At 66.5% G+C, this 112,784-nt stretch carries 101 protein-coding genes, 3 tRNA genes and 1 pseudogene (1 of these 105 running past the window's edge); 53 read left to right on the top strand and 52 right to left on the bottom strand.

Annotated features, from left to right (window positions below; translation table 11 throughout):
- Nucleotides 1-1,639 carry the 5' portion of an L-arabinonate dehydratase gene (gene araD / locus CAL18_RS11255; protein WP_026639052.1) on the bottom strand. The gene continues 95 nt to the left of window position 1, outside the view, so 1,639 of the gene's 1,734 nt are visible here — the first part of the coding sequence; the start codon lies at nt 1,637-1,639; its stop codon lies off the left edge, out of view.
- Nucleotides 1,640-1,743: 104 nt separating this feature from the next.
- On the opposite strand from araD, the gene CAL18_RS11250 reads away from it, so the two are divergent.
- Nucleotides 1,744-2,442 carry a GntR family transcriptional regulator gene (locus tag CAL18_RS11250; protein WP_026639051.1) on the top strand — a complete coding sequence of 233 codons (699 nt, stop codon included), beginning with the start codon at nt 1,744-1,746 and terminating at the stop codon, nt 2,440-2,442.
- A 215-nt stretch (nt 2,443-2,657) separates the two neighbouring features.
- Here the strand turns inward: CAL18_RS11250 and CAL18_RS11245 are convergent, their stop codons facing one another.
- The 5 genes from CAL18_RS11245 to coxB all read right to left on the bottom strand — a co-directional run bounded on the left by CAL18_RS11245 (nt 2,658) and on the right by coxB (nt 9,958).
- Complete coding sequence (locus CAL18_RS11245; protein WP_170940330.1) at nt 2,658-4,457, bottom strand: gamma-glutamyltransferase family protein; 1,800 nt, start codon at nt 4,455-4,457, stop codon at nt 2,658-2,660.
- 20 nt (nt 4,458-4,477) lie between these two features.
- The gene (locus CAL18_RS11240; protein ID WP_094796830.1) at nt 4,478-5,980 is read right to left on the bottom strand and encodes an ABC transporter substrate-binding protein; all 1,503 of its coding nucleotides are present in this window, start codon (nt 5,978-5,980) and stop codon (nt 4,478-4,480) included.
- 95 nt (nt 5,981-6,075) lie between these two features.
- On the bottom strand, nt 6,076-6,420 hold the full coding sequence (locus tag CAL18_RS11235) for a hypothetical protein (protein WP_026638816.1): 345 nt from the start codon (nt 6,418-6,420) through the stop codon (nt 6,076-6,078).
- Between the two features lie 35 nt (nt 6,421-6,455).
- Nucleotides 6,456-8,975 (bottom strand): cbb3-type cytochrome c oxidase subunit I, encoded by a 2,520-nt coding sequence (locus tag CAL18_RS11230; RefSeq protein WP_094796829.1) that lies wholly within the window; start codon nt 8,973-8,975, stop codon nt 6,456-6,458.
- Nucleotides 8,972-9,958, bottom strand: a complete 987-nt coding sequence (gene coxB, locus CAL18_RS11225) for a cytochrome c oxidase subunit II (RefSeq protein ID WP_094817864.1) — start codon at nt 9,956-9,958, stop codon at nt 8,972-8,974. The genes CAL18_RS11230 and coxB overlap by 4 nt, the downstream gene beginning before the upstream one ends.
- 217 nt (nt 9,959-10,175) lie before the next feature.
- On the opposite strand from coxB, the gene CAL18_RS11220 reads away from it, so the two are divergent.
- Together CAL18_RS11220 and CAL18_RS11215 are read left to right on the top strand one after the other, a co-directional pair.
- A complete protein-coding gene (locus tag CAL18_RS11220) occupies nt 10,176-10,634 on the top strand; it encodes a c-type cytochrome (protein ID WP_051423675.1) in 459 nt (152 codons plus the stop codon).
- 13 nt (nt 10,635-10,647) lie between these two features.
- Entirely contained in the window at nt 10,648-11,511 is an 864-nt protein-coding gene (locus CAL18_RS11215; protein WP_094817863.1) for a c-type cytochrome, read from the top strand.
- Between the two features lie 27 nt (nt 11,512-11,538).
- On the opposite strand, the gene CAL18_RS11210 is transcribed toward CAL18_RS11215, so the two are convergent.
- Nucleotides 11,539-13,233 carry an ATP-binding protein gene (locus CAL18_RS11210; RefSeq protein WP_026638812.1) on the bottom strand — a complete coding sequence of 565 codons (1,695 nt, stop codon included), beginning with the start codon at nt 13,231-13,233 and terminating at the stop codon, nt 11,539-11,541.
- Nucleotides 13,220-14,746 carry an ATPase domain-containing protein gene (locus CAL18_RS11205; RefSeq protein WP_051423674.1) on the bottom strand — a complete coding sequence of 509 codons (1,527 nt, stop codon included), beginning with the start codon at nt 14,744-14,746 and terminating at the stop codon, nt 13,220-13,222. Before CAL18_RS11205 ends, CAL18_RS11210 begins: the two co-directional genes overlap by 14 nt.
- 292 nt (nt 14,747-15,038) lie before the next feature.
- Here CAL18_RS11205 and CAL18_RS11200 point away from each other — a divergent pair, with 292 nt between their 5' ends.
- The 3 genes from CAL18_RS11200 (at nt 15,039) to groL (ending at nt 17,790) form a co-directional block, all read left to right on the top strand.
- On the top strand, nt 15,039-15,656 hold the full coding sequence (locus CAL18_RS11200) for a hypothetical protein (protein ID WP_094817862.1): 618 nt from the start codon (nt 15,039-15,041) through the stop codon (nt 15,654-15,656).
- 161 nt (nt 15,657-15,817) lie between these two features.
- Nucleotides 15,818-16,135 (top strand): co-chaperone GroES, encoded by a 318-nt coding sequence (locus CAL18_RS11195; RefSeq protein WP_026638809.1) that lies wholly within the window; start codon nt 15,818-15,820, stop codon nt 16,133-16,135.
- A gap of 32 nt (nt 16,136-16,167) precedes the next feature.
- Nucleotides 16,168-17,790 carry a chaperonin GroEL gene (gene groL, locus CAL18_RS11190; RefSeq protein WP_026638808.1) on the top strand — a complete coding sequence of 541 codons (1,623 nt, stop codon included), beginning with the start codon at nt 16,168-16,170 and terminating at the stop codon, nt 17,788-17,790.
- A 63-nt stretch (nt 17,791-17,853) separates the two neighbouring features.
- Here groL and CAL18_RS11185 read toward each other — a convergent pair whose 3' ends face one another.
- On the bottom strand, nt 17,854-18,747 hold the full coding sequence (locus tag CAL18_RS11185) for a spermidine synthase (protein WP_249276296.1): 894 nt from the start codon (nt 18,745-18,747) through the stop codon (nt 17,854-17,856).
- Nucleotides 18,748-18,884: 137 nt separating this feature from the next.
- On the opposite strand from CAL18_RS11185, the gene CAL18_RS11180 reads away from it, so the two are divergent.
- The 3 genes from CAL18_RS11180 to CAL18_RS11170 all read left to right on the top strand — a co-directional run bounded on the left by CAL18_RS11180 (nt 18,885) and on the right by CAL18_RS11170 (nt 21,935).
- On the top strand, nt 18,885-19,793 hold the full coding sequence (locus tag CAL18_RS11180; protein ID WP_094796824.1) for a LysR substrate-binding domain-containing protein: 909 nt from the start codon (nt 18,885-18,887) through the stop codon (nt 19,791-19,793).
- Nucleotides 19,794-19,908: 115 nt separating this feature from the next.
- On the top strand, nt 19,909-21,156 hold the full coding sequence (locus CAL18_RS11175) for an MFS transporter (RefSeq protein WP_026638806.1): 1,248 nt from the start codon (nt 19,909-19,911) through the stop codon (nt 21,154-21,156).
- A 59-nt stretch (nt 21,157-21,215) separates the two neighbouring features.
- Complete coding sequence (locus CAL18_RS11170; protein ID WP_038852080.1) at nt 21,216-21,935, top strand: GntR family transcriptional regulator; 720 nt, start codon at nt 21,216-21,218, stop codon at nt 21,933-21,935.
- Here CAL18_RS11170 and CAL18_RS11165 read toward each other — a convergent pair.
- The 7 genes from CAL18_RS11165 to CAL18_RS11135 form a co-directional block, all read right to left on the bottom strand.
- Nucleotides 21,932-23,179 (bottom strand): MFS transporter, encoded by a 1,248-nt coding sequence (locus CAL18_RS11165; protein ID WP_094796823.1) that lies wholly within the window; start codon nt 23,177-23,179, stop codon nt 21,932-21,934. The genes CAL18_RS11170 and CAL18_RS11165 overlap by 4 nt on opposite strands.
- 21 nt (nt 23,180-23,200) lie before the next feature.
- Nucleotides 23,201-24,103 (bottom strand): amidohydrolase family protein, encoded by a 903-nt coding sequence (locus tag CAL18_RS11160; RefSeq protein ID WP_094796822.1) that lies wholly within the window; start codon nt 24,101-24,103, stop codon nt 23,201-23,203.
- A 131-nt stretch (nt 24,104-24,234) separates the two neighbouring features.
- The gene (locus CAL18_RS11155) at nt 24,235-25,095 is read right to left on the bottom strand and encodes a DMT family transporter (RefSeq protein ID WP_094796821.1); all 861 of its coding nucleotides are present in this window, start codon (nt 25,093-25,095) and stop codon (nt 24,235-24,237) included.
- Between the two features lie 306 nt (nt 25,096-25,401).
- A complete protein-coding gene (locus CAL18_RS11150; RefSeq protein WP_094817861.1) occupies nt 25,402-26,781 on the bottom strand; it encodes a PepSY-associated TM helix domain-containing protein in 1,380 nt (459 codons plus the stop codon).
- 12 nt (nt 26,782-26,793) lie between these two features.
- The gene (locus CAL18_RS11145; RefSeq protein ID WP_026638801.1) at nt 26,794-28,938 is read right to left on the bottom strand and encodes a TonB-dependent receptor; all 2,145 of its coding nucleotides are present in this window, start codon (nt 28,936-28,938) and stop codon (nt 26,794-26,796) included.
- A 55-nt stretch (nt 28,939-28,993) separates the two neighbouring features.
- Nucleotides 28,994-29,395 (bottom strand): DUF2946 family protein, encoded by a 402-nt coding sequence (locus CAL18_RS11140; RefSeq protein ID WP_170940327.1) that lies wholly within the window; start codon nt 29,393-29,395, stop codon nt 28,994-28,996.
- Between the two features lie 66 nt (nt 29,396-29,461).
- Nucleotides 29,462-30,685, bottom strand: coding sequence for an MFS transporter (locus CAL18_RS11135; protein WP_038852078.1), 1,224 nt, complete (start codon nt 30,683-30,685; stop codon nt 29,462-29,464).
- Nucleotides 30,686-30,769: 84 nt separating this feature from the next.
- Here CAL18_RS11135 and CAL18_RS11130 point away from each other — a divergent pair, with 84 nt between their 5' ends.
- Nucleotides 30,770-31,723 carry a GlxA family transcriptional regulator gene (locus CAL18_RS11130; RefSeq protein ID WP_026638798.1) on the top strand — a complete coding sequence of 318 codons (954 nt, stop codon included), beginning with the start codon at nt 30,770-30,772 and terminating at the stop codon, nt 31,721-31,723.
- 8 nt (nt 31,724-31,731) lie between these two features.
- Here CAL18_RS11130 and CAL18_RS11125 read toward each other — a convergent pair whose 3' ends face one another.
- Nucleotides 31,732-31,989 (bottom strand): hypothetical protein, encoded by a 258-nt coding sequence (locus CAL18_RS11125; protein ID WP_026638797.1) that lies wholly within the window; start codon nt 31,987-31,989, stop codon nt 31,732-31,734.
- Between the two features lie 169 nt (nt 31,990-32,158).
- Here CAL18_RS11125 and CAL18_RS11120 point away from each other — a divergent pair, with 169 nt between their 5' ends.
- The 3 genes from CAL18_RS11120 (at nt 32,159) to CAL18_RS11110 (ending at nt 34,157) form a co-directional block, all read left to right on the top strand.
- Nucleotides 32,159-32,584, top strand: a complete 426-nt coding sequence (locus CAL18_RS11120) for an organic hydroperoxide resistance protein (RefSeq protein ID WP_026638796.1) — start codon at nt 32,159-32,161, stop codon at nt 32,582-32,584.
- A gap of 376 nt (nt 32,585-32,960) precedes the next feature.
- Nucleotides 32,961-33,902 carry a hypothetical protein gene (locus CAL18_RS11115; RefSeq protein ID WP_026638795.1) on the top strand — a complete coding sequence of 314 codons (942 nt, stop codon included), beginning with the start codon at nt 32,961-32,963 and terminating at the stop codon, nt 33,900-33,902.
- Nucleotides 33,903-33,959: 57 nt separating this feature from the next.
- Nucleotides 33,960-34,157 carry an oxidoreductase-like domain-containing protein gene (locus CAL18_RS11110; protein WP_026638794.1) on the top strand — a complete coding sequence of 66 codons (198 nt, stop codon included), beginning with the start codon at nt 33,960-33,962 and terminating at the stop codon, nt 34,155-34,157.
- Here the strand turns inward: CAL18_RS11110 and CAL18_RS11105 are convergent.
- Entirely contained in the window at nt 34,154-34,606 is a 453-nt protein-coding gene (locus CAL18_RS11105; RefSeq protein ID WP_038852076.1) for a copper resistance protein NlpE, read from the bottom strand. The genes CAL18_RS11110 and CAL18_RS11105 overlap by 4 nt on opposite strands.
- Nucleotides 34,607-34,667: 61 nt before the next feature.
- On the bottom strand, nt 34,668-36,443 hold the full coding sequence (locus CAL18_RS11100; RefSeq protein WP_038852074.1) for a M14 family zinc carboxypeptidase: 1,776 nt from the start codon (nt 36,441-36,443) through the stop codon (nt 34,668-34,670).
- Nucleotides 36,444-36,621: 178 nt separating this feature from the next.
- On the opposite strand from CAL18_RS11100, the gene CAL18_RS11095 reads away from it, so the two are divergent.
- From CAL18_RS11095 to CAL18_RS11085, 3 genes are read left to right on the top strand one after another with little or no spacing between them, the layout of a single operon-like run.
- A complete protein-coding gene (locus tag CAL18_RS11095) occupies nt 36,622-36,897 on the top strand; it encodes a hypothetical protein (RefSeq protein ID WP_331280275.1) in 276 nt (91 codons plus the stop codon).
- A gap of 60 nt (nt 36,898-36,957) precedes the next feature.
- Nucleotides 36,958-37,554, top strand: a complete 597-nt coding sequence (locus CAL18_RS11090) for an NUDIX domain-containing protein (protein ID WP_094817860.1) — start codon at nt 36,958-36,960, stop codon at nt 37,552-37,554.
- Nucleotides 37,535-37,768 (top strand): DUF3820 family protein, encoded by a 234-nt coding sequence (locus CAL18_RS11085; RefSeq protein ID WP_026638790.1) that lies wholly within the window; start codon nt 37,535-37,537, stop codon nt 37,766-37,768. Before CAL18_RS11090 ends, CAL18_RS11085 begins: the two co-directional genes overlap by 20 nt.
- A gap of 39 nt (nt 37,769-37,807) precedes the next feature.
- Here the strand turns inward: CAL18_RS11085 and CAL18_RS11080 are convergent, their stop codons facing one another.
- A complete protein-coding gene (locus tag CAL18_RS11080; RefSeq protein WP_094817893.1) occupies nt 37,808-38,908 on the bottom strand; it encodes a hypothetical protein in 1,101 nt (366 codons plus the stop codon).
- A 47-nt stretch (nt 38,909-38,955) separates the two neighbouring features.
- Nucleotides 38,956-39,684 carry a helix-turn-helix domain-containing protein gene (locus CAL18_RS11075; RefSeq protein WP_026638788.1) on the bottom strand — a complete coding sequence of 243 codons (729 nt, stop codon included), beginning with the start codon at nt 39,682-39,684 and terminating at the stop codon, nt 38,956-38,958.
- Between the two features lie 329 nt (nt 39,685-40,013).
- Between CAL18_RS11075 and clpB the strand changes: the two genes are divergently transcribed.
- A complete protein-coding gene (gene clpB, locus CAL18_RS11070) occupies nt 40,014-42,608 on the top strand; it encodes an ATP-dependent chaperone ClpB (protein WP_094817859.1) in 2,595 nt (864 codons plus the stop codon).
- On the opposite strand, the gene CAL18_RS11065 is transcribed toward clpB, so the two are convergent.
- A complete protein-coding gene (locus CAL18_RS11065) occupies nt 42,589-43,575 on the bottom strand; it encodes a LysR family transcriptional regulator (RefSeq protein ID WP_026638786.1) in 987 nt (328 codons plus the stop codon). The two genes, clpB and CAL18_RS11065, sit on opposite strands and share 20 nt — an antisense overlap.
- Nucleotides 43,576-43,693: 118 nt before the next feature.
- Between CAL18_RS11065 and CAL18_RS11060 the strand changes: the two genes are divergently transcribed.
- The gene (locus tag CAL18_RS11060) at nt 43,694-45,172 is read left to right on the top strand and encodes an N-acyl-D-amino-acid deacylase family protein (RefSeq protein WP_038852070.1); all 1,479 of its coding nucleotides are present in this window, start codon (nt 43,694-43,696) and stop codon (nt 45,170-45,172) included.
- Between the two features lie 2 nt (nt 45,173-45,174).
- The gene (locus CAL18_RS11055; RefSeq protein WP_038852069.1) at nt 45,175-46,137 is read left to right on the top strand and encodes a tripartite tricarboxylate transporter substrate binding protein BugE; all 963 of its coding nucleotides are present in this window, start codon (nt 45,175-45,177) and stop codon (nt 46,135-46,137) included.
- Nucleotides 46,138-46,165: 28 nt separating this feature from the next.
- Here CAL18_RS11055 and CAL18_RS11050 read toward each other — a convergent pair whose 3' ends face one another.
- From CAL18_RS11050 to CAL18_RS11030, 5 genes are all read right to left on the bottom strand, one after another.
- Nucleotides 46,166-47,542 (bottom strand): sulfite reductase subunit alpha, encoded by a 1,377-nt coding sequence (locus CAL18_RS11050; protein ID WP_094817858.1) that lies wholly within the window; start codon nt 47,540-47,542, stop codon nt 46,166-46,168.
- Nucleotides 47,539-48,504: an FAD:protein FMN transferase gene (locus CAL18_RS11045; protein ID WP_094817892.1), complete on the bottom strand. Its 966-nt coding sequence runs from the start codon at nt 48,502-48,504 to the stop codon at nt 47,539-47,541. Before CAL18_RS11045 ends, CAL18_RS11050 begins: the two co-directional genes overlap by 4 nt.
- Before the next feature lie 89 nt (nt 48,505-48,593).
- Nucleotides 48,594-49,394 carry a DUF4198 domain-containing protein gene (locus CAL18_RS11040; RefSeq protein WP_026638782.1) on the bottom strand — a complete coding sequence of 267 codons (801 nt, stop codon included), beginning with the start codon at nt 49,392-49,394 and terminating at the stop codon, nt 48,594-48,596.
- 24 nt (nt 49,395-49,418) lie between these two features.
- Nucleotides 49,419-49,934, bottom strand: coding sequence for a DUF2271 domain-containing protein (locus tag CAL18_RS11035; RefSeq protein WP_026638781.1), 516 nt, complete (start codon nt 49,932-49,934; stop codon nt 49,419-49,421).
- Between the two features lie 30 nt (nt 49,935-49,964).
- Nucleotides 49,965-50,591 (bottom strand): PepSY-associated TM helix domain-containing protein, encoded by a 627-nt coding sequence (locus CAL18_RS11030; RefSeq protein WP_094817857.1) that lies wholly within the window; start codon nt 50,589-50,591, stop codon nt 49,965-49,967.
- A gap of 59 nt (nt 50,592-50,650) precedes the next feature.
- Here CAL18_RS11030 and crcB point away from each other — a divergent pair, with 59 nt between their 5' ends.
- Complete coding sequence (gene crcB, locus CAL18_RS11025) at nt 50,651-51,037, top strand: fluoride efflux transporter CrcB (protein ID WP_094817856.1); 387 nt, start codon at nt 50,651-50,653, stop codon at nt 51,035-51,037.
- A gap of 13 nt (nt 51,038-51,050) precedes the next feature.
- Here crcB and hpnE read toward each other — a convergent pair whose 3' ends face one another.
- The 3 genes from hpnE to hpnC are packed head-to-tail and all read right to left on the bottom strand — an operon-like array spanning nt 51,051 to nt 54,116.
- Nucleotides 51,051-52,376, bottom strand: coding sequence for a hydroxysqualene dehydroxylase HpnE (hpnE, locus tag CAL18_RS11020; protein WP_094817855.1), 1,326 nt, complete (start codon nt 52,374-52,376; stop codon nt 51,051-51,053).
- Nucleotides 52,373-53,236 (bottom strand): presqualene diphosphate synthase HpnD, encoded by an 864-nt coding sequence (gene hpnD, locus CAL18_RS11015; RefSeq protein WP_026638777.1) that lies wholly within the window; start codon nt 53,234-53,236, stop codon nt 52,373-52,375. The genes hpnE and hpnD overlap by 4 nt, the downstream gene beginning before the upstream one ends.
- Nucleotides 53,237-53,291: 55 nt before the next feature.
- Entirely contained in the window at nt 53,292-54,116 is an 825-nt protein-coding gene (hpnC, locus tag CAL18_RS11010; protein WP_094796807.1) for a squalene synthase HpnC, read from the bottom strand.
- Nucleotides 54,117-54,239: 123 nt separating this feature from the next.
- Between hpnC and alr the strand changes: the two genes are divergently transcribed.
- Nucleotides 54,240-55,367, top strand: coding sequence for an alanine racemase (gene alr / locus CAL18_RS11005; RefSeq protein WP_094817854.1), 1,128 nt, complete (start codon nt 54,240-54,242; stop codon nt 55,365-55,367).
- A gap of 22 nt (nt 55,368-55,389) precedes the next feature.
- Complete coding sequence (locus tag CAL18_RS11000; protein ID WP_026638774.1) at nt 55,390-56,106, top strand: SDR family oxidoreductase; 717 nt, start codon at nt 55,390-55,392, stop codon at nt 56,104-56,106.
- A 15-nt stretch (nt 56,107-56,121) separates the two neighbouring features.
- Here the strand turns inward: CAL18_RS11000 and CAL18_RS10995 are convergent, their stop codons facing one another.
- From CAL18_RS10995 to CAL18_RS10985, 3 genes are all read right to left on the bottom strand, one after another.
- Complete coding sequence (locus tag CAL18_RS10995) at nt 56,122-56,763, bottom strand: hypothetical protein (protein WP_094817853.1); 642 nt, start codon at nt 56,761-56,763, stop codon at nt 56,122-56,124.
- Nucleotides 56,760-57,314 (bottom strand): RNA polymerase sigma factor, encoded by a 555-nt coding sequence (locus tag CAL18_RS10990; protein WP_026638772.1) that lies wholly within the window; start codon nt 57,312-57,314, stop codon nt 56,760-56,762. The genes CAL18_RS10995 and CAL18_RS10990 overlap by 4 nt, the downstream gene beginning before the upstream one ends.
- A 172-nt stretch (nt 57,315-57,486) precedes the next feature.
- On the bottom strand, nt 57,487-59,208 hold the full coding sequence (locus CAL18_RS10985; protein ID WP_094796804.1) for a vWA domain-containing protein: 1,722 nt from the start codon (nt 59,206-59,208) through the stop codon (nt 57,487-57,489).
- Between the two features lie 152 nt (nt 59,209-59,360).
- Between CAL18_RS10985 and radA the strand changes: the two genes are divergently transcribed.
- The 3 genes from radA to CAL18_RS10970 all read left to right on the top strand — a co-directional run bounded on the left by radA (nt 59,361) and on the right by CAL18_RS10970 (nt 61,958).
- On the top strand, nt 59,361-60,728 hold the full coding sequence (gene radA / locus CAL18_RS10980; RefSeq protein ID WP_026638770.1) for a DNA repair protein RadA: 1,368 nt from the start codon (nt 59,361-59,363) through the stop codon (nt 60,726-60,728).
- 56 nt (nt 60,729-60,784) lie between these two features.
- On the top strand, nt 60,785-61,564 hold the full coding sequence (locus CAL18_RS10975) for a sulfite exporter TauE/SafE family protein (protein ID WP_094796803.1): 780 nt from the start codon (nt 60,785-60,787) through the stop codon (nt 61,562-61,564).
- 136 nt (nt 61,565-61,700) lie between these two features.
- Nucleotides 61,701-61,958 carry a hypothetical protein gene (locus CAL18_RS10970; RefSeq protein WP_094817852.1) on the top strand — a complete coding sequence of 86 codons (258 nt, stop codon included), beginning with the start codon at nt 61,701-61,703 and terminating at the stop codon, nt 61,956-61,958.
- Here the strand turns inward: CAL18_RS10970 and CAL18_RS10965 are convergent.
- The 6 genes from CAL18_RS10965 to radC form a co-directional block, all read right to left on the bottom strand.
- The gene (locus CAL18_RS10965; RefSeq protein ID WP_026638768.1) at nt 61,937-63,346 is read right to left on the bottom strand and encodes an MATE family efflux transporter; all 1,410 of its coding nucleotides are present in this window, start codon (nt 63,344-63,346) and stop codon (nt 61,937-61,939) included. The genes CAL18_RS10970 and CAL18_RS10965 overlap by 22 nt on opposite strands.
- Nucleotides 63,343-65,073 carry an ArnT family glycosyltransferase gene (locus tag CAL18_RS10960; protein WP_026638767.1) on the bottom strand — a complete coding sequence of 577 codons (1,731 nt, stop codon included), beginning with the start codon at nt 65,071-65,073 and terminating at the stop codon, nt 63,343-63,345. The genes CAL18_RS10965 and CAL18_RS10960 overlap by 4 nt, the downstream gene beginning before the upstream one ends.
- A 119-nt stretch (nt 65,074-65,192) precedes the next feature.
- Entirely contained in the window at nt 65,193-65,459 is a 267-nt protein-coding gene (locus CAL18_RS10955; protein ID WP_026638766.1) for a type B 50S ribosomal protein L31, read from the bottom strand.
- Nucleotides 65,460-65,609: 150 nt separating this feature from the next.
- Entirely contained in the window at nt 65,610-66,458 is an 849-nt protein-coding gene (gene kynA, locus CAL18_RS10950; protein ID WP_026638765.1) for a tryptophan 2,3-dioxygenase, read from the bottom strand.
- A 76-nt stretch (nt 66,459-66,534) separates the two neighbouring features.
- Nucleotides 66,535-67,164 carry an arylformamidase gene (gene kynB, locus CAL18_RS10945; protein ID WP_094796799.1) on the bottom strand — a complete coding sequence of 210 codons (630 nt, stop codon included), beginning with the start codon at nt 67,162-67,164 and terminating at the stop codon, nt 66,535-66,537.
- A gap of 108 nt (nt 67,165-67,272) precedes the next feature.
- Nucleotides 67,273-67,950, bottom strand: a complete 678-nt coding sequence (radC, locus tag CAL18_RS10940) for a RadC family protein (protein ID WP_094817851.1) — start codon at nt 67,948-67,950, stop codon at nt 67,273-67,275.
- 181 nt (nt 67,951-68,131) lie between these two features.
- Between radC and CAL18_RS10935 the strand changes: the two genes are divergently transcribed.
- From CAL18_RS10935 to maiA, 3 genes are read left to right on the top strand one after another with little or no spacing between them, the layout of a single operon-like run.
- Nucleotides 68,132-68,614 (top strand): FKBP-type peptidyl-prolyl cis-trans isomerase, encoded by a 483-nt coding sequence (locus CAL18_RS10935; RefSeq protein ID WP_094817850.1) that lies wholly within the window; start codon nt 68,132-68,134, stop codon nt 68,612-68,614.
- The gene (ispH, locus tag CAL18_RS10930; protein ID WP_094796797.1) at nt 68,614-69,594 is read left to right on the top strand and encodes a 4-hydroxy-3-methylbut-2-enyl diphosphate reductase; all 981 of its coding nucleotides are present in this window, start codon (nt 68,614-68,616) and stop codon (nt 69,592-69,594) included. The genes CAL18_RS10935 and ispH overlap by 1 nt, the downstream gene beginning before the upstream one ends.
- A 33-nt stretch (nt 69,595-69,627) precedes the next feature.
- The gene (gene maiA / locus CAL18_RS10925; RefSeq protein WP_094817891.1) at nt 69,628-70,272 is read left to right on the top strand and encodes a maleylacetoacetate isomerase; all 645 of its coding nucleotides are present in this window, start codon (nt 69,628-69,630) and stop codon (nt 70,270-70,272) included.
- Between the two features lie 151 nt (nt 70,273-70,423).
- On the opposite strand, the gene CAL18_RS10920 is transcribed toward maiA, so the two are convergent.
- Nucleotides 70,424-70,499 (bottom strand) — tRNA-Thr (locus CAL18_RS10920).
- 206 nt (nt 70,500-70,705) lie between these two features.
- Here CAL18_RS10920 and CAL18_RS10915 point away from each other — a divergent pair.
- Both CAL18_RS10915 and CAL18_RS19705 read left to right on the top strand, forming a co-directional pair.
- Nucleotides 70,706-70,781, top strand: a tRNA-Asn gene (locus CAL18_RS10915).
- Between the two features lie 125 nt (nt 70,782-70,906).
- Nucleotides 70,907-71,074, top strand: a complete 168-nt coding sequence (locus CAL18_RS19705) for a hypothetical protein (RefSeq protein ID WP_170940326.1) — start codon at nt 70,907-70,909, stop codon at nt 71,072-71,074.
- 13 nt (nt 71,075-71,087) lie between these two features.
- Here CAL18_RS19705 and CAL18_RS10910 read toward each other — a convergent pair whose 3' ends face one another.
- Both CAL18_RS10910 and CAL18_RS19845 read right to left on the bottom strand, forming a co-directional pair.
- Nucleotides 71,088-71,501, bottom strand: coding sequence for a type II toxin-antitoxin system HicB family antitoxin (locus CAL18_RS10910; RefSeq protein ID WP_094796796.1), 414 nt, complete (start codon nt 71,499-71,501; stop codon nt 71,088-71,090).
- A gap of 71 nt (nt 71,502-71,572) precedes the next feature.
- A pseudogene (locus CAL18_RS19845) lies at nt 71,573-71,686 on the bottom strand (type II toxin-antitoxin system HicA family toxin); the annotation flags it as partial.
- A 338-nt stretch (nt 71,687-72,024) separates the two neighbouring features.
- On the opposite strand from CAL18_RS19845, the gene CAL18_RS10900 reads away from it, so the two are divergent.
- Nucleotides 72,025-73,059 (top strand): acyltransferase family protein, encoded by a 1,035-nt coding sequence (locus CAL18_RS10900; protein WP_170940325.1) that lies wholly within the window; start codon nt 72,025-72,027, stop codon nt 73,057-73,059.
- Nucleotides 73,060-73,105: 46 nt separating this feature from the next.
- On the opposite strand, the gene CAL18_RS10895 is transcribed toward CAL18_RS10900, so the two are convergent.
- On the bottom strand, nt 73,106-73,441 hold the full coding sequence (locus CAL18_RS10895; RefSeq protein ID WP_026638758.1) for a cupin domain-containing protein: 336 nt from the start codon (nt 73,439-73,441) through the stop codon (nt 73,106-73,108).
- Between the two features lie 149 nt (nt 73,442-73,590).
- Here CAL18_RS10895 and CAL18_RS10890 point away from each other — a divergent pair, with 149 nt between their 5' ends.
- Both CAL18_RS10890 and CAL18_RS10885 read left to right on the top strand, forming a co-directional pair.
- On the top strand, nt 73,591-74,628 hold the full coding sequence (locus CAL18_RS10890) for a CobW family GTP-binding protein (RefSeq protein ID WP_094817848.1): 1,038 nt from the start codon (nt 73,591-73,593) through the stop codon (nt 74,626-74,628).
- Nucleotides 74,629-74,702: 74 nt separating this feature from the next.
- Nucleotides 74,703-75,605, top strand: a complete 903-nt coding sequence (locus tag CAL18_RS10885) for a LysR family transcriptional regulator (protein ID WP_094796793.1) — start codon at nt 74,703-74,705, stop codon at nt 75,603-75,605.
- Nucleotides 75,606-76,313: 708 nt separating this feature from the next.
- Here the strand turns inward: CAL18_RS10885 and CAL18_RS10880 are convergent.
- A tRNA-Met gene (locus CAL18_RS10880) sits at nt 76,314-76,390 on the bottom strand.
- 72 nt (nt 76,391-76,462) lie between these two features.
- Here CAL18_RS10880 and scpB point away from each other — a divergent pair.
- The 8 genes from scpB (at nt 76,463) to typA (ending at nt 87,872) form a co-directional block, all read left to right on the top strand.
- The gene (gene scpB / locus CAL18_RS10875) at nt 76,463-77,578 is read left to right on the top strand and encodes an SMC-Scp complex subunit ScpB (RefSeq protein WP_094817847.1); all 1,116 of its coding nucleotides are present in this window, start codon (nt 76,463-76,465) and stop codon (nt 77,576-77,578) included.
- Between the two features lie 35 nt (nt 77,579-77,613).
- On the top strand, nt 77,614-79,371 hold the full coding sequence (gene rluB / locus CAL18_RS10870; RefSeq protein WP_170940324.1) for a 23S rRNA pseudouridine(2605) synthase RluB: 1,758 nt from the start codon (nt 77,614-77,616) through the stop codon (nt 79,369-79,371).
- A 401-nt stretch (nt 79,372-79,772) separates the two neighbouring features.
- Nucleotides 79,773-80,264 carry a ribosome maturation factor RimP gene (gene rimP, locus CAL18_RS10865; protein WP_026638753.1) on the top strand — a complete coding sequence of 164 codons (492 nt, stop codon included), beginning with the start codon at nt 79,773-79,775 and terminating at the stop codon, nt 80,262-80,264.
- A complete protein-coding gene (gene nusA / locus CAL18_RS10860) occupies nt 80,261-81,739 on the top strand; it encodes a transcription termination factor NusA (RefSeq protein ID WP_026638752.1) in 1,479 nt (492 codons plus the stop codon). The genes rimP and nusA overlap by 4 nt, the downstream gene beginning before the upstream one ends.
- Before the next feature lie 88 nt (nt 81,740-81,827).
- Complete coding sequence (infB, locus tag CAL18_RS10855; RefSeq protein WP_094817845.1) at nt 81,828-84,839, top strand: translation initiation factor IF-2; 3,012 nt, start codon at nt 81,828-81,830, stop codon at nt 84,837-84,839.
- Nucleotides 84,840-84,862: 23 nt separating this feature from the next.
- Nucleotides 84,863-85,264, top strand: coding sequence for a 30S ribosome-binding factor RbfA (gene rbfA / locus CAL18_RS10850; protein ID WP_026638750.1), 402 nt, complete (start codon nt 84,863-84,865; stop codon nt 85,262-85,264).
- A 38-nt stretch (nt 85,265-85,302) separates the two neighbouring features.
- A complete protein-coding gene (gene truB / locus CAL18_RS10845; RefSeq protein ID WP_026638749.1) occupies nt 85,303-86,055 on the top strand; it encodes a tRNA pseudouridine(55) synthase TruB in 753 nt (250 codons plus the stop codon).
- On the top strand, nt 86,052-87,872 hold the full coding sequence (gene typA / locus CAL18_RS10840; RefSeq protein WP_026638748.1) for a translational GTPase TypA: 1,821 nt from the start codon (nt 86,052-86,054) through the stop codon (nt 87,870-87,872). The genes truB and typA overlap by 4 nt, the downstream gene beginning before the upstream one ends.
- Nucleotides 87,873-87,921: 49 nt before the next feature.
- Here typA and CAL18_RS10835 read toward each other — a convergent pair whose 3' ends face one another.
- The gene (locus tag CAL18_RS10835; protein WP_026638747.1) at nt 87,922-88,320 is read right to left on the bottom strand and encodes a tautomerase family protein; all 399 of its coding nucleotides are present in this window, start codon (nt 88,318-88,320) and stop codon (nt 87,922-87,924) included.
- Nucleotides 88,321-88,442: 122 nt separating this feature from the next.
- Here CAL18_RS10835 and CAL18_RS10830 point away from each other — a divergent pair, with 122 nt between their 5' ends.
- A complete protein-coding gene (locus CAL18_RS10830) occupies nt 88,443-89,300 on the top strand; it encodes a LysR substrate-binding domain-containing protein (protein WP_094817844.1) in 858 nt (285 codons plus the stop codon).
- 4 nt (nt 89,301-89,304) lie between these two features.
- Here the strand turns inward: CAL18_RS10830 and CAL18_RS10825 are convergent, their stop codons facing one another.
- On the bottom strand, nt 89,305-89,928 hold the full coding sequence (locus CAL18_RS10825) for a TIGR00730 family Rossman fold protein (protein WP_026638745.1): 624 nt from the start codon (nt 89,926-89,928) through the stop codon (nt 89,305-89,307).
- Nucleotides 89,929-89,980: 52 nt separating this feature from the next.
- On the opposite strand from CAL18_RS10825, the gene polA reads away from it, so the two are divergent.
- The 3 genes from polA to CAL18_RS10810 all read left to right on the top strand — a co-directional run bounded on the left by polA (nt 89,981) and on the right by CAL18_RS10810 (nt 94,472).
- Nucleotides 89,981-92,698, top strand: coding sequence for a DNA polymerase I (polA, locus tag CAL18_RS10820; RefSeq protein ID WP_038852065.1), 2,718 nt, complete (start codon nt 89,981-89,983; stop codon nt 92,696-92,698).
- A 73-nt stretch (nt 92,699-92,771) separates the two neighbouring features.
- Nucleotides 92,772-93,644, top strand: a complete 873-nt coding sequence (locus CAL18_RS10815) for a ZIP family metal transporter (RefSeq protein ID WP_094796788.1) — start codon at nt 92,772-92,774, stop codon at nt 93,642-93,644.
- Between the two features lie 36 nt (nt 93,645-93,680).
- On the top strand, nt 93,681-94,472 hold the full coding sequence (locus tag CAL18_RS10810) for a dienelactone hydrolase family protein (protein WP_026638744.1): 792 nt from the start codon (nt 93,681-93,683) through the stop codon (nt 94,470-94,472).
- Between the two features lie 40 nt (nt 94,473-94,512).
- Here CAL18_RS10810 and CAL18_RS10805 read toward each other — a convergent pair whose 3' ends face one another.
- On the bottom strand, nt 94,513-96,174 hold the full coding sequence (locus tag CAL18_RS10805) for a Na/Pi cotransporter family protein (RefSeq protein ID WP_094817843.1): 1,662 nt from the start codon (nt 96,172-96,174) through the stop codon (nt 94,513-94,515).
- A 163-nt stretch (nt 96,175-96,337) separates the two neighbouring features.
- On the opposite strand from CAL18_RS10805, the gene CAL18_RS10800 reads away from it, so the two are divergent.
- A complete protein-coding gene (locus tag CAL18_RS10800) occupies nt 96,338-97,729 on the top strand; it encodes an L-serine ammonia-lyase (protein ID WP_094817842.1) in 1,392 nt (463 codons plus the stop codon).
- 103 nt (nt 97,730-97,832) lie between these two features.
- Here the strand turns inward: CAL18_RS10800 and lpxO are convergent, their stop codons facing one another.
- Nucleotides 97,833-98,732 carry a lipid A hydroxylase LpxO gene (gene lpxO / locus CAL18_RS10795; protein WP_026638741.1) on the bottom strand — a complete coding sequence of 300 codons (900 nt, stop codon included), beginning with the start codon at nt 98,730-98,732 and terminating at the stop codon, nt 97,833-97,835.
- A 127-nt stretch (nt 98,733-98,859) separates the two neighbouring features.
- Here lpxO and dnaE point away from each other — a divergent pair, with 127 nt between their 5' ends.
- The 5 genes from dnaE to CAL18_RS10770 are packed head-to-tail and all read left to right on the top strand — an operon-like array spanning nt 98,860 to nt 106,154.
- Nucleotides 98,860-102,351, top strand: coding sequence for a DNA polymerase III subunit alpha (gene dnaE / locus CAL18_RS10790; protein ID WP_026638740.1), 3,492 nt, complete (start codon nt 98,860-98,862; stop codon nt 102,349-102,351).
- Nucleotides 102,351-103,451, top strand: a complete 1,101-nt coding sequence (locus CAL18_RS10785; RefSeq protein WP_094817841.1) for a glycosyltransferase family 4 protein — start codon at nt 102,351-102,353, stop codon at nt 103,449-103,451. Before dnaE ends, CAL18_RS10785 begins: the two co-directional genes overlap by 1 nt.
- Nucleotides 103,448-104,299 carry a polysaccharide deacetylase family protein gene (locus CAL18_RS10780; protein WP_094817840.1) on the top strand — a complete coding sequence of 284 codons (852 nt, stop codon included), beginning with the start codon at nt 103,448-103,450 and terminating at the stop codon, nt 104,297-104,299. Before CAL18_RS10785 ends, CAL18_RS10780 begins: the two co-directional genes overlap by 4 nt.
- Nucleotides 104,296-105,045: a glycosyltransferase family 2 protein gene (locus CAL18_RS10775; RefSeq protein ID WP_094796784.1), complete on the top strand. Its 750-nt coding sequence runs from the start codon at nt 104,296-104,298 to the stop codon at nt 105,043-105,045. The genes CAL18_RS10780 and CAL18_RS10775 overlap by 4 nt, the downstream gene beginning before the upstream one ends.
- Nucleotides 105,042-106,154 (top strand): glycosyltransferase, encoded by a 1,113-nt coding sequence (locus CAL18_RS10770; RefSeq protein ID WP_094817839.1) that lies wholly within the window; start codon nt 105,042-105,044, stop codon nt 106,152-106,154. Before CAL18_RS10775 ends, CAL18_RS10770 begins: the two co-directional genes overlap by 4 nt.
- Nucleotides 106,155-106,175: 21 nt before the next feature.
- On the opposite strand, the gene CAL18_RS10765 is transcribed toward CAL18_RS10770, so the two are convergent.
- From CAL18_RS10765 to CAL18_RS10755, 3 genes are read right to left on the bottom strand one after another with little or no spacing between them, the layout of a single operon-like run.
- Nucleotides 106,176-106,457, bottom strand: a complete 282-nt coding sequence (locus tag CAL18_RS10765; protein ID WP_038852064.1) for a YkgJ family cysteine cluster protein — start codon at nt 106,455-106,457, stop codon at nt 106,176-106,178.
- On the bottom strand, nt 106,454-107,212 hold the full coding sequence (locus CAL18_RS10760) for a YdcF family protein (protein ID WP_419670175.1): 759 nt from the start codon (nt 107,210-107,212) through the stop codon (nt 106,454-106,456). Before CAL18_RS10760 ends, CAL18_RS10765 begins: the two co-directional genes overlap by 4 nt.
- Nucleotides 107,213-107,231: 19 nt before the next feature.
- Complete coding sequence (locus CAL18_RS10755) at nt 107,232-108,200, bottom strand: glycosyltransferase family 9 protein (protein ID WP_094796782.1); 969 nt, start codon at nt 108,198-108,200, stop codon at nt 107,232-107,234.
- Between the two features lie 69 nt (nt 108,201-108,269).
- Between CAL18_RS10755 and msbA the strand changes: the two genes are divergently transcribed.
- Nucleotides 108,270-110,045 carry a lipid A export permease/ATP-binding protein MsbA gene (gene msbA / locus CAL18_RS10750; protein ID WP_094817838.1) on the top strand — a complete coding sequence of 592 codons (1,776 nt, stop codon included), beginning with the start codon at nt 108,270-108,272 and terminating at the stop codon, nt 110,043-110,045.
- 162 nt (nt 110,046-110,207) lie between these two features.
- Nucleotides 110,208-110,933: a TerC family protein gene (locus tag CAL18_RS10745; protein WP_026638732.1), complete on the top strand. Its 726-nt coding sequence runs from the start codon at nt 110,208-110,210 to the stop codon at nt 110,931-110,933.
- A 49-nt stretch (nt 110,934-110,982) separates the two neighbouring features.
- Here CAL18_RS10745 and rng read toward each other — a convergent pair whose 3' ends face one another.
- Complete coding sequence (gene rng / locus CAL18_RS10740) at nt 110,983-112,446, bottom strand: ribonuclease G (protein WP_026638731.1); 1,464 nt, start codon at nt 112,444-112,446, stop codon at nt 110,983-110,985.
- Nucleotides 112,447-112,784 lie beyond the last annotated feature (338 nt).

Genomic DNA, 112,784 nt, shown 5'->3' with positions numbered 1-112,784 from the left:
ACATCCAGCCATAGCCGCGCTCGTAGCGCCTGGGGGGCGGTGTCCAGGCCGCGCGGCGCGCCTGCAGTTCGGCGTCGCTGATATTCAGGTGGATGTGGCGCGCGGGCACGTCTACGGTGATGAGGTCGCCGGTGCGCACCAGCGCCAGCGGGCCGCCTATATAGGCCTCGGGCGCCGCGTGCAGGATGCATGCGCCGTAGCTGGTGCCGCTCATGCGCGCGTCGGACAGGCGCAGCATGTCGCGCACGCCCTGCTTTACCAGCTTGGCCGGGATCGGCAGCATGCCCCATTCGGGCATGCCGGGGCCGCCTTGCGGGCCGGCATTGCGCAGCACCAGGATATGGTCGGCCGTGACGTCCAGGTTCTCGTCGTCTACCGCGGCTTTCATGCTGGGGTAGTCGTCGAACACCAGGGCGGGGCCGGTATGCTGCAAGTACTGCGGCGCACATGCGCTGGGCTTGATGACGCAGCCGTCCGGCGCCAGGTTGCCCTTGAGCACGGCCAGCGCGCCTTCCTGGTAGATGGCGTTGTCCAGCGTGCGGATGACGTCATCGTTGTACACCGCCGCGCCCGCGATGTTCTCGCCCAGCGTGCGGCCTGTGACGGTGCGGGCCGACAGGTCCAGGTGGCCGTCGGCCAGGCGCGACATCAGGCCGGGCAGGCCGCCGGCGTAGTAGAAGTCTTCCATCAGGTAGGTGTCGCCGCTGGGCCGGATGTTGGCGATGACCGGCACCTTGCGGCTGGCGGCATCGAAGTCGTCCAGCCCCACGGCGCAGCCGGCACGGCGCGACATGGCGACCAGGTGCACGATGGCGTTGGTCGAGCAGCCCATGGCCATGGCCACATTGATCGCGTTCTTGAAGGACGCATGGGTCAGGATCTTCTGCGGCGTGAGGTCTTCCCACACCATGTCGACCACGCGTCGGCCGCATTCGGCCGACATGCGCATATGGTTGACGTCGGCGGCCGGGATGGATGATGCGCCGGGCAGCGTCATGCCGATGGCTTCGGCGATGGCCGTCATGGTGCTGGCCGTGCCCATGGTCATGCAGGTGCCGTAGCTGCGCGCGATGCCGCCTTCGACTTCCGTCCATTCCTGCCTGGTGATGTTGCCGGCGCGGCGTTCGTCCCACAGTTTCCAGGCGTCGGAACCGGAACCCAGGACCTTGCCTTTCCAGTTGCCGCGCAGCATGGGGCCGGCGGGCAGATAGATGCAGGGCAGGTTGGCGCTGGCCGCGCCCATGAGCAGCCCGGGTGTGGTCTTGTCGCATCCGCCCATCAGCACCGCGCCATCTACCGGATGGCTGCGCAGCAGCTCTTCGGTTTCCATGGCCAGGAAGTTGCGGTACAGCATGGTGGTGGGCTTGACGAAGGATTCCGAAACCGAAATGGCGGGCAGTTCGACGGGAAAGCCGCCCGCCTGGAATACGCCGCGCTTGACGTCATCGACGCGCTGCCTGAAATGGCTGTGGCAGGGGTTCAGGTCGGACCAGGTGTTGATGATGGCAATGACCGGGCGCCCGGCCCAGTCTTCGGGCGCGTAGCCCATTTGCATCATGCGCGAGCGATGGCCGAAAGAGCGCAGGTCGTCATGTGCCATCCAGCGGGCGCTGCGCAGGGATTCGTAGGAACGGGGCATGGAAAGGTGTCCGCCAAAAGGTGTGGCAAATTAAAACACTAATATATTAGTACGTCAATGAGCTCGCGGCGGTTACAATCCCGGTCTCATCTTTGTCTCTGCCTATGCCTACATTGAGCTTGCCCGTTGACTTGCGCCTGGACCGTTCGCGCCACGCGGCCCCGCAGGTGTTCGAGAAACTGCGCGAATTGATTGTGTCGCTGGAATTGAAGCCTGGCGCGCCCCTGGCGCGGGCCGAACTGGCGGAGGCGTTCGGCCTGAGCCAGACGCCGATACGTGATGCGTTGATCCAGTTGCGCGACGAGGGGCTGGTGGACATTTTCCCGCAGCACACGACGGTGGTGAGCCGCATCGATATCGCGGCGGCGCGCCAGGCGCATTTTCTGCGACGCTCGCTGGAACTGGAAATAGTGCGCATGCTGGCCGAGCGCGACGACCCGGCCTTGGTCGAGCGGCTGCGCGCGCATATCGATATGCAGCGGGCCAACCGCGGGGCGGACCGATACCAGGCGTTCCTGGACGCCGACCGGGCGTTTCATCGCGAGATGCACCAGGCCGCGGGCGTGGCGGGCTTATGGGAATTGGAGCAGCGCTATAGCGGGCATGTGGATCGGCTGCGCAGGCTGCACTTGCCCGAGGAGGGCAAGGCCGAGCGCATTCTGCGTGACCATCAGCGGATCGTGGACGCTGTGGCGCGCCATGATGCGGCGGGCGCGCAGGAGGCCTTGCGGGAGCATTTGTCGGGCACGCTCAGCCAGGTGGACGAGATTTGCGAGCGGTATCCGGAGTTTGTGCGGCGGTGATGGTGGTCGACACCCGTGATTCGTGCATCAGATGTGTGGTGTCTGACACCCGAGGGTGTCAGACACCGGGGCAAGGCCGAGCGCCTTTTTCCGTGTCCGGGTGTCTGACTCCGGAGGTGTCAGACACCGTCCGTGGCCTTGAACGCGCAGGTGTCACGGCATCTGCCGATGCCTGCCATTGCCGCGTGCCGGATACGTCGGAGTCTGCGGCCGTGTTATCTGCCTACTGCATAGGCCTGCATCAGCCGCGGGGTTGCGGCGGCGTGCAGCAGGCCGTCGGGGTCGCGGGCGGCGGCGGTGAGGCGGCCGGTGGACCATTCCGGTTCTTCTTCGACGAGATGGCCGCGCCGGCGCAGGTCGGCGATGACGTCCGGGCCGAATGAGGCTTCGACGGCCAGATGGCCCGGCTTGCGGTCGCGCGGATAAAAGGACGACGGAAAATGCTGCGTGTGCGACATGGGCTGGTCGATGGCTTCCTGCAGGTTCAGGCCATGGTGCACGTGGCGCAGGAACAGGAGCAATTGCCATTGCTCCTGCTGGTCGCCGCCGGGCGTGCCGAACACCATGTAGGGTTGTCCGTCGCGCAGGGCCAGTGAAGGGGTGAGCGTGGTGCGTGGCCGCTTGCCCGGCGCCAGCGTGCCGGGCAGGCCCGGTTCCAGCCAGAACATCTGGGCGCGCGTGTTCAGCGGAAAGCCCAGATCGGGAATGACGGGCGAGGACTGCAGCCAGCCGCCGGACGGCGTGGCCGACACCATGTTGCCCCAGCGATCGATGACGTCCACGTGGGTGGTGTCGCCGCGCCTGGCCGAAGCACGCATGTCGGCCGGCGCGGGTTTGCCGCCCGTCTCGCCCGGCTGCGCGACTCGCGACAGGCGCGACAGCACGTCCATGACGCGCTCGACCTGCGCTTCGTGGCCGGGCACGCTTCCGGGCCGCAGCTCGTGCGAGGCGTGTTCGCCGATCAGGGCGCGCCGCGCCTGGTTGTACGGATCGGACAGCAGGTGATCCAGCGGCACACGCACGAATGCCGGATCGCCGTAATAGACTTCGCGATCCGCGAACGCCAGTTTCATGGCCTCGGTGACACGGTGCACGAATTCGGCGTCGTTGGGCCCGGCCGATTGCAGGTCCAGGCCCTTGAGCAGCGCCAGCGTCTGCAGGAACACGGGCCCCTGGCTCCAGGCGCCCGCCTTGGCGACGGTATGGCCGTGGTAGTCGTACGTGACGGGCGCGTCGTAGCTGGCGGACCAGCCCGCCATGTCGTGCGCGGTGATGACGCCTCGTTGGGGGCGGCCGCTTTCGTCCATGACCTCGTGGCTGCGCACATAGCGGTCGATGGATTCTGCCACGAACCCGCGATAGAACGCGTGGCGCGCGGCTTCGATCTGGCGCTCGCGATCGGCGCCTGCCGCTTCGGCTTCACGCAGCACGCGCCGCCAGGTGGCCGCCAGCCATGGGTTGCGAAACAGCTTGCGCGCCTGTGGCGGCGCGCCGCCGGGCAGATAGACTTGGGCCGTGGTGGGCCAATGCGTGGTGAAGAAATCTTTCAGGCCCGCGATCGTGTTGGCGATGCGGGGCATCAGCGCATGGCCGTGGTCGGCGTAGTAGATGGCCGGCTCCAGCACGTCGCGCACCGTAAGCGTGCCATGGTCGCGCAGCAGCAGCATCCACGCGTCGAAGGCGCCCGGGATGACGGCCGGCAGCAGCCCGTTGCCAGGTATCAGGTCCAGGCCGAGCGACCGATAGTGCGCCAGCGTGGCGCCGGCCGGCGTGGGGCCTTGCCCGCACAGGACTTCGGTGCGCCCCGTGCGTACCGAATGGAACACCACGGGCACTTCGCCGGCGGGGCCCACCAGATGCGGTTCGACCACTTGCAGCACAAAGCCCGCGGCCACGGCTGCGTCAAAGGCGTTGCCGCCACGTTCGAGCAACGACATGCCGGCGCTGCTGGCCAGCCAGTGCGTCGAGGTCACCACGCCGAAGGTGCCCAGGATTTCCGGGCGCGTGGTGAACATGCGGTATCCGGAATCGATGCTCATTGCCGGGCCACCGTGACGCCTTTCAGACGGATCAGGCCGTCGGGGTAGGGCACGAAACCCTGCACCTTGGCCTGGGTGCCGAAAATCCAGGGCAGGTAGAACAGATAGATGCGGGGGTCGTCTTCCTGCATGATCTGCATGGCCTGCGCGTACAGTTGCCTGCGTTGGTCTTCGTCCGCGATGCTGCGCGCCTCGTTCATGAGCCTGTCCATTTCGGCATTGCAGTATTTGCCGTCGTTCAGGCTGCCCTTGCAGGTGATGTACTGGTAGATGTTGCCGCTGGGATCGACCCGCCCGGACCATCCCGTCTGGCCGACCTCGAAGTCGCCGCGCGGCAGGGCGGATTGCAGGGCGGCGAATTCCATGGGGCGCAATGAAATATCGAAACCCGCCTCGGCGCCCATGGCCTGCACCAGCTCGAATACCTGCTGCATGGTGGTGTTGTTGCCGAAGGTCAGTTCGAACTTCACGCGGTCGTGGCCCGCCTGCCTGAGCAGTGCCTGTGCCTTCTTGGGGTCGCGGCCAGGACGCTCGACGCTTTGGTCGTAGGCGAAACTGGCGGGCGGAAACGGCTGGTGCGCGGGCTGGAACATGCCTTCGCCCACCACCTGATTGATGATGTCGCGGTCGATGGCCAGGTCCAGCGCCTGCCTGACCCGCTTGTCTTTGGCCAGCGGATTGTCGGCGCGCGCGCCGTTGGCGATGTTGACCGATATGGCCTGGTAGCCCAGCCCGGTGACGGGCGCCAGGCGCAGCTTGGGGTCGTCCTTGACGGTCTTGACGTCGCTGGGCGCGACGCGCTCGATGATGTCGAGCCCGCCCGAACGCAGGTTGTTCAGGCGTACCGTGGTGTCGGGCATGGGCGTGAAGACCACCTGGTCGAAGTGGTAGTTGGCCTGGTCCCAGTGTTTGTCGAATTTCTCGAGCACGATGCGGTCGTTCTGCACGCGCTCCTTGAATTTATAGGGCCCCGAGCATACCGGCGCGCGGCCCGGGTCCTGGTCGAACGTCGCGGGCGACAGCATCATGCCGGCCCGGTCGGATAGCTGCGACAGCAACGAGGCATCCGGTGTTTTCAGCCGCAGCACTACGGTGCGGGCGTCGGGCGCCTGTACGCTGGCCACTGACGCCAGTTCGCTTTTGCGGTTGCTGTCGGGCAGCGTCATGGCGCGGTCCAGGTTGGCCTTGACCGAGGCGGCATCGATGGGAGTGCCGTCGTGATACACCGCCGCGTCCCTGAGCGTCAGCGTCAGCGTCAGGCCGTCATCGCTGGTTTGCCACGACTCGGCCAGCTGGGGCACGATCTTCAGGTCGGGCGAAATATCCACAAGCTTGTCGCACAGCGATGCAAATACGATGCGGCCTACAAAGGTGCGGGCGCGCGCCGGGTCGAGCACGTCGGGGTCGTCTTGCAAGCCGATGCGCATGGTGGATTGCGCGGTGGCGGCGGCGCTGGCAAGCAGGCCGGCGGCGGCCAGGGCTAGGCAAAGGCTACGCATGGGTATTCCTTTCAGACAGTTGAACTCCAGGGCAATTCCGACGGCGTTGCGCCGCTGGCGTCAATCTATCAAATTGGCGGCGGTTTGGCGCGGGTTTATGCGGACGGGCAGGCGGGCAGCATCAGCACGGGCACTGTCTGCCACACGATCGCGATGGCCGACAACAGGCCCAGCGTTGCGGCCACCCAGGGGAAGAAGCCCTTGTCATCGGTGGCCGGCCAGCGGCGCCGGTAGCGCCAGTTGACCAGACCGATGACGGCCAGCGCCAGCGCGGCCGCGATGCCCATGAATGCTGTGGCCAGGCCGCCCATCCACAACCCGTGCAACGCCGGGCGGGCGCAGAAAATGCCGTTGGCCGCGTAGATTAGCGTGAAGTGCACTGCCCATGCCAGGGGCCCCGTCAGCAGGGGCAGCAGCAGGGCTATGGATCGTGTTTGCATGCCGGTTTCTCCTTCCGGGACGTCGCACGGACCATCTACCCGGTCCATTGCGCAAACCCATGCAGCACCCAGGTTGCGATCAGGCCTTGCACGACGGTGTAGTGCCACAGCACCGAGGTGTTGTCGTAGCAGGCGCGCCGCGCAGGTCCCAACCGGCCTGCCCATGAGCGGGCGGTTGTGAACAGCGCCATCGAAGCCGCTGCCAAGGTCAGCACCCCCTGCAGGCCGATGATGGCGTAAACGGCAGCCGCGTAGGCGCTGTCTTGCGGACGCAGGCCCATGTGCCAGTGCGCAAGCATTTCGCGCGCGACCACTGCCGCCAGCAGCGCGCAGCCCGCCGGCAGGCCGACGCGCAGCCACGACTGCCGGCCGCGACGCAGCGCCCGCGAGCCTGCCCATATGCAGGCGCTGCCGGCTATCAGCAATGCCGAACTGCCCAGCGGCCGCGACCAGGCGCCGAACGGGCCGGCATCCGGCCACGCCTCTGGCGAGACGGTCCACAGGAAGAAGTAGGCAAACAGCAGCGAAGCGAAAATGCTTGCGCACACCATGATCAGCATGACCATGGCCCACCAGGAATGCGAGCTGCTGCCGGTGCACGACATCGGCAAGCGCAACCCGCCGCCCACGTCCACGGCTGCCTGGTCCGGCGCCGGGTCGGCGTCCCATAGCCAACGAAGAATCATCGCCAGGGCCAGCGCGCCGAACAGCGCGGCCGGCACCATCAGCTTGACCGTCAGCAGCAGGAAAAAGCCCGCCGTGCCCAGCGCCGCGAGCACGGGCGGCCAGCCCGGGCCGGGCAGGCGCAGCACATACTGGGGCCGGGCCTCGATGGCGCTGGTGACGAGGGTGCTGCGCCAGCCTCCCGGGGCGCCCGGCAGGTAGTAGCGCCCCGCGTCCACGTCTGCGGCCAGGCCGGGCTGGTCCCACAGGGGTTCGCGGCTTTGCACGATGGGCACGCTGCGCGGGCCCGCCGAACCGCCGGGCAGCCATTCCAGCGTGCCGGCCTGCCACACGTTGCCGGCATTGCTTGCCACCGACGGCCGGCAGTTGCGCGCCAGGTCTATCAAGAACACCAGGACGCCGGCCGCGATGACATACGCTCCTATCGTGGACACCATGTTCAGCATTCCCCAGCCATAGCTGTCGGCATAGGTGTAGACGCGGCGCGGCATGCCCGCCAGGCCGGTCAGGTGCATGGGAAAGAAGCTGACATTGAAGCCCACGAACATCAGCCAGAACGCCCAGCGGCCGAGCCGCTCGGACAGGGGGCGGCGGCTGACGAAGGGCATCCAGTAGTAGAAGGCTGCGAAGAGCGGAAACACCATGCCGCCCACCAGCACATAATGCAGGTGCGCCACGATGAAGTAGGTGTCATGGGCCTGCCAGTCGAACGGAATCACCGCCACCATGACGCCGGTCAGGCCGCCCAGCACGAAGATGAAGAAAAAACCCAGGATGAACAGCATGGGCGTCTTCAGCGGCCGCACCTTGGGCGCGGCCGCGATCGTGGCGATCCAGGCGAAGATCTGAATGCCGGTGGGGATCGACACGGCCATGCTGGCTGCCGACGCAAAACTCAACGACAGCTGGGGAATGCCCGTGGCGTACATGTGGTGCACCCACAGGCCGAAACTGATGAAGCTGGTGGCGACCACCGCCATCACCACGGCCCGATAGCCCACCAGCGGACGTCCCGTCATGGCCGGAACGATCATGGACACCATGCCTGCGGCGGGCAGGAAAATGATGTAGACCTCGGGATGGCCGAACAGCCAGAACAGGTGCTGCCACAGCAGCGGGTCGCCGCCCTTGTCGGCAATGAAGAATGGCAGGCCGAAGGCCCGTTCGAGTTCAAGCAGCGCGGTGGCCACGATGACCGCGGGAAACGCGATGATGACCATGCCCGAGAACGCCAGCATGATCCAGGCGAAGATCGGCAGCTTGTCCAGCGTCATGCCCGGGGCCCGCGTGCGCAGGATGCCCACCGCCAGCTCGATCGCGCCGGCGATGGCCGAGATCTCGATAAAGCCTATGCCCAGCAGCCACAGGTCGGCATTGACGGCGGGAGAATACGCGCTGCTGGTCAGCGGCGGATACATGAACCAGCCGCCGTCCGGCGCCAGGCCGGCGAAGATGCTGCAGAAAAAAACCAGGCCGCCGATGGCGTACGCCCAGTACGCATAAGACGACAGGCGGGGAAAGGGCAGGTCGCGCGCGCCCAGCATGTTGGGCAGCAGCAGCACCGCCATGGCTTCGACCGCCGGCACGGCGAACAGGAACATCATCACGGTGCCGTGCATGGTGAACAGCTGGTTGTACAGCGTATGGCTGATCAGGTCGTTATCGGGCACCGCCAGCTGCGTGCGCATCAACAGCGCCAGAATGCCGGCCAGCAGAAAGAACAGCAGCGCCGTACCGATATACAGCAGGCCGACGTAGTTGTTGTTGACCACCGTGATGGCTCGCCAGCCGGTGGGCCGCCGCCAGATGCGTTCGAGTTCTTCCCGTTCGCCCTCTGGGCGGGGCAACGGATTGGGCAGCGTATCCGTCATTGCAGGCTTTCCAGGTAATGGGCGACGGCGCGCAACTGCTCGCCGGACAGGTTCCGGAATGAAGGCATGGCATTGCCCGGCTTGATGTGCTGGCTGCCGGCGATCCAGCCGGCCAGGGTGCCGACGTTGTTGGGCAGCATGCCCGAGGCCAGCGAAGTGCGGCTGCCTATGTGGGTAAGGTCGGGCCCGCTGGCGCCGGCGGCCGAGGTGCCGCGCACCGTATGGCATTGCGCGCAGGCCTGGGCGAACACCTGGCTGCCCGCGCGCAGCCGCGCGTCGGCGGGGTTCGCGGTTGCGGGCTGGCGTTGCGCATGCAGCCACGCCTGGTAGGCATCCGCCTGCAGTACGTGCACATCGAACATCATGTTGGCGTGCTGCGCGCCACAGTATTCGGCGCACTGGCCGCGCCAGGCGCCGGTCTCGCGCGCCTGCAGGCGCAGGCGGTTGACATGCCCCGGCACCATGTCGACTTTGCCCGACAGATTGGGCACCCAGAAGCTGTGGATGACGTTGCGTGAACTCAGCAGCAGCTCTACCGGCTGGCCCACGGGAATGCGCATTTCGTTAGCCGTCTCGAACAACACCTGCCCCTGCTCGTCCAGGTATCGCACGCGCCACCACCACATCTCGCCGATGATCTCGATGCGGGCCGCGGCCGGCTCGGCGTGGCGCAGCATGTTTGCCGCCAGCCCCACGCTGTACACCAGCAGCGCCGTCAGCACCACGACGGGAAACACCGCGCCGGCGGCCACCAGCCATCGCCGGCCGGCCAGGACGCGGCGCCAGGCGGGCGGCCCGTACATGGCCAGGGCCAGGATCATCATCACCAGCAGGAAGATCGCAGCGCCGGCCGTGAACATGACCGCGCCGATCTCGGCGCTGGCCGCGGCCTGGTCAGCCCTGGGATGCAGGGCAGATTGGCGGTCGGCCCATAATGAAGCAAGCGGGACGGCCAAGGCCGCAAAGGCGCTGGTATCGGGCATAGATGACGGTGGCCAAAAGGGTTCCGGGCGATCCGGGGTGCGCGCCAGCAACGCACGCGACGTGCCCGCGCGCAGAGCAAAGCCGGCAGGGTTTGACGGCGCTGCAATCGGAAAAATTTACCGACGCGCTGACGTTTCGATGCAAGCGGCGTGCCCGCGCGCAATCACACGCGCAGGCACGGCAAGGAAATTGCTGTGGGGGGCGAAAAGGAGACTTATGCCGCTCGTCCAGTTCCCCAGTACGCGCGAACGCTGCCCGGGGGCAGCCCGCCAGCCCCGGTGGCGCGCCGCCGGCCGGTCGTGCGCCGGTGCGTGCCTGGTGGCGCTGGCGTTGGCCGCGTGCGGCGATCCGGCGCCGCCGCTGGCTGCGGCGCCTGCGCCGCAAGACCTGCCCGAGGCCGACATCGGCCGCGGCAAGGCGCTGGTGGCTCGCTACGCCTGTGCCAGCTGCCACGAAATACCGGGCGTGCGCGGCGCGAGCGCCCGCGTCGGGCCCACCTTGCGCAATCTTGGCGAACGGGCCTACCTGGGAGGTGTACTGGCCAACACACCCGCCAATCTGGTGAGCTGGCTGCGCGATCCGCCTGCCCATGCGCCCGGCACGGCCATGCCCGACGTCGGACTCACCGCCGACCAGGCGCGCGATATCGCCGCCTACCTGCTCACGCTGCGCTGAACGGAGGCCACCCATGAGACCCTGGATGCGCGTTGCGGCCCTTACCCTGGCGGCAGCTGCCGTGGTCGGACTGGCGGTGATTCTGGCGGTGGTCTACAGCGGCTGGTATGACAGCCGCGCCACGCGCCCGCACACCGCGCCGATCAACGCCTTGCTGGAAGTCGCGCTGGAACAATCGATCAAGACCAGCGCCGCCGATGTGCAGGTGCCGAAGCTGGACGACCCTGCGCGGGTGCGCAGCGGATTCGAGGTGTTTCGCGCACATTGTGTGCAATGCCATGGCGCGCCCGGCGTGGCGCCCGAGCCTTTCGCGATGGGCTTGATGCCGGCGCCGGCGTCACTGGTGACCACGGCGCGGCACTGGTCTGCCGCCGAGATCTACTGGGTGGTGCGCTATGGGATAAAGATGACGGGCATGCCTGCCTGGCAATATCGCATCAGCGATGCAGCCATATGGGACGTGGTGGCGTTCATGCGAGTATTGCCGACGCTGTCGCCCACCGATTATCGCGCCTGGAACGAGCGTGCGGCGGCGCCGGCGAGCGTGGCGTCCGCGGACGCTGCGGCAGACTCCGGGCGCGGGCGGGAACTGAGCCTGGGCGACGCACAGGCAGGCCGGGATGCATTGCAACAGTACCTGTGCGTGACGTGCCACGCCATCCCTGGCGTGGTGGGAGCGAATTTTCACGTGGGGCCGCCATTGCAGGGCATAGCCGGGCAACAGTACATTGCCGGCATCTTGCCCAACACGCCCGAAAACATGGTGCGATGGCTGCTCGATCCGCATGCCTTCGACCCGGCCTCGGCCATGCCGGGCCTGGGCCTGAGCGTGCGCGACGCGCGCGATATCGCGGCATACCTGTATACGCTCGATTAGCGGTCTGCCGGCCCGGTTTGCGCTGCATTACAGCGCCGGCGGGGTGGCTGCCGCCGCGCGCGCGGCAAGCAGCGCGCTGAGCACCGCGGCCAGGTCGTCCAGCAGATAGGGCTTGGGCAACAGGGGAATGCCGGACTCCTTGGCGCGCCGCGCCTCCTCGCCGGGATAGCCGGTGGTCAGCACCACCGGCAGCCCGGGCCTGCGTTCGCGCAACGCCTGAGCCAGGTGTACGCCGCTCATGCCGCCCGGCATCATGATGTCGGACAGCACCGCGTCGATTGCCCCGGCCGCATCCAGCGTGTCGAGCGCCGCGCCCGCGCTGCCTACGCAGGTCACTTCGTAGCCCAGCTGCACCAGCATATCGGTGGTCAGCGCCGCGACTTCGTTGTCGTCTTCTACCAGCAGCACATGCAATGGCGATGGGTGTGCGTGCGCGGCCGGCGCGATCGGCTGGGGTTCGTCCAGGGCCATGGCCGACCTGGGCAGCACCAGCCGCACGGTAGTGCCGCGCCCGACTTCGCTGTGGATCTGCAGGGTGCCGCCCGATTGGGTCGCGAACCCGTAGGCCTGGGGCAGGCCCAGGCCCGAGCCCTTGCCCACGTCCTTGGTGGTGAAAAACGGCTCCAGAATGCGTGCCTGCACGTCGGGCGGTATACCCATGCCGTTGTCGATGATCGAAAGGCCGACATGGTCGCCCTGCAATTCGCCGTGCGGCGAGCCGGGTATGTTGGCGGTGCGTATGGTTATCGTGCCGCCGCGCGGCATGGCGTCGCGCGCGTTCAGCGCAAGGTTGATGATGACCAGTTCCAGCTCGCCCGGGTCGGCCTCGACCACCCAGAGGTCATCGGCCAGCTGCAGTTCGACGTTGATGTCTCCGCGCAGGCTGCGCTGCAGCATCTCGAGCATGCTGCGCACCTGCTGGCTCAGGTCCAGCGCGCGCGGCTGCAAAGTCTGGCGCCGTGCAAAGCTCAGAAGCTGGCGTGTCAGCCCGGCGCCACGGTCTACGGCGCGCTGCATCGCCTGCATGGTGCGCTGCCGGCGTTCGGCGTCGACCGGCCGCTCCAGGATCTGCAGCCCGCCGGACACCACCATCAAGAGATTATTGAAATCGTGCGCCACCCCCCCGGTGAGCTGGCCCAGCGCTTCGAGTTTCTGGGCCTGGCGCAATGAGTTTTCGATGCGTTCGCGTTCGGCAATCTGGCGCTGCAGCTCGGCATTGGCGGCCTCGAGCTGGCGGGTGCGGTGGATGACGATGTCCTCGAGCTCCGCCGCGGCTTCTTCCCGCGCGCGCAGCAGCGCCCGTATCTGATATTGCCGCTGGCGCGAACGGGCCGCGGTCCGCACCATGGTGGTCAGCGCCAGGCTTTCCATCGGCCGTTCGAGCAGGGATACGTTGCCCAGCGCGTCTACCATTTTTTCGCGCCACGCCGCGACCGCGACCTGGCGCACGCGGCTGGTCAGCACCACGAAGGGCGGGTCCGACCACGCAGGCTCGGTGGCCAGCCATGTACGCACCGCCTGCAGGTTCTTGCCGAACAGCGCTTCTTCGGTAACGCAGATGACCAGAACGCCCGCATGGGCCTGTTGCACCAGGCTGTCGATATCGGCGCATACGTGGGCGTCGAGCCCATCGCGCTGCAACAGCCGCGCACAGGCCGCACCGTCGCGGCCGATGGGCGCATAGACCAATACGCGCCCCTCGGGGCCTTCAGGCCAATTCATTGTCGGCCTTGGGCAGCAGGCGCAGATCGTCGCCCGTGTAATGCGGTGTGCCCGTAAGGATGCCGCTGAAGGAAGTCAGCGGCTGGCCGAGCATCAGGCCCCGCGACGACAGCGTGAATTCGCGGATAGATTGCTCGTGGGCGCCACTGCGTTTTTTCACCACCGAAAGCGCGCGCCTGACCTGGCCGGCATGTTCGAAATACCGCAGCATGATGACCGAGTCGCTCAGGTAGCTGATGTCCAGCGGCGTCTGCATCGGCCCCATTATGCCCTGCTGGGCCAGCACCATGATGGTGGTCACGCCTTGCTGGCCCAGGTAGGTCAGCAGTTCGTGCAATTGCAGAACCAGGAAGCGTCCGTCCGGCATGGCGTTCAGATAGCCGTTCAGGCTGTCGATGACGATGACGCGCGTATCGGATTGCTCGACGCTATGGCGCACGAGCGAGGCGAACTCGCCCGGCGACAGTTCTGCCGGATCGATCTGTTGCAGGTGCAGTAAACCCTTGTCCAGCGCGGGCTCCAGGGGCATGCCCAGGTTGCGAGCGCGCAGCTGCAGCGTGATGCGGCCTTCGTCGAAGGCGAAAATGGCGGCATGCTCGCCGCGCTGCGTGGCGGCCAGCGCATAAGTGATGGCAAGTGACGACTTGCCCACGCCAGCGGCCCCGATCAGCAGGGCGTTGGTGCCGCGTTCGAGTCCGCCGCCAAGAAGCTGGTCGAGCTCGGCGTTGCCGCTGGGGGTGGGTATGGGGTCGAATGTTTTATGGTGTTCGGCGGCCACCAGGCGAGGATATACGACCAGGCCGCCTTTCCTGATGGTGAAGTCGTGATAGCCGCCGCGATATTCCACCCCGCGCATCTTCAGCACACGCAGCCGGCGGCGCTGTGCGCCGTAGTCGATGGCCAGTTGTTCCAGCGCGATCACGCCGTGGGAAATGGAGTGCAGCTGCAGGTCGTCGTCGCGGCCGCCGCGATCGTCCAGCAGAAGCACCGTGCATTGCCGGCTGGCGAAAAAATGCTTCAGGGCCAGGATCTGCCGCCGGTAGCGGAGCGACCCCTGGGCCAGCAGCCGCAATTCGGAAAGGCTGTCCAGCACCACGCGCGTCGGATTGGCGGATTCGACCTTGTCGAGAATAAGCCGCGTCGTTTCGCTCAGTTCCATCTCGGCCGGGTGCAGCACCGTCAACTCGTGCTCCGGATCCAGGATGTCTTCCGAGACCATCTCGAAAATCTCGATGCCGTCCAGTTTCCAGCCATGGCGCTTGGCCACCAGGCGCAGTTCGCGGGTGCTTTCGGACAGCGCGATGTACAGCACGCTTTCGCCGTTCTTCACGCCTTCGAGCAGGAACTGCATGCCCAGGGTGGTTTTTCCTGTGCCCGGATGCCCTTCGCACAAGTACATCCGGTTCGCGTCCAGGCCGCCCGACAGGATGTCGTCGATGCCGGAGTTGCCTGTCGATATGCGCGGGGGGTCGTCATCTGAAGAAAAGTGATCGCCGTTAATCACCTTGCCCATGGATGTTGGTCCTTTTACTTGAATGGGTCGACAAACCTTCACGGTGCACTCACTGGCGGCGCGTGAACTGGCATGGCCTGCGTTGCGGGCAAGGCCGGCCCGACACGCACGCGTCTGTGCTCCGGGCACTATATAGCAGGTTGCGCGCGCGCACATCAGGGCGGCGGAAGGTCCTGTAACCAAGTCATTACAACCGGGCGCGCAGGGTTGAAGCCCGCGCAGCGCGACGATAAATTGATCATGCGATATGCGGCTCGGCCGCGCCGGGCCCGCGACACTCGATGGAGGACGCATGGAGATCTTCGACACTATCGCCACGCACAGCGCCGCGCAGCAACTGCCGCTGTATGCCGTCACCGCTACTGCCATCCAGAAGTCCGATACGCCGATCGTTGTGATGCTTCACTGGCATGGTTTTACCCGGGAGCAGGAAAACACCGTACGGCGCTCGGTGGCGGGTTCGGCGGTGCAGATCAACGCGCGCTGGAACGAGCCTGCCGACATCGACCGGGCAGTGCTGGACGCAGGCTGGAAGCTGGGAGCCTGGGACGTCGAGCGTGTGGCCAGGCCGGCATGGATGCGCCTTAACGCGCCGGTATCCGAGGCCGTGGCGTGCCACCGCGCCTTTGGCGATTATTCCGATCTGCCGGATGGCAGCCGCGCCGTCATTATCGATGCGCCTGACCAGCAGGAACTGCTGGCCCTGGCGGCGCGCCGGGGCTATCTGCGCTGGCTGTTCCGCCCTCGCAAGGGCGGTGTGTGGAGCCAGCTGGACGGCGACGATTGCACGCTTGACGCCGATGGCGGCCGTTCTTCGCCGTGCCCGGTGGCGCTGCAGCCGGAAGGGCGCACACTACGCTGCCTGGTGCGGTATCGCCTGGGTCGTGGAAGAAGCATACTGATACAATAAGTTTCGTTTTGAATATCAAGCTGCCTCTTGAAATGGGGGCGGCCAACCCTACCTTCATGCCGCGCCCCGTTCTGGGGACGCACGGCGCCCGCCATGCCAGTGCCTGGCCGCCAAAGCGCCGGACTTCACTTTCTGATGATCAAGACTAAGGAGATTGAGTCATGAAGATCCGTCCCCTTTACGACCGGATTATCGTGAAGCGAATCGAACAGGAACGTACCACCGCGTCGGGCATCGTGATCCCGGATTCGGCGGCCGAAAAGCCCGAGCAGGGCGAGGTGCTGGCGGTGGGCAGCGGCAAAGTGCACAGCGATGGATCCGTGCGCGCGCTGGAACTGCAGGTGGGCGACCGCGTGCTCTTTGGCAAGTACGCGGGCCAGACCGTCAAGGTCGACGGCGAAGAACTGCTCGTGATGCGCGAAGACGACGTATTCGCCGTCCTGACGCGCGCCGAAGACAGCCTGAAGAAGGCTGCCTGATCCACCGTTCCAGATCGTTGCAGGAGCTAGACATGAGCGCCAAAGACGTTAAGTTCCATGACAATGCCCGCAGCCGTGTGGTCAAGGGCGTCAACATCCTGGCCGAAGCCGTGAAGGTAACCCTGGGCCCCAAGGGCCGCAACGTGCTCATCGAGCGCAGCTTCGGCGCGCCGGTCATCACGAAGGACGGCGTGTCGGTCGCCAAGGAAATCGAGCTGAAAGACAAGTTCGAGAACATGGGCGCGCAGATCGTCAAGCAGGTCGCGTCCAAGACCGCCGACGTGGCGGGCGACGGCACCACCACCGCCACCGTGCTGGCCCAGTCCATCGTGCAGGAAGGAATGAAATACGTGGCTTCCGGCATGAACCCGATGGATCTCAAGCGCGGCATCGACCAGGCCGTGTCGGCCGTGGTGGACGAATTGCACAAAATGGCCAAGCCGATTTCCACCAGCAAGGAAACGGCCCAGGTCGCCGCACTGTCGGCCAATTCCGACCAGGACATCGGCAAGATCATTGCCGATGCCATGGAAAAAGTGGGCCGCGAAGGCGTGATCACGGTCGAAGACGGCAAGTCGCTGGACAATGAACTGGACGTCGTGGAAGGCATGCAGTTCGATCGCGGCTACATCAGCCCGTATTTCATGACCGACCCCGAAAAGCAGGTGGCCCAGCTCGAAGACCCGCTGGTCTTGCTGTACGACAAGAAGATATCCAACGTGCGCGAACTGCTGCCTGTTCTCGAGGCCACCGCCAAGGCAGGCAAGCCGTTGCTGATCGTGGCCGAGGATGTCGAAGGCGAAGCGCTGGCCACCCTGGTGGTGAACGCGATGCGTGGCGTGCTGAAGGTGGCTGCCGTGAAGGCGCCCGGTTTCGGCGACCGCCGCAAGGCCATGCTGGAAGATATCGCGATATTGACCGGCGGCACCGTCATTTCTGAAGAAACCGGCAAGCAGCTCGAAAAGGCCACGCTGCAGGACCTGGGCAGCGCCAAGCGCGTCGAGGTGCGCAAGGAAACCACCACGATTATCGATGGCGCCGGCGGCAAGGACGCCATCGAAGCCCGCGTGAAGTCGATCCGCAAGCAGATCGACGATGCAACCAGCGACTACGACCGCGAGAAGCTGCAGGAGCGCGTGGCCAAGCTGTCGGGCGGCGTGGCGGTGATCCGGGTGGGCGCGGCCACCGAAGTCGAGATGAAAGAAAAGAAAGACCGTGTCGACGACGCGCTGCACGCCACGCGGGCCGCGGTCGAGGAAGGCATTGTGCCCGGGGGCGGGGTGGCGCTGTTGCGCGCCCGGGCCGCCATCCAGTCGATAAATGGCGCCAATGCCGACCAGGATGCCGGTATCCGCATCGTCCAGCGCGCGCTCGAGGCGCCCTTGCGCGCCATCGTGGCCAATGCGGGCGAAGAACCGTCGGTGGTGGTGGCCAAGGTGCTGGAATCCAAGGGCAACCATGGCTATAACGCTGCCACCGGCGAGTATGGCGACCTGGTCGAACTCGGCGTGGTCGATCCGGCCAAGGTGACGCGTACCGCGTTGCAGAATGCCGCGTCTATCGCCGGCCTGATCCTCACCACTGACGCCACCGTGGCGCAGCTGCCGGAAGATACCAAGACGCCGGCCGCGCCGGCCGAGGCGATGGACTTCTGATGTCCTGACGTCGCGCGCGTGCGCATATGGGCATCGCGTTCCGCAAGGGGCGCGATGCCTTTTTTATTGGGCGCGCCGCGGCGGATCTTCCGGGGCGGGCGGGTCGCGCAGCAACTGCGCGTGCGCAGGCCCGCCGATCGGCGCGGCAAAGCGCCCAAGGGCGCCGGCCTCGTAAATGCCCTGAGCTTGCAGGCGGCCCTGAAGTGCTTTCGCCTGGGCGGCGATGCGGTCCAGGCCGGGCAGGGCGTCGCGGCCTGCCACGATGACGCGGTTGCCTTCGCGCAGATTGAAGAACGGCCCGAACACGGCGGCGTACGTCGCCGATTCGCTGGCATACAGGCGGCTGTTGGTAAACGTGTTGGCAACCACGATGCCGCCGGGCGCAAGTATTGCCCGGACGTGCCGCAGGAACTCCAGCGTCATCAGGTGGCGCGGAATGTAGTCCACGTCGAACGCGTCCAGCATGACCATGTCGTACTGCCGGCCTTCGCGGTGCGCCTGTTCGATATACGCGCGTCCATCGGCGATGTGCACGCGTTGCCGGGGGCCCGTGCGGTAGCCGAAATAGGCCTGCGCCACTTTGGCCACCGCGGGATCGATCTCCACCGTGTCGATGGTGGCCTCGGGCAGCAGGCGCAGCAGCGTGTTCTGCAGCGTGGCGCCCCCCAGCCCCACCACCAGGATGGTTTTCGGATCCGGTCGCACATACAGCGCGCTGAGCATCATGCGTGTGTAGCTGAACACCAGCGCATGGGGGTCGTCCAGGCTCATGCAGGTCTGGCGCCCGAAGTCCACCATTGTGTTGAAGTTCATGCAGCGTTCGCCATGTTCTTCAAATACCAGCACCTTGCCGAACTGCGACGGCTCGCTGTGCAGCAAGCGCGGTTCGGCATGCGCCAGCGGGCTCAGCAGGGCGCAGGCCAGCACGGCCGCGAAAACGGCGGGTAGTCGGGGCATCGCAATCATCCAGTGGGAATGCCGCCCATCATATCCGCTGCGGAATGCGTCGGCAGGCCGGGCCGCACGCTGGCCTGCGGGCGCGCTCGTCCGCTACATTAGGCGCCACATCCTTCCGTCTGCCCTGAGAGCCTGCCATGCCGCGCCGACTTCCTCCCTTGCCCGCCTTGCGCTTGTTCGAGGCCGCGGGGCGACTATGCAGCTTCAAGCTGGCGGCGGCCGAACTGAGCCTGACACCCAGCGCGGTCAGCCACGGCATCGTCAGCCTGGAGCGGGCGCTGGGGGTGGATCTGTTCGTGCGCGGCCCGCGCGGCCTGGACCTGACGCCGGAAGGCGCCGACTACCTGCTTTATGTGTCCGAAGCCTTGTCGCTGATCGCCGCGGGCACGCAACGCCTGCCCGCCGGCAGGGGCGCGCGCGGCGTCTATATCAGTTGCGCGCCTACGCTGGCGGCGCGGTGGCTGCTGCCGCGCCTGGCGGCGTTTCGCGCCCGATGGCCCGACGTAGCCATCACCCTGGACACGTCGCCGCGGCAGGTGGGGTTTCCGGCGGATGGCTTCGACTTCGCAATACGCATGAGCCGCAGCGATGTGTCGGCCGGCAACTGGATGCGGCTGTTCGGCGAACAGCTGATACCGGTATGCAGCCCGACGTACCTGGACGGGCTGGCGCGCGCGCAGGACGGCGCCGTGGATCTGGCCGCGGCAGCCCTCATCCATGTCGACCCCGCAGGCGAAGACTGGCAGGCCTGGTTCGACCGCACGAAGCAGCCCGCGCCGGACGGCGGCGCAATGGCGGGCGGCCTGCATGTGGACACGATAGAGCTGGCGTTCCAGGCCGCCGCCCAAGGCCTGGGCGTGGCGCTGGGGCGCCGGCCGCTGGTCGATCCCGACCTGGACGCGGGCGCGCTGATCGCGCTGGACCTGCCGCCTCTTCAGGCGCAGACCGCGTACTGGCTCGTGAGTTCGGATGCGGTGCAGCGGCGCACCGAGCTGCTGGCGTTTCGCGACTGGCTGCTGGGGCAGGCGGGGGCCGCCGCGCCGTAGCCTCGGGCGCGTCTGGCCGCCGTGCATGAATTGCCTTCATCCACGGCCGAAATCTTTTCCTTTGCCGGCCCGCACGGGCGCGTGCCACCATCACCGCAAAGGAGATCGCACCGTCATGCATAGCGCAAATCCCTCGCGGCCCTTGTCGGGTCATCCGGTTGTCTGGGTGGTGGTGGCCGCGGCGCTGTTACTCAGCGCCGCCATGGGCGTCCGGCAGACCTTTGGACTGTTCATCAATCCATTTTCGTTCGATCGCGGCCTGCCGGTGACGCAGATCGCATTCGCCATCGCCCTGCACAATCTGGTGTGGGGCGTGGCGCAGCCGTTTGCGGGAGCGGCGGCCGACCGCTACGGGTCGGCACCGGTGGTGGGGTTTGGCGCCGCGGCGTTCGCGGCCGGGCTGGCGCTGGCGACGGCGGCCGATTCCCCCGTACTGCTGGTGCTGGGCATGGGGGTGCTGGTGGGCATAGGCGTGAGCTGCACCAGTTTCGGTGTGGTGTTGGCCGCGGTGGGGCGCGCGGCGTCGCCGCAGCGGCGCAGCATGGCGCTGGGCATCGCCAGCGCCGGCGGGTCGCTCGGCCAGGTGGTGCTGGTGCCGTTTGCCGAGGTCTTGCGCGACAGCGGCGGCGTGTCGATGTCGCTGTGGGGGCTGGCCATCCTGATGCTGCTGGTCGCGCCATTGGGGTTGTTGCTCGACCGCCCCGCGCAGGGCGGAGGGGCGGCCACGCAGGAGCCCGTCATGTCGCTGCGCGAGGCGGTGTCGCAGGCTTGCCGGCATCGCGGCTATTGCCTGCTGACGCTGGGGTTCTTTACCTGCGGTTTCCAGCTCGCCTTCATCGCCACGCACCTTCCGGGCTACCTGGTGCTTTGCCACATGCCGGCGGGCCTGGGGGCCACCGCGCTGGCCCTGATCGGCCTGTTCAATATGGCCGGCAGCTGGGCGTGCGGCTGGCTGGGCGGCCGGTACCGGCAGCAGATCGTGCTGGGCTGGCTGTACCTGATACGCGGGGCGGCGATCGCGGCGTTTTTCCTGCTGCCCAAGAGCACGCTGTCGGTGGTGCTGTTTGCGGCCGTCATGGGGCTGACCTGGCTGGGCACGGTGCCGCTGACCAGCGGGCTGGTGGCCAAGGTGTTCGGCACCCGGTACCTGGGCACCTTGTTTGGCGTGTGCTTCCTGAGCCACCAGGTGGGGTCGTTCCTGGGCGCCTGGCTGGGCGGCCTGGTATATGACCTGACCGGGTCGTACACGCCGATCTGGGCCGCCACCGCGGTGGCCGGGCTGGTGGCGGCGCTGCTGCATTTTCCCATCGACGACCGCAGCGCGGCGGCTGGCGCGCCGGCGCCGGCCATGGCCCAACAATGAATCGAATGTTGATATAGTGACTGCTTCTGCCCGCAGGGCGAGCCGCCGTATTGACATCGATGTCCCAGGTCTGGTCAGAACCCCCGCCCGCCGCCGCGTCCGCTCAAGCGCCCGCCATCGCGGATGCCGTACGCATACTCGAAGAAGACATCGTGCTGGGCATCCTGCATCCGCGCGAACGCCTGATCGAAGACGACCTGATTCGCCGCTTCGGCTTCAAGCGCCACGCGGCCCGCGAAGTCCTGGCCGAGCTGGCCCGGCTTGGGCTGGTGGACCGCCGCAAGAACGTGGGTTGCGAGGTGCGGGCGTTCACGCCCCGGGAAGTGGCCGAGCTCTACCAATTGCGCGAATTGCTCGAAGGCGAGGCGGCCCGCATTCTGCCTTGCCCGCTGCCGGCGGCGGCCTTGCGCGAACTGACCGACATCCAGCGCGAGCATGACCGCGCGGTGGCCGACGGCGACCCGCGCGCGGTGTTTCATACCAACCAGCGGTTTCACCAGGCATTGTTCGGCTTCTGTGAAAACGGCGTGCTGCAGAAAGCCATCCAGGAATATGCGCGCCAGACGCATGCCATACGCTTCAGCTCGCTGGTCGACGCGTCGTACCGCGAGCGCGCGCGCCAGGAACACTGGGCCATGATCGATGCGCTGCGTGCCGGGCAGCGCGACGAACTGGCGCGGCTGTGCCGCGAACACCTGGCGCCGTCGCGCGATGCCTACCTGGCCGTGAACCGCCACCGCTATCCGGCGCGCGCGGCGGCCCGGCCCGCGCACGCCTAGCTCAGGTCGCTCAGCGTCGACAGCTCGCGGCCGCGTGTTTCCGGCAGCAGCAGGGTGGCAAGCAGCACCACCGCGTAGGCGCCGCCGGCAAAGATGCCGATGGCCATGGCCAGGCCGAGGCTGTTGCTCAGGTACCCCACCAGTGTCGGGAACAGCGCGCCCACGCCGCGCCCGAAGTTGTACGCAAAGCCCTGCCCGTTGGCCCGTATTTCAGTAGGGAACAGCTCGGTCAGGTAGGCGCCCAGCCCCCCGAATATGCCCGAGGCCGCAAAGCCCAGCGGAAAACCCAGGAACAGCATCTGGCTGTCTGTCAGCGGCACCTGCGTGTAGAAATACACGCACACCCCCGACAGTACTGAAAAGATCACGAAGTTCAGGCGGCGTCCCAGGCGGTCGGCCATGTGCGCGCCGGCGATATACCCGCAGAATGACCCCACGATGATCACCAGCAGGTAGCCGCCGGTATTCAGCACCGACAATTGCCGCTCGACTTTCAGATAAGTGGGCAGCCACGTGGTGACGGCGTAATAGCCGCCCTGGATGCCGGTGCACAGCAGCGCCGACAGCAGCGTCGTCTTGAGCAGCGCCGGAGAAAAAATCAGCCACGGCGATACCTTGGGATGGTCCGCGCTTTTTGTGCCGCGCACCCGCCCGGCGATTTCGGGCTCGGGCACGTGCTTGCGGATATACAGCACGAGCAGCGCCGGCAGCACGCCCACCCAGAACAGGCTGCGCCACGCCCATTGTTCCGGCAATACCGAAAAGGCGATGGTGTAGAGCAGCGCCGCTAGGCCCCAGCCCACGGCCCAGCCGCTCTGCACCGTGCCAACGGCGCGGGCGCGATGCCTAGACTTGATGATTTCCCCCATCAGTACCGAGCCTACGGCCCATTCGCCGCCGAAGCCCAGCCCCTGCAATGCGCGCAGAATGAAGATCTGTTCGAAGTTCTGCGTAAAGCCGATGGCCACGGTGCACGCCGAAAACCACAGGATGGTGATCTGCAGGATGCGCACGCGCCCGTAGCGGTCGGCCAGTATGCCCGCGCCCCATCCGCCGATGGCCGAGAACAGCAGCGTCACGGTGCCCAGCATGCCGGCCTGCCCGCGGTCTATGCCCCACAAGGTGACCAGCGTCGAGATGACGAAGGTGAACACCATGTAGTCCAGGGCGTCTATCGTCCAGCCCAGAAAAGACGCGTAGAAAGTGCGCTTGCCGGTGGGCGGCAGTTCGCTGAACCAGCTCATTTCCTTGTCTCCGGTTGGTTTTCAGGGCGCGGCATGCCCTGGCACAGGGGGAAAGTCGTAGAGTGTCTGGGGGTTGTCTACCAGTATGCGGCGGCGCAGCGCGTCGGATGGCGCCCATTTGGCCAGCAGGTTGCGCAGCACGCCGGTATCTGGCATGCGAGGGATGGCCACGTGCGGCCAGTCGCTGCCCCATACCATGCGGTCGGGCGCCGCCTCGATCAACGCCTGCGCCCAGGGCGTGACGTCGTCGTAGTGGTCGAACTGGTCGCTCAGCCGGTAGGCGCCGGACAGCTTGGCCCACCATCCATATTCCCTGACGCCATGCAGCAACGCCTGGAAGCCGGGGTGTTGCATTCCTTCGGCTACCGGCATGTGGCCCATGTGATCAAAGACGCAGGGCACGGGCAGCGCAGCCAGGCGCGGCATGGCCTCGGGCAGGTGGCGCACGTCCATCAGGAACTGCGCATGCCAGCCCAGCGCTGCCATGCGTGGCGCCAGGCGGTCAAGCGCATCCAGGCCCACGCCGCCGCCGAACAACACGTTAAAGCGCAGGCCGCGTACGCCGGCCGCGTGCAGGGTTTCCAGTTCCCGGTCGCCGACATCGGGGCCGACGACGGCCACGCCGCGCAAGGTGTCGCGATGGCGGCGCAGCACTTCCAGCATGTAGCGGTTGTCGGTGCCGTGCACGCTGACCTGAACCAGCACGCCGCGCGTCATGCCGCAGCCGCCCAGCATCGCCAGGTAGCGCGCCTCGGGCGCGGGCGGCGGCGTGTAGCTTCGGTTCTCTACATACGGGTAGCGCACGCCATCGCCGATAACGTGCGCATGCGTATCGCACGCGCCGAGAGGAACGGGGAAGACGGCTGGCGCGATGTCGGGCAGGGGGGCCAGGCACAGCGTGTGGTCGACGGGCGGAGCGCTCATATCGTGTCTGCTCGCAGGCGATGCGGTGAGGGGACGTTACACCCGTGCCGCTTTGATGGTCAATAACATTATTGATAATGCTGGATACAGGCTGCCCTTGAAGCGCCCCTTCACGGGGCGCCCCGCTACCGCTATGGTGCGCTGCGCAGCACCAGTGCCAGGCCGGCCAGGATGAGAGCCATCGCGGCCATGGCCAGGGGCGCCAGCGGGTTGCCCAGCAGCAGGTAGTCCAGCAGTGCGGTCCCGCCTGGCACCAGGTAGAACAGGCTGGTCACATTGACCAGGTTGCCGGCCTGGATCAGGCGGTACAGCAGCAGGGTGGCGCCTACCGAAATGACCAGGCCCAGCCACAGCAATGTCGCCAGCAGGCCGGCGCCGAGCGTGGCTTGCCACGGCTGCCATGGCGCGAGCGCCACGCACAGCATCAACCCGGCCAGGTATTGCAGCGGCAGGGCGCGCAATGGCGGCTGGCGCAGGCTTTTCTGCAGGATGGCGCCCCCCGTCATGCATAACAGCGCGCCTGCCGCATAAAGCATGCCGATGATGGAAAAGCGCGCGGCCTCGATGCCGTCCCACATGACCAGCACCAGTCCGGTCAACGCCAGCATCAGCCCTGCCATGCGGCGCCAGCCGAAGCGCCGCTCCACCAGCGCCAGGGTCAGCAAGGGTTGCGCGCCCAGCGCGGTGGCCAGCACGCCGGGTGTCAGGCCGCTATCCAGGGCCAGGAAATAGCACGCCGAATAGCCGCCCATCATGGCCAGGCCGGCCGCCACACTGCGCGTGCGCGCGCCGCGCTCGGGCAGCCACGGATGGCCGGCCGCGCGGGCCAGCGCCAGCAGGGCAAGCAGTGCGAGAGAAAAACGCAATATCAGGAAGGCGAAGGGAGAGGCATAAGCCAGCCCCCATTTAGAGACAATCGCGCCGCTGCTCCACAGCAGCACGAAAAGCGCCGTGGCGCCATGAGCGGCGAACGCCGTTTTTTCGTTTGTCATGAGTGTGTCACCCGTCAGTCAATGCACAGGCTCCGGCGCGCGCGTCCGGCACGGCAGTGCGACGGACGTACGAAGGAATCGGGATGCTGGAGCCGCCAGGAAAACGCTGGCAGCCGGGCTGCGGGCAGCCGGCTGCGTTCAGCCCTTGCGGGCCGCGGGCGGCGGTGGCGCCGCGCGACCGGCCGGCTGGCCGGCGGGCGGTGCGACGACGGTGACGATGAGATGAGCCGCGCCCCGTTGGCGGCCAGCGGCCGCGCAATGAACGAAATGGGTGGATGGGGCGCGCGCAGTCATGATGATGCAAACCTACACGCCGGGCACGGCAGTGTCAACACGCGCGCGGCGCTGCACCAGCAAATCGGCCAGCAGCATGATCACCAGAGAGGCTCCCACCAGCGGAAACACGATGCCCCCCGCGATCATCACCGCCATGACGCCTTGCAAGGCCCGGCGATTGTGCGGCAGCGGTGGTATGCCCAGGCCGCCCGAGGGCCGGCGTTTCCACCACATGACGGCGCCCGACACGCTCAGCAGCACCATGCCCAGGCAGGCGGCCAGCAGCACCAGCTGGTTCGCACGGCCGAACTCCTGGCCCATGTGCACGTTGATGCCCCACTCCAGGGCCTTGCCCAACGGCCCGTAGTCGGCGTAGCTCATATCCAGCAAGGGCCTGCCCGTGTACTGGTCCAGGTGCACGACGCGCTGCCGGGCGAGATCATCCGGATACACCGAAGCCGTATACACGCCCGTCGCGTCGCGCGGCATGACCACGGCATATCCGGGCGCCAGGCCAAGCCGGTCGAAGGCGGCGACGGCCTGGTCCAACCCGATGGCTTGCGCGGCATGCGCGTGCGCCGACCGGGGCACGCGGGCCTGCTCGAGCGACCAGGTGGTCGGGCCCTGGTGGGCCAGGTGTTCATCGGACATGGGCACGGCCACACGCACGCCCGCCGGGTAGCCGAAGTTGTTGCCGTTGGCCCATTGGTTGACCTTGCCGCCCCACACAATGGACCACGGCATGCCGGTGACCGCCAGGAACAGAATGAACAGCGCGACCATGGCGCCGGTCACGGCATGGGTGTCGCGCCAGAACACGCGCTGCCGCGGCTTGCCGCGCACACTGATGACGCCGTGCTTGCGCCCGCGCGGCCACCACAGGTACGCGCCGGTCAGCACCAGCAAGATCGACCAGCCGGCCGCGATTTCAATGGCGCCGTTGGCCACCGGCCCGAAATAGTCCAGGCTGTGCAGCCGCCTTATCGTCCACATCAGCGTGTCGCGCTCGGCATGCGCGCCCAGCACCCGGCCGTTGTACGGATTGACGTAGACGCTCATGTTGGCGCCGTCGGCGGGCTTGACCACCACCTGGGCGCTTGCGTCGGGCGCGGCGGGCGGCAGGTACTTGGCCAGCGTACCCGGATGGGCGCGCAGCGCCGCGTCGGCCAGCGCCGATGGCGCCAGGGCGGGGCTGTCGGCCGGCCGGACTTGGCGCAGGTCGCGGTACCAGGCGTCTTCGATCTCGTGGTGAAACAGGTACAGGGCGCCGGTAATCGCCAGCAGGATCAGGAAAGGCAGGACCAGCAGCCCGGCGTAGAAATGCCACCGCCATACGGCCCTGTACACATGTGCGCGGCGCACGGCGTCGGTGTCGGCGACGGAGTCGATCGTCTTGGTGTCAGTGTTCATGGTGTCAGGGGGTCAGAATCGATAATGGGCCGACAGCTCCACGCGGCGCTCCGCGCCCAGCAGCCATTGCGTCTGGTTGTAGTAAGCGGTCTCGGCGTACTGCTTGTCAAAGACGTTGTAGGCGCGCAGGGCAAGAGTGAGGTCGCGCCGGGCATCCCATTGAAGGGCAAGGTTGGTGGTGGTGTAGGCCGCCATTTCCAGCTGGTTGGCGCTGTCCGCGAACCGCTTGCCCACATAGCGCAGGCCGGCGCTGGCGGTCCATTGGGGCGCAAAGCGCCAGCTCAGCCACAGGTTGGCCAGGCGCTCGGGCACATCGGGCGGCACGTTGCCGCGCCGGGATACCGCGGTCCCTCCGGACGTATCGGTGTAGTCATCGTAACGGGCGTCCAGCATGGCGCCATTGAAGTCCAGGCGCCAGTGGCGGCCCAGGTCCAGGCCCAGCGTCAACTCCAGGCCACGGCTGGATTGGCTGCCGACCTGCACGCGCAGCGATGGGTCGTCCGGGTCGCGCGTGACGAGGTCTTTTTTGCGGATGTGATAGGCAGCCAGCGTCCATTCGCCGGCGTTGTCCCAGAACGTCTGCTTGATGCCGACTTCGATCTGGCGGGCCTGCGACAGTTCGAAGTCTTTGTTGGCCGGCGACATCAACAGCAGGCTGCCCACCGGGTCGGCGGCCCGGGAATACTGGCCATAAAGCGCCAGCGTCGGCAGCACGTTGTATACGGCGCCCACCCGCCAGCCCACATTGGTATAGGTGCGGCGGTAGGCCGTGGCGCCGGCCGCCAGGTCTTCGCGATGCAGGTCGATATGGTCGTAGCGCACGCCGCCCAGCAGCGACCATTGTTCATTCAACACCAGCCGGTCTTCGGCAAAAAGGGCGTACTGGGTGGCGGTATTGCGGTAGCGCGGGAATGTACCCGCTTCGTTGATGAATTCGCCATGGTCGACATCGCGCGGATCCACCAGCGAGGTTCCGCCATACGGCGAATTATTGGTATGCGTGAGCCGGCTGCGGTTGATTTCGGCGCCTATTGCCACCTGGTTGAGCAGGCCCGCCAGCTCGAGCGTGTGCACGGCATCGGCCCGCGCGCCAACCTGCGACTGGTCGTGCTGGATGGCAGTGTAGGCGCTGCGCTCGATCAGGCCGCTGCCGGGTTGCCAGGTGTAGTTCTCGACATTGCGGTAGTCGCGGTCGCTGCCCAGGTAGTACACGCGCCCGCGTACGGTCGTGGCGGCGGCAGGGGACCATTCGGCCTGCAGTTCGGTGCGGCTGTCGCGGTAGATGATCTTGCTGTCGGCCACGTTGTAGTTCTCGTGGCGCAGCGAATAATCGATTTCCCCGTCGATGAGCGGCGTGCCGAAGTAGCGGGCGGGTTCTTGCCAGGCATGGGCGTGCGTCAGCGTGAAGTTCAGGGTGGGCGATACGTCCAGCCGCAGCGCGGCCGTTATCGCGGCGTTTTGCGCATCGCCCAGGCTCATGCCGGCATTGCTGTGGTTGCCGCTGGCGTCCACGCGATACGACCAGCGCTCGTCCAGCGCGCCGCCGCTGCCGAAGGCCAGGCGCTGCGTATCGTGCGTGCCCACGGCCGCCTGCACTTCGTTCTGGATGGGGCCGCGGCCGGGCTTCTTGGGAATGATATTGACCACGCCGCCGATGGCGCCTTCACCTACCAGCACCGAGGCCGGGCCGCGCAAGACTTCAATGCGGTCGACCGACCAGGGGTCGTATACGAAGGTCTGCCCCAGTCCGCCATACTGCCGTATGCCGTCGTACAGAATGGCGACCGAATTCGAGTCGGTGAATCCGCGCGACGACAGCGACGATCCGCCATTGCCGGGGTGGCGAAATGCACTGATGCCGGGCGCCTGGGTGATGGCGTCCATGACCGAGACATCGCCGCGTTCACGCAATTGCTCGTTGGTGATGATGTCCAGGCTGGCGGGTGTCTGCAGGGGCGTCAGCGACAGGAACGAGCCTGTCGCGGCGGGCTGATCCAGCGTGGGTTCGCTGGCGGATACGGAAATGGCGGGCAGGGTGGCCACGGGCGCGTCGGCGGCGTCCTGCGCGCGTGCGCACAGGGGCGCAAGCAACGCGAGGCCCGCGGCAATAGCCGTGCGCCGCAGCAGGACGGATGTCCTGGCGGAATGACAAAGCATGGGATTTCCCGGTTAGAAACGACGAGGCCATCGCATGGCGATGGGCCGGAATCTGTTAACCGAGACGCAGAGGAGGAGCACGCGCGCCCAGAGGCGCGCAAGGTGGGACGCCGCAAGCGTGCGCGGGCGGCGCGCGCGCGGCAATGCGCATGGGCGTGGCGTCGAACACCGGGGCCACGCCCGCGGGGGCCGACATCAGCGGCAATGCGGCCAGCGCAACGCCCACCGGACACATTGCCGATTGTTCGGCATGCTGGGCGTCGGGCCGGTGATCGGCCTTGTGCGGCCCTTCGACCCAGATCGGGCCGGCCGCCGAGCACAACTGGATAAGCGTGGCGCCGGGGTCGGTGCCCGGCATGAAGCCCTGCGGCACCAGCGCCTTCAGCACGAATACGCACAAGGCCAGCCAGATGGCGGCGCGATGGCGTAGTCGTGTCGGGGCAGTCAGGCGCAACATGGTGCGGCAATTCTAAACGCTAAGCGACCGGGCTGCAGGCTCAGCCGCCTTGCGCGCTTGCCGCGGTCACACCGCAAGCGCCACGTCGCGCCGTCCGCTGCGCACCCACCAGCCCGTCATCAGGGCCGCGAGTGCCACGATGGGCAGCATGGCCACGTTGATGGCCTGCCAGCCATACAGATCCAGCGCCGGGCCCGCGGCCAGCGTGGCCAGGGCGGTGGCGCCATAGCGCAGCAGTTCGGCGGCGCCCTGGGCGCGGCCGCGCTCGGCGGGCCGGTACGACTGCGCCAGCAGCGTGGTTCCGCCGACAAACATGAAGTTCCAGCCCACGCCCAGCAGGAACAGCGCGGCATAGAAGGCGGGCAGGCTGGTCGAGGCAACCGCCACGAACGCCGACACCACATTCAGCAGCATGCCCAGCCCCAGTATGGCGGGCAGGCCCCAGCGCTTGATGAGCGCGCCCGCGAAGAAGGCCGGTGCGTACATGCCCACCAGGTGCCATTGCATGATGTGCGCGCCGTCGTCGATGCTGTGATGGCACGCCACCGCCGCAAGGGGAGCGGCCGTCATGACGAACATCATCGTCACGGAACCCACGACGTTGTTGGCCAGCGCCGCCACGAAGATGGGCTGGCGGACCACGACACGCAGCGGTCGCGCGGGCGCCTCGTCCATCTGCGGATCCGGCTGGCCGGCCACGTCGGGCAGGTCGCGGTAGGCCGCCAGTAGCAGCGCCACCGTGGCCGCGCCCAGCAACGCCACCATCAGGTAGGCGCCGGCGAAGGCCGCCAGCGGGAAGAGGTCGCGGCTCCAGGCCGCCAGCATCGGCCCTGCCAGCGCGGCGATCACCCCGCCGGCCATGACGACGGCGATCGCGCGCGCCTTGGCCGCGGCCGGCACGGCGTCGGCCGCAGCAAGCCGGTAATACTGCGCAAACGCCTGGAACACGCCCACCAGCGCGGTGCCCGCGCAGAACAGCCAGAAATCGGCGCGAAATACCGCCCATACCGATAACAGCCCGCCGGCCATGCCCGCCAGCCCGCCCAGTGCGAAGCCGGCGCGCCGGCCGATGCGCTGCATCAACACGGACGCGAACCAGGTCACCGCCGCCCCGGCCACGGTTATCAGGGCGAATGGCAGCGTGGCCAGCGCCTTGTCGGGCGCCAGCATGTGGCCGGTCAGCGCGGTGAGTGTCAGGTCGATAGAGATGGCCGCGATGTACAGCGCCTGGCATACGGCGAGTATGTGCGCATTGCGACGGCCGGCACGCGGGGTGGCGGAGGAGGGCATGGGTGTTGTGCTGTAAGGATTGACAGCGCCCACTGTAGCGATGGATGCTATGGCGTGAATGACACATTTCCCACTAAAAATGCCATGCCGATCCACGTCGCGTTCCTGATGCTGCCCGGTTTTCAGTTGCTGGATATGGCCGGCCCGCTGTCGGTTTTCCAGACGGCGGGCGAGGCGGCTGGCGGCAGGGGCTCGCCCGCCTACGTGCTGCACCTGGTGTCGGCGCGCGGCGGCCGGGTGGCCAGTTCGGCCGGAATAGAAGTCGCCACGCGGCCATGGCGCCAGGCGCGGGCCGATCTGGTGCTGGTGCCGGGCGGCGAAGGGCCGCGCACCTGCGCCATAACGGCCGGCGCACGCGCCGTATTGCAGGCCGCCGTCGAACGGCGTGCCCGGGTGGCCAGCGTGTGCACCGGCGCCTTCGTGCTGGCAGCGGCGGGGCTGCTCGACGGCCGCCGCGCCACGACCCACTGGCGCCATGCGGCCGAGCTGCAGCGCCGGTATCCCGCCGTCAGGGTCGACAGCGACAAGATCTATTTGCGCGACGGTGGCGTCTGGACCTCGGCGGGCATCACCGCCGGTATCGACCTGGCACTGGCGATGGTCGAAGAAGACCTGGGCGTGGACATTGCCCGCCAGGCCGCGCGCGACATGGTGGTGTATCACCGCCGCGCGGGCGGGCAGTCACAATTCTCGGCCTTGCAGGACCTGGATCCGCGCAGCGAGCGGATGCGGCGAGTGCTGGGCTACATCGGGCAGCACCTGACCGCGCCGCTCAGCGTCGAAGAACTGGCCGCGGTGGCCTGCCTGAGCCCGCGCCAGTTCATCCGCAGCTTCAAGGCCGAAACCGGGCAGACGCCGGCCAAGGCGGTCGAGCGCGTCCGCGCCGAGACCGCGCGCGCGCATATCGAGGCGGGCCTGATGTCCATCGACGCGGTGGCCCGTGTCACGGGGTTTGTCGATGCCGAACGCATGCGCCGCGCTTTTGTCCGCCGATACGGGCAGCCGCCCCAGGCCTTGCGCCGGGCTGCCCGCGCCTAGGCCGGCGGCTATGCGTCGGCGTCGGGTTGCGCGGTAAAGGCGCGCACCAGGCGGGCAATCTGGTCCAGTTCGTCCTGCGCCCCGGCCGCCCAGGGCGGCGCGTCGAACGGGCTGTCGGATGGCTCGTGCGCTGCGCTTTGCTTCATGTCGGCCAGGATGTCCAGCGCCAGTTCCGTGGCCTGGGGATTGCTGCGGGTAGACAATGCCAACGCCAGCGCCACGGTTTGGCGCAGCGCCAGCAGTCGCCCGTCGAGTTCGGTTTCCATGCGGTTCCTGCCGTCAAGCGGTTGAAAAGAGAACCGCCTATTCTACGGACTGCGCCGCCCACTGCGGCTTCGTGCGCGATTGCACTGCCTGCACCTTGTATCGGCGCGCGGCGGGCGGTACTTTGTGCATAGTGCCATTGACCCCTGACCTTCTTTAAAGGAACGCACCATGTCTCTCGAAAAAGTTGCCTATCGTGCTCATGCCAAGGCCACCGGTGGCCGCGACGGCCGCGCCGTGTCGTCCGACCAGGTGCTCGACGTCAAGTTGACCACGCCGCGCGAACTCGGCGGCGCGGGCGGCGAAGGCACCAACCCCGAACAGCTTTTTGCCGCCGGCTATTCGGCGTGCTTCCTGGGCGCCATGAAATTCGTCGCCAACCGCGACAAAATCGCCATTCCGGCGGATGTCTCCGTCGACGGCTCGGTGGGCATTGGTCCCATTCCGAACGGGTTCGGCATCGAGGTTGAGCTGAAGATCTCGCTGCCCGGCATGCCGCGCGAGCAGGCCGAAGACCTGGTGCAGCGCGCCCATATCGTCTGCCCGTATTCGAACGCAACGCGCAACAATATCGACGTGACGCTCACGGTGGTGTAAGCCCCCGGGGGGGCGTTGCCGGCGCGAAGCCGGCCGCTCCCGCTGCGCACGGCTCCGCCCGGCTCCCAGGGGGCTTGACGCGCCCGCCCCGGGTGGTAGGATGCAGGGCGTCATGACACGGTCTGTCCCAGCGCCCTTTGCGCTACTCGGTATTTTTGCGTTCCTGCGTCCCACGCCCGTGGGCTCGCACGACGTCGCCGTGCGCTCCGCCTACGCACGCGCCAAACCCGGCTAATCGGCCCGGCCTCAAGCCGCTCGCGCCGCGATCCCCTTACTGATTCTTTCAGGCCCGCATGCCGTGTGCATGCGGGCCTGGTTCACTGCCACCGGCGCCGCGCACGCCGGGGGCAATCGCTTTTCATCATTGCGTAGTGCCATGCAACTCACCAAGAACTTCGTCAAAGCCAAGAATCCGTGCGCCAGCGGTTACAAATGGTTTTTGCGCGACCACAATGGGCACGGCGATTACCAGGCCGTGCTGGACGCCCTGGTGGCCGACGGGCGTATCGACGACGCTTGCTGGCTGCTTGACCAGTTCGGCCCCACCGACCACGTGCTCGAGGTCGATGTCATCGACGCCACGGCAATTGTCTATGCGGGCACGATCGTGGCCCGGCAGGGCATTTCGGTCGATTCGCTGGTGCGCGCAGGCGGGCGCATTGTCAGCGGCGCGGGCGTGCGCGCGGGCACGTCCATCGCGGCAGGGGGCGACATCGAGGCGCAGGGCAGCATCATCAGCGAAGGCACCATCCGAGCGGGCGGCGACATCCAGGCGGGCTGGGGCATCAGCGCCGGCGCCAAGCTGGAGTGCGGGGGCGCGTTGCGCGCCGCTTGGGACATCCGTAGCGGCGACGATCTGTCGGCCGCCGGCATGGTGATCGCAGCCCAGGGCCTGGAAATCGGCGGCTCGCTGCGTTGCGAACAAGGCATCAAGTCGGGTGACGCCGTGCGCGTACAGGGCGAAATCTGCGCCGCGCGCGGCATTCAGGTTGCAGGCGACCTTCTCTGCGGCGACCATCTGGAAGCCGGCTGGGGCATCAAGGCGGATGGCCACGTCATGGCAGACGGCGCGATCCGGGTGGGCGAAGGCATCGAGGCAGGCGGGCGGATCGAAGCGGGGCCGGGTCATGGCGTATACGCCGGGCTGCGCGTGCGCATGGATGCCTGGGACGTCTCGGCACGCGTCATCGCCTGCGCGCCGCCCGCCGGCCTGGTCAGCGGCTTCTGGGCCGGCACCGACCCCTATGCAGTCAGCGGCGACGCCGGCAGCCATGCCACGGCGGGCGCGTCCGCCCACCGCTCGTTGGCGGCGCTATAGCGCGCCTGCGGCCGGGCACGTCCGATACGGCCGGGCCACAGCGCGATAATGTTGCCTATGGCCAAGACCCGAGCATCCAAGTCAGCCCGCGACCCCGCGCCCGACCCGCGCCCACAGCCGCCGCAGGCTCCCGAGCCGGGCGACTGCTGCCAGAGCGGCTGCATTCCGTGCGTGTACGACCTCTATGACGAAGCCATGGAACGCTATCGCGAAGCGCTGCGAGCCTGGCAGGAGCGCCAGGCCGGCACGCGCTAGGGCAGCAGCTTCAGTTCGTAGTGCGGCGCCAGCGGCCCGCTGGGGCGGGTGCCATCCTGGTAGAGCTGGATCAGTCTGCCTTCGGCCACGAAGAACGATTGTTCGTCGCCCGCCTGATCCAGCCGTATCGTGCTGCCGTCGGGCTGCCATTCGAAGTTGCCGCGCTGCACCGTGGGGGCCTGCTGCCGGTCCAGGTAGCGGGTCTGCAGCTCGTATTGGCCTTGCGGCGTGAGCTCCAGCCGCGTGCGGATGCCGGGGCAATCGGCGCAGGGCAAGGTGCCTTCGTAGGTTCCGGCCCAGTCCAGCGAATTGCGCGCATTGTGTTCGCTGGCCAGGGTGGGCCGGGCCTTGACGGGGTCTTTCGCGGGCTGCCCATCCTGGGCGCAGCCGGCCAGCAGCGCGCCCGCCAGCATGCAGGGCAGCATATAACGCAGCGTGGAAGTGTTCATTGGTCGTCCTTGCCGTGTTGCACGTGCGTTCAACCATAGCGCGTTACCCGCGCCGCAAGTGTTACGGTGCGTTGTCGGCATCGACGGGCAGATCCGCCCACCGGTGCGCCAGGCTGCGGTATGCCGCCACGGCGGCGAGCACGGTTTCCATCTGCACGGTGTGGGCCTGGCGGAACTCGGCGCCATACACCGTCTCGTCGGGATATTCCGCTATCAGCGATAAGGGCGCCATTTCCTGCACGCTTTCGACGACGACGCAGGCGATGCCGTGTCGCGTCGCGAAGGCCTTTTCAAGTGCATGGGCTTCACACAGGGCCGCCTGGCGCGCGTTGAATGCCGCCAGGCCCGGCACCTGCGCCAGGCGCCCGCACAGCGCGTCCATCAACGTGCCGGCCGCCTCGGCCCAGCCAGGGTGATGACGCAACAGCAGGAAAAAGCCCTTGGGCAAGGTCCACGACTCGAACTGGCGCGGCAAGTAGCCTGACAGGGGGCGGGTCCACTCGTGCGCCGGATAGCCATGCAGGTTGATGTGCAGGCGTGCGCCGCTGGCGCGCAGGGCGGCGCGCCGCGCCTCTTGCTCGAAGAACGGCGCATGAGTGCGGTACGCCACGTCGTCGCCCAGGGCGCTGTAGCGCGCCGCATGATGCATATGGCGGGGGTGCTGCAGGCATAGTTCGCGATGCAGCGCGTAGCCATCGGGGTTTTCGGCCGCCACCAGCGCGAAGTGAGCCTCGCCCGCGTCCAGCAGGGCATGCGCCGCGCGCAATGCGCCCACCACGCCCGAGGTCTCGTTGGCATGCTGTCCGCCGGAGATGAACACGGCCGGTCCCGGGCCGGCGATATAGGCGCCAAGTACCGGACGTCCCTGGCGCGACCGGGCCTGTATGGGCATGCCGCCCAGCGCCGCCATGTGCGCGGCGATCTGCGCGGGCTCCAGCGGCGCCTGGATGGCCTCCAGCGGCGTGGGCGCCGCCTGCACAAGGGCCGCCGGCGGGTCGAACGCGCGCGTCGACACGTGCACACGCGCCGGCCCCGTGGTATGCCGCACATCCGGAACGATCTGCCCCGGCCGCAGGCGCCGGTCGCCCGGCGGCAGGCCGGCATGGCGCTGGAAGAACTCGATCAGGGTGAAGTACACGTCTTCGTGCAGGGCTTCATAGGTGCTGACCAGGCCGCCATCGCCGCCGGCGTCGAATTCCATGCCCGGCACATCGATGCGTATGTCGAGCCGCTCGAAATGGGGCGCCTGGCCGGGCCATTCGTGGGCCCGAACCGCATCGACCGCGGCGCTGAAGGCCAGTTCGAATTCTGTGGCGTGGGCAGCGTCGGTCACGGCGTTGCCAGCCGCGTCGCGCACGCGCAACCATCCGGCGGGCGACAGCAGCGGCGTTGCGTCGTCCGCGCTGACGATGCGATTGGGCGCGTAGACAGAATGATCGCTGCGCCGGCCATCCCGATAGTGCAGCTCGATCCGGTAGTGCAGATCGTCCGTGCCCGGCACGAACTGCAATGTGGCCGTCCCCAGCAGGCCTGCCAGCGGGTAGGCCTCGAGCGTGAAGCGGTTCGGGCGCGCCAGGGGATGTACCGGGTAATGCGCAATGACGGCGGCCAGGTCTGTCGTGTCGGCCTCTTCCAGGAAGAAGTGCAGCAGGGGCTTGTAGGCGCTGCGCAGTGTCGCGCGCACGCCCATTTCGGCCAGGCGCGCTTGTGCGGCCCGGCGGGCTTGCAAGCCTTCGAATACCCAGCCTTCCAGCGTGGCGCCTGCCCAGGCGCGGTCGCCATACTGGCGCAGCCAGGCGTCGAGTGTGCGTTCAATACGGGTGTCCAGCAGGATCATGGGGATTCGGAACGGCGAGGTCGGTTAGGCTTTGTTGCGGTTTGGAACCCGCGCGGCGCGCCGCGCGGTCGCGCCGACGTTACGATAACCCTTTGCGGCGCCGGCCTGGCGCCCACGGATCATTTTGTTCAAAGGACGCATGCAAATGAAAAAGACCCTGATCGGCGGCATTGCGGCAATGGCCTGCCTGTTCGGCGCCGCAGGCAGCGGCTGGGCGCAGCAGCCCCAGCAGCTCAGCTTTCCCTCGCAAGACGGCAAATCGCCGCCGTCCACCCTGCGCATCACCGAACAGCCCGGCGCCCCGGCGGCGCCCGCCGTGCGCGACACGCCCGAAAGCGTGGCCGAATACCAGCGCTGCCGCGCGCAGGTGGACCGCGAAGCCATAGGCAACGCCCAGCTGCAGGGCGGCGTGGCGGCCTGCCTGAAAGAACTCGAGCAACGGCGCGGCAGGTAGGCCGGGGGCAGGCTGGTGGTAAGCTGCCTGGCTGTCGAATGAATCAGCCAGCCGCTCACCATGAACGCTCCCGATGCCCACCTGACCGAAACCCTGATCGACAGCCAGTCGCTGTGCGACGGCAGTTTCCTGAAAGCGCGCCGCGATACGGTGCGGCTGCCGGACGGGCGCCAGGCCACGCGCGAATACATCGTGCATCCGGGGGCGGTGGTCATCATCCCCCTGCTCGACGACGGGCGCGTGCTGCTCGAACGGCAGTTCCGCTATCCCGTGGGGCGGGTGATGACCGAGTTTCCGGCGGGCAAACTCGATCCGGGCGAAGAGCCGCTGGCGTGTGCTCGCCGCGAACTGCTCGAAGAAACCGGGTACGCGGCGCGCGAATGGGCGTATGCGGGCGCCATGCATCTGGCCATCGCCTATTCCACCGAAATCATCCATATTTTCTTTGCCCGGGGGCTGGTGGCGGGCGCCGCGCGCCTGGACCATGACGAGTTTCTCGAAGTGTGCAGCGCCGCGCCCCATGAACTGTACGCCGCCTGCCGCGACGGCGCGGTCACCGACGCCAAGACGATGACCTGCGCGCTGTGGCTGCAGAATGTGCTGGCAGGCCAATGGCCGCTCGATTGGCGCAACGTCGATGAACCCGCAAGACCTTGAGCGGCTCGTTACCCGCGAAATGCCCTACGGCAAGTACCAGGGACGGCTGATTGCGGATCTGCCCGGCCCGTACCTGGCATGGTTTGCCCGCAAGGGCTTTCCGCCCGGAGAAATCGGCCGCCTGCTGGCCCTGATGCACGAACTCGACCACAACGGTTTGTCGGGCCTGTTGCAGCCATTGCGCGGCGCGGCCGGGCCCCGCGGCAAGCGCTAGCCCGGCCTGCCGGACAGGCTGTGCGGGCCCGGGGCCGGGTCAGGGATCGACAGGCCGGCACGTTGCGGCCTGCTGGCCGACGCGAGCGGCGTCGCCCAGCAACGCGCGCGTGCCGCACAGCGACCCGAACATCGCACCCGCGTCGTGCCCCACGCCCGCGACCTGCTGGTGCTCGTGGCGCAGCACCTGTTGCCTGGCGCCGCGGCTGGCCAGCAGGCGGTCGTAGCGCAAATAGCCCTGGCCGCGCGACAGGCGGGTGGACCCCTGCGCCTCGGCGCCGCAGCGTTGGTCCAGGCCGTGGGCTTCCGGATTGGTATCGGCGCTGCCCAACAGGTATACGACGTCGCGCCGCGCATAGCGCACAAACAGGCTGGCGGGGTCGGCGCCCGCCGCATACGGGGGCAGGTTCTGCGGGCCGTATGGGTACTGGTTGTACGTCGGGCAGATACCCCGCTCGTAGGGTTCGAAGCCGGCGCCGCGGCGGCGCGGCCGTTCGTTGCCCAGATACAGGTATGACGGCGCGTTGGCGATGACGTAGCGTATCGCCAGCCCCGCCTGCCGCAGCGGGCCGTCGGCGTTGTTGAGGATGGCGTAGCGCTGCAGCAGCTGCGCGCCGCCGGAGTGTCCGGCCAGCACCACCTGCGCCAGCATGGGCAGACGCTGGCGGTCGGCAAGCCAGCCCAGCAGGTCGTCGAGCACCTGGAAGGCGCCGACCGGGCCGGGGCGGCCCGACGCGCGCACGCTCAGCCCGCCGTTCTGCCAGGCGGCCTTGCGCCACGCCGGGCGGCCGGCGTGGCCCGTGTCGACGACGCCGGGGAACTCCAGCGCCAGGACCAGTGTATCGGCGCGGCGCTCGGCATCGCGCTGCAAAAGGGTGTCGATGTGCTGGTAATGGCGGTCTGCATCGCCACGGTCGTCGGGCAGCATCACCACCACGCGGCGCACATCGTCGAGCGGGCCCGCCAGCTTGCGGTTCGCATATACCGGCATGCGGTATGTCTGCTTGCCGGCGCCCAGCCGCATATCCTGCGGGGCGGGTGCGGGACGCGGCGCCGCGGGCAGGGGTTCGTCGTAGTTGTACGGAGGCGGCAGGGGCGTCTGCGCATCGGCCTGCGCCATCAGCGCGAGGGATATCGCCATGGCCGAGACGGCACGAAGAATGCGCGTGCGCATGTCTGCGCGAGGGGTCAGCAGGCGTCCTGGCCCAGCATCTGCTTCAGGGTGGGCACGTCGAGCAAACGAACTTCGCGTTGATTGATTTTTATCAAACCTTCGCGTGCGAAACGCGAAAACAGACGGCTGGCCGTTTCCAGCGTCAGACCCAGGTAATTGCCGATTTCTTCGCGGCTCATGCGCAGCACGAATTCGGTAGACGAATACCCCAATGCGGCATAACGCTGCGACAGATTCAGCAGGAACGCCGCCAGCCGTTGTTCGGAACGCATGCCGCCCAGCGATGCCAGCATCTGGTACGACCGGCCGAGTTCGCGGCTCATCAGCCGGCGCATCTGGTGTTGCAGCGACGGCAGGTGGCTGGCGACGTGGTCGATTTGCGACAGACGTATGACGCAGACCTCGGAGTCTTCCATGGCCAGCGCCGTCGACACGTGTCGGCCCTCGAGCATGCCGTCCAGGCCCACGACCTCGCCGGGCAGGTGAAACCCGGTGATCTGCACGTGGCCCGCGGCATCTTCTATCTGGGTTTTCATGCTGCCGTAGCGTACGCTGTAGACAGCATCCAGCGGGTCCTGCAGGGTATAGAGCGCCTTGCCTTTCTCGATGCGGGCCCGTTCTTGCACGAGCTCGTCCAGCTGTTCGACATCGCCGGCGGCCATGCCCACCGGAATGCAGACATGCCCGAGCATGCAGGTGGAGCAGTTCACGGAATCTGGCGGCAGGGGGACACGTTTTTGCATGATTTACCTTGATGTCGATCAAGCCTATACGCGAACCGGCGCCTGACGACAATTAATGATGAACCCCTATTGTATTGCTTGCTGGATGTATGGTGGTTTTTGTGTTTGTTTCAGAACTGGCGGGTTTGTGGTAGGCAATGGGGGGCCCGGCGACAGATGCCGCGGAGCCGCGCGCGATGCGCACGGCGGCAGCCGTTCTGTTGCGCTCCGGCAACGGTGGACCAGGGCCCGTCTATGTCTTGAAATTGCCCGGCGCGCCCGCACATGTATGTCATTGAGCCCGCCGCGAATCCTGTCGGTCAGGCTCCCCATTCAAGCCTAAGACACCTATGCGATTCGACAAACTCACCACCAAGTTCCAGCAAGCGCTGGCCGATGCCCAGAGCCTGGCCGGCCGCAATGACCATCCCTATATCGAACCGGTGCACGTGCTGGCCGCCCTGCTGGGCGACCCGGACAGCGGGGCCGCCAGCCTGCTGGCGCGCGCCGGCGTGGCCGTCAACCGCGTCAACGCGGCGCTCGATTCGGCGCTGAATGCGCTGCCGCAGGTGCAGGGCAACGACACTGTGCAGGTCGGGCGCGAACTGCAGGCGGTGCTCACCCGCACCGACAAAGAAGCGGCGCGCCGGGGCGACACCTACATCGCCAGCGAGCTGTTCCTGCTGGCGCTGGCCGACGACAAGGGCCAGGCCGGCACCATCCTGCGCGACGCGGGGCTGCAGAAAAAGGCGCTGGAAGCCGCCATCGACGCGGTGCGCGGCGGCGAGAATGTGTCCGGCGCCGACGGCGAATCGCACCGCGAGGCGCTGGCCAAGTACACGCTCGATCTCACCGAGCGTGCGCGCGAGGGCAAGCTCGACCCGGTGATCGGCCGCGACGACGAGATCCGCCGCACCATCCAGATACTGCAGCGCCGCACCAAGAACAACCCGGTGCTTATCGGCGAGCCGGGCGTGGGCAAGACGGCCATCGCCGAAGGGCTGGCCCAGCGCATCGTCAATGGCGAAGTCCCCGAGACGCTGCGCGGCAAGCGCGTGCTGTCGCTGGACCTGGCCGCGCTGCTGGCCGGCGCCAAGTTCCGCGGCGAATTCGAAGAACGCCTGAAAGCCGTGCTCAAGGAACTGGCGCAGGACGACGGACAGAACATCGTGTTCATCGATGAACTGCACACCATGGTGGGCGCCGGCAAGGCCGAAGGCGCCATGGACGCCGGCAACATGCTCAAGCCTGCGCTTGCGCGCGGCGAACTGCATTGCATCGGCGCGACCACGCTGGACGAATATCGCAAGTACATCGAAAAAGACGCGGCGCTCGAACGGCGCTTCCAGAAGGTGCTGGTCAACGAACCCGACGTGGAATCGACCATCGCGATCCTGCGCGGCCTGCAGGAGCGCTACGAAATCCACCACGGCGTCGAGATCACCGACCCGGCCATCGTGGCTGCGGCCGAGCTCTCGCACCGGTATATCACCGACCGCTTCCTGCCCGACAAGGCCATCGACCTGATCGACGAGGCGGCCGCGCGCATCCGCATGGAAATCGATTCCAAGCCCGAAGTCATGGACCGGCTCGATCGCCGCATCATCCAGCTCAAGATCGAGCGCGAGGCCGTGCGCAAAGAATCCGACGAAGGGTCCAAGCGCCGCCTGGCCGCCATTGAAGAAGAGCTCGAGAACCTGCAGCGCGAGTACAACGACTACGAAGAAATCTGGAAGGCCGAAAAGGCGGCCGTGCAAGGCACCCAGGCCATCAAGGAAGAAATCGACCGCGTGCGCGCCGAAATGGCCGAGCTGCAGCGCAAGGGGCAATTCGACAAGCTGGCCGAGCTTCAGTATGGCAAGCTGCCGGGCCTGGAAGCGCGCCTGCAGGCGGCCGACCGCGCCGAAAAGCAGGGCGACCAGCAAGACGGCAAGCCCCGGCTGCTGCGCACCCAGGTCGGCGCCGAAGAAATCGCCGAAGTGGTGTCGCGCGCTACCGGTATTCCGGTAGCCAAGATGATGCAGGGCGAACGCGAGAAGCTGCTGCAAATGGAAGACCACCTGCACAAGCGCGTGGTCGGCCAGGACGAGGCCGTGCGGCTGGTGTCCGATGCCATCCGCCGCTCGCGCGCCGGGCTGGCCGACCCGTCGCGGCCTTATGGGTCGTTCCTGTTCCTGGGGCCCACGGGCGTGGGCAAGACCGAACTCACGCGGGCGCTGGCCGACTTCCTGTTCGATTCCGACGAGCACATGATACGCATCGACATGAGCGAGTTCATGGAAAAGCACTCGGTGGCCCGCCTGATCGGCGCGCCGCCCGGATACGTGGGCTACGAAGAAGGCGGCTACCTGACCGAAGCCGTGCGCCGCAAGCCGTACAGCGTGGTGCTGCTCGACGAAGTCGAGAAAGCCCACCCCGACGTCTTCAACGTGCTGCTGCAGGTGCTGGACGACGGCCGGCTTACCGATGGCCAGGGCCGCACGGTCGACTTCCGCAACACCGTCATCGTGATGACGTCCAACCTGGGTTCGCAGCATATCCAGAGCATGGCCGGGCAGCCCTACGATGTGATCAAGGCAGTGGTGTGGGACGAACTCAAACAGTCGTTCCGCCCCGAGTTCCTGAACCGCATCGATGAGATCGTGGTGTTCCACGGGCTCGAGGCCCAGCACATCGAGTCGATTGCCCGCATCCAGCTCAAGCGGCTGGCCGACCGGCTCGAGCAGCAGGACATGCGCCTGGAGGTTTCGGACGCCGCGCTGGCCGAGCTGGCGCGAGCCGGCTTCGACCCGGTGTTTGGCGCACGGCCGCTCAAGCGCGCCATCCAGCAGCAGATCGAGAACCCGGTCGCCAGGCTGATCCTGGAAGGCGAGTTCGGCCCGCGCGACGTGGTGCCCGTCGATTGGCGCGACGGCCAGTTCGTGTTCACGCGCACGCTTCAGTAGGGCCAGGCTGCGCGCGCGGCGCCCGCAATGCACGGCAGCCGCGCGGCAGCTCCATGCGCGCCACATGCTCGCGCAATACCTGCATCAACTCCAGCGCCGCCGGCGCCAGCGCGTGGTCGCGGCGCCGGATCAGGCACAGGGTGCGCACCAGCGTGGGGCGGCTCAGCAGCGAAAACCTCAACCCGGGCTCTTGCACGCGCTGCGCGGCCAACGCGGGCAACAGCGCCACGCCCATGCCGGCTTTTACCAAGGCGGCCTGCGATGTGGTGCTGGATGCTTCATAGAATGGCGCGGCGGCGGCAATGGGCAGGTCGGCGCGGCCCCGCAGCAGGGCCATGATGCCCGTCTCGTCTACTACCCCCACCAGCTTGTGTCCCGCCAGCGACGCCCATCGCACGTAGCCGGCGCGGTCCGGCCGCACCGCGTCGTCATCGGCGTGGTACAGCACGCCAAAGCGGTCTTCGAGCAACGGCTCGAAGTGCAGGCTGGGCGCGTCGGCCCAGTGGCTGGTCAGGCCGAAGTCCACGTCCTGCGCCGCGACCAGCCGCTGGATGCGCCCCGAGTTGTCGTCGCGCAGGTACAGGCGTATGCCAGGCCTGCGCTGCACGTATCCCGCAGCCGCCGGCGCGATGATCTCGGTGATCGCCGATGGCGCCGCGGCCACTGCCACGCGGCCGCGTTCAAGCGTGCCATAGCGCACCACGTCTTCAATCGCGCCATCGAAGTCGGCCAGCAATCGCATGACGCGCGGCAGGAATTCCTGCCCTATCTGGGTCAGCGCCACCTTGCGGCTGGTGCGGGCGAACAGCTGCGTTCCCAATGCGTCTTCAAGCTGGCGCACCAGCCCCGTAATGGACGACTGGGTCTGGAACATGCGCCGCGCCGCCAGCGTAAAACTGGCTTCCTGCGCAACGGCGACAAAAGCGTTCAAGTGCTTGAGGGTGACGTGCTTGGGCAGCCGATTCATCATGATTCAGAATAGATACATAAACTAAAACGATTTTTCCAGATTAATTCCGGGAGCGATACTCGGCGTTTTCCCACGATATGCGCACTGCGGCAGCAGTCAGCGCCCCGGCACACCGATGCAAGATACAGAAGTACTGGATGTCAAGATCACCGGCGGATGGCTGATAGACGGCGGGGGCGCGCCGCGCCGCCGCGCCGACCTGGGCATTGTCGGCGACCGCATTGCGGCGATGGGCGATCTGTCGGGCCGCGCCGCGCATCGCGAAATCGACGCCGGCGGCCGGATCGTGGCGCCCGGCTTTATTGATGTGCATGGCCACGATGACTTGATGTTCGTCGAGCGGCCCGATCTGCCCTGGAAGGTGACGCAGGGCATCACGACCGTGGTGGTGGGCAACTGCGGGGTCAGCGGGGCGCCCGCGCCCTTGCCCGGCAATACCGCCGCCGCGCTGGCGCTGCTGGGCCAGACGCCGCTGTTTGCCGACATGGCGGCCTACTTCGATACGCTGCGCACGCAACAGCCCCTGATCAACGTAGCCGCGCTGGTGGGGCATGCCAACCTGCGGCTGGCCGCCATGGCCCAGCCGGCGGGCACGCCAACCGCCGCCGAGCAGGCGGCCATGGAAGCCATGCTCGAACAGTCGCTGCAGGCGGGCGCGGTGGGGTTCAGCACCGGCCTGGCCTACGATCCCGGCGCGGCAGCCCGGCCCGCCGAACTCGAGGGCCTGGCCCGGGTGGCGGCCCGGCTGGGCGCCTTGCACACCAGCCATATCCGCAATGAAGGCGATGCGGTCGAAGAGGCCGTGCAAGAGGTGCTGCAGGTGGCGCGCGCCACCGGTTGCGCCACGGTGCTCTCACACCACAAGTGCATGCTGCCGCGCAACTGGGGCCGCAGCGCAGCCACGCTGGCCAACATCGACCTCGCCCGTGAACAGGGAGTGGAGGTGGCGCTGGACATCTACCCATATCCGGGCAGTTCCACCATCCTGATTCCCGAGCGCGCCGATGCGATCGACGACATCCGCATCACGTGGTCGACGCCTCATCCCGAATGCAGCGGGCAATACCTGCGGGATATCGCCGCAAACTGGAATTGCAGCCCTACCGAGGCCGCCCGGCGCCTGTCGCCCGCCGGCGCAATCTACTTCGCCATGGACGAAGCCGAGGTCCGGCGCATCTTCCGCCATGAATGCTGCATGGTGGGCTCGGACGGCCTGCCCAACGACAGCCACCCTCATCCCCGTTTGTGGGGCACGTTTCCCCGGATACTGGGGCGCTACGTGCGCGAGGCCAACATCATGACGCTGGAACAGGCGGTGGCCAAGATGACGGCGCTGCCCGCGCGCGTGTTCGGCCTGCAGGACCGGGGCGTGCTGCGCGTGGGCGCATGGGCCGACGTGGTGGTGTTCGATGCCGACACGGTGATCGACAACGCCACCTGGGACACGCCGGAGCGGCCATCGGCAGGCATCGAGGCCGTACTGGTCAACGGAATCCAGATTTATCCCACCCCGCGCGAGAAGCGTCGTCCGGGCCGCATCCTGCGGCGCGGCGCACAGGCGCCCCAAGCGCAAGACACTGCACCCAAGGAGTAACCATGAACATCCGCAAGACGCTGCTCTTGCTGGCCATGCTGGCGACGCTGCCTGCGGCCCGCGCCGAGTTTCCAGACCGGCCCATTACCCTCATCATCCCGTTCTCGGCGGGCGGCCCCACCGACGTAGTGGGCCGGGTGGCCGCGGCCAAGGCCGGTGAAATCCTGGGCCAGCAGATCGTGGTCGAGAACCGTACCGGCGCATCCGGCACCATCGGCATGACCGCCACCGCGCGCGCCAAGCCCGACGGCTACACCATCGGGCTGGCTACCGTCAGCACGCATGGCACCGCGCCGCACCTGTTTCCCAAGCTGCCGTACGACCCGATCAAGGATTTCACTCCGGTCAGCAACCTGGTCACCAGCCCCAACATCCTCAGTGTGCATCCGTCATATCCGGCGCGCACGCTGGCCGAGTTCGTGGAATACGTGCGCGCCCGGCCGGGCGTGGAAGGCTACGCCAATGCCGGGGCAGGAGGCGTCAATGATCTGGGCATGACGTGGTTCCTGCAGATCACGGGCGCCAAGATGAACAGCATCGCCTATCGTGGTTCGGCGCCCGCATTGACCGATGCGGTGGGCGGCATCGTGCCGGTGATTTTCGATAACTTCCCTTCATCGCAGTCGTACGTCAAAAGCGGCCACCTGCGCGCGCTGGCCATCACCGGCACGCAACGCAATCCGCAGCTGCCCGACGTGCCGACCTTCGCCGAGCAGGGCTATACCAACTACGACGTGACGGCGTGGTATGGCGTCGTGGCGCCGGCAGGGCTGCCGGCCGACATACGCGACAAGCTGGCCGACGCGTTCGCGCGCGCCGTGCGCGATCCCGCCACCGCCGCGAAGCTGGCGGATACGGGCGCTTTCCCGTTGGGCAACACGCCCGCCGAATTCGGCGAGCAGATCCAGACCGAAAAAGATCGCTGGGGCGAGGTCATCGCCAAGGCCGGCATCAAGCTGCAGTAGGCGCCCGCGCGGCGGCAGGCCCGGCGCGTCAGTACACGTCGCGCCGGTAGCGGTTGGCCCGGCGCAAGCCGGCCAGGCCTTCTTCGCCCAGTATCGCGGCCAGCGCCTCGTCCACGCCTTGCGCCATGCCCTGCAGGCTGCCGCATACGTAGATATCGGCGCCGGCCCGTACCCACGCGGCCACGTCGGCCGCGGCATCGGCAAGCGCATGCTGCACGTAGCGCCGTGTCGGCGCATCGCGCGAGAACACGGCGTCCAGGCGTTGCAGCCGGCCTTGCGCGAGCCATCGCTGGATCTCGGCGCGGTAGAACCAGTCATGCTCGGCCTGGCGCTCGCCGAACACGAGCCAGTTGCGGTCATGGCCGGCCTCGATGCGCGCCTTGAGCAGGGCGCGCAGGCCGGCAAGGCCGGTGCCGTTGCCGATCAAAAGCAATGGCCGTCCGTCGGCGGGCGGGTGGAAGTTCGCGTTCGAGCGCAGGCGCAGGTCTATCGTGTCGCCTGGCTGCGCCAGTTCGGTCAGCCAGCCGCTGCCTGGGCCCAATCGGCCCTGTGCGTCGCGCACTTGCCGCACCAGCAGGTGGAGCGCGCCGTCCGCTGGCACCGATGCAACGGAATAAGCGCGGTATGGCAGCAATGCGCCGCCGCGGCCATCGCGCGGCGCGATTTCGGCGATGTCGCCCGCCGTCCAGGCCGATGGCTCGCCCAGTGGCTCGAGTTCCAGATGGAAGCAGGGCCCGCCCTGGCTACCCGGGTTCAGCAGGCTGCGCCGTGCCAGGCGCCAGGGTTGATAAGCTGGCGCTTCCCAATCGGGCAGGCCGGCGCACCCGGTCAGTTGGCCAAGGTGGCGCTGCCAGTGGCGCAGGGCTGCCGGGTCGGCCTTGTCGGCCTCGACGCGGTCGAACAGCGGCCTTGCGCCGTGCTCGCGCAGCCAGGCGTCAACCTGCCGGCCAAATCCACAGAAATGGCGATAGCTGCTGTCGCCCAGCGCCAGCACGGCATAACGCAAGTGAGCCAGCGCCAGCGTGCCCGCCTGTTGCGCGGCCATCACCTTCTCGACGAACAAGGCGGCGTTATCGGGCGGGTCGCCCTCGCCATAGGTGCTGGCCACCACCAGCAGCCGCCTGTAGCGGCTCATTGACGCGGGATCCAGCTGGCCCAGCGCCGCGACGCGGGCGGGCAGCCCGCCGCGCCGCAAGGTTTCGGCCGTCTGCGCGGCCAGCGCTTCGGCTTGTCCTGTCTGGCTGGCGTGCGCCACCAGCACCGCGGTCTCGTCGGCCGGCGCACGCAGGTCGCGCCCGGCCTGGGCCAGCCGCGCCGCCCGCCGGCGTGACTGGCGCCACGCCCACAGGCACAGCAGCAACCATAAGCCGATGGCGCAGCAGGCGCCGAGCAGGCGCGGCGTCATGGCGCTGTCCGGCCGGCCAGCGAAGAGAACGCGTCACTGGCCTGCAGCCGCAATTGGTCGCCGTCGCGCAGCACGAACAGCGCCGCGACCTGATGGCGGCGCGCATAGGCCAGGCCGTCGCGCGCGCCCAGTACGCTTAGCGCCGTGGCCAGCGCGTCGGCCTGCATGCAACTGCCGTGCACGACAGTAACCGATGCCACGCCGCCGTCCAGCGGGCGTCCGGTGCGCGGGTCGATGGTGTGGGCGTATCGGAGGCCGGCGGCCTTGCGATAGCGGCGGTAGTCGCCCGACGTGGCGATGCTGCGGTTGAACAAGGGCAGGGTAAGCACGTGGTCTTCGCTGCCATCCGGCACCTCGACCGCTATCCGCCAGGGCAGGCCATCGGGCCTGCTGCCGCGGGCGCGCAGTTCTCCGCCCACTTCGATCAAATAGTGGGAAATGCCCAGGCCGTCGAGCGCGGCGGCCGCGTGATCGACGCCGTAACCCTTGGCGATGCCGCACAGGTCCAGGCAGGCGCCGCCGGGCTGCCACGCGCGGCCGCCGCGCTCGTCCAGCGTGATGCGTTGCCAGCCCACACGCTGCATCAACGTGCGCAACATGTCGGCCGAGGGCGGCTCGCTGGCGTACGGCGGTGGGCCGAAGCCCCAGGCATTGACCAGCGGGCCTATGGTGGGGTCATAGGCGCCATCGGTGCGGCACGCCAGTTCCAGTGCGTGCCGCAGCACATACAGGCATTGCGCGGGCAGGGGCTGCCAGCCTGCCGCGGCGCGGTTGAAGCGTGACAGGTCGGAGCCATCGTCCCAGGTGCTCATCTGCCTGACGACGGTATCCAGCGCGTTCTGGATGGCCGCTTTCGCCATGGCCGGCGTGATTCCCGGCGGCACGGCAAGACGGGCCGACCAGGTGGTGCCCATGGTGGCGCCCGCCAGGGCGGCGGGCGAGGCGAGGCCGAACGCTGGCATGGCGCCGTAGCCGGCAGGCGCCGCGGCGGGCGCATGGGGCAACGACGCCGGGCCGGCGCCGGCTGGCGCGTAGGACGGCACGGCGGCGATCAGGGCTGCAGAACTTCCAGCGTGGCGGCGTACGACAGGCGACGCTTGGTGGCCTGGGGCACTGTGGTCTGCTCGTCCTGTGCGCGGGCTTCCACCCAGTACAGGCCGGGTTGCGGCCATTGCACCTTGAACGTGCCGTCCTGGGCGGTCTGCACGTCGATCTCGTCGACCTTGTCGCGATAGCGGCTGCCGCCCGGCACAATGGTGACTTCCAGGCCGGCGGCGGGCTTGCCGTCGATCAGCATCCTGAACGTGGCCGTCTCGCCGCTGTACAGGTCGTTCGGGTGCGTCACAGGCGCCAGCTCCAGGCCCTTGCCCACTTGCTGCAATTCGGTGGGCTTGCCGGCGGTGGCAAAGGTCTCGATGCGCCCGACGTTCTGCGACACCTCTAGATCCTGCGCCTGTGCGGGCACCGCGCCCGCCAGGCCTTCGGGTTTGCCGAAATAGCGCTTGGGCTGGCCGTCCTGCGTCCAGCGCGCCAACACGCCGTCATTGACCACGGCGATGCGATACGTGCCCGGCTGATTCAGCTGCAGGTCGAACGTGCTGCGCAGCTTGCCGCGGGCCAGGTTCTGGGCCTGGGCCGGCTTGCCGTCGGGCGCGGCGATCTGCAGGTTGTCCAGCCGCAGGGGCGCGTGGTTGAAATAGAACTTGTCATTGCTTACCGCCGCGTCCACCGTGATCCAGCTGTCCGTGCCGGACAGCACGGTGGAAGACGGCAGCATCCACAGGTCGTGGGCAAGGGCGGCAGCAGGCAGGGCCAGCGCCAGGGCGGCAGCAATTCGGATACGGGTTTTCATCGGAGTCCAGTCCAAAAGTAGGGATCAGGGTTTCAGGCTGACGACAATGGCGCCAAGTTCGTGTTCGCCGCTGGCCGACATGCTTGCCGCCTGGCTGGGCGGCCAGTCGAACGGCACGCGCACCAGTTCGCGCCCGCCGACTTCGCGGGCGGCCTCGACCACTACCGCGTAGCGGCCCGGCGCCAGATCCGCCAGGGGCTTGGCGGCGCCGGAGAAGGCCAGGTCATGGCGGCCGGCCGGCCGCGTGGCGCCGCTGACGCCATCCACCGGGAATTGCTGGTTGCGGCCGCTGCGACGCCACCACTGCCGCATGTCCTTGAGCCATTCGGTGCCTTCGTTGTTTTTCATGGCGACGTCGTACCAGACGGCCAGGTCCGACACCACGCCCTGATCGGCATTCTCGAGCCAGATTGCAACGTAGGGCCGATGGTATTCGGCCACGTTCAGGCGGGGGATCTCGACATTGACGCCCAGGTCGGCGCCGTGCGCCGTCCGGGCAACCAGCCCGGCCAGCAGTGCCGACATCAGTAGCTTGCGCATGACTTCTCCAGACTTTTGCTTTTCAATGATTCAGTGGATATAGAGCAGAGCCAGCAGCAGCGGAACCAGCGCGCCCAGCCCCACCATCGGCCACGTTGCAGCCCGCTGGCCCGCATGGAGTTGCAGCAATACCAGCCCCGTCAGCGAAAACACCAGACAGGCCACGGCAAAAATGTCCAGGAACCAACTCCAGGCAGTGCCGGTATTGCGGCCCTTGTGCAGGTCATTCAGAAACGCCACCCAGCCGCGGTCGGTGCGTTCATACTCCACGGCGCCGTCGCCCAGGTCGATGGACAGCCAGGCGTCGCCACCGGCGCGCGGCATGGAAACATACAGCTCGCGGGCAGACCATTCGGCCGGGCGGCTGCCGACCTGCGCGTCCAGCTCCCGGGCCAGCCAACGGGCCGCGCCGGCGGGCACGGCCGCGGGCGATTCGGCCGCGGCCGCCTTCAGTTCGGACAGCACGGCCGGTGGCAGTTGCCCCTGCCGGGTGGTAACGTGCGGGGTCGCTTCGATCAGGCCGGCGTTATTCAGCGTCAGCCCGGTCAGGGCAAACAGCAGCATGCCCACCAGGCATAATGCGGCGCTGATCCAATGCCATTGATGCAGAGTCTTGAGCCAATAGGCTCGCCGGCGCGAAGAGGGGTGACCGTCCATGGCGTATCAGGGATGAAGGCTGCGGATTCTATCATTAAATGAGAATGAGTCTCAAAAATATGGCACAGGCATTTATTCCCTTGCATATCCTGGCGGTGGCCGCGGGCGCCGCCCTGGGCGCCCTGGCGCGCTGGATGATGGCCGTGTGGCTGAACGGGCCCGCGTGGCCCTGGGGCACCCTGGCGGTAAATGCAGTCGGCGGCTATCTTGCAGGCGTGGCGCTGGCGGTACTGGCCATGCACCCCGAATGGCCGCAATGGATCCGCCTGGCGGCGGTAACGGGCTTTCTCGGCGGGCTCACCACGTTTTCAACCTTTTCGGCAGAAGCGATCGCCATGCTCCAGCGCGGCGCGCTGGGCAGCGCACTGGGGTATGTGGCCGCCAGCCTGGCCGGCTCTCTGGCGTTGACTGCGCTGGGCGTGGCCAGCGTGCACGCGCTGCGCTGACGCGGGCGCGCCCTTAACGCCGGCGCGCCTGCAGTATCACTTGCGCGGCCTGCAGGCCGCTGCGCACTGCGCCTTCCAGCACCCCGGGATACCCGGTGTCGGTCCAGTCGCCTGCCAGGGCAAGCGTCGGCCAGGGTGTGGTGTTCAGGGGCCGGGCCAGGCCGGGCACGGCCGCGAAGGTGGCGCGTTTTTCGATGAACAGTTCGGCCGCGTCCGCGGCGGGCATCGGCGGCAGCCGTGCGGGATGGCGGGCGGCCTGCTCGGCGATCTGTGCGGTCAGGGCGGCGATGGCCGTGGCGCGGTCTGCTTCAACCAGGCTGCGCGCGGCGCTGGTCACCACGGCCAGCTCGCTGCAGGGGCCGCGCCCCGTCAGCCGCGAGCGGTCGAACAACCATTGGCCCACGTGGCCGCGGGGGCGGTCTTCGCGCAGCAGCATCATGGGCTCGGGCAATGACCAGGGCCCGGCCAGGCGCAAGTTCAGCGTGGCGATGGGCAGATAGTCAAAGGCCTGCAAGGCCTTGAGCAGCCCCGTAGAGCCCATTGCGCGCAATGCATCGCCCAGCAGCCGCGCCACGACCGACGGAGGCACCGCAAGCACGGCGGCGTCGAAACGCTCGCGGTTGACGTCCACGCCTTCGGGCAGTGGCACCAGGTGGCGCACCGTGGCGCCATAACGCATGTTGGCGCGCAGGGCCACGGCGTCGGGCCACAGGGCGGACAGGTCCACGCAGGGCAGCAGCAGGTCGCTGTCGCGGCGGCTGCCGGCAAGGCTGTCGCGCAAGGTGCGCGAATAAAGCAAGGCGCTGGCCTCGGCCGGCGGCGTATTCAGCGCCGCCAGGCACAGCGGTTCCCACATCAGGCTCACCAGGCGGGCGGGCTGGCGAAAATGCTCGAGCAACTGCGACACGGTCCAGTCGCGCGGCGGCAGCCAGTCCATGGCGCGCAGCCCCTGCATCATGCGCACCGCGTCCAGGCGTTCGCGCCAGGCCAGGCCCCGCGAAGTCAGCAGCGCGGCAAGTGCATGCCAGGGCGCCGGCAGGGTCGGCGCCGACAGCCGGAAGCTGCCGTCCAGGCTCGCCAGCCGCAGCGACCGGCGCATCAGAAGCGCGTCGGGGTTGCGGCCCACGCGGCGCATCAGGGCCAGAGTCTGGTCATATGCCCCAAGCAGGATGTGCTGGCCATTGTCGATCTGCGCGCCAAAGGCGGGATGCGCGACACGCCGGGCCCGCCCGCCCGGTGTGCGCCCCGCTTCGAATACCGTGACCTGCGCATCGGCTTCGCGCAGCGCGGCGCAGGCGGCCAGGCCGGCCCAGCCGGCGCCGATGATCGCGACCTTCATTTCGACAGGCGGCGCACCAGGCCGCGGCCTCCGCCGACCCAGGTTTTCCAGGCCAGCCACAGCTTGCGCAAGGGGGTCAGCGAAATGCGCTGATGCAGCACCTGCCAGTTGTCGCGCTCGATCTCGTCGAGCAGCGCGTGGTAGATCGCGGCCATCATCAGCCCTGGCCTTTGCGCGCGCCGGTCTGCTTCGGGCAGGCTAGTCATGGCTTCGCGGTACAGTTCGCGGGCGCGGCGGGCCTGGAACTGCATCAGCGCCGAGAAGCGGTCCGAGTACGTGCCGTTGAGAATTTCGGCCGCCTTGACATCGAACTGCTGCAGCTCGTCGATCGGCAGATAGATGCGGCCGCGCCGCGCATCGTCGCCGACGTCGCGGATGATATTGGTGAGCTGGAACGCCAGGCCCAGCTTGGTGGCGTATTCGAGCGTGCGCGGGTCGGAATAGCCGAACACCCCCGCAGACAATTCGCCGACCACGCCGGCGGCGTGCCAACAGTATTTGCGCAACGCCGGCCAATCCAGATAGCGGGTCTGGTCCAGGTCCATTTCCATGCCGGCGATAACGGCCTGCATGCGGTCGCGTTCAATGGCGCAACTGGCCAGGTGCGGCACAAGTGCGCGCATCACGGGGTGTTCGGCCTGGCCCGCGAACAGGTTGTCGACCTGCGTGCGCCACCATGCCAGCTTGATGCGCGCCACCGACGGGTCGGAACATTCGTCCACCACGTCGTCGACCTCGCGGCAGAACGCATACAGCGCGGTAATGGCGCGCCGGCGTTCGGGCGGCAGGAACAGGAACGAATAATAAAAACTCGAACCGCTCTTGGCGGCCTTTTCCTGGCAGTACTCGTCAGGCGTCATAAATTGGCGGGTATCCCATCAAATCGCTACCGTATCGGGCGCGCCGCGGCGCGGATCATATCGACCGCCACAACATGATGGCCCAGTCGCGCGCGCGCAGTTGCGGGCGGTTCATGAACACGTCGTAGCCGCAATGCTCGATGCGTTCAAGAATTCGCAGCCCGCCGTTGACCACCATGCGCAATTCCAGCCCGATGCGTCCGGGCAGCCGGCGCGCCAGCGGAGCGCCAGAGTGTAGCAGTGCGCGTGTGCGCTCGACCTGGAATGCCATCAACGCCCGCCAGGCGGGCGTAAGCCGGCAGGCTGCCAGGTCGTCTTCGGTAACGCCGTGGCGCGTCATGTCGGCGCGCGGCAGGTACACGCGCCGCTTGCGCCAGTCGATGCGCACATCTTGCCAGAAGTTCACCAGTTGCAGGCCGGTGCAGACCGCGTCCGACTGTTCGATGTTCTCGGGCGTGGCGGCCTGGAACAGGTGCAGCATCAGCCGGCCCACGGGGTTGGCGGACCTGGCGCAGTAGTCCAGCAGCTGCGGGTAGTCGTCGTAGCGGTGCACGGTGACGTCCTGCTCGAATGCCGACAGCAGGTCGAAAAACGGCGTGATGGGCAGCTGATGCCGGGCGATGGTGCGCGCCAACGGCGCGAAAATGCGCTCCAGCTCCGGCCTGGCTTCGGGCACGGTGCCGGGTTCCGCGCCGATGCGGTGCAATTCGGCGCGGAACTCGGCCAGGCGCGCAAGACGTTCGGCGTCGCTCGCATCGCCTTCGTCGGCGATGTCGTCGGCCGCCCGCGCGTACCGGTAAATGTCGGCAACGGGGCCGCGCAGCCGCGCGGGCAGCAGCAGCGACGCCACCGGGAAATTCTCGTAGTGATCGACAGCCATACAGGAAACAAGCAGCGGCCCCATGGCCACCGTACGGGTATTTTAGGGTGCTTTATCGGACGCGCCCGCGCATGGCCGGCGCCCAGCCAGATCAGTTAGACTAGGCGCCATTGGATTGTTCCCATGCCTCGTCCCATACAAGCATTCATTTCGCAGTCGGCCCTGGCCCATAACCTGGACGTGGTGCGCCGCACGCTCGACCACGCAGCGCAGGCCGCGGGGGGCAGTGCGCCCTCCATCTGGGCGGTAATCAAGGCCAATGCCTATGGCCACGGCATCGAAGCCGCGGTCGCCGGGTTCTCGGCCGCGCAAGGCCTGGCCATGCTCGATCTCTCCGAGGCCGTGCGGTGCCGCGAAGCCGGGTGGGGCGGTCCCATCCTGTTGCTCGAAGGTTTTTTCGAACCGGCCGACCTCGACATCGTCGATCGCTACCATCTTGCCGTCACGGTCCATACCCGTGAACAGTTCGACATGCTGGCGCGCGCCCGGCTGTCGCGCCGCATCGACATCATGCTCAAGCTCAATACAGGCATGAACCGCCTGGGTTTCAGCCCGGCTGCTTATGCCAGCGCGCACGCGCGCGCCCGGCAACTGCATGACCAGGGCGTGCTGGGCAGCATCGGCAAAATGACCCACTTCGCCTGCGCCGACGGTGCGCAGGGTGTGGCCGAGCAATTGCAGGCATTCAACGACGCCACGCAGGCGTTGCCCGGTCCGGTCAGCGTGTGCAATTCCGCGGCTACCCTGCGCTATCCCGAAATCGCGGTGGCCCGCGACGACCGGCCGCACTGGGTGCGGCCGGGTATCTGCCTTTATGGCGCATCGCCCTTCGCCGATGTTCCCGCCGGCAGCCTGGGCCTGCGGCCCGCCATGTCGCTGCGTTCCCAGCTCATCGGCGTGCAGCATCTGGCCGCCGGCGCCGAGGTCGGCTACGGCGCCATCTTCCGTGCCGACCGCCCCATGCGGGTCGGCGTGGTGGCCTGCGGATATGCCGACGGTTATCCGCGTCATGCGCCCACCGGCACGCCCGTGGTGGTGGGCGGCGTGCGCACTCGGCTGGTGGGGCGCGTGTCCATGGATATGCTCATGGTCGACCTGGATCCGGTTCCGGCGGCAGAGGTCGGCACGCCGGTGTCGCTATGGGGCCAGGACGGCCCTGCGGTCGATGAAGTCGCCGCGGCCGCCGGCACCATCGGATACGAACTGCTGTGCGCGTTGGCCCCGCGGGTGCCCGTTACCCACGGCCCGTGATCACTTCCAAGCGAGGAATCCCATGAAAGACAAATGCGTGCTGATTACCGGCGCCACCAAAGGCATCGGCTGGGCGCTTACCCAGCGATTGGCCGACCTCGGCTGTCATGTCGTGGGCATTGCGCGCAATACCGACCACGTCGATTTTCCCGGCTATCTGTATGGTTGCGACCTTGCCGACGCGGGCCGCACCGAAGAAGTGCTGCGCGAAATCCGCGAAAAATTCCCGGTCGATGCCGTGGTGAACAATGTGGGCATCGTGCGGCCCCAACCGTTGGGCGAAATCGACCTGGCTTCGCTCTATCACGTCATGGATCTGAACGTGCGCGTGGCCGTGCAGGTCACGCAGGCCTTCGTCGAATCCATGAAAGTGCGGCGCACCGGCCGCATCGTCAATGTGTCCAGCCGCGTCATCCATGGCGGCCACGAGCGCACCAGCTACGCCGCCGCCAAAAGCGCCCTGATAGGCTGCACGCGCACCTGGGCGCTCGAACTCGCGGAATATGGCGTCACCGTCAACGCCGTGGCCCCGGGGCCTATCGAAACCGAACTGTTCCGCGTGGCGCAGCCGGCCGGCAGCGACGCCGAAAAACGCGCGGTGGCGTCCATTCCCATGAAACGCCTGGGCACCCCCGCCGAGGTCGCCGCGGCCATTGCCTTTCTGTTGTCCGACGACGCAGGCTTCATCACCGGCCAGGTGCTGGGCATAGACGGGGGCGGCAGCCTGGCAGGCCGCTAGCAAAGCCCGGGCGGCTTATTGCTCGGCTTGCCCAAGCAGCGGCTGCAGGTCGGCGGGTAGCGCCAGCGCGGGGTGCGCGTCGTGCAACGCCCGGGCGGCGCGCGTGGCGGCCTCCTTTTCCCCGCTTTTCAGCAAGGCCCGTATGTGTTCGATGCGTGCCTCGATCTGGGCCTGCGCACTGGCCGCATCCGGGCTTGCCGTATCCGCGCTGCGCGCCTGCATGCTGGGTTCGCGATCCGCGCGCTCGATCGACGGCCGCGCCTCGGCGGGCCGGGGCGCCTGCGCATACCCTTGCGCTGCCGGCGGCGCAAGCTGACGCATCCTTGCCGGCGCGGCCGGCGCGGGTGCGGGTGCGGCGGACGGCGGCGGGGCATTGGCCACCTGGGCATCGTGCATCACGGCAGGGTCGCGGTCGTCCGGATCCACCAGCAGGAACAGGCTGGCGGTCAGCACGATGGACGCCGCCACTCCCCAGCCCGGATGCCAGAGCCGGCGTTGGCGCTGCGCCCGGCGGTCGGCCGCCAGCGCCCCCGCGGCTTGCTCGCGCACGGCCGCATCCACTTCGCGTGCGGGCTCGGTGCGCGGCAGACTGCGATACAGGGCCCGCAGGTCCAGGTCGTCATCTTCGTCGTGCGGGGGGCGGGAATGGGCCGTCATGGGCTCAGGGCCTTGCGGATGTGCTGCGTGGCATAGCGCAGGCGCGATTTGACTGTCTCGCGCGGGGCGCCGGTCACGTTGGCGATTTCGTCCAGACTCAGGTCATGCTCCAGGCGCAGCAGTATGGCGTGGCGCTGTTCATCGGGCAGTTGTTCGATGGCCAGTTGCAGCCGCCGGCGCATCTGGAAATCCGACAGTTGCTGTTCCGGCTGTTCGTGCTCGGCGACGGCCAGTGCGGCCAGCGCCGTTTCGGTTTCCTGGGGGCTGGCGTGCGCCGGCTGCCGCCGATGGGCGTCGATAATCAGATTATGCGCGATCTGCAGCAGCCAGGTGGTAAATCGGGCGCGCGGTTCCCAACGGGATCGGGCGTGGATCACGCGGCTCCAGGTTTCCTGGAAAATATCGTCCGCCTGCTGCGGATTGCGGGTGCTGCGCAGAATATAGCGGTACAGCCCCGCCCGGTGGCGGGCATACAGCGTGTCGAACGCGGCCATGTTGCCGGCGCCATAGGCCTGCATCAGGGTTTCGTCGTCGGCGCCGGGGATGTCCATGGCGGCCGAGTGTATCCGTTCGGCCGCGTGGCTGCATCCACGCGGCCGTATCCACGGGGGCCGTATCCACGCGGCCGTATCCACGGGGGCCGTATCCACGGCGGCCGTATCCACGGGGGCCGCCGCCGGCATCGCCATTGGGGTTCCCCGTGCGTGCACACTGCCGCCGGTTTCACGGCACGGCCGGCGCGCCCAGGCCCGCGGCCAGATCCACCAAGGCGGCCAGCTCGGTATTGATGCCGTGCGCATCGTCGCCGCGCGCGCGCCGCGCCAGCGCTTCGATCTGCCCCGGGGTATAGCCATCCAGGTATTTGCCGCCGCGCAGCCACTGTGCAAAAGCCGCCGCCGCGGCGGCGCGCTGCATGGCTGCCGAGCCGGCTTGCCGCGCTTGCGAGGCCGCGACGGCGTGCTCCAGTAGTTGGCTGTCGGCGGAACCAGGCAACTTGTAGCGCAGGCGCACAAAGGCCAGCTCGTCATGCCCCTGTGTGCCGATGTGTGGCGCCTGGCCATAGCGCAACGGGTCGAGCCGCGCACCCGGCGCGCCGACAGGCGTAATTTCGTACAGCGCGGTCACCGACGCTCCGGCGCCGACGTCGCCCGCATCCACGCGGTCATTGTTGAAGTCCTCGCGCGCCAGGGCGCGTTTTTCGTAACCGATCAGGCGGTACTCGGCCACCAGGGCCGGGTTGAATTCAACCTGGATCTTCACGTCGCGCGCAATCGTCAACAAGGTCGACGTCACTTCCCTGGCGAGCACGCGCTGCGCTTCGCGCAGGCTATCCAGGTAATGGTAGCTGCCGTCGCCCACGTCGGCCAGTTGCATGGCCAGCGCGTCGTTGAAGTTGCCGCCCCCGACGCCCAGCGTGGTCAGCGCGATGCCATTCTGCCGGTGCCGGGCAATGCGTTCCTTCAGGGTTTCGAGGTCCGTCGTGCCCACGTTGAAGTCGCCATCGCTGGCCAGCAGGATGCGGTTGACGCCTTCGGGCACATAGGCTTTGGCCGCCTGCGCATAGGCAAGGTCCAGTCCGGCCGCGCCGTTGGTGCCTCCCGCTGCCCGCAGACTGTCGATGGCGGCCAGGATGCGGGCCTGCTGGTCCCCCGGCGTCGATTCCAGGGTCGTCGATGCCTGGCCGGCGTAGGTCACGATGGCCACCCGGTCCTGGGGGCGCAGCTGCTTGACCAGTTGCCTCAGCGCGGCCTTGAGCAGCGGCAGCTTGTCGCGGTCGGCCATGGAGCCCGAGGTGTCGATCAGGAACACCAGGTTGGCCGCCGGAATGTCGCGCGGCGCTACCTCGTAGCCCTGAACGCCGATCTGCAGCAGTTGGCGCTGGGGGTTCCAGGGCGCGGCAGCCAGTTCGGTATGGATGTGAAACGGCCGCTGCGGCGAATCCGGTACGGCGTATCCATAGTCGAAATAGTTGATGAATTCTTCGGCGCGCACAGCGTGCGCGGGCGGCAGCCGGCCTTCGTTGAGGATGCGCCGCACGTTGGTGTACGAGCCGGTGTCCACATCCACGCCAAACGTCGAGACGGGCTGTTCCCGGGCGATCACTACGGGGTTGTCGCGATAGCGCTGGTAGTTTTCCCTGTCTACTGCGGGGGGGAGCGCCATGTCGGCAATGCTCGTGCGGCGCAGGCCATCGAGCGGGGCCGGTTCGGCGTGCGCCCGTGGGGCATACTGGTGTGCGGGCGCGGCCAACGTGGCCTGCGGCGCAGGCGCGGCAGGCGCGCGCGCGCTGTCGGCCGCCAACCGCGCCGTTTCCCGGGCGCGATCGGTGGGCGCGGACGTTGCCGGTTGCGTCGCGCGATCAGTGGGCGGGGGCGAGCATGCCGCCAGCAGAGCGGCGGACACGGCGGTGCACAGCAGGCGGGCAGGGGCGGTTCGGCTTTTCATGCGGGTTCCTGTTCAAGTGGGCCTGTACGGTTAAACGCCGCAGCCGAGCATTCGGGGTCAAGGCCCGGCGCCAATGTTGCAAGCAAAGGTATCCGCGCGCGGGCAGCGCACATTTGCAGCAGGCGTGCCGCCATGCCGGTAAACTTGCGCACATGGCCAAGCCTCGTACCGTTTATGTCTGTGCCGAATGCGGCGGCACCAGCCCCAAGTGGCAGGGAAAATGCCCGCATTGCTCCGCCTGGAACACGCTGCAGGAAACCGTCGAGGCCAGCGGCCCCGCCGCCGCCTCGCACCGATACGCCCCATTGGCCAGTTCCAGCCCGGTGCGCAGCCTGGCCGACATCGAAGCCCGCGAAACCCCGCGGCAGCCCACCGGGCTGGATGAGTTCGACCGCGTCCTGGGCGGCGGCCTGGTTGCCGGCGCCGTGGTGCTGATCGGCGGCGACCCCGGCATCGGCAAATCCACCTTGCTGTTGCAGGCCTTGGCAACCATGTCCGCGCACAGCAACGTGCTGTACGTCACCGGCGAAGAATCCGCCGAACAGGTTGCGCTGCGCGCACGCCGGCTGGGCCTGCAAACCGGCAACGTCAACCTGCTGGCAGAAATCCGTCTCGAAGCCATCCAGGCCGCAGTCTCCGAACAGAAGCCGGTGGTCGCCGTCATCGACTCGATCCAGACCCTGTACAGCGGCGAGCTTACCGCCGCGCCGGGCTCGGTGTCGCAGGTGCGCGAATGCGCCGCGCAATTGACCCGCCTGGCCAAGCAGACGGGCATCGCCATCGTCATGATCGGCCACGTCACCAAAGACGGCGCGCTGGCAGGCCCCCGCGTGCTCGAACACATCGTCGACACCGTCCTGTACTTCGAAGGCGACACTCATTCGTCGTTTCGGCTGGTCCGCGCCTTCAAGAACCGCTTCGGGGCCGTCAACGAACTGGGCGTCTTCGCCATGACCGACCGCGGGTTGCGCGGCGTGGCCAATCCCTCCGCGCTGTTCTTGTCGCAGCACGAGCAGCAGGTGGCGGGCTCCTGCGTCATGGCCACCCAAGAAGGCACGCGGCCGCTGCTGGTCGAGATCCAGGCGCTGGTCGACAGTTCCCATGCGCCCAATCCCAAGCGTCTCACCGTGGGCCTGGAGGGCAACCGGCTGGCGATGCTGCTGGCCGTGCTGCACCGGCACGCCGGCGTGTCCACCTACGATCAGGATGTGTTCGTCAATGCCGTCGGCGGGGTGCGCATCACGGAGCCGGCCGCCGATCTGCCGGTCCTGCTGGCCATCATGTCGTCATTGCGCGACAAGCCGCTGCCGCGTGGATTGATCGCCTTCGGCGAAGTGGGTCTGGCCGGCGAGATCCGCCCGGCGCCGCGCGGCCAGGAACGGCTGCGCGAAGCCGCCAAGCTGGGGTTCAACGTTGCGCTGATACCCAAGGCCAACGCTCCCCGGCAAGGCATCGAAGGGCTCGAAATCTGGGCCGTCGACCGTCTCGATGCCGCCCTGGAAAAGCTGCGCTCCGTCTAGCCGCCGATGCTGTCCTGACCGCGCCGTACCATGACCAATTCAAAAAAGGACCCGGCATGAGCCTGTGGATCATCGCGGGCATCTGCCTGGCCTGCGGGGCGTTGATCGGATTTCTGGGCGGCGTGCTGGGCATCGGCGGCGGCATGATCGCCATTCCCGCACTGGCGCTGCTGCTCGATATGCCCCAGCAACTGGCGCAAGGCACGGCCATGATCATGGTGTTGCCCACGATCATGATGGCCGTGCGCAAGTACAACCAGCAATCCCGCATCGACCGGCCCGTCGCACTGGCGGGCGCCCTGGGCGCGGTCTTGTCCACCTGGGTGGGCGCGCGGCTGGCGCTGGGCATACCCTCGGGCACATTGCGTCTGGGCTTTGCGGTATTTCTGTTCTTCGTGGCCGTGTTCTACGTCTACCGGCTCGTGCGCCGCCAGGGCCCGGCCGCGCAGCGCAGGGCCGGGCAGGGCCACGCCCCCGCGTTCACGCGCACCCGCGCTGCGCTGCTGGGCGCTGCCAGCGGGATACTGGGGGGCTTCTTCGGCGTGGGCGGCGCCGTGATGGCGGTACCCATCCTGACGACGGTATTCCGGCAGTCGCAGACCACGGCGCAGGCGCTGGCGCTTACCATGGTGATACCGGGTTCCATGGTTGCGCTGACCACCTATAGCGTGGCCGGCCAGGCCGACTGGCGCATCGGCTTGCCCCTGGCCGTAGGCAGCCTGCTGTTTGTGCCCATGGGCGTGCGCATCGCCTATCGGCTGCCCGAACGCCGGCTGCGCGCCTGCTTCGCCGCGATGCTGTTTGTCACGGTGCTGCTCTTGATACTCGAATCCTGAAACTGGCGCCCCGCCGGCCAGCGAATATTGACGATCCGTTAGCGCACGCAAAACTTTCCTGCGCGCCGCGAACCGGCCGCTTCATTTGCGCTCCAATACTGCCGGGCAATCCGCCCGGTTGTTTCAGGAGGCACTCATGACTACACCCGCTCGTATCGCCGCGTTCTTGTCCACATCGGCGCTATGCCTGGGGCTGGCCGGTGGCCCAGCCTATGGCAGTGAGCGTGGCGCCGATGCCGATCGCGAATCCCGCACACTGTCGCGCGACCGCGACGCTTCCGCGCGCGGCGCCGCGTCCGGCGTCCTTGCCGATTCCAAGTCCAATCGCCCAACGGCCGGGGCAGGGGGCGGGCAAAACCTGTCCGCGCCGGATCAGCGGGCCCGCGAACGATAGTCGCGCACGATCTTCCAGTACCAGGCGTGCAGCAGAATGGTGGAAAGGCCCAGGCCGATCATGGCCATCAGCCACATCGTGCCCGCACCCAGCGGCGAATCCGGAATCACAATGCGCCGCAGCCAGTCCAACCCGCCGCGGCCCGGCCCGAAGCCCAGCCACCAGCCGCCCAGCAAGCCCACGCCGGCCAGCGCCACGATCTGCAGCAGCAATGGCACCACCGCAACCTTGTACGCGCGCAGCACATACGAATTGATGCACTGCATCGAGTCGCACAAGTGGAACAGCGGAATCATCACCAGCAACGACCCGGCCACGGCGGCCACCTTGGCGTCGTCGGTATAGGCGGCCAGGATCAGTTCGCGCCCGGCCAGTAGCCCGGCCGCGGTAAGCAGCGCGCCCAGCAGGCCCAGCGCCATGCCAGCCATGCCGGTTCGTTGCGCCGCGACAGGCTGCCCGGCGCCGATGGCCTGCGCGGTAAGCGATGCCGTCGCCACGCCCAGGGCCATGGGCATCATGTAGCACAGGGCTGCCAGGTTCGACATGATCTGGTGGCCGCCGCTGACATAGGTGCCTTCGCGTGCCACCAGCAAGGCCATGAACGTGAAGGCCGACACTTCCACCAGGTACGATCCGCCCATCGGGACGCCCAGTCGCAGCAGTTCTTTCTGCGCGGGCCAGGCTGGCCGTCCCAGGGTCAGTCCGAAACGGCGGAAGTAGCGGTTGTGCGTCACGAACCACAGGCCCACGCCCAGGCTCATCCACGACACGATGGCCGTTGACAGGCCGGCGCCGGTCGCGCCCAGCGCCGGCAGCCCCAGGTTGCCGTAGATCAGCACCCAATTGAAAAACGCCTTCAAGCCCACGCCGGCCAGGTTGATGGTCATCACCACCTTGGGACGCGATACCGCCGTTCCCAGCGCGTATATCGTGCGAAACACCAGAGCGGCCGGCAGGGCCAGCGCCAATGCCCGCAGGTAGCCCGTCACGCGCTCGCGCACTTCGGGCGCCACATCGCCCGACAGCGACAGCCAGCCATCGGGAAACATCATCAGCACGGCGCCGGCCAATGCCAGGCCCAGCGCCATCCACACTCCCTGGCCCCAGGTGCGGCCTACATCGGCCAGACGGCCCGCGCCAAAGTGCTGCGCCAGAATGGGAATCAGCGCATGCACCACGCCCATCAGTCCCACGAAAATGGTGATGTAGACGGACATCGATAATGACATCGCGGCCAGGTCGGCCGCGCTGGCATGCCCTGTCATGGCCGTGTCGAGCACGCCAAAGGCAATGCCGGCCCATTGGCTGATCAGCACGGGCCAGGCCTGCCTGACGATGCCTCGCATCGTGGCGCCGAACCCGCTTTCAGTAGCGGGAGAAGACGTCATTGCGAAGGTGCGATACGCAGCAGGCGGAAGATTTCGTGCCGGTCGGCGCGGCGGCCGCCGCGCCACAGTTCTTGCGCGCCTTCGCTATAGGCTGCATTGCCGTCGCGCAGCCGTTCGCGCGAGGTCTGTTGCAGCACCAGCGGGCACTTCGAGTCGTAGCTCAGCGTCAGGTTGTCGAAAATCAGCAGCGACGCACGCTGGCCGCTGCCCACGCTCAGGCCGCGCACGCATTCGCCGGGTTTGCGGTATTGGGCCAGCGCCGCGGCCAGCTCGCCCGACACCGTGCGATAGCTGCGGGCATAGTCCACGGCGGGCTGCCACAGCAACACCAGCAGGATCCATGTCGCCGTCAGGCCGCTGGCCGACAGTACCGTGCCGCGCCACAGCGCCACCGGCTGCGAACGCAGCCGCCACACCACCACGACCACCCACGCGGCCGTCACCACCAGCGCCAGGGCGAAGGCCATCCATGAAATTGCCGGCTCGTATCCGGTTGTCTGGCGCGCGATGTTGCGGGCGATCTGGGCGGGCCAGCCAAAATGCAGGGCCACCCAGCCCAGCCATGCGGTGGCTACGGTAAGCGAAAAACACATCACCGCGAACCAGTCCAGCGTATTGACGACGCCGCGCCGCAAGGTGGGCAGTGAAAAGGCCGCCAGCACCGAGCCGGGCACAGCCAGCAGAATGAACTCCGCGTCGGTCGGTTCTTCCAGGAAGAACAGCATCACCGCCGCAAACACGGCCAGTGACAGCGGCAGCCAGATATGCGGCGCGAACAGCCAGTCGCGCCACCGCCACAGGGCCAACACCGCCAGCGGCCAGGTGGGCCACAAATACCAGGGAAGATCGCGCAGGGTGCGGCCGGTATCGGCCAGGCTCGGCCAGGAGAACGATGCCAGGTTCCAGGTTTTCCAGTTGCTGATCCAGTATTCGCTATGTTGCGTGGCGGGTATCCACCAAGCCAGGATCAGCGCTGCCGCCACTCCGGCGGCCAGCGGCAGCCAGCGGCGCCTTTGCCACAGCACGCTGCGCGGCACGAACGCCAGGGCGGTGCCCAGCATGATGGGCAGGGCGCCTACCCAACCCCGAGTCAGGAAACTTGCGGCAAGTGCCACGCCCAATGTCACCGCGCCGGATGCGGGGCGGTCCACCGTGCGCGCCAGCGAATAAAAAGCCAGCGCCTGCCACGCCATGATGGCGGGCACCACAGAGGTCTCGTGGGTGCGTTGCAAAATGCCGACCGTGGCGATCAGCAGCAGCAGGGCGGCGTCCGCCAGCATGCGCCCGTAGTCGCGTGGCGGCGGCTCGCCGCCAAACGGCAGCGCCAGCGGCTGGGCCTCGGCGCGGCGCCCCAGCAGATAGGTGCCGTACCATACGCTGACGGTGGCGATGCCGAACCACAGCAGATTCGGCAGACGCCCGGCCGGTATATCGCCGATCAGCGGCCCGAACAGCCACATGCACAGGGCGCCTGCCCAGGTGATCAGCGGCCCTTCTTCGGCGAAGGCCAGTTCCCCTACCTGCGGCAGCAGCCAGGTAGTGCCGCCTTCGCGTATCGCCGTGATCATGGTGGCCAGGCCGACGGCGTCGTCGGTCTTCCACGGATCGCGCATGAAGAGGCCGGCCAGGATATAGGCGAGCGATAGCCCCAGCAGCACCAGACGGGGCAACTTGGCGGTGGCTGAACTGGTCAGTCGGGCCGGGGTTGAGCGCGTTATGGGAGACACGTGGCTAATGTAACCGAGCAGGCTCGGGCCGGTGGCCCGCAAACGGGGAAGGATCGAGTTCGCGTGGAAAAAAAAGCAGCCCTAGGGCTGCTTTTTCCTGCGCCTCGGCGAGGAGCAGTTTACGACGCGGATTTGATTGCGCCGGCGGTGCGAGCGAACCTGGCGCGGAATTTCTCGACGCGGCCGGTTTCGACGATGCGGGTCTGCGCCCCGGTGTAGAAGGGGTGCGATTCCGACGTAACGTCGCACTTGAACAACGGGTAGGTCTTGCCGTCGAGTTCGATGGTTTCGCGCGTGTTGATGGTGGAGCGCGTCACGAACTTGTTGCCCGTTTGCACGTCCATGAACACCACTTCGCGGTATTCGGGGTGAATGCCTTCTTTCATGATGAATTCCGGTTCTTCCGGTCTGGCCGGAGGTTTGCGGGTCGCCAGCCGAACGGATCGCCTTGTCATAAGGTCGCCCGACAGCCACGTATCCAGGAAGTAACCCCGCATTCTAGCACGATTTCCCGTGCTGACCAGCGGGCGGACGCGCTACAAATCCGTGCGCAGCGCCCAGATTTCCGGAAACAGCACGATGTCGAGCATCTTGCGCAGGTATGCGACCCCCGATGTGCCGCCGGTGCCGCGCTTGAATCCGATAATGCGTTCCACCGTGGTGACGTGGCGGAAACGCCACAGCCGGAAAGCGTCTTCCAGGTCGGTGAGTTTTTCCCCCAGTTGGTACAGGTCCCAGTAGCGGTCAGGCTGGCGGTACACCGTGAGCCAGGCCGCCTCGACGGCGGCGTCGGCCTGGTAGGGCCGGGACCAGTCGCGCTGCAGGTGGCTGGCCGGCACGGGCAAGCCATGGCGCGCCAGCAGTCGCAATGATTCGTCGTACAGCGAGGGCGCCTCGTAGGCCGCGCGCACCGCGGCCAGCAAGTCGGGCCGGTGCTCGTGGGGCTTGAGCATGGCGGCGTTCTTGTTGCCCAGCAGGAACTCGATCTGGCGGTACTGGTAGCTCTGGAAGCCGCTGGATCTTGCCAGGTATGGGCGCAGGGCCGAGTATTCGGGCGGCGTCATGGTGGCCAGCACGTCCCAGGCGTGCACCAGTTGCTCCATGATCTTGCTGACGCGCGCGAGCATCTTGAAGGCCGGCGGCAGGCGGTCCTGGGTAACGTGCTCGATGGCGGCGCGCAGTTCATGCAGCATCAGCTTCATCCAGAGTTCGCTGGTCTGGTGCTGCACGATGAACAGCAGTTCGTTGTGCTCGGGCGACAGCGGATGTTGCGCGCCCAGCAGCTCATCCAGATGCAGATAGTCGCCATAGGTCATGTCCTGGGCGTAGTCGAGCTGGGCCTGTTCGTCGCGGACGATGTCTTCGGGGCGTTGTGGCGTATTCATCAAAGGCCTGCCTGATCGGGAACGCCGCCGTGGTGCGGCGGCATTTCCCTGGTGATGGTTCATGGTAACGGGCGAATCAGCCCAGTTCGCGCAGCACCGCGCGCACCGGACTGGCATCGGCCTGGGCCAGCGCCAGCGGAAGGGCGATGAGTTCGTAGTCGCCTTCGGCAACGTCATCGAGCAGCAGGTTTTCCAGCACGCGCATATCGCGCCGCAAGATGACGTGGTGGCTGTCCAGGGTCTTGCTGGACGCGGGGTCGATGCTGGGCGTGTCCAGCCCGATCAGCATCACGCCGCGTTCGGCCAGCCAGTCGATGGTGTGTGGCGCGTAGGCCGCGAAATCATCTGTCCACCAGTGAACCGCCGCATGTTCGGCGGTGCGCACCAGTACGCGCGGCGGCAGGTCGGCGGCCGCATGTTCCAGGTGTTCGGGCCGGATCAGCGGGCCGCAGTCCAGGGCATGGATGACCCGACAGGGCCCCAGGTAGGGTTCCAGCGGCACGGCCCCGATAGCCGCGGCCCCGTTGCGGTAGTGCAATGGAGCATCGGCGTGCGCGCCGATATGCGGCGACATCCGGATTTCGCTGACATTGACCGGACAGTCGCCGCCCAGCGACCATGTCCAGCGTTGCTGGTAAGCGGTATCGCCCGGAAAAACCGGAGAGTCGGGCGATACCGGAGGAGAAATGTCCCACAGGCGCTTCATCGATTCTCGTCCGGGCGTGCTCTGGATCGTTGGAACTTGCAGTCTAACGAAATTGCCGGCGCGCCGCTGCACCGGCGCCGACGGATTGGTTCGCGGCCTGCCATGCCGCTAAAGCAGGCCCGCTTCAGCCATGGACACCGTCGTGTCGCCGGCCACGATCAGGTGGTCCACAAGGCGGATGTCCACCAGCGCCAGCGCCTGTTTCAGGCGCTGGCTGAATTCACGGTCGGCCTGGCTGGGTCGCGCCGCGCCGGATGGATGGTTGTGCGCCAGTATCAGGGCCGCGGCATGGTGCCGCAAGGCTTCCCGCACCACTTCCCGCGGATACACCGAAGCCTGCGCCAGGGTGCCCCGGGCGAGCTCGCCGCTGGCGATCAGGTTGAGCTGGCTATCAAGATACAGCGCCATGCAGTGCTCCACGTCGCGGTGCGAGAGCGCCGTGCGGAAATAGCGCTTGACCTGCCCCGGGTCTGACATATTGTGCTGGCGCATCAATTGTTCTTCGGTGGCCCGCCGCGCAAGTTCCAGGATGGCCGCCAGCACGCCGGCCTTGGCAGCCCCCAGGCCCCGCTGCGACATCAATTCCTGGGGCGTGGCGCCGAACAGGCCGCGCAGCCCGCCATAGTGTTGCAAGAGCAGGTCGCCCATGTCGACCGCGGTGTGGCCCCGCGTGCCGGTACGCAGGGCCAGCGCCAGCAGTTCGGCGTCGCGCAGCGCCTGGGGTCCCAGGCGCAGCAGGCGTTCGCGGGGGCGCTCGTGCGGGGCAAGGTCGCGGGGCAGGGGCATGGGGGCACGCAAAGGAATCGGGGCCCGTCACTATGCCGCGCTCCCGGGGCGCAGGGTGCGCGTATGTCCATTTTGGTCCACGCGTAGTTCTACGCTGGCTCCGCCAAGGCCGGCGCTGGGCCGACATTTGCCAAGACGTTCTAAAATCAGGGTTTACGCCACTTTTTCCACGGTGACCACCTTGAGCAGTACCCCCGCCGCCGATCAGGCCGTACCCACAGTTCGGGCCGATTCCTACCTTACCTTGCACTATCGCATCGCGCTGGCGTCCGGCCCTGCCCAGGACACCGTATTCGCCGATACCTTCGATGGCCGGCCCGGCACCCTGCAAATGGGGCAGGGGCAATGGGCGCCGGGTCTCGAAACCGCGCTGCTCGGCCGCTCCGAAGGCCAGCGCTTCAGCGTCACGCTGTCGCCCGCCCAGGCCTATGGCGAACGCAATCCCGACCTCATCCAGAAGGTCACCCGCGCCATGCTGGCCGAACACGCCGGCGCCGACGCCACGTTCGAACCCGGCGATCTCGTCGAGTTCACCGCGCCCAACGGCGCGCGCTATTCGGGCGTGCTAAAGCAGCTCGATCCCGATTGGGCATTGTTCGATTTCAACCATCCACTGGCGGGCACGGCGCTGCGCGTCGATGTCCACATCCTGGGGGTCTTGTAATGAACCGACCGGTCACCGCGGCCGACGCCGAAGTCGTCCTGGCGCAGCCGCGCGGCTTCTGTGCCGGCGTCGACCGCGCCATCGACATCGTCGAGCGCGCGCTCGAACTGCATGGGGCGCCCATCTATGTGCGCCACGAAATCGTCCACAACCGCTATGTGGTCGAAGACCTGCGCGCCAAGGGCGCCATCTTCATCGACGAGCTCGATCAGGCGCCTGCGGGCGCCATCGTGGTGTTCTCTGCGCACGGCGTGTCCAAGGCGGTGCGCCAGGAAGCCGATTCGCGCGGGCTGCAGGTGTTCGACGCCACGTGCCCGCTGGTCACCAAAGTGCACATCGAAGTCGCCCGCATGCGCGCCGCCGGGCGTGAAATCATCATGATCGGTCACAAGGGGCATCCCGAAGTCGAAGGCACGCTGGGGCAGGCGCAGGGCGGCATGTACCTGGTCGAAACCGTCGAAGACGTGGCGGGGCTGCAGGTGTCCGACCCCGGCAACCTGGCTTTCGTCACGCAGACCACGCTGTCGGTCGACGACGCCGCTGCGGTGTCGGCCGCGCTGCGCGCGCGCTTTCCGGGCATTGTCGAACCCAAGAAAAGCGATATCTGCTACGCCACGCAAAACCGCCAGGACGCTGTCAAGGTGCTGGCGCCCCAATGCGATCTCGTGCTGGTCGTGGGCAGCCCCAATAGCTCCAACTCCAACCGCTTGCGCGAAGTCGCCGAACGCATAGGTACCGATGCCTTCCTGGTCGATGGCGCCGATGCCATCGATCCCGCGTGGCTCGTCGGTCGCCAGCGCATCGGCATCACCGCGGGCGCGTCGGCGCCCGAAGTGCTCGTAGAGCAAGTCGTGCAGCGCCTGAAAGAGCTGGGCGCCGTGTCGGTGCGCACCATGCCGGGCCTGGAAGAAAACGTGGCGTTCCCCTTGCCCAAGGGGCTGTCGCGCAAGGCAGCGCCAGACGCCGCCGAACCACGCTAGCGCCCGCCGCCACCACAAAAGGAGGACGACATGATGCAGTTATATAGCTACTTTCGTAGTTCGGCCGCCTACCGCGTTCGAATCGCCCTCAACATCAAGGGTATCGCGTACGAATACCTGGGCGTGCACCTGCTGAAAGACGGGGGGCAGCAGCTGTCCGACGGTTACCGCGCGCTCAACCCTTCCGCATTGGTTCCAACCCTGGTCGACGCAGACGTCACCCTGGGCCAGTCGCTGGCCATCATCGAATACCTGGACGAAACCCACCCGCAACCGCCGTTGCTGCCAGCCGACGCCGCCGGCCGCGCCCGGGTGCGGGCCATTGCCCAGGCCATCGCTTGCGACACCCACCCGCTTAACAACCTGCGCGTGCTCAAGTACCTCAAGCGCAATCTGCAGGTCAGCGACGACGCCAAGAACGAGTGGTACCGACAATGGGTGGGACTGGGGCTGGCCGCGGTGGAATCCATGCTGGCCGATTCTTCAAGCACTGGCCGTTATTGTCATGGCGATACCCCCGGCCTGGCCGACGCGTGCCTGGTCCCGCAGGTATACAACGCACGTCGCTTCGATTGCGATCTGTCGGCGTTTCCCACGGTTGTGCGCATCGACGAAGCCTGCCGCGAATTGCCGGCGTTCGACCTCGCCCAACCCGAAAAGCAGCCCGACTTCGAATAGTCGGCGCCTTTCACGGGCGCATAGTGCCGCGGCCCGCCGTTGCAGCTCGCCCGGCTGCTGTGCCATCAGACATTGCGCATCGGCAACGTCCATTCCGCCCGGGCTCAGGCAACAAAAAAGGGCAGCCCTGGGCTGCCCTTTCAAATAATTCTGGTGCCGGCAAGAGGAGTCGAACCCCCGACCTTCGCATTACGAATGCGCTGCTCTACCAACTGAGCTATGCCGGCTTGCTTCGTGCGCGATGCGCCTTCCGCCCAACGCCACGCACCGTGTGCGCCGCGTCGAAAGACCGAGATCATATCAGAGAATTTCTTGGCGCGCATGTTCGGGGTAACGAAAACAATCCCGGAACGCGTGGCGCGCTCTGTTCTGCGTTCACTTGCATTGCCCAAAAATTTCCTTCATAATCTCACTTCTTTAGCGCAGTTGCAGTTCCCCGATAGCTCAGTCGGTAGAGCGACGGACTGTTAATCCGCAGGTCGCAGGTTCGAGCCCTGCTCGGGGAGCCAAAAACCGCTAAAGAAAACAGTCAAACCGCCCCTGAGGCGGTTTTTCTTTTTGTGCGTCATGTTGGGGCACGGCCGGGTACGAAGTCGAATTCGCGCTACTCGAATACGAAGCGCTTGCCGACGCCATGCGCACCATGCACGGCAAGGCGCTGTTGAGCCTCAATGACCACCCAAAGATGCGAGAGGTGTTCGCCGGCTTTCCGGTGCACTCCCTGAGTATCCGCCACATCGTGAGCGGGGGCGCTGGCGTGCCGCGGCGTGAGATGCTGGTGCAGAGTTGGCAGGCACCGTGAAGCCGCCATTGTGCTACGCCATGGAAACTTCCAGCCGCCGGCCCAGCCGCTGTACGGCGGCCTCTACAGCCTCGATCTTCGAGGCGTGAGCCAAGTCCAGCAGCCGGTCCACCTGCGGCATGTGAACGCCCAGTCGGCGCGCCAGTTCGGCTTTCCTGATGCCTTGGTTGACCATCTCGTTCGACAGCAGAACCTTCGCGGTAACAAGGGCTCCGAGCGTGACGCTCCCATCGCCCACGGCAGCGGGCATAGGAATAGGGCGGCGTGCGTCGACATACATTTGTAGGGCAGCTTCCAGGCCCTCGAACGCCTCGCGTGCCGCGTCTTGGTCGCGCTCTGTCACGGCCGCTGCTTCCGGTACGTCCGGGAATGAAATCAGCAGCGTGCCGTTATCGTCGGGCGCCAAGGTGTAGCAGTAGGTCAACATGCCGTTTCCTCATTGTGTGCGGGGCGGTAGAGATACAGCGGAAGGAGGCGGCCCTTTTGGGCCACCTCGTCTCACTTCAGGCCCAGGTCTTTCTCGATCTTGCTCACCAGTCCAGTACCGATTTCTTTGCTGCCGTGGTCTGGGAAAACTGTCATTCGATCACCTAGGGTTGCTTTGTAGTGGCTGCTTCCTGATTTGTGGGGGTAGCGTCACCCCTGCTTCAGCAACCACCGCCTGAACTCGCTGTATTTCATTACCTTCCCTGCGTGGTTTCGATAAGTAGCTATACAATATTAAAGTTTGTAAACAAAACAAAAATGTTTTGATCTTGGGCAACGCCAGTTTCTTTTTTGCAGCGGTTTTTCTTCTGCGGCGCTTTGCTCAATGCCCGTTCCGATGCATTGCGCTGGCTGTTCCTGGGCGGGGCAGCTACCGCGCGCAATGAAGTATCGCGGCCTTGCTGCTCTAGAATACGGCCTTTCGCGCGGCGACAGAGGCGGCCATGGGGGCACCGGCAAGGATATTGGGTTTCGATTTTCTGCGAGGCATCCTTGCCATCGGGGTGATGGTTTACCACTACCTGGCATGGAGCAAGACGGCGAATCTCTATAACCTGGGCACCTATGGCGTATACGCCTTCTTCGTGCTCAGCGGCGCCAGCATGTACGTGGCCTATTCAGCCCGTATGGATCGGCTGCACGATCTCGTTCCCTATCTGGTCAATCGCATCTTCCGCATATTCCCGCTTCTGCTGGCCATCGGTATCGTTGTGCCGCTATTGCGTTGGCTGGCGCGGCTGGCGAGCGGCAGGAGTGTGAGTCTCGACGTGCCGCTTTCTACCATCCTGGGGTCGCTGCCAACCTTTGGCGTTACCCAGCCGGGCGCGGTGGGCATTGCGACGGGCGCCTGGTCTCTTGGGATCGAGTTCGTGTTCTACGCGATCTTCCCGTTGCTGCTGGCAGTGTTTCGTTCAGGGTGGGGCGCCGCGCTCGTCTGTAGCCTGGTTTTCCTGGTGGCGCAGGTAGCTTTCGTGAACATGGTCCTGGCGCAGGGCACGTTCTCGGAAAACTGGGTGTCGTACACGCAGTACGGTTCGTTCGGGTTCTATTTCGCTTTCGGCATGCTGATTGGCAAGTATGTGGATGCGGGCGGAGCAAGCCCCGGCAAAACCGGCGTGATCTTCCTGTTTGTATCCGGTCTGGCCGTGCTGGCGATGTCATCGGGCGCGACAAGAACGGATGCGCTGACAGGATTTACCGGCATATCGTTGCTGGCGCTGGTGTGTTGCGTGACTGCGGTGTCGGCTTATCTGCCGCTGGTCGGAGCATGGGCCAGAATCGCTCATACGCTGGGCGTCCTCAGCTATCCGGTGTACCTGCTGCATCCGGTCGTCTGGCACGTGGTGGGAAAGCGTGACGCTTTTGGCATGGTCACGGCCGGTGTGGCCACGTTCGCGCTCAGCTGGCTGTCCTGGCGGCTGTTGGAACAGCCCGCAATCCGATTGGGCAAACGCCTGAATCTCAGGCTGTCCGCGCCTATGCGCAGCGAGCCGGTGTAGGCGGCTGGGCGCGTCGTGCGGGCGGCAAGCCGGCAAACCGCCCCGATCAGCTCCGGTCCAGGAACAGCGTCACGAGTACCGAACAATCCTCAAGCGCGACAACGCTGTGCTCCACGCCCGGCGCCAGGTATACCAGCGTATCCGGTTCCATGCGCCGCGCCGTGCCGTGCGCGCGCAGTTCCAGCGCTCCCTCCAGGCATTGCACGGTGATGGCGCTGTGCTCGATATCGTGCGGAGGCAGCGATTCGCCGGCCGGCAGGTTCAGGCGCAGCACTTCCAGCTGGTCAGCGCGTACCAAAGCCTGCGAGGGGGTATTCTTGATGGCTGCGCCCAATGGGCGGATATCGATGAGTTCGCCCGAGCGGGCATGATGCAATGCCATGTGTACCCTCCTAGGTTTTTGTGTAATGGATAAAGCCGACGCCGCCATCGCGGCACGGCTGCCGTCTGCAAATTCCATTCCGCAGCCATATTACGCCGGCCTGTCGGCCGCCGGGCATGTGATCGCGCTGCCTTGCGAGGCGCACCTCCGTGTCTGAACAGCCCGCCGCTCCACGTATCGATCGCCGCATCGGGGTCACTGTGCTCACCGGTTTTCTGGGTAGCGGCAAGACCACGTTGTTGAATCGCCTGGTCAAGGATCCCGCATACGCCGACACGGCGGTCATCATCAACGAATTCGGAACGATCGGCGTCGACCACCATCTGGTGCGGCATGCCGATGCGCGTATCGTGGCGCTGGAGGGCGGCTGCATCTGTTGTACCGTCAATGGCGATCTGGTCCATGCCTTGCGCGACCTCTTCATGATGGCGCTGCGGCGGCAGATAAAACCGTTACGCCGCGTGTTGATCGAAACGACGGGCCTGGCTTCTCCCGCGCCGATTCTGTTCACTTTGCGGCACGAGCCGTTTCTTGCGGAACGATACGTCCACGCCGGCACGCTTGCGGTGGTGGATGCCAGCCATATCGCGCGCCAGCTTCTGGATCAGCCGGAAGCCGCCCAACAGGTCGCGTTGGCGGACCTGGTCGTTTGCGCCAAGCCGGATCTGGTTGACCAGGATGCGCTGTCCCATGCGCTGGACGCCGTCGCGCAGGTGCATCCCGGCGTGGCCATGTGCGTGCAGTGGCCCGATGCCGCGCTGGATCGCCGGCTGGCGCCTGGCGAACCGCTGCCCTTGCGCGTGGCAGGGGGCTCGTGGAGCGTCGGACTGGCGGGCCTGGCCGGGTTGAGCGGCGGGTCCCGTCATCCCCGGGTCAGCCAGGTCGTAATCGATTTGCCGCACGTCCTCAGCCGCGCCGCCTTCCTGACCGGCATGGCGCAAGTCCAGCAGGTGCATCACCAGGGGTTGCTGCGCATCAAGGGCGTGATCGGCTTCGCGGGCGAGTCTGTGCCGTGCGCGGTGCACGGCGTGCATCGCGACCTGTATCCGCCCGAGCCGCTTGCAGGCTGGCCTGCGGGCCTGGCGCAATCGCGCCTGGTGTGCATCGTGCGCGACCTCGATCCCGGCGTCTTGCAGGCTTCGCTGCGGCAGGCGTTGCGCCAACCGCCTGGCGCCAGCGCACATTAAGACAACAAAGTTAAGTCGGCGCGCAACCCGAAATACGGTATAAAGCCTGCACCGCCGCCAGAAAAGAGACAATCATGGACCGCCTGAAAGCCATGCAGGTGTTCGTCGAGGTCGTCGATCGCGGCAGTCTGTCCGCCGCGGCGCAGCATCTCGATATGTCACGGGCCATGGTGTCCCGCTACCTGGCCGAGCTCGAAGAATGGGTGGGGGCCCGGCTGCTGCACCGTACCACTCGCCGGCTCAGCCTTACCCCCGCGGGTTCCGATGCCTTGCCTCGCTGTCGCAGCATGCTCGACCTTGCAGGAGAAATCCGCCATGCCGCGACCTCTCCGGACACCGAGCCGCGCGGCGAGCTGCGCATCACCGCCAGCCTATCGTTCGGCGTGGTGCAGCTCAGCAGTGCAATGGCGGACTTCGTTGCCCGGTACCCGGGCGCCTCGGTTCACCTGCAGCTGATCGATCGCATCGTCAATCTGGTCGAAGAGCGAGTCGATCTGGCGGTGCGCATCACCAATGAACTCGATCCCAATCTCATCGCGCGCAAACTGGCGCCTTGCCGGTCGGTGGTGTGCGCCGCGCCCTCGTACTTGAGCGCGCATGGCGCGCCGGCGCGGCCGGAAGACCTGGCCAGGCACAATTGCCTTACCCATTCGCACTATGGCAAGAGTCTGTGGCGGTTCCAGCGCGATGGGTCGTGGATCGATGTGCCGGTCAGTGGAAACATCACGGCCAACGACGTCATATTGCTGGCGCGCACGGCAGTGCAGGGCAGTGGTATCGCGCTGCTGCCTACGTACCTGGTGGGCGACGATATAGCCTCCGGGCGGCTGGTGCCGCTGCTTGCCCAGACTCCCCCCGAGGAACTCGGCATCTATGGCGTATATGCGTCGCGCCGGCAGATGCCGCTGGTGCTGCGGGCCATGCTCGACTTCCTGGCCGAGCGCTTCGGGCCCACGCCCTGGGACGCGCCGGCGTAGGCGCAGCGCGCGGGCAAGGCATCGCAGTGCTTTGTCGCCACCGGCATTGTAGGTATAATCAACTGACTGTCTTCATGAAGACCAACGTCGTCCCATCCGGCGCTGCCCACAGGCAGCCATGGCGCCAGGGCATTCAATGCCACGCTAGCACGACGGGGCGCGCGCAACACCGCAGCGGCTGGCGCCGTCGCGGATCTTCCGGCCAGCGGTTCCGCCCAGGCGGTTTCAAGGTTTGCCGAAGTTGTTGTGGTGCGGGTTGGCAGGCCGCCTATGCGCCGGCCGTTCATGGGGGCGGCATGGTCGTCCCATACGTCTAAGAATTGTCGGCTCAGCGTTGCCGCAAGCCAGCCTGCTTATTTCGGGCTGGGCGCGGTTATTGTTCGGGGCAAGGGGTTTTCCGCATCTTCGTCCTCTGCCCTGGCGCCAGGCGGTTCAGGTTCATTTTTATAAGCATTGGCCGCATCGGCGGCGCTGCGCACTGATAAGCGCGGCATCGTACGGGTTCAGGTTGCCAGCCAGCTGGCGCCGCCCTCGTGCCGTTCTGGCAGGAACACTGTGAACATTAAGCAAGTCCGCATTTCGGCATGCTCCGCTTCCATCATTGGGTTGGGCGGTCGGTGGTGCGCGGGCGGGCGTGGCATTCGCGGTGGCTGCCAGGCGCGACGCCCAGCAAAAAGGCCCGGCGTTGAGCCGGGCCTTCGGAAAGCTTGGTTGCGGGGGCAGGATTTGAACCTACGACCTTCGGGTTATGAGCCCGACGAGCTGCCAGACTGCTCCACCCCGCGTCTGAAGAGAAAGATTTTATCTTTTTTGAATCCGTGACGCAAATTCGCCCATTAATAACCGACTGATAATCAATGAACGATAGCGAGGCAATATGCGTGCTGGAAGTTGCGCTGCTATGCGCGAGCCAGCCGATGCAACTGGCCGAAATGCGCAAGCTGTTCGGCGATGACCCGGAATTCGACAATGACCGGCTGCGGGCATTGTTGCAGGCGCTGCAGCAGCAATGGGCCGAGCGCGGCATGGATCTGGTGCAGCTGGCCTCGGGGTGGCGCTTCCAGAGCCGGCCGCACATGCAGCGTTATCTGGAACGCCTCAATCCCGAAAAGCCGCCAAAGTATTCTCGTGCCGTCATGGAAACGCTGGCCATCGTGGCCTGGCGCCAACCCGTCACTCGCGGCGATATCGAAGACATCCGGGGCGTGACAGTGTCGTCCCAGATCGTCAAGACCCTCGAAGATCGCGGCTGGATAGAAGTGATCGGCCATCGCGACGCGCCGGGCCGGCCCGCGTTGTTCGGCACCACGCGCCAGTTTCTCGACGATCTGGGTTTGCGTGCGCTCGACGAGCTGCCGCCGCTGGACACCGCGCAGGCGGCCGCAGCCCTCGAAGGCCTGGATCTGGGAGGGTCGGAAGTCACGCTTTCGCCTTCTGCCCAGACGCCGGACGGCCAGCCCCAGGACGGCCAGGCGCTGGCGGATGGCCCCGACGCAGGCAGCACAGTGGCGGCTGCCCCGACCGCGGACGGCCCCGCGGCGGGCGATCCCGTGGCGGGCGATCCCGCGGCGGGCGATCCTGCGGCGGGCGTCTCGTCCGCCGACGTGCCAGACATCCCGCCGCCCATGTCGGACCAGGTGCCTCAACCCGGCAAACACCCTGAAGTGCCGCAGCCTGACAATCAACCCGAGATCGCGCCGGCAACCAGCCAGCCCGAAATCACGCCGGTGGACCCCCAGCCCGAGATCGAGCCTCCCGCGCCGGGGCCCGACGTACATCCCCCGGCGCCCGAGCCCGAAGTCGAACCTCCGACGCCCGAACCCGAGGTCGACCCTCAAGATCCCGAACCCGAGGTCCCGCCTCGGGAATCGGGGCCCGACGTGCCGCCGTCCGCTCCCCAGCCGCTGGCGCCCGAGGCCCCCTCAACACCTGATGAAGACCGGTCTGCCCAGGGCGGGCTGGTGCAAGCTTGAAATCTGGAGCTGTCTCTGTGACAACGAATACAACGATGCAAGAAGATGACTTTCCTGTTCCCGGCGTGACTGCGCAGGCTGCTCCTGCGGCGCCGGCCGTTTCCGACGCAGGGCCGGACGGGGCTGAGTCCGCCGCCGCCGGCGAAGCCGCGGAAAACGGTAATGCCCGCGGGCGCGGCCGCAAGCTGCGCACGCCGTTTCGCCGCCGGCGCGCGGACGCTGCCGGCGCGGCGGCCGGCGCCCCTGAGCCGGGCGGCAATGACGCGCCGGCCGAGGCGCGCGCGGCCGGCCCCCAGGGCGATAACCGCGGGTCCGAGCACGAGGCCGAACAGGCTTTGTCTTTTCTCGATCAGGCCGCGCGCATCGAGCAACGTCTGGGCAAATATCTGAACAGCGATGCGGCCATGCCCAAGCTGCACAAGGTCCTGGCCGATGCCGGCATGGGCTCGCGCCGCGAAATGGAAGAACTGATCACTGCCGGGCGCGTATCGGTCAATGGCGAGCCGGCCCACATAGGCCAGCGGGTGGGGCCGTCGGATGTGGTTCGTGTCAATGGCAAGCCCATCGTGCGTCCCAACACCCGCAAGCCGCCTCGTGTCATCCTGTATCACAAACCTGCGGGCGAAATCGTCAGCCACGACGACCCTGCCGGCAGGGCCAGCGTCTTTGCCCGGCTGCCCAAATTGCGCACCGGCAAATGGCTCTCTGTCGGGCGCCTGGATCTCAATACCGAAGGCCTGCTCATTTTCACCACCTCGGGCGACATGGCCAACCGCATCATGCATCCGCGCTATGGCACCGAACGCGAATACGCGGTGCGGGTGCTCGGCGAAATGGACGACGCGACGCGCAAGTCCCTGGTCGAAGGCATTCAGCTCGAAGACGGCATGGCCGCGTTCGGCACGCTTGACTACCTGGGCGGCGACGGCAGCAACCGCTGGTATCGCGTCACTCTCCAGGAAGGCCGCAACCGCGAAGTCCGTCGCATGTTCGAAGCCGTGGGCGTCACCGTCAGCCGATTGATCCGTACCCGTTTCGGCGATCTGGTACTGCCGCGTACATTGCGCCGTGGCCGCTGGGAAGAGCTCGACTCCAAGCTGGTCACCGCCCTGATGGTGCAGCTTGGCCTGTTGCGCGACGACGACGATGCCGACGGCGGACGGGTGCGCCAGCCGCGCTCTCACGACAGTGCGCTGCCGCCGGGCTTTGGCACGCTGGAACGCAATGGCATGAACGGCGCGCGCATCGGCCGGCGCGGCAAGCTGCAGGGCGGCCGCGCGGGCAGTCCGGGCGCTGTGGCGTCTTCGCCGTCCGATCCATTCGGCACCGGCCTGATGATCACGGGCGGCTACGCCAATGGCCATCCGCTGGGCAAGGACGCCGGGCGCGGCAAGGGCGGCAAGGGCGGCAAGCCGGGCAAGAGCGGCGCAGCCAAGGCGGGTGGCGCCCGGCCCGCAGGGCCCAAGACGCCCAAGAATGGCAAGCCGCGGCGGCCGGGCAAGGCAGTCGGCCCGGACGCAGCCGCAGCCGCGGTCGTGGCGGGAACGGCGCCTGCCGCAGCCGCGCCGCGCAAGAGCGGCCCCGGCAAACCCGGCAAGCCCGGCAAGCCTGCCGGGCCCGTGGGGCGCAACGGTCAGCCGGGGGCAGGGCGCGGCAGCGCCAAGGCCCAGGGCGGCAAGGCGCGCGCCAAGCGCAGCTCGGCCAAGGGCGACGATTGGCAGCCCAAGAGCGCCTCGGCGCACGAGTCCCGCCTGGGATTTCTGGGCGGTTCGCGCGGGCGCGGCGGCCGTTAAGCCGCGCGGCCTGGCCTTGCAGGCGCGCGGGCCCGCAGAATCTGGCTGTAAACCCGTGAGCTAGCAGGCAATTTTCCCGGTAATCTGGTAAAATTGCTGGTTTTCATGGCGTGGGGCCATCGCACGGGCGTGCCCGTGTGGCGTCCGGTGCGGGTGGCGGCGTGTAAAAGCGGCGCATGCCTGGCGTGCGACGTGGCTTGATGTGGTGGCTTTGCGGTTTGCCAGGTTCGCGACCAGGTCGCCCCGGGCGGCTGCTACGGCCCGCGCGCAGGAACAAAAGGTCGCAATATTTGGGCTCGGGCCCGGTGGTGGGGTTTTCCGGCGGGTCGTCCCGCAGAAGGCCCTGCCCGGGTGCCGGGCAATACGGTGGGCTGGGTTTGCAGCCCATTTTTTTTGAGTGTATGGCTGATTTATACGCATTGACCCAAGAGGCGCTAGCCGGAATGGACGTCGAACTGGTCGACGTCGAACGTGCCGCGCTCGGCTTGTTGCGCGTCACCATCGACAAGGCCGGCGGGGTGCGCATCGAAGACTGCGAACAAGTGTCGCGGCAGTTGTCGCGCGTCTACGAAGTCGAAAACATCGACTACAAGCGTCTCGAGGTCGGCTCGCCGGGCGTCGATCGCCCGTTGCGCACCGAGGCCGAGTTCCGCCGATTCGCGGGCGAGCGTATCGAAATCAAGCTGCGTCAGCCGCTGGACGGCCGCAAGGTGTTCACCGGCATCCTGTCCGTGCCCGAGGCCGACAGCGGCGCGGGCGCCGACACGCAGGCCGTATTCGGTCTCGAATTCGAGGCAAAAAAAGACGACATCCAGGTCTTGAACTTCACGCTCGCCGATGTCGAGCGTGCCAAGCTGGATCCCGTTCTGGATTTCAAGGGCAAAAAGCGATGAGTCGCGAAATTCTTCTGTTGGTCGATGCCTTGGCGCGTGAAAAAAACGTCACGCGCGAAGTGGTTTTCGGGGCGCTTGAAAGCGCGCTGGCTTCGGCCATGAAAAAACGCTTCAAGGAAGACGCCGATATCCGCGTCGCCATCGACCGTGAAACCGGCAGCCACGAGGGCTTTCGCCGGTGGCTGGTGGTGCCCGACGAGGCCGGCCTGCAGGAACCCGACAGGCAGGAATTGCTGTCTGATGCATGCGAGCTGGTGCCCAATATCCAGGTCGGCGAATACATCGAGGAACCCCTCGAGCCCATCGAGTTCGGCCGTATCGGTGCGCAGGCCGCCAAGCAGGCCATCCTGCAGAAAATCCGCGATGCCGAGCGCGAGCAGGTGCTCAACGACTTCCTTGACCGTGGCGAGACCATCATCTCCGGCACGATCAAGCGCATGGACAAGGGCGACATCATTGTTGAAACCGGCAAGATCGAAGCCCGCCTGCCGCGTTCCGAAATGATCCCCAAGGAAAACTTCCGGGTCGGCGACCGCCTGCGCGCCTACGTGCTGCGCGTGGACCACGCCGCCCGGGGGCAGCAGGTCATTCTCTCGCGCACGTCGCCCGAATTCATCCGCCAATTGTTCGAAAACGAAGTGCCGGAAATCGAACAGGGGCTGCTCGAGATCAAGGCCGCCGCGCGTGATCCCGGCGTACGGGCCAAGATCGCCGTCGTTGCCTATGACAAGCGCATCGATCCCATCGGCACCTGCGTAGGCATGCGGGGTTCGCGTGTTACCGCGGTGCGCAACGAGCTCGGCGGCGAACAGGTCGACATCGTGCTGTGGTCCGAAGACCCTGCCCAGTTCGTCATCGGCGCGCTGGCGCCGGCCAATGTCGAGTCGATCGTGGTCGACGAAGACAAGCACGCCATGGACGTGGTGGTCGACGAAGAAAACCTGCCCAAGGCCATTGGCGCCAAGGGCCAGAACGTGCGCCTGGCGTCCGAACTCACCGGCTGGCAGATCAACATCATGACGCCGGAAGAAAGCCTCAGCCGCCAGGAGGCCGAGCGCGCCGACCTGCGCGCCACGTTCATGAACAAGCTCGACGTCGACGAAGAAGTCGCCGACATTCTCATCGACGAGGGCTTCACCGGTATCGAGGAAATCGCCTACGTTCCCATGCAGGAACTGCTGGAAATCGAGGCGTTCGACGAAGACACCATCAACGAGCTGCGCTCTCGCGCCCGCAATGCGTTACTTACCGAGGCCATCGCCCAGGAAGAGCGCCTTGAAACGGCACAAGACTTGCTCGAACTCGAAGGCATGACGCCGGAACTGGCTTCCAAGCTGGCGGAACGGCAAGTGCTGACGCGCGATGACCTGGCCGAGCTGGCCGCCGACGAGCTTGCCGAAATTTCCGGCCTCGACGAGCAGCAGTCCAGCGAGCTGATCATGCGCGCCCGGGCCCACTGGTTCGATGAAGAATAACCAGGCGGGTGCCGAACCAGGTGCAAGGGCGGTAACGCCGCCCGCGTACCGTTGTTGTAATCGCTGCATATAGAGGGAAGATAGCCTAATGTCGAGTAATACTGTCGCCCAGTTCGCTACCGAGCTGAAAATGCCTGCCAACGTGCTGCTGGAGCAGCTGCGTGCGGCTGGCGTTGACCTCAACTCGGTAGACGACGCGGTTACCGACAGCGACAAGGCGAAGTTGCTCGACTCGCTGCGCCGCGCCCATGGCGCGACCGAGGGCAAGAAGATCACCTTGACGCGTCGCCAGACCTCCGAAATCCGCCAGGCCGATGCCACCGGCCGTTCGCGCACCATTCAGGTCGAAGTCCGCAAGAAGCGCGTGTTCGTCAAGCGCGATCCTTCCGAGCTCGCCCTCGAACAGGCGCGTGCCGAGGCGGCGCCGGCTGTGCCCGAGGCCCCGGCCGCGCCCGTCGAGCCGGCCGTCCCCGCGCCCGCCGCAGTGCAGCCAGCGCCCGAACCCGCCGCGCCGGCCCCGTCCGCGCCTGCGGCACAAGACCAGGAACCGGCCGCCGAGCCTGCTCCTGCCCCCGCGGCCCAGGCCCAGCCTGAGCCCCAACCCGAACCGGCGGCCCAGCCGGCAGAAGCTCCGGCCGAACCCGCGCCGCCCGCTGAAGCCGAGCCCGTCGCCGAGCGCGAGGCCGAGCCGGCCTCGCCGCAACCTGCTGTGCAAGCCGAAATCGATACCGCTACTGAATCCCCTGCGCAAGCCGCCCCGGTCAAGTCCGAGCCGGCCGCAGCAAAATCCGAATCCCCGGCAGCGGCGCCCGCGCCGAGCCGCCCTGCAGGTGGCCGTCCAGAGGGCCGTCCTGCAGCAGGCCGCCCCACGGAAGGCCGCCCCACGGATGGCCGCCCCACGGCTGGCCGTCCTGCCGCCACGCCGGCGGCCGCGGCGCCTGCGCCCGATACCGCCGCCCGCGAGCAGGCTCGCCGCGCGGCCGAAGCCGAAGCCGCCGCGTTGCGCGAAATGCTGAACCGTCCGCGCAAGGTCCTGCGTGCGCCCGAACCCGAGGCGCCTGCCGCGGCCCTGTCCGGCACGCTGCACAAGCCGGCCGGCAAGGCAACCACGCCGGGCGCCAAGAAAGACGCCAAGCCGGGTGCGGTCGGATCCAAGAAAACCATCAAGACCGCCGAAGTCGCCTCCACCTGGAGCGATGATGCTTCCCGCAAGAAGCCGGCCGACACCAAGTCGGGCGCTCCTTCCCGCGACGGCTGGCGCGCCGGCGGCAAGGGCGGCAAGGGTGGCCGCAACAGCCGCAACCAGCAGGCCGACCGCCGTCACGAGGCCGCGCCGCAGGAATTCATTGCGCGCGAAGTACACGTGCCCGAAACCATCAGCGTGGCCGACCTGGCGCACAAGATGTCCGTCAAGGCCGCCGAGGTCATCAAGCAGTTGATGAAGCTGGGCCAGATGGTAACCATCAACCAGGTGCTCGACCAGGAAACCGCGATGATCGTGGTCGAAGAGCTCGGGCACGTGGCTATTGCGGCCAAGCTCGACGACCCCGAAGCCTTCCTCGACGAAACGCCGGGCGTTGCCGAAGCCGAATCCCTGCCGCGCGCGCCCGTGGTTACCGTCATGGGCCACGTCGACCACGGCAAGACCTCGCTGCTCGACTTCATCCGCCGCTCCAAGGTGGCCTCGGGCGAAGCCGGCGGCATCACGCAGCACATCGGCGCGTACCACGTCGAAACCGAGCGTGGCGTTGTCACCTTCCTCGACACCCCGGGTCACGAAGCGTTTACCGCCATGCGGGCGCGCGGCGCCAAGGCAACCGACATCGTCATCCTGGTGGTGGCCGCCGATGATGGCGTCATGCCGCAAACCCGCGAAGCCATTCACCATGCCAAGGCCGGCGGCGTGCCGCTGGTCGTGGCAATCAACAAGATCGACAAGCCCGAAGCCAACCCCGACCGCGTCAAGCAGGAACTGGTGGCCGAAGAAGTCGTGCCCGAAGAATACGGCGGCGACGTGCCGTTCGTGCCGGTTTCCGCCAAGACGGGCACCGGTATCGACGACCTGCTCGAAAACGTGCTGCTGCAGGCCGAAATCCTCGAGCTCAAGGCGCCGATCGACGCGCCGGCCAAGGGGCTGGTCATCGAAGCCAGGCTCGACAAGGGGCGCGGCCCCGTGGCCACCATCCTGGTGCAAAGCGGCACGCTCAAGCGCGGCGATGTCGTGCTGGCGGGCGCCAGCTTCGGCCGCGTGCGCGCCATGCTCGACGAGACCGGCAAGCAGGTCCAGGAAGCCGGGCCGTCGATCCCCGTCGAGATCCAGGGCCTGACCGAGGTGCCGGCTGCCGGCGACGAGCTCATCGCCCTGGCCGACGAGCGCAAGGCCCGCGAAATCGCGCTGTTCCGCCAAGGCAAGTTCCGCGACGTCAAGCTGGCCCGTCAGCAGGCTGCCAAGCTCGAGTCCATGTTCGACAACCTGGGCGAGGGCATGCAAACCCTGCCGCTCATCGTCAAGACCGACGTTCAGGGCTCGCAGGAAGCGCTGGTGGCTTCGCTTACCAAACTGTCCACCGACGAAGTGCGCGTGCAAGTGGTGCATGCGGCCGTGGGCGGCATTTCCGAAAGCGACGTCAACCTTGCCATCGCCTCCAATGCCGTGGTCATCGGCTTTAACGTCCGCGCCGAGCAAAGCGCCAAGAAGCTGGCCGAATCCAATGGCATCGACCTGCGCTACTACAACATCATCTACGACGCCGTGGATGAAGTGAAGGCGGCCATGTCGGGCATGCTGGCGCCCGAGAAAAAAGAAGAGGTCATCGGCCTGGTCGAAGTGCGCGAGGTCTACTCCATTTCGCGTATCGGCAACGTTGCGGGCTGCATGGTGCTCGACGGCTTGGTTCGCCGCGATTCGCAAGTCCGCCTGCTGCGCAACAACGTCGTGCACTGGACCGGCCACCTCGATTCGCTGCGCCGCTTCAAGGACGACGTCAAAGAGGTCAAGTCCGGCTTCGATTGCGGCCTGACGCTGCGCGGCAGCAATGACATCCAGGTGGGCGACCAGCTGGAAATCTTTGAAATCAAGGAGATCGCCCGCTCCCTGTAAGGGGCGGCGTTTCCGGGTCGTTCATGAGTCGTCACAAGTCCAAATCCATCCCCGGCCGCAACCTGCGGCTGGCCGACCAGATCCAGAAAGACCTGGCCGGCCTCATCCAGCGCGAGCTGGATGTATCGCGGGCCGGCCTGATCACGTTGTCCGGCGTCGAGTTGTCTGCCGACTACGCGCACGCCAAAGTTTATTTCACGGTGTTGGGCGCCGAGCCCGACACCGCCGCCGCGCTGCTCAACGAAAAGGCCGGCTGGCTGCATTCGCAGCTCTACAAGTTGCTGCATATCCACACGGTGCCCACCCTGCGCTTTGTACACGACGCACAGGTCGCCCGCGGCATCGAAATGTCGGCGCTCATCGACCGGGCCAATCGTTCCGGCCCGGTCCCGCACGAGCCCGACGAACCTGAAGACCAGCGCTGACCGGCTGTCGTCGCTGCTTTTTTTTTCCGGATTCGACGATGGCTAAACGACGCGGGCTTGCGCTCGACGGTGTCCTGTTGCTCGACAAGCCTGTGGGTTTGTCGAGCAATCACGCCCTGCAGCGCGCCCGGCGCACTGTCGACGCGGCGAAAGCGGGGCATACCGGCACGCTGGACCCTTTCGCCACCGGGCTGCTGGTGTGCTGCTTCGGTCGCGCCACGAAAATCTCCGGCGCGATGCTCGACGCCGACAAGGCCTACCGTGCCACTTTGCAGTTTGGCGAGGAAACCGATTCCGGCGATCTCACCGGCCATGTGGTGGCGCGGGCCGCGGAGGGTTACAGTGTTACCGAAGCCGCGCTGCGCGAGGTATTGTCACGTTTCCAGGGCGCCATCGAGCAGGTGCCGCCGATGTATTCGGCGCTCAAGCGCGATGGCAAGCCGCTGTACGAGTACGCCCGGCAAGGCATTGAACTCGAACGCCCGCCGCGCCAGGTCACCTTGTATCGTATCGAGCTGGTGCAGTTGCGCGGCAATTGCGCCGAGATCGATGTCGCCTGCAGCAAGGGCACCTATATACGCACGCTGGCCCAGGACATCGGGCGAGCGCTGGGCTGCTATGCCCACCTGTCGGCGCTGCGGCGCACGCTCGTCGGGCCGTTTTCGCTGGATCGCGCCGTCACGATCGAGGCCTTGCAGGCCATGACCGACCCTGCGCAGGCGTTGCTTGCGTTGACCGAATTGCCGGAGGGCTTGCTGCCCCCCAAACAGACCTTAAAGGACCCGCTATGACTCGCGCCCTGCGCAACGTCGCCATCATCGCCCACGTCGACCACGGCAAGACCACCCTGGTTGACCAGCTGCTGCGCCAATCCGGCACTTTCCGCGAAAACCAGGCCGTTACCGAACGGGTGATGGACTCGAACGATCTCGAAAAAGAGCGCGGCATCACCATCCTGGCCAAGAACTGCGCCGTGGAATATCAGGGCACCCATATCAACATCATCGATACGCCGGGGCACGCCGACTTCGGCGGCGAGGTCGAGCGCGTGCTTTCCATGGTCGACGGCGTGCTGTTGCTGGTCGATGCCGTCGAAGGCCCCATGCCGCAGACCATCTTCGTCACACGCAAGGCGCTGGGCCTGGGGCTCAAGCCTATTGTGGTGGTCAACAAGATCGACCGGCCGGGCGCGCGGCCCGACTACGTCATCAACGCGACGTTCGACCTGTTCGACAAGCTCGGGGCCACGGAAGAACAGCTGGACTTTCCCGTGGTGTACGCATCGGGCCTGTCCGGCTACGCCGGCCCGACGCCGGATGTGCGCGAAGGCGACATGCGGCATTTGTTCGAGGCGATTCTCGAACATGTGCCGCAACGCGAAGACGACCCGGACGGCCCTCTGCAAATGCAGATCATCTCGCTGGACTACAACAGCTACGTCGGCAAGATCGGCGTGGGCCGCATCAATCGCGGGCGCATCCGCCCCGGAATGGACGTGGCGTTCCAGTTCGGCCCCGAAGGCGATGCGGGCAAGGGCCGCATCAACCAGGTGCTGAAGTTCAAGGGGCTCGAGCGCGAAGTCGTGTCTGAGGCGGAAGCCGGCGACATTGTGCTCATCAACGGCATCGAAGACATCGGCATCGGGTGCACCGTGATGGACCCGGCCAAGCCCGAGCCATTTCCCATGCTGCGCATCGACGAGCCGACGCTCACGATGAACTTCATGGTGAACACGTCGCCGCTGGCGGGCCGTGAAGGCAAGTTCGTCACCAGCCGTCAGCTGCGCGATCGCCTCGAGCGCGAGCTGAAGTCCAATGTGGCCCTGCGGGTGCGCGACACCGGCGACGATACGGTGTTCGAGGTCTCCGGCCGCGGCGAACTGCACCTGACCATCCTGCTCGAAACCATGCGCCGCGAAGGCTATGAATTGGCCGTTTCGCGGCCCCGGGTGGTGTTCAAGGACATCGACGGCGTCAAGTGCGAGCCTTTCGAAGCCCTTACCGTTGACGTAGAAGACGCCCATCAGGGCGGGGTGATGGAAGAGCTCGGGCGCCGCAAGGGCGACCTGCAGGATATGCAGCCCGACGGCCGTGGCCGCACCCGGCTCGAATACCTGATTCCGGCGCGCGGCCTGATCGGGTTCCAGAATGAGTTCCTGACGCTGACTCGCGGCACCGGCCTCATGAGCCACATATTCCACGAGTACGCGCCGGTGCGCGAAGGGTCGATCGGCGAGCGCCGTAATGGCGTGCTGATCAGCCAGGACAATGGCGAAGCCGTGGCCTATGCGCTCTGGAAGCTCCAGGACCGCGGCCGCATGTTTGTCAGCCCCGGCGAAGCGCTGTACGAAGGCATGATCATCGGCATACACAGCCGCGATAACGACCTGGTGGTCAACCCCATCAAGGGCAAGCAGCTCACCAACATCCGTGCGTCCGGCACCGACGAGGCGGTGCGCCTGGTTCCGCCCATCCAGCTCACGCTGGAGTACGCAGTCGAGTTCATCGACGACGATGAACTGGTCGAGATCACGCCCAAATCGATCCGCCTGCGCAAGCGTCACTTGCAGGAGCACGAGCGTCGCCGCGCCGCGCGCGAGAACGCCTGACCGTCGGTAGCGGAGCGGGTCAGCAGGCGGCGCCACGGCGCCGCCTTTTTTACACCCCCGCGCGCTGGTGCCGGTATTCCTGGGTGGCGCCACCGTACCCATAGGCGGTGGCCCGCGCATCGATCACATGCACATACGAGCACTCATGCAGCCTGCCCAGCAGCTGCCCGAAGGCTGTATGAATGGCCGCGATGTAGCGGGCCTTCTCCTGCTTGGTGTTTGTCTCGTCCGTGACGCTGATGTCCAGGTGAAACGCGTGCTGCCCCGTTTCCGACAGGGGTTTTCCGGCGATGAACCAGTCATCCTGCGCGATGTACTGCAGCGTAATGGCGGTGACTTCCGGGGCCTTGCCCAGCACCGCGTGAGTAAGTTCCATGACCTTGTCGACCACTTGCCGGCTGGTCGTGGGGTCGGGCTGTCCCGACAGATGGATGACGATGTGCGGCATGCTGGCTCCCTGGACGGTTAGATGCGGTCTCGATCGACCGTGCCGCCAGTCTAGTGGCGCCTTTGACATCTGAAAAACGGGAATTTACGATAGCATCCAACGAAAAAACCGTTGGATAGATCGTGCAGGGATTCGACCTCGACCAATTGCGCACGTTCGTCGTAGTGCTGGACGCGGGCAGTTTTACGGCCGCGGCGCCGCTGGTGCACCTGTCGCAATCCGCCGTCAGCGAACAAATACGCAAGCTGGAACAGCGTGCCGGCCAGCCGCTGCTGGCGCGCGGCAAGACGGGTGTGCGCGCCACCCCCGCGGGCCTGCGCCTGCAGGCCCACGCGGCGCGCATCCTGGCCATGGCGGACGAGGCCCTGCGCGACCTGCGAGGCGTGCCGCTCGATGGTGAGCTGCGCCTGGCGCTCACCGATTACTTCCGCCCCCGCGATGTCGCCGGGCTGCTGCGGCGCCTGAACCAGCGCTATCCCCAGGTGCGCCTGCACGTGGCGATCATGAAAAGCGGCGAGGTCGAGGCGGCTTGCGCCCAAGGCGAGTACGACCTTGGCCTGACGATGCAGGTGTGCGTCCCGGGCGCCAGGCGAACGCCGGGCATCGTGTTGCGGCGCGAGCCGCTGTGTTGGATGGGCGCGCCGGGGACGCAAGTGGCGCGCGGTGCGCCGCTGCCGCTGGTGGCCCTGCCCGAATCGTGCGCCCTGCGCCAGTTCGCCGAACGCCTGCTGGTACGCCGAGGCCGCATGTACACGGTGGCGCACGTCGCCTCCGGCGTGGCCGGCGTGCAACTGGCGCTGGCCGCCGGACTGGGCGTGGCCTGCCTGAACGAGTCGGCGCTGGCTCCCGGGGTCGAACGGCTGTCAGGCGCGGGCCTGCCCGCGCTGCCCCAGGTTCAGTTTGCATTGCTGCCCGCGCGCGCCGACGAAAGCGAGTTTGTGGTGCGTGCGCGGCAGGCGTTGGCAGAAGCGCTGGCTTAGCAGGTCAGCCGGGCAGGGTGGGCGGATAATTCGGCGTGCGCCGTTGGCTATGAAAGTCCACGACGCATTGCACGACCTTGTCCGGATCGTCTTCTATCGTAAACAGCTCCAGGTCGTGTGCCGCAATCATGCCGTTGGGCAGCATCTGTTCGCCCAGCCATTGCACCAGGCCCTGCCAGTACTCGCTGCCCACCAGGATGATGGGCGCGGGCGGCACCTTGCCTGTCTGGATCAGGGTCAGGGCTTCGAACAACTCATCCATGGTGCCAAAGCCGCCGGGCAGCGCCACATAGGCAAAGCTGTGCATGAAAAAAGTGGCCTTGCGCGAATAAAAATACTCGAACGACAGGCTGATGGTCTGGTATTCATTATTGTGCGCTTCATGCGGCAGGCTGATGTTCAGGCCCACGCTGACGCCGCCAGCCTCGAAGGCGCCTTTATTGGCGGCTTCCATGATGCCGGGGCCGCCGCCCGCAATAACCGCAAAGCCGGCCTGGGCCAGCGCCGTGGAAATGGCGACGCACCTCTGGTAATGCGGCGAATCGCGGCTGATGCGGGCGCTTCCGAATACGCTGACGGCGGGGCCGATGTCGGCCAATTGTTCTGCCGCCTCCTGTATCTCTGACATAATCACCGGTATTTGCTTACCGGCGGGCGTTTCTAGTTCTGCTTTTGTAACCATGAATAAAACCTTATTGCTGGTCGACGGTTCGAGCTACCTGTACCGCGCTTTTCACGCTATGCCCGATCTGCGCAATGCGCAAGGTGAGCCAACGGGTGCGCTCTACGGCGTCGTAAATATGCTGCGCAAGCTGGTGTCGGATCATAAAGCAGACTACGCAGCGTGCGTTTTCGATGCGCGCGGCAAAACATTCCGCGACGATCTGTTCCCCGACTATAAGTCTCATCGTCCTCCCATGCCCGACGACCTGGCCGCGCAGATCGAGCCCATCCACCAGGCCGTGAAGGCCCTGGGGTGGCCGGTGCTGGCCATCGAAGGCGTCGAAGCCGACGACATCATCGGCACCCTGGCCCATCATGCCGCGCGGCAAGGCGTACACACCATTGTCTCTACCGGCGATAAAGACCTCGCCCAGTTGGTTACTCCCCAAGTCACGCTGGTCAATACCATGAGCGGCGAAGTGCTCGACGTCGCCGGCGTAGAGCGCAAGTTCGGCGTGCCGCCCCAGCGCATCGTCGATTATCTGATGCTCGTGGGCGACACGGTCGACAACGTGCCCGGCGTTACCAAGGTAGGGCCCAAGACGGCCGCGAAATGGCTGGCCGAGCATGGCTCTATCGACGCTCTGGTGGCTCAGGCCGACACCATCAAGGGCGTAGCAGGTAGCAATCTGCGTGCCGCCATCGACCAGTTCCCCCTGACACGCCAGTTGCTTACGGTAAAGTGCGATTGCGATCTTACCGGCCACGTGGCATCCATCGACGATCTGGCGCCCAGCCAGCCCGATGTCGAGACCCTGCAGGCGCTGTACGAGCGCTATGGGTTCCGCACCTGGCTGCGCGAACTTACCGGCGATGCCCAGCGAGTGCCCGCGGGCGACGCCCGCGTCATCGCCGAAGCGCCGGCTGCGCCGGCCGAACTGCGATACCAGATCATCTCGACCTGGCCGGCCTTTGATGAATGGATGGCGCAGGTGGCCGACGCCCCGCTGGTCGCCGTCGATACCGAAACCACCTCGCTCGACGAAATGCAGGCCAGCCTGGTGGGCATTTCCATGGCCGTGGCGCCCGGCGTGGCTTGCTATATTCCCGTGGCCCATCGCGGGCCCGACAGCGCCGAGCAATTGCCCAAGCAGGCGGTGCTCGAGCGCCTGCGCGATTGGCTGCAAGATCCGGCGCGTGCCAAGCTGCTGCACCACGCCAAGTACGACGCTCACGTGTTTGCCAACGAGGGCATCGCCCTGGCGGGCATCGTCGACGACACGATGTTGCAGGCCTACGTGCTGGAATCCCACCGCGGCGTGGGCCTGAATGATCTGGCGCAGCGTTATCTGGGGCGGGGCGGCATCACGTACGAGGAACTCTGCGGCAAGGGCGCCAAGCAGATCTGTTTCGACGAAGTGGCGGTCGATCGTGCCGGCCACTACGCGTGCGAAGACGCCGATTTCACGCTGCAGCTGCACCATGCCCTGCGTCCCAGGGTGGCCGCCGACCCCGGCCTCGAGCGCATCTACGAGCTCGAAATCCAGGTGTCGCGCGTGCTGACCATTATCGAGCGCAATGGCGTCAGGGTCGACGCTGCGGAACTGGCCCGCCAGAGTCACAAGCTGGGGCAGGAAATGCTCGTGCTGGAACAGCGCGCCTATGAACTGGCCGGTCAGCCGTTCAACCTGAATTCGCCCAAGCAATTGGGCGAGATCCTCTTTGGCCGCATGCAATTGCCGGTGGTGCGCAAGACGGCCAGCGGGGCACCGTCCACCGACGAAGAAGTGCTGTCCAAGCTGGCCCGTGACTATCCCTTGCCGCAGGTACTGCTCGAATACCGGGGCCTGTCCAAGCTGAAATCCACCTATACCGACAAGCTGCCGCGCATGATCAATGCGCGCACGGGCCGCGTGCATACACATTACTCGCAGGCCGCCGTCATCACGGGGCGGCTGGCGTCGTCCGAGCCCAACCTGCAGAACATTCCGGTACGTACCGAAGCGGGCAGAAGGGTGCGCGAGGCCTTCATCGCCGAACAGGGCGTGCTGGTCTCGGCCGATTATTCGCAGATCGAGCTGCGCATCATGGCGCACGTGTCCGATGACGCCAATCTGCAGCAGGCGTTCGCTGCGGGCGAAGACATCCACCGCGCCACGGCGTCCGAAATCTTTGGCGTGCCGCTGGCCGAGGTCGGCGCAGAGCAGCGCCGCGCCGCCAAGGCCATCAACTTCGGCCTGATCTACGGCATGGGCGTATTTGGCCTGGCTTCCAACCTGGGCATCACCCGCGACGCCGCGCAGGCCTACATCGACCGGTATTTCGCGCGCTACCCCGGCGTGGCCCAGTATATGGAGCACACCCGGCAACTGGCGCGCCAGCAAGGCTATGTCGAGACCGTATTCGGCCGTCGCCTGCAATTGCCCGACATCCGCGCCGCGTCCGGCCCGCGACGGCAGGGCGCCGAGCGCGCGGCCATCAATGCGCCCATGCAGGGCACGGCGGCCGACCTGATCAAGATGGCCATGGTCGCCGTGCAGGACTGGCTCGCCGCCGAACGCATGGCGTCGCGCATGATCATGCAGGTACACGACGAACTGGTGCTCGAAGTGCCCGATGACGAACTCGCCACGGTGCGCGCCCATTTGCCGGAGCTCATGTGCGGGGTGGCGCAGCTGCGGGTGCCGCTGGTGGCCGAGGTAGGCGCTGGCCCCAATTGGGAGCAGGCGCACTAGCGGCAGAGGGACGCCGGGGGTAGCTGCATGAAATGATATAATATATCTTCTTCTACCCTCCGCTAAGTCACCCATGCTGCTCTTCTGGATCTTGCTGGCCACCATGTCCGGCGGCCTTCTTGCCGTAGCGGCCGCCAGCTGGCTCGCCTATCGCGTTTTCAGCAAGTATCTGCACCACATGGTTAGCCTGTCGGTAGGCGTGCTGTTGTCGGTGGCCTTGCTGCATCTGCTGCCCGAGGCCTTCGAAAGCGCCACCGCCGACGCCCATACCTTGTTCGCCCTGATGCTGGCCGGCCTGCTCGGTTTTTTCGTGCTCGAGAAAATTGCCCTGCTGCGCCACAGCCATCACCACGAGGGCGACGGCCATCATCACCACAAGGGGCACGACCGCCACGAGGCCGGGCGCGGCGGCGTGCTCATCCTGGTGGGCAGTTCATTGCACAACCTGTGCGACGGTGTGCTGGTGGCAGCCGCCTTTCTGGCCGATCCCGTGCTGGGCGTGCTGACCGCGGCGTCCATCATCGTGCACGAGGTGCCGCACAAGCTCGGTGACTTCGTCGTGCTGATCAACGCGGGCCTGGCGCGCCGGCGGGCCTTTGTGCTGATTCTGTGTTCCGGCCTGTGCACCGCGCTGGGCGGGGTGATCGGTTTTTTCGCCTTGCAGGACGCGCAGCAGTGGGTGCCATACGTGCTGGTCGTCGCCGCCAGCAGCTTTCTATATATTTCGGTGGCCGACCTGATCCCGCAGATGCATGAGCGCGGCTCGCTGCGCGAAGCGGTACCGCAGTTGCTGCTGGTGAGCGCAGGCGTTATCGTCATCTATGGCGTCACGTCGTTGCTGCATCATGGGCCGGCGCACGGGCACGAGCATGCCCACGGCGCGGCGCATGGCCACACGCACGAAACGGCGCGGCCCGCCGGCCATCAGGCCACCCACGAGCACTAGGGCCCGTTTCGGGGCCCGCCAGTACAGGAGTCCCACATGAGCTTTGCCCCCGCTGCCGGCAATCCTGCAGACACCACCATCCATACTGACGCCGACGGCCTCGCGCACGGTGTATTCGACCTGCCCGTGCACGACGGCTCGATTTCCGCCTATTACGCGGCGCCGCAGGGCCGCACTGGCCTGCCCGTGGTGCTGGTGGTGCAGGAAATATTCGGCGTGCACGAGCACATCAAGGATATCTGCAGGCGTCTGGCCAAGGCCGGCTACCTGGCCGTGGCTCCCGAGCTGTACCAGCGCCAGGGCGATGCGGCGGCCTATACCGACGTGCCCAAGCTGATCCAGGAAATTGTCGCCAAGGTTCCCGACGAACAGGTCTACGCCGACCTCGATGCCAGCCTGGCATGGGCCGAGCAAAATGGCGGCGATACCCGGCGCGCGGGCATCACCGGTTTCTGCTGGGGCGGGCGCCTTACCTGGATGTATGCCGCCCGCAACCCCGCCATCAAGGCTGGCGTGGCGTGGTATGGCAAGCTCAGCACCGGCCACGGCCCGCTGATCAAGCAGGTCGTGCTCGACGTGGCGGCCGACCTGCAAGGCCCCGTGCTGGGCCTTTACGGCGGCAAGGATGCCAGCATTCCGCTGGAAGACGTCGATGCGCTGAAGGCAACGTTGGCGCAGGGCAATGCCGCCGCGCGCGCTTCAGAAGTGGTGGTGTATCCCGACGCCGGCCACGGTTTCCTGGCCGATTACCGGCCGATGTACCGCGCCGCCGACGCTCGCGACGGCTGGCAGCGGATGTTGGATTGGTTCCAGCGCCACCTGGCCTGACCGGACGGCCTGCCGCGGCGCCCGGGCTGTCGCGGCAGGCTCAGTCTTCCGTTGGGCGCAGGCGGCTCGGAAGAAGTTCGCCGCGGCGCGCCAGCAGCGGATACGCCGACGCGCCCACGACGTGCGAGTTGATGCCTTTCATGTCCCGCACGATATCCATGTACAAGGCGCCGACCTCGGCTGCATCCACTTCGCCGGACTTGATTTTCTGCAGGTGCAGCTCGGCCTCGTGCGTTTCCAGCTCACGGAAGCGCGCCTTCTCGCGCGCCAGCTCCCGGGCCTGTCGCACGTCGTCGTTGACAAACAGGGCCGCCGCCTGACGCTGGTTCGCGATCAGGCGACCCAGCGTTTCGTCCAGCCGCTGGCGCTGCTCGGGCAGCAGCGCCCAGCCGTGCTTGCGCAGGCGGCCCACGTGATTCAGCAGGCCATGGTATGCGATGTCGCCGGCGTGGCCGATATTGCTGGCAAAGGCCAGGATGTCGTCGAGCCGCTTCACATCGTCGCCGGTCATGTTCTCGCGGTCGAGCAGAGCCAGATAAGTGATGATGGCCGTCTCGATCTTGTCGAGCGCATTATCGAGCTGGCGCGCCTGCACCATGCGGTGGCGGTTGTCGCGCTTGAAGCCCGCCCGCGCATACATCAGCAAGGTCTGCAGCATGTCGGCCATGCGCAGCGCCTCGCGCGCTGCGTTGCCCAGCGCCACCGCCGGCACGTCGTGCGCCGCCTCGTCCAGGTATTGCGGTCGCGCCGGGTCGTTGGGATCGGTGCGCTTGGGCAGCCAGCGGATCAGCAGCGCCGCATACGGGCCCAGCAAGGGCAGAAAGACCAGGGCCACGGCGGTGTTGAACACCGTGTGGAAGTTCGCCACTTCGCGCGCGCTGTCTCCACCCAGTATAGCTATCCAGCCGGGCAGCCAGGGCAGCAATATCAGGCCGGCAAGCACGCCGGCCACGCGGGTCAGCAAGTTGCCCAGCGGCAGCCGGCGGGCGGCCGGATCGTCGCCGCTGACGCCTTCGATCATGGGGTTGACGGCCGTGCCCAGGTTGGCGCCCAGCACCAGGGCGATAGCCAGTTCGGGCGCCACCAGGTGATGGTCGGCAAGCGACATGACCAGCACGACCACGGCCACGCTCGAGTGTGCAGCCCAGGTCAGGGCAGCGGCCAGCAGTACGGCAGCCACCGGCTGCGTGGCCAGCGCGTCGAGGATAAGCGCCAGCAGCGGGGCGTTTTGCAGGGGGGCGAACAGCGACACCAGCTGATGCAGGGCGAGCAGCAGCAGGCCCAGGCCGATGAACACCCGGCCCAGGTCGCGGGTGCGCCCGGGCGGATAGCGGCGAAACATCCATACGCCGGCCAGGATCAGCGCCGGCGCCAGCGAGGTCAGGTCGAACGACAGCACCTGCACGATGAGGGTGGTGCCCACATTGGCTCCCAGCATCGCCGCCAGCGCCGGCCCCAGCCCCACGAGCCCCCCCGCGGCAAAGCCGGTGATCATCAGCCCGGTGGCCGTGCTGCTCTGCAGCGCGGCGGTAATGCCCAGGCCGGTTCCGAAGGCGCGCAGGCGCGTGCCCAGGGCGCGCCCCAAAGCGGCGCCCAGCGCCGCGCCGTAGGCGCGTTGTACACCGGTCTGCACCATGTGCACACCCCACAGCAGCAGGGCGACATACCCTGCGAAATCCAGCAAAGGCAGAATCCCAGACATTTATCGTTGGCCGCTCCAGATTCGCCGGCCTTGCCGGCATCAGTAAAATGACATGTCAGACGGCAATCATCGCATGGCCGCGCTCCGGTGCGAAATCCGCTCCCGCAACGCGTTGGCGGCCGTCCGTTAAGCTTGTTGCCGTTGTCTTTGCCGGGAGTCTGCCGTGGCGGTATCTGCCTTTGACCTGTTCAAGATTGGTATCGGGCCATCCAGCTCGCATACGGTTGGCCCCATGCGCGCGGCATTGCTGTTTGCGCAAGGGTTGCAGCGCGACGGGCTCCTGCCGCAGGTTGCCAGCCTGCGCGTCGAGCTCTACGGTTCCCTGGGGGCCACCGGCAAGGGGCACGGCACCGACAAGGGCGTGATGCTGGGCCTCATGGGCCACGCGCCCGACACCGTCGATCCGGCAGCCATTGCCGGCCTGCTGGACCAGGTTCGCGCCCGCAAAGTCTTGCCGTTGCTGGGGCACTTCGATGTGCCCTTCATCGAATGGGAACACATCCTGTTCTACCGCCGCATCGCGCTGGCAGAGCACCCCAACGGCATGAAATTCCACGCCTGCGACAGCAACGGCGATGTCCTGCGCGAGTCCCGGTATCTGTCGGTGGGCGGCGGTTTCGTCGTCACGGCCGGCGCGCCCAACTCGCAGGTTATTGCCGCGCACGATCAGTTGCCCTTTGCCTTTCGTACCGGCCGCGACCTGCTGTCGATGTGCCGTGAAAACGGCCTGACGGTGGCGCAGCTCATGATGCGCAACGAACTCACCTGGCGCGCGCAGGAGCAGGTCGAGGCCGAGCTCGACCGCATCTGGCAGGTGATGCAGGACTGCGTCAGCCGGGGGTGCGGCATTGACCACCCGCAGGCCGATGGCGAACTGCCCGGTCCGCTGAAGGTGCGCCGGCGCGCGCCCGAACTCTACCGAAGCCTGACAGTGCGTGCCGAGCGCACGCTTCCCGATCCGCTGTCTGTGATGGATTGGGTCAACCTGTACGCCATGGCGGTCAATGAAGAAAACGCCGCCGGCGGGCGGGTGGTGACAGCGCCCACCAATGGGGCGGCGGGCATCATTCCGGCGGTGCTGCATTATTACGACCGCTTTGTGCCGGGCGCCAGCTGCGCCGGGGTGCGCGACTTTCTGCTTACCGCCGCCGCGATCGGGCTGCTCTACAAGTACAACGCCTCATTATCCGGGGCCGAGGTGGGTTGCCAGGGCGAGGTGGGCGTCGCCTGTTCCATGGCGGCCGGCGCGCTGGCGGCCGTGCTGGGCGGTACGGTAGAGCAGGTCGAAAACGCCGCGGAAATCGGCATGGAACACAATCTGGGCCTGACGTGCGACCCGGTGGGCGGCCTGGTGCAGATTCCGTGTATCGAGCGCAATGCAATGGCCTCGGTCAAGGCGGTCAACGCCGCACGCATGGCCTTGCGCGGAGACGGCCACCATTATGTGTCGCTGGATTCGGTCATCAAGACCATGCGCGAGACGGGCGCCGACATGAAAACCAAATATAAAGAGACCGCCCGTGGTGGCCTGGCCGTGAACATTGTGGAATGCTGAGGCGCCGCCGGCGCCCGCGCGGCGGTGCGACTATCGCGTGATGGAACCCGGTGTCAGGCTCCGAAGGTGCCCGATACCTCGCATTAGGCGGCAGGGCCTATGCCTACCACGCCAGAAACGCCACCACCGCCAGCACGATCAAGCCCCACTTGGTAGCCTTGTACGCCGTACGGTTCCAGGCCTTGAACTGCTTGCGCTTCTGGTCGATGACCCAATGCGCATGGGTCAGCTTGTTGATCGCGCCGGTCTGGTCGCCGCTGTCGTTGGGCGAACTGGCCGCCGACATCACCACGCGGCCGAACCAGCGGTTGAAGGACTCGGCCCAGCCCCACTTCAGCGGGCGTTCGACGTCGCAGAACAGGATGATGCGATTGGCCTCGGTCTTGTTGTGCGCCTCGTGCACGTAGGTCTCGTCGAACACCACGCTTTCGCCGTCGCGCCAGCTATAGGTTTCGCCATCGACGATGATGTGGCAGGCGTCATCGTTGGGCGTGACCAGCCCCAGGTGATACCGCAGCGAGCCGGCGAACGGGTCGCGGTGGCGGTTGAGCTTGCCGCCGGGCGGCAGCTCGGCGAACATGGCGGCCTTTACCTTGGGCAGCCCTTTCAGTATGGCCACCGTGCGCGGGCACAACTCTTCGGCCGACGGGTGGCGGGCGTCATACCATTTCAGGTAAAAGCGCTTCCAGCCATACTTGAAAAACGAATTGAACCCGATGTCGTCATGGCGCTCGGCGGCCTTGATGCGCCGCAGCTCGGCCATTTTCAGGGCTTCTTCGCGTATGACTTCCCAGTTGTCGTCCAGCACCTGCAGCTCGGGAATCTCGCGGGTGGGCAGGTACGGCGTGGTGGGTACCCGCGAGCACAGCACCATGAACGCGTTGACCGGCGCCAGCAGTACAGACTGGTCCAGCAGCTGGCGTGTCAGCCGCAGTCGCACACGGCCTCGGAAGTGGGCAAACAATATGGAGGCCAGCCATATGCCCGCAATGAGCCATTTCATGGATACGCATGCTTCCGCTGCAAGGCGGATTCTGGGTAAAACCATATTGTTACATAGCTGGGCGACCCTGGCGCAAGCCGGGCAATAACTGCGTTGCCGGGCCGGCCGACTGGGTACAATTCCGGCCATGTCCGAAGCCGTCACTTCCTCGCCTGCCTTTGTCCACCTGCGCGTCCATTCCGAATTTTCGGTGGTGGACGGCATTGTCCGCATTCCCGACCTGATCAAGCGCGTGGCCAAGCTGGGCCAGCCTGCGGTCGCGCTGACCGACCTGTCCAATCTGTTTGGCCTGATCAAGTTCTACAAGGGCGCGCGGGGGGCGGGCATCAAGCCCATCGCCGGCTGCGATGTCTGGCTCACCAATGACGACGATCCCGACAAGCCCTATCGCCTGCTGTTGCTGGTGCGCAACCACGCGGGCTACCTGAGCCTGTGCGAATTGCTGACGCGCTCGTTCCTGGAAAACCAGGGCAGGGGCCGCCCCGAGATCCGCCGTGAATGGCTGCAGGGGCAGCAGGGGCTTATCGCGCTTTCGGGCGGCCGCGCCGGCGATATCGGCCATGCGCTTGAGGCCGGCAATGCGGTCACTGCGCTGTCGCTTGCCCGGCAATGGGGCCAGTTGTTTCCGGGCGCGTTCTATATCGAGTTGCAGCGCACCGGCGCTGATGGCGACGAGGCCTACACCCAGGCCGCCATGCGCCTGGCCGCCGAGGCCCGGCTGCCGGTGGTGGCCACGCATCCGGTGCAGTTCCTCGACGAATCCGAATTCCAGGCGCACGAGGCGCGAGTGTGTATCGCCCAGGGCGAGATCCTTGCCGATCCTCGACGGGTGCGCCGGTTCACGAAAGAGCAGTACCTGCTCAGCTCCGAAGAAATGGCGCGCCGCTTTGCCGACGTGCCTTCGGCCCTGGCCAATACGGTCGAGATCGCCAAGCGCTGCAACCTGACCTTAGTGCTGGGCAAGCCCCGCCTGCCCAACTTCCCGACGCCCGACGGCGTTTCGCTGGACGACTATCTCGTGCAGCTTTCTGAACAGGGGCTCGAAAAGCGGCTGAGCTTCCTCTTTCCGGACGATGCCGAGCGCGACGCCAAGCGTGCCCAGTACTACGAACGCCTGCGCTGGGAATGCAAAACCATCATCCAGATGGGTTTTCCGGGCTACTTCCTGATCGTTCAGGACTTCATCAACTGGGGAAAGCAGAACGGCGTTCCCGTCGGTCCGGGCCGCGGTTCCGGCGCGGGTTCGCTCGTGGCCTATGCGCTGGGGATCACGGATCTGGACCCCATCCGCTATGACTTGCTGTTCGAGCGATTCCTGAACCCCGAACGGGTGTCGATGCCCGACTTCGATATTGACTTCTGCCAGGACAACCGCGAGCGGGTCATCGACTACGTCAAGATGAAATACGGCCGCGAGGCCGTCAGCCAGATCGCCACGTTCGGCACCCTGGGCGCCAAGGCGGTGGTGCGCGACGCGGGGCGTGTGCTCGACATGCCGTATCTGTTCTGCGACGGCCTGTCCAAGCTGATCCCGTTCAACCCGGCCGATCCCTGGTCGCTCGACCGCACGCTCAAAGACGAGCCCGCATTCAAAGAGCGCTACGATCAAGAAGAAGAGGTCCGCGCCCTGGTCGACCTGGCGCGCCCCCTCGAAGGCCTGACCCGCAATATCGGCATGCACGCGGGCGGAGTGCTGATCGCGCCGGGCAAGCTGACGGATTTCTGCCCGCTGTACTGCCAGCCGGGGCAGGAAAACAGCGCGGTCTCCCAGTTCGATAAAGACGACGTCGAAGCGGCGGGCCTGGTCAAGTTCGACTTCCTGGGGCTGCGCAACCTTACGATTCTTGACTGGGCCGTGCGCTACGTGCGCCAGTTCAACGAAAGCAAGCGCGATTTCGACATCATGGCGCTGTCGCTGGATGACCCGGCAGCCTACAAGGTGCTGTGCGATGCGAACACCACCGCGGTGTTCCAGCTCGAATCGCGCGGCATGAAAGAACTGCTCAAGAAACTGCGCCCCAACACTTTCGAAGACATCATCGCCATGCTGGCGCTGTACCGTCCCGGCCCGCTCGAGTCCGGCATGGTCGACGACTTCGTCAATCGCAAGCATGGCCGCGCCGCCGTCGATTACTTCCATCCCGACCTGGAGCCGACCCTCAAGAGCACGTACGGGGTCATCGTGTACCAAGAGCAGGTGATGTTGATCTCGCAGATCATCGGCGGCTATTCGCTGGGCGGCGCCGACCTGCTGCGTCGTGCCATGGGCAAGAAAAAGCCCGAAGAAATGGCCAAGCATCGCGAGCTCTTTCAGCAGGGCGCCAAAGAAAAGGGCCATGATCCGGATCTGGCGGTCAAGCTCTTTGACCTGATGGAGAAATTCGCGGGCTACGGCTTTAACAAATCGCACTCGGCAGCATACGCGCTCATCGCATACCAGACCGCCTGGCTGAAGGCGTACCATCCCGCCGAGTTCCTCGCCGCCACGATCTCGTCCGATATGGACGACACCGACAAGGTCCAGGTGTTCTGCCGCGACGCGCAGGACAACGGCGTGGTGGTGCTGCCCCCGGACGTCAATACGTCGGGGTACCGCTTCGAGCCGGTGGCCGACGAATACACCCGACAAGGCAAGCCGCCGCGCACCATGCGCTATGGCCTGGGTGCGGTCAAGGGCACAGGGCAGGGCGCCGTCGAAGAAATACTGCGTGCCCGCGAAGCGGGCGGCCCGTTTGCCAACCTGTTCGACTTCTGCCGCAGGGTCAACAAGCATGCAGTGAACCGCCGTACGATCGAGGCCCTGATCAAGGCGGGCGCGTTCGACAGCATCGAGCCCAACCGCGCGGCCATGCTGGCTTCGGTGGGCACGGCGATGGAAGCGGCGGAGCAGGCCGCACGCAGCGCCAACCAGGTGTCCTTGTTCGGCGACGACAGCGGCGACGTGGTGGCCGGCGAACTCAGCAAAGTGGCCCCCTGGAACCTGCACGCCAAGCTCACCGAAGAAAAGACGGCGCTGGGATTCTATTTCAGCGGGCATTTGTTCGACCACTGGCGAGATGAAGTCCGGCGCATCGTTCCCACTCAGCTCGCGCGCATTGAACCGCAGCGCGACCTGCAGTGGATGTGCGGCGTGCTGGCCGGCGTGCGCACCATGATGACCAGGCGCGGCAAAATGGTTTTCGCTGTGCTCGATGACGGCACCGCCCAGCTCGAGATCTCCGTCTTCAACGAGTTGTACGAAAAGCATCGCTCTCGCCTGCGCGAAGACCAATTGATCATTGTGCAGGGCAAGGTCAGCAACGACGAATACTCTGGCGGCATGCGCATCGTCGCAGAGCAGTTGTACGACCTGCAGCTGGCGCGCGAGGCGCGGGCCAAGTCGCTGCGCGTCAGGCTCAATGGCCAGGCCGACGCCGGCAAGCTGCGGCAGTTGCTCAACCCGTTCCGCGCCGAACCGGAAAATGGCGTGCCCGGCGTGCCCGTCGACATCGTCTACCAGCGCGACAATTTCCAATGCACGGTCCGCCTGGGCGAAGAATGGCGCGTGCGCATGGCCGATGCGCTGCTCGAAAATCTGTCCGCCTGGGTCAAACCCGATGGCGTCGAGGTCACTTACTGATGCAGCCTTTGCGCATTCTCCATACCGAGGCCGCCGTCGCATTCGGCGGGCAGGAACATCGCATCTTCAAAGAGATGCACGCCATGCGCGCGCGCGGGCATCATCTCGAGGCCGTGTGCCAGCCTCACGCGCAACTGGTGCCCCGCCTGCGCGAAGCCGGGTTCACAGTGCACACCCTGCCCATGGGCGGGCTGGCCAACTACCTGAAGGGCGTCGCGGCGATGCAGCGCATCCTGCGCGCCGGGCGCTACGACGTCATCAATACGCACAGCCGCATCGACACCCTTATCGCCGGCACGGCCGGCAGGCTCGTCGGCGCCCCGCTGATCGTGCGCACGCGGCACCTGGCAAGCAAAGTGGGCTCGATGCTGTCGTACACGTGGCTGCCGCACCGCGTGACCACCGTCAGCGATTACGTGCGCCGCTATCTCATCAGCCGCGGCGTGCCTGCCGAGCACACCGCCACGCTGTATTCGCCGGTGGTCCTGCCGCCGCCCGTCGAGCATTCTACCTTGCGCGGCGAACTCGGCCTCGGCGCCGACGACATCGTCGTGGGATGCGTTGCGGTCATGCGGGCGGCCAAGGGCCACAAAGATCTCATCGATGCCATCCGCCCAATGATGGCCGAACGCGGCAACTTGCACATGGTGTTCGTCGGCTCGGGTTCGCCCACTTTCGAGCAAACCCAGGCCTATGTGCACGAACTCGGCCTGCAGGACCGCATCCATTTGATGGGCACGCGGCGCGACGTTCCCAACTTGCTGGCAGGTTTCGACATATTTGCCCTGGCTACCCAGCAAGAGGCCTCGGGCACCGTATACGTCGAGGCGCAGGCCGCAGGGCTGCCCGTCATCGGCACTAACGTGGGCGGTGTGCCCGAAATGATGCGCGACGGCATTACCGGCATCCTGGTGCCTGTCAAAGACCGGGATGCCCTCGAAGCCGCGTTGCGGCGTCTCGTCGACGATCCGCAATTGCGCCGTACGATGGGCGAGGCAGGGCGGCGCATGGTCTGGGAAGAAGGGGTTTTTTCGCCGGCGCGCCTGGCCCAGAATACCGAGGCCGTCTATCGCAAATGGCTGGCCGAAAGGCAATCATGAATAACGCCCCGAATATCCCGGTACTCATGTACCACCACGTCACGCCCTCGGGCGGCATGATCGCCGTCACGCCCCAGGTCTTCGAACAGCAGATCGCAGGCCTGGCCCGCGCGGGCTACACCTCGCTCGGAACTGCCCAGCTCGCAGAGTTCCTGGCGGGCGGGCGCGTGCCGGAAAAATCCGTGCTCATCACGTTCGATGATGGCTATCTCAATAACTGGACGTACGCACATCCGGTGCTGCAGCGTTATGGCATGAAGGCGGTGTTGTTCCTCGTCACCGGCTGGGCGGGCGACGGCCCGGTGCGCCCGCACGCGGGGCAGGCGGGCCCATTGCCCGCGTCGCCCGATCACCACGCAACCAAGCAGCTCATTGCCGAGGGCCGCGCCGACGAAGTCATCGTGCGCTGGAGCGAGGCGCAGGCCATGCTGGCCGCCGGAACCTTCGAAATCCATTCTCACACCCACACCCATACGCGTTGGGACAAGCAGTGCGGCCCCGACGTGGCGGCCAAGCGCGAGCACATCGCGCGTGAACTCGCCGATTCGCGCGCCGCGCTGGCGCAGCACCTGGGGCAGGCGAGCGATCATCTATGCTGGCCGCAGGGGTATTTCGACGCAGACTATGTGCAGGCGGCCCGCCAGGCGGGCTTCAGGCACCTGTACACCACCGACGCGCTGGGCCAGAACGTGCCCGGCGCCGATCCCGAGCATATCTATCGTTTCGCCGTGCGCAACCTCGGGGGCGGATGGCTCAACCGCCGCATCTGGCTGTCGCGCCATCCAATGTGGGGCCCTCGCTACCACGCCTGGAAAGCCTGGAAACGGCGCATGAGGAACCGTCCATGACGCTGTCAGTCATCATCATCACCAAGAACGAGGCCGCCCACATCCTGGGCTGCCTCGAATCCGTGGCGTTTGCCGACGAGTTCATCGTGGTCGACTCGGGCAGCACCGACAACACCGTCGAGCTGGCCCGCGACTTTGGCGCGCGCGTGCATGTCACGCCCGATTGGCCGGGGTTCGGCCCCCAGAAAAATCGCGCGCTGGATCTCGCAACGGGCGACTGGGTATTGTCTATCGATGCCGACGAACGCGTCACGCCGGAACTGGCCCGCGAGATACAGGCCGCGATCGCGGCGCCGCAGGCCGATGCTTATGAAATCGCCCGGCTGTCCGACTTTTGTGGCCGTCTTATCCGCCACAGCGGCTGGTGGCCCGACTACGTGCTGCGGCTGTTCAAGCGCGGCACGGCCCGGTTCACCGACGCTGCGGTGCACGAACGCGTGGTGCCCGAGCGGCCTGCGTTGAAGTTGCAGGGGCATTTCCTGCATTACCCGTATCCCGATCTCGACGCGCTGATCAACAAGGTCAACCGGTATTCATCGGACGCCGCCGCCATGATGCACGCCCGCGGCAAGCGTGCCACGGTATTCAGTGCGCTGGGGCACGGATTCTGGACCTTCGTGCGCATCTACCTGATCCGGCGCGGATTTCTCGACGGACGCCACGGTCTTGTGCTGGCCGTGACGGCGGCCGCCGGCAGCTTCTTCCGCTATGCCAAGCTCAGTTTCCTGTCCGACGCGCGCAAGTGAAAATCCTCTACACCAACTTCCACCCGCGCAATGGCGGAGGCCATGCCACGTACATTACCGGCCTGGCCCGGGCGTTGGCAGGCGGCCATGAGGTTACCGTGGCCACACCCGGAACCAGCCGCCTGTATCGCTACGCAGGGGCTATTGCGGGAGTGCGCACCGTGGACATGCGTTTTTCCACGCGACCTGCGTCGTGGTTCGGGGAAAGGGCTGCGCTGCGCCGGCTGATTCGCCGGCATGCCTATGACATCATCCACGTCAATGGGTCTGCGGACCACAAGCAGGTGATGCTGGCCTTGGCGGGGTTGCGCGAGCGGCCGCGCGTAGTGTTCACCAAGCACAACGACCACCCGCTGGATACCCTGGGGCACCGTCTGCGTGCGCGCCTGGCCACCGATCGCGTGATCGCCGTCAGCGACTACGTGCATGGGCTGCTCGACCAATCTCCCTATGGCCGCCTGCCCATCCACACGATCAGGCATGGCATCGATACCGATTACTTCGCGCCGCAGTCCGAACAAACCTTGGACGCGTTGCGCGGCCGGTACTTCGGCCCGGGTTGGCAAGGCCACTTGCTATTGGGCAGCGCCGGCGGTACCGACTACGACAAGGGCTGGCTCGATCTGGTCGAGGCGGCCGCAAGCCTGCCGGACGAACAACGCCGGCGCATACGCATCCTCGTGGCCGGCGACCCGCCCAACGAGGCCAAGCTGGCGCGCGTGCGCGCGGCGGGCATGCAGGACCTGCTGGTATTTCCCGGTCTGCTCGACGATGTGCGGGATGCCCTGGCCTGCTGCCATGCCGGATTCGTGCTCTCTTACCGCGAGGCCTTGTCGTACGCCTGCCGCGAATTGATGTCGCTGGGCCTGCCCGCGCTGGTCTCCGACGCCGGCGGCCTTCCCGAAAACGTCACCCATGGGGTCGATGGCTGGATCGTGCCGGTGCGTGATGTGCGCGCCATTGCGGCGGTGTTGCAGGGCATGCTGCACGACCCCGGGCAGCTGGCAGTCATGGGAGCAGCGGCGCGGACCAAGGCCCTGAACGACTTCAATATGCGTGATTTCACCGAGGCGACGCTGGACGTCTACCGCAAGGCGCTGGAGGCCTGATGCGGGGTACCGCCGCGCCGCTCACCCCGCGGGGGCGGTGACGGCTTCCAGCCTGGTCAGCCACGCAATGGCGTCTGCGCGTGTGTCGCCGCACATCTCGGCCTGCGGCTGCAGACCGCCGCAGAAGGCGGGGCGCGTGGGCTGCCCGAACAGCGCGCAGCGCATGTCTGGCAACAGTTGCACGCACGGCATGCCGGCTGGCTTGCCGTCGGGCATGCCCGGAATGGGCGAGGTAATCGACGGCGCAATACAGCAGGCGCCGCAGCCCGGCCGGCACGCCAACGGGGCCGCCTGGCCGCTCATACCCAGCCTCTCAGCCAATACACCAGCAGGCCGGCGTATTCCTTGATGATCGAGCGGCTGGCCTCCAGCGTACGCATGTGCGGCATCCAGGGTTGTACGGACCCATCGGCCGGAAGCACGATCTGCGGCGGGGTCGACGCGGGAATGGCCGATACGCCCAGCTTGGAAAACGCCGCCATGGCCCGTGGCATGTGCAGGGCCGACGTAACCAGCAAGATGTTGTTGAAGCCGTGTTCCTTCAGTTCCTCTTCGGTCAACATCGCGTTTTCGTAAGTCGTGCGGCTGGCGTTCTCCAGAAGCAGGGCTTCTTCCGGCACCCCTTGCTGCTTCATCAGGAACGCCATGCCGCGCGCTTCGCTGACGTCGCCTTCCAGTGCGCCGCCGGACAGCACCACGCGCGGCGCGCGGTCTGCCTTATACAGCTCGATTGCCGTGTCCACGCGTACCACGGCGGTTTCCTTGTCGTAGGGAAGGAACCAGTTGGCGCGTCCGTTGGCCGTGTTGCCGCCCAACACCACGATGGCATCCGCGGTAGGCAGTTCCTGGGGCGGCCTGTGCGGATAGCGCGATTCCAGCGATCCGCCCAGCCACAGCGATGTGGCCGGCAGCGACCAGGCCAATACCCACGCCAGTCCTGCCGCGGCCAGGGCGGCTCCGGTGCGGCGCATCCGGAACAGGCCCAGCACCAGGCCCAGGACGACCAGCGTCACACACAGATTCTGGGGAATGATCAGGTTGGCCAGGTAGTTTGTCATCATCAAATCAGTAAGGCGGTCACGAAGCCCGGTCAAGCAACGCGCAGGCTTCGCGTTCGACCTCGGCGGGGTGGGGCCAGTTCCGTTCCGACCCCATGCATACGGCGCGCGGCGTCCAGGGGCCGGTGCGTGCCGGGTTGGTGACGCCAAACAGCGTCAATTGGCGGGCGCCGGCCGCGGCCGCCACATGCGATACCCCCGAATCATTGCACACGACCAGGGCGGCGCGGGCGGTCAGCGCGGCAAAGGCGCCCAGGGGCACGGCCGGCAGCAGTTGGGCGGTGGGAGCATTGCGCCGGGCCTCTTCGACCTCTGCCGGGGGCGGGCACATGACCACCGTATGGCCGCGCGCCTGCAACGCCCGGGTAAGGGTGTCGAATCCGGGCCAGACCTTTACCTTGCCTTTGTGCAGGCCCGTGGCCGTAGGCGCGATCAGAACGAACGGGTTGTCGGCCAGCCGGGCGTCGCGCAGCAGTGTGTCGGCGGCCTGCCGGTGCGCCGCGGTCAAGGGCAGCCCCAGTTCGGGATCGGGTTGTTCCGGGCCGGCCGGCAGGCCCCAGCGCTGCAGCGCGGCGCGGGTCAGGTAGTGCCAGGACTGCACCGCGTGCAGGCCGGCATCCGGCTTGGCAATGGGCCAGCGTAACAGCAGGCTGCGGCCATCGTCGCGGTATCCCGCGGCCGGCACGCCGGCCAGCCGGAACACGGCTGCGCTGGACAGCGAGTCGGGCAGGGCCAGGCCGCGCGGGCGTGCCCCGGTTCCCAGGCTGCGGCGGTGTCGGCGCACCGCGCCGGCGTCTTCCCACAGCCGCCCCTGCATGGCGATGAAGTCCTGCCGCTTCAGGCCATCGAGCAGATCGCGAGCCCAGGGCCGCGCGCAGAGCACCAGCGGCAATCCGGTTTCCTGCAGCCGCGCCAGACTGGGCAGGCTCATGCACACGTCACCCACCCAATTGGGCAGTCTTACATAAAGGCAGGAGATTTCGGGCATGGGCAAAGTCGGTGGTATGGCGGTCGAACGGTACAATCCGGGCACAATTGTATTAAAGCGAGTCGCCCCTTGAATTCTGCTGCACGTCACGCACCCGCCGGCTCCGATCCGGTCAAGGCCGTACTCTGGAAGCGCATCTACAGCCGCGTCGGTTCGTACTGGAAGGGTCTGGCGCTTGCCATCCTGCTCATGGCAGGCGCTGCCGCCACCCAGCCCACTTTGGCTGTCATCATGAAACCGCTGCTCGACGACGGTTTTACCGGCGCCAAGCCATATTATGTCTGGGCATTGCCGCTGGCGGTCATCGGCCTTATCTTCGTGCGCGGGGTGTGCAACTTCTTCAGCGATTATCTGCTGGCCTGGGTGGCCAACAACGTGCTGCTGGGCATACGGCGCGACATGTTCGACCGCCTGCTGGGCCTGCCCGACGCCCATTTCAAGCGCGGCGACACGGGCCGGCTGCTCAACCGCTTCACGATCGACGCCGGTAACGTTACCGGATACGCCACCGACGTCATCACGGTGCTGGTTCGCGAAACGCTGGTCGTCATCGCGCTGCTTGGCGTGTTGTTGTACATGTCGTGGCAGCTGACGGTGATCATCCTTGTCATGCTGCCGGTGTCGGTCCTGATCGCACGGGCATTCATCCGCCGCCTGCGGCGCATCAACCGCGAAACCGTCAACATGAACGCCGAGCTTACCCGGGTGGCCAGCGAAGGCATCAACGGCCAGCGGGTCATCAAGCTGTTCGACGGGTACGATGCCGAACGCGGACGTTTCGCCTTCGTCAATGCCCGCCTGCGCCGCTTTGCCATGCGCACCGCCACGGCCGACGCGGCCATGACGCCGCTCACCCAGGTGTGCATTTCGATCTCGGTGGGGGCCATTATCGCGGTCGCGCTCAGCCAGGCCAACAGCGGCACGCTCACGGTGGGCAGCTTTGCCTCGTTCATGGCCGCGCTGGCCCAGATCTTCGACCCCATCAAGCGCCTGACCAACCTTGCGGGCAAGATGCAGAAAATGCTGGTCGCGGCCGAAAGCGTCTTCACGCTGGTCGACCAGGAACCCGAAGTCGACGCCGGTACGCGTACCCTTGCGGAGCCGGTACGCGGCAAGATCGAGTTCCGCGCCGTCACGCAACGCTTCGCCGATGCGGATCGCGACACCGTCAGCCAGGTGTCCTTCCAGGTCGAGCCGGGCCAGACGGTCGCCCTGGTAGGGCGATCCGGCAGTGGCAAGACCACCCTGGTAAACATGCTGCCGCGCTTCGTGGTTCCCGACGCGGGCGCCATTCTCGTCGACGACGTACCCATCGATCAGCTCACCCTGCGCAGCCTGCGCTCGCACTTGTCGCTGGTCAGCCAGGATGTCGTGCTGTTTGACGACACCATCGCCGCAAACGTCGGCTACGGCGCGCTTGGCCAGGCCAGCGAAGCGCAGATCCGCGACGCCTTGGCCGCGGCCAACCTGCTCGATTTCGTCGAAAGCCTGCCGCAGGGCATGCACACGCTCGTCGGCGAAAACGCAGCCCGCCTGTCGGGCGGCCAACGGCAGCGGCTCGCCATTGCACGTGCGCTCATCAAGAACGCGCCCATTCTTATCCTGGACGAAGCCACATCGGCGCTGGACAACGAGTCCGAGCGGCAGGTGCAGGCGTCGCTCGAACGCCTGATGCGCGGCCGCACCACCCTGGTTATCGCGCATCGCTTGTCCACGGTACAGAACGCCGACCGCATCATCGTCCTCGATGCGGGCAAGATCGTCGAGCAGGGGCCGCACGAGCAGCTCCTGGCGGCCGGCGGCCTGTACGCGTCGCTGTACAACATGCAGTTTCGCGACGACTGATAACGCCGGCCCCCGATCCGGCATTATCCCTGCTCGCATTGCCGGCATTGGCTCATCTGCCGGGCCGCTTTTATAGAATGGTCTGGTTGGTCCATTCCTGAGGACTTCCCCGCGACTCTGCTGTCGGCCGCGCTGCAAGCCCCGCGCTAACCGGACACGCCGATGCCAGAGTTGTTCGCCACGCTCCATTGGGGCGTCGTCTTCCAGATTATCCTTGTCGATATCCTGCTGGGTGGCGACAACGCAGTCGTCATCGCCCTGGCGTGCCGCGGCCTGGCGCCCGCCAGGCGCATGCACGGCATTCTGTGGGGCACCGCCGGCGCCATCGTCTTGCGGGTGGCCCTCATCAGCTTTGCGCTGGTATTGCTGGATGTGCCATTCCTGAAAATCATCGGCTGCGCGCTCTTGCTATGGATCGGCATCAAGTTGATGCTGCCCGGCGCCGATCAGCATGACGGCATAGCCAGCACGGCCTCGGTAATGGCGGCGGTAAAAACCATCATCCTGGCCGACTTCGCCATGAGCCTGGACAACGTCATCGCGATCGCAGGCGCCGCCCAGAATGCCCATGTCGGGCACCAGATGTTCTATGTGATATTCGGCCTGCTGGTCAGCGTGCCCATCATCGTCTGGGGCAGCACCCTGGTGCTCAGGCTGATGGACCGCTTTCCCCTCATGGTGACCCTGGGCGCCGGCTTGCTGGGGTGGATTGCCGGGGGAATGCTCGTCAGCGACGTCTACGTCGTCGAACGCCTGGGCTCTCCCACGCCTGTGGCGAAGCTGGCTGCCGAGCTGACGGGCGCCCTGGTGGTCATTGTGCTGGGCCGGCGGATCGCGGCGTGGCGTCGGGCGGGCCAGGAGCAACAGGGCGGTTCCGCCCTGCGGTAGGCCCCTGGGCCGCGCGCACGGGCGCACTACCTCGGCATTCGCGCCGCGCTCAAATCAGGATGATGTCGTACTGTTCCTGTGAGTACGCGGTTTCCACTTCCAGCGACACCGGTTTGCCGATGAAATCTCCCAGCATCGCCAGATGTTGGCTTTCTTCTTCCAGGAACAAGTCCACCACGCCTTGCGAGGCCAGGATACGGAACTCGCGCGGGTTGAACTGGCGCGCCTCGCGCAGTATTTCGCGCAGAATCTCATAGCAGACCGTGCGGGCCGTGCGCACCGTGCCGCGCGCCTCGCACATGGGGCAGGGCTCGCACAGCTGGTGTGCCAGTGAGTCCCGCGTACGCTTGCGGGTCATTTCCACCAGGCCCAACTGGGTAAACCCGTTGACCGTCATGCGGGTGCGGTCGCGCGACAAGGCCTTTTTCAGTTCGGCCAGCACGGTTTCGCGGTGGTCCGGGTCCTCCATGTCGATGAAGTCCAGGATCACGATGCCGCCCAGATTGCGAAGCCTCAATTGCCGGGCAATGGCCTGCGCCGCCTCCAGGTTGGTCTTGAAGATGGTGTCGTCGAAGTTTCGCCCGCCCACGAAGCCGCCCGTGTTCACGTCTACGGTGGTAAGCGCTTCGGTCTGGTCGACGATCAGGTATCCGCCCGACTTCAGGTCCACGCGCCGGGACAGCGCGCGCGCGATCTCTTCGTCGACGTTGGCGGTATCGAACAGCGGACGCTCGCCGCTGTAATGCTGGATGCGGTCGGCCACCGACGGCGTATACACGCGTGCCCATTCGATAAGGGCGGAAGTGGTGGTACGCGAATCGACCTGTATGACGCCGGTATGTGCGCCCACCATGTCGCGCAGCACGCGCTGCGCCAGGGTCAGGTCCTGGTGCAGCAGCGCGGGGGCGGGCTGGCTGCGCGCGGCCGCCTGCACGCGGCCCCATAGTTTGCGCAGGTATTCCAGGTCTGCGCTCAGCTCTTCATCGGTGGCGCCCTCGGCCTGCGTGCGCACAATCAGGCCGCCTTTCTCGTCCTCGGGAATCAGCGCCTGCAGGCGCTCGCGCAACTGCGCGCGTTCGGATTCGGACTCGATCTTCTGCGAAATGCCGATGTGGGGGTCATGCGGAAGGTAAACCAGCATGCGCCCGGCGATGCTGATCTGCGTCGACAGGCGCGCGCCCTTGGTCCCCAGGGGGTCCTTGATCACCTGCACCATCAAGGTCTGGCCTTCGAACAGCAGCTTCTCGATCGCCGTGGGCGTCAGCCCCTGGGAGCGCTCGCCGCGGTTCTCGCGCAGGTCGGCAATATGGATGAAAGCGGCGCGCTCCAGGCCTATGTCGATAAAGGCGCTCTGCATTCCGGGCAGCACGCGCACCACCCGTCCAAGGTAGATATTCCCGACGTGGCCTCGTTGAATGCTGCGCTCGACGTGGAGCTCCTGAACCGCGCCTTGCTCCACCAGCGCGACCCGCGTTTCGAAGGGGGTGACATTGATCAGGATATCTTCACTCATGGGCAAGGGTAGCGTCGTGGTCCAGCACGCATAGTAAACGGTGGCCCGGCCCAGGCAAGCCCCACAGCCGGGCGCTCGGTGCGCGCAAAGCAGCGGTTTGCCCTGGGCCAGCAAGGTCCAGAAAATTCGTGTATAGTTTCGTTCTTTCGGGGTTCGCGACGCGCAGCACCGGAAGGCGGCGGTAAGCCCGGTCAAATTTGCAGAAACGGCAATTTGACAGCCTTCAAAAAAGGCTTCATAATCTCGTTTCTGTGCTGATCGAACAGCACCGCAGTGGCAGTACCTGTTCTTTAACAACGAAACAACCGATAAGTGTGGGCGCTTGATGATGCGGGCCA

The organism is Bordetella genomosp. 7 (assembly GCF_002261415.1).
Classification (GTDB): Bacteria; Pseudomonadota; Gammaproteobacteria; order Burkholderiales; family Burkholderiaceae_B; genus Bordetella_A.
This window is presented reverse-complemented; position numbering and strand designations above follow the sequence as displayed.

Coding starts and splice junctions, on each gene's coding strand:
- CAL18_RS11250 (WP_026639051.1), top strand. CDS start 1,744: ATGCCTACATTGAGCTTGCCCGTTGACTTGCGCCTGGACCGTTCGCGC.
- CAL18_RS11245 (WP_170940330.1), bottom strand. CDS start 4,457: ATGTTCACCACGCGCCCGGAAATCCTGGGCACCTTCGGCGTGGTGACC.
- CAL18_RS11240 (WP_094796830.1), bottom strand. CDS start 5,980: ATGCGTAGCCTTTGCCTAGCCCTGGCCGCCGCCGGCCTGCTTGCCAGC.
- CAL18_RS11235 (WP_026638816.1), bottom strand. CDS start 6,420: ATGCAAACACGATCCATAGCCCTGCTGCTGCCCCTGCTGACGGGGCCC.
- CAL18_RS11230 (WP_094796829.1), bottom strand. CDS start 8,975: ATGACGGATACGCTGCCCAATCCGTTGCCCCGCCCAGAGGGCGAACGG.
- coxB (WP_094817864.1), bottom strand. CDS start 9,958: ATGCCCGATACCAGCGCCTTTGCGGCCTTGGCCGTCCCGCTTGCTTCA.
- CAL18_RS11220 (WP_051423675.1), top strand. CDS start 10,176: ATGCCGCTCGTCCAGTTCCCCAGTACGCGCGAACGCTGCCCGGGGGCA.
- CAL18_RS11215 (WP_094817863.1), top strand. CDS start 10,648: ATGAGACCCTGGATGCGCGTTGCGGCCCTTACCCTGGCGGCAGCTGCC.
- CAL18_RS11210 (WP_026638812.1), bottom strand. CDS start 13,233: ATGAATTGGCCTGAAGGCCCCGAGGGGCGCGTATTGGTCTATGCGCCC.
- CAL18_RS11205 (WP_051423674.1), bottom strand. CDS start 14,746: ATGGGCAAGGTGATTAACGGCGATCACTTTTCTTCAGATGACGACCCC.
- CAL18_RS11200 (WP_094817862.1), top strand. CDS start 15,039: ATGGAGATCTTCGACACTATCGCCACGCACAGCGCCGCGCAGCAACTG.
- CAL18_RS11195 (WP_026638809.1), top strand. CDS start 15,818: ATGAAGATCCGTCCCCTTTACGACCGGATTATCGTGAAGCGAATCGAA.
- groL (WP_026638808.1), top strand. CDS start 16,168: ATGAGCGCCAAAGACGTTAAGTTCCATGACAATGCCCGCAGCCGTGTG.
- CAL18_RS11185 (WP_249276296.1), bottom strand. CDS start 18,747: ATGCCCCGACTACCCGCCGTTTTCGCGGCCGTGCTGGCCTGCGCCCTG.
- CAL18_RS11180 (WP_094796824.1), top strand. CDS start 18,885: ATGCCGCGCCGACTTCCTCCCTTGCCCGCCTTGCGCTTGTTCGAGGCC.
- CAL18_RS11175 (WP_026638806.1), top strand. CDS start 19,909: ATGCATAGCGCAAATCCCTCGCGGCCCTTGTCGGGTCATCCGGTTGTC.
- CAL18_RS11170 (WP_038852080.1), top strand. CDS start 21,216: ATGTCCCAGGTCTGGTCAGAACCCCCGCCCGCCGCCGCGTCCGCTCAA.
- CAL18_RS11165 (WP_094796823.1), bottom strand. CDS start 23,179: ATGAGCTGGTTCAGCGAACTGCCGCCCACCGGCAAGCGCACTTTCTAC.
- CAL18_RS11160 (WP_094796822.1), bottom strand. CDS start 24,103: ATGAGCGCTCCGCCCGTCGACCACACGCTGTGCCTGGCCCCCCTGCCC.
- CAL18_RS11155 (WP_094796821.1), bottom strand. CDS start 25,095: ATGACAAACGAAAAAACGGCGTTCGCCGCTCATGGCGCCACGGCGCTT.
- CAL18_RS11150 (WP_094817861.1), bottom strand. CDS start 26,781: ATGAACACTGACACCAAGACGATCGACTCCGTCGCCGACACCGACGCC.
- CAL18_RS11145 (WP_026638801.1), bottom strand. CDS start 28,938: ATGCTTTGTCATTCCGCCAGGACATCCGTCCTGCTGCGGCGCACGGCT.
- CAL18_RS11140 (WP_170940327.1), bottom strand. CDS start 29,395: ATGTTGCGCCTGACTGCCCCGACACGACTACGCCATCGCGCCGCCATC.
- CAL18_RS11135 (WP_038852078.1), bottom strand. CDS start 30,685: ATGCCCTCCTCCGCCACCCCGCGTGCCGGCCGTCGCAATGCGCACATA.
- CAL18_RS11130 (WP_026638798.1), top strand. CDS start 30,770: ATGCCGATCCACGTCGCGTTCCTGATGCTGCCCGGTTTTCAGTTGCTG.
- CAL18_RS11125 (WP_026638797.1), bottom strand. CDS start 31,989: ATGGAAACCGAACTCGACGGGCGACTGCTGGCGCTGCGCCAAACCGTG.
- CAL18_RS11120 (WP_026638796.1), top strand. CDS start 32,159: ATGTCTCTCGAAAAAGTTGCCTATCGTGCTCATGCCAAGGCCACCGGT.
- CAL18_RS11115 (WP_026638795.1), top strand. CDS start 32,961: ATGCAACTCACCAAGAACTTCGTCAAAGCCAAGAATCCGTGCGCCAGC.
- CAL18_RS11110 (WP_026638794.1), top strand. CDS start 33,960: ATGGCCAAGACCCGAGCATCCAAGTCAGCCCGCGACCCCGCGCCCGAC.
- CAL18_RS11105 (WP_038852076.1), bottom strand. CDS start 34,606: ATGAACACTTCCACGCTGCGTTATATGCTGCCCTGCATGCTGGCGGGC.
- CAL18_RS11100 (WP_038852074.1), bottom strand. CDS start 36,443: ATGATCCTGCTGGACACCCGTATTGAACGCACACTCGACGCCTGGCTG.
- CAL18_RS11095 (WP_331280275.1), top strand. CDS start 36,622: ATGGCCTGCCTGTTCGGCGCCGCAGGCAGCGGCTGGGCGCAGCAGCCC.
- CAL18_RS11090 (WP_094817860.1), top strand. CDS start 36,958: ATGAACGCTCCCGATGCCCACCTGACCGAAACCCTGATCGACAGCCAG.
- CAL18_RS11085 (WP_026638790.1), top strand. CDS start 37,535: ATGAACCCGCAAGACCTTGAGCGGCTCGTTACCCGCGAAATGCCCTAC.
- CAL18_RS11080 (WP_094817893.1), bottom strand. CDS start 38,908: ATGGCGATATCCCTCGCGCTGATGGCGCAGGCCGATGCGCAGACGCCC.
- CAL18_RS11075 (WP_026638788.1), bottom strand. CDS start 39,684: ATGCAAAAACGTGTCCCCCTGCCGCCAGATTCCGTGAACTGCTCCACC.
- clpB (WP_094817859.1), top strand. CDS start 40,014: ATGCGATTCGACAAACTCACCACCAAGTTCCAGCAAGCGCTGGCCGAT.
- CAL18_RS11065 (WP_026638786.1), bottom strand. CDS start 43,575: ATGAATCGGCTGCCCAAGCACGTCACCCTCAAGCACTTGAACGCTTTT.
- CAL18_RS11060 (WP_038852070.1), top strand. CDS start 43,694: ATGCAAGATACAGAAGTACTGGATGTCAAGATCACCGGCGGATGGCTG.
- CAL18_RS11055 (WP_038852069.1), top strand. CDS start 45,175: ATGAACATCCGCAAGACGCTGCTCTTGCTGGCCATGCTGGCGACGCTG.
- CAL18_RS11050 (WP_094817858.1), bottom strand. CDS start 47,542: ATGACGCCGCGCCTGCTCGGCGCCTGCTGCGCCATCGGCTTATGGTTG.
- CAL18_RS11045 (WP_094817892.1), bottom strand. CDS start 48,504: ATGCCAGCGTTCGGCCTCGCCTCGCCCGCCGCCCTGGCGGGCGCCACC.
- CAL18_RS11040 (WP_026638782.1), bottom strand. CDS start 49,394: ATGAAAACCCGTATCCGAATTGCTGCCGCCCTGGCGCTGGCCCTGCCT.
- CAL18_RS11035 (WP_026638781.1), bottom strand. CDS start 49,934: ATGCGCAAGCTACTGATGTCGGCACTGCTGGCCGGGCTGGTTGCCCGG.
- CAL18_RS11030 (WP_094817857.1), bottom strand. CDS start 50,591: ATGGACGGTCACCCCTCTTCGCGCCGGCGAGCCTATTGGCTCAAGACT.
- crcB (WP_094817856.1), top strand. CDS start 50,651: ATGGCACAGGCATTTATTCCCTTGCATATCCTGGCGGTGGCCGCGGGC.
- hpnE (WP_094817855.1), bottom strand. CDS start 52,376: ATGAAGGTCGCGATCATCGGCGCCGGCTGGGCCGGCCTGGCCGCCTGC.
- hpnD (WP_026638777.1), bottom strand. CDS start 53,236: ATGACGCCTGACGAGTACTGCCAGGAAAAGGCCGCCAAGAGCGGTTCG.
- hpnC (WP_094796807.1), bottom strand. CDS start 54,116: ATGGCTGTCGATCACTACGAGAATTTCCCGGTGGCGTCGCTGCTGCTG.
- alr (WP_094817854.1), top strand. CDS start 54,240: ATGCCTCGTCCCATACAAGCATTCATTTCGCAGTCGGCCCTGGCCCAT.
- CAL18_RS11000 (WP_026638774.1), top strand. CDS start 55,390: ATGAAAGACAAATGCGTGCTGATTACCGGCGCCACCAAAGGCATCGGC.
- CAL18_RS10995 (WP_094817853.1), bottom strand. CDS start 56,763: ATGACGGCCCATTCCCGCCCCCCGCACGACGAAGATGACGACCTGGAC.
- CAL18_RS10990 (WP_026638772.1), bottom strand. CDS start 57,314: ATGGACATCCCCGGCGCCGACGACGAAACCCTGATGCAGGCCTATGGC.
- CAL18_RS10985 (WP_094796804.1), bottom strand. CDS start 59,208: ATGAAAAGCCGAACCGCCCCTGCCCGCCTGCTGTGCACCGCCGTGTCC.
- radA (WP_026638770.1), top strand. CDS start 59,361: ATGGCCAAGCCTCGTACCGTTTATGTCTGTGCCGAATGCGGCGGCACC.
- CAL18_RS10975 (WP_094796803.1), top strand. CDS start 60,785: ATGAGCCTGTGGATCATCGCGGGCATCTGCCTGGCCTGCGGGGCGTTG.
- CAL18_RS10970 (WP_094817852.1), top strand. CDS start 61,701: ATGACTACACCCGCTCGTATCGCCGCGTTCTTGTCCACATCGGCGCTA.
- CAL18_RS10965 (WP_026638768.1), bottom strand. CDS start 63,346: ATGACGTCTTCTCCCGCTACTGAAAGCGGGTTCGGCGCCACGATGCGA.
- CAL18_RS10955 (WP_026638766.1), bottom strand. CDS start 65,459: ATGAAAGAAGGCATTCACCCCGAATACCGCGAAGTGGTGTTCATGGAC.
- kynA (WP_026638765.1), bottom strand. CDS start 66,458: ATGAATACGCCACAACGCCCCGAAGACATCGTCCGCGACGAACAGGCC.
- kynB (WP_094796799.1), bottom strand. CDS start 67,164: ATGAAGCGCCTGTGGGACATTTCTCCTCCGGTATCGCCCGACTCTCCG.
- radC (WP_094817851.1), bottom strand. CDS start 67,950: ATGCCCCTGCCCCGCGACCTTGCCCCGCACGAGCGCCCCCGCGAACGC.
- ispH (WP_094796797.1), top strand. CDS start 68,614: ATGAACCGACCGGTCACCGCGGCCGACGCCGAAGTCGTCCTGGCGCAG.
- maiA (WP_094817891.1), top strand. CDS start 69,628: ATGCAGTTATATAGCTACTTTCGTAGTTCGGCCGCCTACCGCGTTCGA.
- CAL18_RS19705 (WP_170940326.1), top strand. CDS start 70,907: ATGCGCACCATGCACGGCAAGGCGCTGTTGAGCCTCAATGACCACCCA.
- CAL18_RS10910 (WP_094796796.1), bottom strand. CDS start 71,501: ATGTTGACCTACTGCTACACCTTGGCGCCCGACGATAACGGCACGCTG.
- CAL18_RS10895 (WP_026638758.1), bottom strand. CDS start 73,441: ATGGCATTGCATCATGCCCGCTCGGGCGAACTCATCGATATCCGCCCA.
- CAL18_RS10885 (WP_094796793.1), top strand. CDS start 74,703: ATGGACCGCCTGAAAGCCATGCAGGTGTTCGTCGAGGTCGTCGATCGC.
- scpB (WP_094817847.1), top strand. CDS start 76,463: ATGAACGATAGCGAGGCAATATGCGTGCTGGAAGTTGCGCTGCTATGC.
- rluB (WP_170940324.1), top strand. CDS start 77,614: ATGCAAGAAGATGACTTTCCTGTTCCCGGCGTGACTGCGCAGGCTGCT.
- rimP (WP_026638753.1), top strand. CDS start 79,773: ATGGCTGATTTATACGCATTGACCCAAGAGGCGCTAGCCGGAATGGAC.
- nusA (WP_026638752.1), top strand. CDS start 80,261: ATGAGTCGCGAAATTCTTCTGTTGGTCGATGCCTTGGCGCGTGAAAAA.
- infB (WP_094817845.1), top strand. CDS start 81,828: ATGTCGAGTAATACTGTCGCCCAGTTCGCTACCGAGCTGAAAATGCCT.
- rbfA (WP_026638750.1), top strand. CDS start 84,863: ATGAGTCGTCACAAGTCCAAATCCATCCCCGGCCGCAACCTGCGGCTG.
- truB (WP_026638749.1), top strand. CDS start 85,303: ATGGCTAAACGACGCGGGCTTGCGCTCGACGGTGTCCTGTTGCTCGAC.
- typA (WP_026638748.1), top strand. CDS start 86,052: ATGACTCGCGCCCTGCGCAACGTCGCCATCATCGCCCACGTCGACCAC.
- CAL18_RS10835 (WP_026638747.1), bottom strand. CDS start 88,320: ATGCCGCACATCGTCATCCATCTGTCGGGACAGCCCGACCCCACGACC.
- CAL18_RS10825 (WP_026638745.1), bottom strand. CDS start 89,928: ATGTCAGAGATACAGGAGGCGGCAGAACAATTGGCCGACATCGGCCCC.
- polA (WP_038852065.1), top strand. CDS start 89,981: ATGAATAAAACCTTATTGCTGGTCGACGGTTCGAGCTACCTGTACCGC.
- CAL18_RS10815 (WP_094796788.1), top strand. CDS start 92,772: ATGCTGCTCTTCTGGATCTTGCTGGCCACCATGTCCGGCGGCCTTCTT.
- CAL18_RS10810 (WP_026638744.1), top strand. CDS start 93,681: ATGAGCTTTGCCCCCGCTGCCGGCAATCCTGCAGACACCACCATCCAT.
- CAL18_RS10805 (WP_094817843.1), bottom strand. CDS start 96,174: ATGTCTGGGATTCTGCCTTTGCTGGATTTCGCAGGGTATGTCGCCCTG.
- lpxO (WP_026638741.1), bottom strand. CDS start 98,732: ATGAAATGGCTCATTGCGGGCATATGGCTGGCCTCCATATTGTTTGCC.
- dnaE (WP_026638740.1), top strand. CDS start 98,860: ATGTCCGAAGCCGTCACTTCCTCGCCTGCCTTTGTCCACCTGCGCGTC.
- CAL18_RS10785 (WP_094817841.1), top strand. CDS start 102,351: ATGCAGCCTTTGCGCATTCTCCATACCGAGGCCGCCGTCGCATTCGGC.
- CAL18_RS10780 (WP_094817840.1), top strand. CDS start 103,448: ATGAATAACGCCCCGAATATCCCGGTACTCATGTACCACCACGTCACG.
- CAL18_RS10775 (WP_094796784.1), top strand. CDS start 104,296: ATGACGCTGTCAGTCATCATCATCACCAAGAACGAGGCCGCCCACATC.
- CAL18_RS10765 (WP_038852064.1), bottom strand. CDS start 106,457: ATGAGCGGCCAGGCGGCCCCGTTGGCGTGCCGGCCGGGCTGCGGCGCC.
- CAL18_RS10760 (WP_419670175.1), bottom strand. CDS start 107,212: ATGACAAACTACCTGGCCAACCTGATCATTCCCCAGAATCTGTGTGTG.
- CAL18_RS10755 (WP_094796782.1), bottom strand. CDS start 108,200: ATGCCCGAAATCTCCTGCCTTTATGTAAGACTGCCCAATTGGGTGGGT.
- CAL18_RS10745 (WP_026638732.1), top strand. CDS start 110,208: ATGCCAGAGTTGTTCGCCACGCTCCATTGGGGCGTCGTCTTCCAGATT.
- rng (WP_026638731.1), bottom strand. CDS start 112,446: ATGAGTGAAGATATCCTGATCAATGTCACCCCCTTCGAAACGCGGGTC.